At 63.7% G+C, this 115,343-nt stretch carries 84 protein-coding genes (2 of these 84 running past the window's edge); 33 read left to right on the top strand and 51 right to left on the bottom strand.

The genetic code is table 11. The features are described 5' to 3' along the window. From H3Z74_RS23720 to H3Z74_RS23705, 4 genes are all read right to left on the bottom strand, one after another. Window positions 1-674: the 5' portion of a PepSY-associated TM helix domain-containing protein gene (locus H3Z74_RS23720; protein WP_187761907.1), read on the bottom strand. 448 nt of this gene lie to the left of the window's left edge; the window shows 674 of its 1,122 coding nt (coding positions 1-674); it begins with the start codon at window positions 672-674; its stop codon lies beyond the left edge, outside the window. Continuing rightward, window positions 671-2,104: a M20/M25/M40 family metallo-hydrolase gene (locus H3Z74_RS23715; RefSeq protein ID WP_229726778.1), complete on the bottom strand. Its 1,434-nt coding sequence runs from the start codon at window positions 2,102-2,104 to the stop codon at window positions 671-673. The genes H3Z74_RS23720 and H3Z74_RS23715 overlap by 4 nt, the downstream gene beginning before the upstream one ends. A gap of 139 nt (window positions 2,105-2,243) precedes the next feature. Beyond that, window positions 2,244-3,650 carry a sensor histidine kinase gene (locus H3Z74_RS23710; protein WP_187761906.1) on the bottom strand — a complete coding sequence of 469 codons (1,407 nt, stop codon included), beginning with the start codon at window positions 3,648-3,650 and terminating at the stop codon, window positions 2,244-2,246. A 2-nt stretch (window positions 3,651-3,652) separates the two neighbouring features. Further along, entirely contained in the window at window positions 3,653-4,321 is a 669-nt protein-coding gene (locus H3Z74_RS23705) for a response regulator transcription factor (RefSeq protein ID WP_187761905.1), read from the bottom strand. Window positions 4,322-4,446: 125 nt separating this feature from the next. Here H3Z74_RS23705 and H3Z74_RS23700 point away from each other — a divergent pair, with 125 nt between their 5' ends. Further along, complete coding sequence (locus H3Z74_RS23700) at window positions 4,447-7,107, top strand: extracellular solute-binding protein (RefSeq protein ID WP_187761904.1); 2,661 nt, start codon at window positions 4,447-4,449, stop codon at window positions 7,105-7,107. A 58-nt stretch (window positions 7,108-7,165) separates the two neighbouring features. On the opposite strand, the gene H3Z74_RS23695 is transcribed toward H3Z74_RS23700, so the two are convergent. Genes H3Z74_RS23695 through H3Z74_RS23685 form a run of 3 tightly spaced genes read right to left on the bottom strand, consistent with a single transcriptional unit; the run spans window position 7,166 to window position 9,261 of the window. Continuing rightward, entirely contained in the window at window positions 7,166-7,804 is a 639-nt protein-coding gene (locus H3Z74_RS23695) for a 2-dehydro-3-deoxy-6-phosphogalactonate aldolase (RefSeq protein WP_187761903.1), read from the bottom strand. After that, entirely contained in the window at window positions 7,794-8,696 is a 903-nt protein-coding gene (locus tag H3Z74_RS23690) for a 2-dehydro-3-deoxygalactonokinase (RefSeq protein ID WP_412034824.1), read from the bottom strand. The genes H3Z74_RS23695 and H3Z74_RS23690 overlap by 11 nt, the downstream gene beginning before the upstream one ends. A 34-nt stretch (window positions 8,697-8,730) precedes the next feature. Beyond that, a complete protein-coding gene (locus H3Z74_RS23685) occupies window positions 8,731-9,261 on the bottom strand; it encodes a TetR family transcriptional regulator (protein ID WP_229726777.1) in 531 nt (176 codons plus the stop codon). A 195-nt stretch (window positions 9,262-9,456) separates the two neighbouring features. Here H3Z74_RS23685 and H3Z74_RS23680 point away from each other — a divergent pair, with 195 nt between their 5' ends. Then, on the top strand, window positions 9,457-10,122 hold the full coding sequence (locus tag H3Z74_RS23680) for an O-methyltransferase (protein WP_187761900.1): 666 nt from the start codon (window positions 9,457-9,459) through the stop codon (window positions 10,120-10,122). 104 nt (window positions 10,123-10,226) lie between these two features. Here the strand turns inward: H3Z74_RS23680 and H3Z74_RS23675 are convergent, their stop codons facing one another. From H3Z74_RS23675 to H3Z74_RS23645, 7 genes are all read right to left on the bottom strand, one after another. Continuing rightward, on the bottom strand, window positions 10,227-10,739 hold the full coding sequence (locus tag H3Z74_RS23675; RefSeq protein WP_187761899.1) for an FKBP-type peptidyl-prolyl cis-trans isomerase: 513 nt from the start codon (window positions 10,737-10,739) through the stop codon (window positions 10,227-10,229). A gap of 140 nt (window positions 10,740-10,879) precedes the next feature. Continuing rightward, window positions 10,880-12,301: an erythromycin esterase family protein gene (locus H3Z74_RS23670; RefSeq protein WP_229726776.1), complete on the bottom strand. Its 1,422-nt coding sequence runs from the start codon at window positions 12,299-12,301 to the stop codon at window positions 10,880-10,882. Continuing rightward, window positions 12,298-13,956 (bottom strand): serine hydrolase domain-containing protein, encoded by a 1,659-nt coding sequence (locus tag H3Z74_RS23665; RefSeq protein WP_187761897.1) that lies wholly within the window; start codon window positions 13,954-13,956, stop codon window positions 12,298-12,300. The genes H3Z74_RS23670 and H3Z74_RS23665 overlap by 4 nt, the downstream gene beginning before the upstream one ends. Beyond that, window positions 13,944-15,005 (bottom strand): DUF1611 domain-containing protein, encoded by a 1,062-nt coding sequence (locus tag H3Z74_RS23660; protein ID WP_187761896.1) that lies wholly within the window; start codon window positions 15,003-15,005, stop codon window positions 13,944-13,946. Before H3Z74_RS23660 ends, H3Z74_RS23665 begins: the two co-directional genes overlap by 13 nt. Before the next feature lie 2 nt (window positions 15,006-15,007). Continuing rightward, the gene (locus tag H3Z74_RS23655) at window positions 15,008-16,498 is read right to left on the bottom strand and encodes an amidohydrolase family protein (protein ID WP_229726775.1); all 1,491 of its coding nucleotides are present in this window, start codon (window positions 16,496-16,498) and stop codon (window positions 15,008-15,010) included. After that, the gene (locus H3Z74_RS23650; protein ID WP_187761895.1) at window positions 16,498-18,681 is read right to left on the bottom strand and encodes a TonB-dependent siderophore receptor; all 2,184 of its coding nucleotides are present in this window, start codon (window positions 18,679-18,681) and stop codon (window positions 16,498-16,500) included. Before H3Z74_RS23650 ends, H3Z74_RS23655 begins: the two co-directional genes overlap by 1 nt. A gap of 133 nt (window positions 18,682-18,814) precedes the next feature. Beyond that, entirely contained in the window at window positions 18,815-19,759 is a 945-nt protein-coding gene (locus tag H3Z74_RS23645) for a MurR/RpiR family transcriptional regulator (RefSeq protein WP_187761894.1), read from the bottom strand. Window positions 19,760-19,986: 227 nt separating this feature from the next. On the opposite strand from H3Z74_RS23645, the gene H3Z74_RS23640 reads away from it, so the two are divergent. The 3 genes from H3Z74_RS23640 to H3Z74_RS23630 are packed head-to-tail and all read left to right on the top strand — an operon-like array spanning window position 19,987 to window position 23,497. Continuing rightward, the gene (locus H3Z74_RS23640; RefSeq protein WP_187761893.1) at window positions 19,987-21,084 is read left to right on the top strand and encodes a YkvI family membrane protein; all 1,098 of its coding nucleotides are present in this window, start codon (window positions 19,987-19,989) and stop codon (window positions 21,082-21,084) included. Then, the gene (locus H3Z74_RS23635; RefSeq protein ID WP_187761892.1) at window positions 21,084-22,514 is read left to right on the top strand and encodes an amidase family protein; all 1,431 of its coding nucleotides are present in this window, start codon (window positions 21,084-21,086) and stop codon (window positions 22,512-22,514) included. Before H3Z74_RS23640 ends, H3Z74_RS23635 begins: the two co-directional genes overlap by 1 nt. Next, window positions 22,514-23,497, top strand: coding sequence for a dipeptide epimerase (locus H3Z74_RS23630; RefSeq protein WP_187761891.1), 984 nt, complete (start codon window positions 22,514-22,516; stop codon window positions 23,495-23,497). Before H3Z74_RS23635 ends, H3Z74_RS23630 begins: the two co-directional genes overlap by 1 nt. A gap of 25 nt (window positions 23,498-23,522) precedes the next feature. On the opposite strand, the gene dgcN is transcribed toward H3Z74_RS23630, so the two are convergent. After that, window positions 23,523-24,524 (bottom strand): N-acetyltransferase DgcN, encoded by a 1,002-nt coding sequence (gene dgcN, locus H3Z74_RS23625; RefSeq protein WP_187761890.1) that lies wholly within the window; start codon window positions 24,522-24,524, stop codon window positions 23,523-23,525. A gap of 241 nt (window positions 24,525-24,765) precedes the next feature. Here dgcN and H3Z74_RS23620 point away from each other — a divergent pair, with 241 nt between their 5' ends. Continuing rightward, window positions 24,766-25,878 (top strand): helix-turn-helix domain-containing protein, encoded by a 1,113-nt coding sequence (locus tag H3Z74_RS23620; protein WP_187761889.1) that lies wholly within the window; start codon window positions 24,766-24,768, stop codon window positions 25,876-25,878. 114 nt (window positions 25,879-25,992) lie between these two features. Then, complete coding sequence (locus H3Z74_RS23615; protein ID WP_187761888.1) at window positions 25,993-26,604, top strand: FMN-binding negative transcriptional regulator; 612 nt, start codon at window positions 25,993-25,995, stop codon at window positions 26,602-26,604. 286 nt (window positions 26,605-26,890) lie between these two features. Here H3Z74_RS23615 and H3Z74_RS23610 read toward each other — a convergent pair whose 3' ends face one another. Then, on the bottom strand, window positions 26,891-27,994 hold the full coding sequence (locus H3Z74_RS23610; RefSeq protein ID WP_229726774.1) for a M23 family metallopeptidase: 1,104 nt from the start codon (window positions 27,992-27,994) through the stop codon (window positions 26,891-26,893). Window positions 27,995-28,019: 25 nt separating this feature from the next. On the opposite strand from H3Z74_RS23610, the gene H3Z74_RS24575 reads away from it, so the two are divergent. The 7 genes from H3Z74_RS24575 (at window position 28,020) to H3Z74_RS23580 (ending at window position 37,822) form a co-directional block, all read left to right on the top strand. After that, on the top strand, window positions 28,020-28,325 hold the full coding sequence (locus H3Z74_RS24575) for a hypothetical protein (RefSeq protein WP_229726773.1): 306 nt from the start codon (window positions 28,020-28,022) through the stop codon (window positions 28,323-28,325). A gap of 168 nt (window positions 28,326-28,493) precedes the next feature. Beyond that, complete coding sequence (gene tssK / locus H3Z74_RS23605; protein WP_229726772.1) at window positions 28,494-29,798, top strand: type VI secretion system baseplate subunit TssK; 1,305 nt, start codon at window positions 28,494-28,496, stop codon at window positions 29,796-29,798. Window positions 29,799-30,015: 217 nt separating this feature from the next. Beyond that, on the top strand, window positions 30,016-31,206 hold the full coding sequence (gene icmH / locus H3Z74_RS23600; protein ID WP_229726771.1) for a type IVB secretion system protein IcmH/DotU: 1,191 nt from the start codon (window positions 30,016-30,018) through the stop codon (window positions 31,204-31,206). A gap of 4 nt (window positions 31,207-31,210) precedes the next feature. After that, window positions 31,211-34,750: a type VI secretion system membrane subunit TssM gene (tssM, locus tag H3Z74_RS23595; RefSeq protein WP_187761885.1), complete on the top strand. Its 3,540-nt coding sequence runs from the start codon at window positions 31,211-31,213 to the stop codon at window positions 34,748-34,750. Next, window positions 34,747-35,235, top strand: a complete 489-nt coding sequence (gene tagF / locus H3Z74_RS23590; RefSeq protein WP_187761884.1) for a type VI secretion system-associated protein TagF — start codon at window positions 34,747-34,749, stop codon at window positions 35,233-35,235. The genes tssM and tagF overlap by 4 nt, the downstream gene beginning before the upstream one ends. After that, window positions 35,232-35,993, top strand: coding sequence for a PP2C family protein-serine/threonine phosphatase (locus tag H3Z74_RS23585; RefSeq protein WP_187761883.1), 762 nt, complete (start codon window positions 35,232-35,234; stop codon window positions 35,991-35,993). The genes tagF and H3Z74_RS23585 overlap by 4 nt, the downstream gene beginning before the upstream one ends. Then, window positions 35,990-37,822 (top strand): serine/threonine-protein kinase, encoded by a 1,833-nt coding sequence (locus H3Z74_RS23580; RefSeq protein WP_187761882.1) that lies wholly within the window; start codon window positions 35,990-35,992, stop codon window positions 37,820-37,822. Before H3Z74_RS23585 ends, H3Z74_RS23580 begins: the two co-directional genes overlap by 4 nt. Here H3Z74_RS23580 and H3Z74_RS23575 read toward each other — a convergent pair. From H3Z74_RS23575 to H3Z74_RS23485, 19 genes are all read right to left on the bottom strand, one after another. Next, entirely contained in the window at window positions 37,794-38,270 is a 477-nt protein-coding gene (locus H3Z74_RS23575) for a CPBP family intramembrane glutamic endopeptidase (protein ID WP_187761881.1), read from the bottom strand. The genes H3Z74_RS23580 and H3Z74_RS23575 overlap by 29 nt on opposite strands. Continuing rightward, window positions 38,240-38,671: a hypothetical protein gene (locus H3Z74_RS23570; protein ID WP_187761880.1), complete on the bottom strand. Its 432-nt coding sequence runs from the start codon at window positions 38,669-38,671 to the stop codon at window positions 38,240-38,242. The genes H3Z74_RS23575 and H3Z74_RS23570 overlap by 31 nt, the downstream gene beginning before the upstream one ends. Next, a complete protein-coding gene (locus tag H3Z74_RS23565) occupies window positions 38,668-41,757 on the bottom strand; it encodes a CHAT domain-containing protein (protein WP_187761879.1) in 3,090 nt (1,029 codons plus the stop codon). The genes H3Z74_RS23570 and H3Z74_RS23565 overlap by 4 nt, the downstream gene beginning before the upstream one ends. Window positions 41,758-41,780: 23 nt before the next feature. After that, window positions 41,781-48,263 carry a hypothetical protein gene (locus tag H3Z74_RS23560; protein WP_187761878.1) on the bottom strand — a complete coding sequence of 2,161 codons (6,483 nt, stop codon included), beginning with the start codon at window positions 48,261-48,263 and terminating at the stop codon, window positions 41,781-41,783. Window positions 48,264-48,301: 38 nt separating this feature from the next. Beyond that, window positions 48,302-49,489, bottom strand: a complete 1,188-nt coding sequence (locus tag H3Z74_RS23555) for a two-partner secretion domain-containing protein (RefSeq protein WP_187761877.1) — start codon at window positions 49,487-49,489, stop codon at window positions 48,302-48,304. A gap of 29 nt (window positions 49,490-49,518) precedes the next feature. Further along, window positions 49,519-51,042 carry a ShlB/FhaC/HecB family hemolysin secretion/activation protein gene (locus H3Z74_RS23550; RefSeq protein ID WP_187761876.1) on the bottom strand — a complete coding sequence of 508 codons (1,524 nt, stop codon included), beginning with the start codon at window positions 51,040-51,042 and terminating at the stop codon, window positions 49,519-49,521. Between the two features lie 563 nt (window positions 51,043-51,605). Then, a complete protein-coding gene (locus H3Z74_RS23545) occupies window positions 51,606-52,088 on the bottom strand; it encodes a hypothetical protein (protein ID WP_187761875.1) in 483 nt (160 codons plus the stop codon). Between the two features lie 2 nt (window positions 52,089-52,090). After that, the gene (locus tag H3Z74_RS24570) at window positions 52,091-53,389 is read right to left on the bottom strand and encodes a PAAR domain-containing protein (protein ID WP_229726770.1); all 1,299 of its coding nucleotides are present in this window, start codon (window positions 53,387-53,389) and stop codon (window positions 52,091-52,093) included. A 26-nt stretch (window positions 53,390-53,415) separates the two neighbouring features. After that, window positions 53,416-53,952, bottom strand: a complete 537-nt coding sequence (locus tag H3Z74_RS23535) for a DcrB-related protein (protein ID WP_187761874.1) — start codon at window positions 53,950-53,952, stop codon at window positions 53,416-53,418. Window positions 53,953-54,176: 224 nt separating this feature from the next. Next, entirely contained in the window at window positions 54,177-56,831 is a 2,655-nt protein-coding gene (gene tssH, locus H3Z74_RS23530; protein WP_187761873.1) for a type VI secretion system ATPase TssH, read from the bottom strand. After that, window positions 56,828-57,850 (bottom strand): type VI secretion system baseplate subunit TssG, encoded by a 1,023-nt coding sequence (gene tssG, locus H3Z74_RS23525; RefSeq protein ID WP_187761872.1) that lies wholly within the window; start codon window positions 57,848-57,850, stop codon window positions 56,828-56,830. The genes tssH and tssG overlap by 4 nt, the downstream gene beginning before the upstream one ends. Then, window positions 57,814-59,691 (bottom strand): type VI secretion system baseplate subunit TssF, encoded by a 1,878-nt coding sequence (gene tssF / locus H3Z74_RS23520; protein ID WP_229726769.1) that lies wholly within the window; start codon window positions 59,689-59,691, stop codon window positions 57,814-57,816. The genes tssG and tssF overlap by 37 nt, the downstream gene beginning before the upstream one ends. 12 nt (window positions 59,692-59,703) lie before the next feature. Continuing rightward, complete coding sequence (tssE, locus tag H3Z74_RS23515) at window positions 59,704-60,234, bottom strand: type VI secretion system baseplate subunit TssE (protein ID WP_187761871.1); 531 nt, start codon at window positions 60,232-60,234, stop codon at window positions 59,704-59,706. Between the two features lie 11 nt (window positions 60,235-60,245). After that, window positions 60,246-61,025 (bottom strand): type VI secretion system accessory protein TagJ, encoded by a 780-nt coding sequence (locus H3Z74_RS23510; RefSeq protein ID WP_187761870.1) that lies wholly within the window; start codon window positions 61,023-61,025, stop codon window positions 60,246-60,248. Between the two features lie 28 nt (window positions 61,026-61,053). Beyond that, window positions 61,054-61,548 (bottom strand): Hcp family type VI secretion system effector, encoded by a 495-nt coding sequence (locus H3Z74_RS23505; protein ID WP_187761869.1) that lies wholly within the window; start codon window positions 61,546-61,548, stop codon window positions 61,054-61,056. Between the two features lie 66 nt (window positions 61,549-61,614). Then, entirely contained in the window at window positions 61,615-63,108 is a 1,494-nt protein-coding gene (gene tssC / locus H3Z74_RS23500) for a type VI secretion system contractile sheath large subunit (protein ID WP_187761868.1), read from the bottom strand. Window positions 63,109-63,134: 26 nt separating this feature from the next. Next, window positions 63,135-63,671 (bottom strand): type VI secretion system contractile sheath small subunit, encoded by a 537-nt coding sequence (gene tssB, locus H3Z74_RS23495; protein ID WP_187761867.1) that lies wholly within the window; start codon window positions 63,669-63,671, stop codon window positions 63,135-63,137. 77 nt (window positions 63,672-63,748) lie between these two features. After that, window positions 63,749-64,738 (bottom strand): type VI secretion system protein TssA, encoded by a 990-nt coding sequence (locus H3Z74_RS23490; protein ID WP_187761866.1) that lies wholly within the window; start codon window positions 64,736-64,738, stop codon window positions 63,749-63,751. 47 nt (window positions 64,739-64,785) lie between these two features. Further along, window positions 64,786-65,259 (bottom strand): OmpA family protein, encoded by a 474-nt coding sequence (locus tag H3Z74_RS23485; protein WP_229726768.1) that lies wholly within the window; start codon window positions 65,257-65,259, stop codon window positions 64,786-64,788. A 444-nt stretch (window positions 65,260-65,703) separates the two neighbouring features. On the opposite strand from H3Z74_RS23485, the gene H3Z74_RS23480 reads away from it, so the two are divergent. The 5 genes from H3Z74_RS23480 to H3Z74_RS23460 all read left to right on the top strand — a co-directional run bounded on the left by H3Z74_RS23480 (window position 65,704) and on the right by H3Z74_RS23460 (window position 71,415). Further along, entirely contained in the window at window positions 65,704-67,710 is a 2,007-nt protein-coding gene (locus tag H3Z74_RS23480; protein WP_187761864.1) for a type VI secretion system Vgr family protein, read from the top strand. Window positions 67,711-67,741: 31 nt separating this feature from the next. Further along, entirely contained in the window at window positions 67,742-68,311 is a 570-nt protein-coding gene (locus tag H3Z74_RS23475; protein ID WP_187761863.1) for a DUF6931 family protein, read from the top strand. Continuing rightward, window positions 68,308-69,816 carry a type VI secretion system-associated FHA domain protein TagH gene (gene tagH / locus H3Z74_RS23470; RefSeq protein ID WP_187761862.1) on the top strand — a complete coding sequence of 503 codons (1,509 nt, stop codon included), beginning with the start codon at window positions 68,308-68,310 and terminating at the stop codon, window positions 69,814-69,816. Before H3Z74_RS23475 ends, tagH begins: the two co-directional genes overlap by 4 nt. A gap of 121 nt (window positions 69,817-69,937) precedes the next feature. Next, window positions 69,938-70,915 carry a M15 family metallopeptidase gene (locus H3Z74_RS23465; protein WP_187761861.1) on the top strand — a complete coding sequence of 326 codons (978 nt, stop codon included), beginning with the start codon at window positions 69,938-69,940 and terminating at the stop codon, window positions 70,913-70,915. A 98-nt stretch (window positions 70,916-71,013) separates the two neighbouring features. After that, window positions 71,014-71,415, top strand: a complete 402-nt coding sequence (locus tag H3Z74_RS23460; RefSeq protein WP_187761860.1) for a hypothetical protein — start codon at window positions 71,014-71,016, stop codon at window positions 71,413-71,415. Between the two features lie 656 nt (window positions 71,416-72,071). Here the strand turns inward: H3Z74_RS23460 and H3Z74_RS23455 are convergent. After that, window positions 72,072-73,640, bottom strand: a complete 1,569-nt coding sequence (locus H3Z74_RS23455) for a hypothetical protein (protein WP_229726767.1) — start codon at window positions 73,638-73,640, stop codon at window positions 72,072-72,074. A gap of 22 nt (window positions 73,641-73,662) precedes the next feature. Continuing rightward, on the bottom strand, window positions 73,663-76,557 hold the full coding sequence (locus H3Z74_RS23450) for a TonB-dependent receptor (protein ID WP_187761859.1): 2,895 nt from the start codon (window positions 76,555-76,557) through the stop codon (window positions 73,663-73,665). Between the two features lie 173 nt (window positions 76,558-76,730). On the opposite strand from H3Z74_RS23450, the gene agaR reads away from it, so the two are divergent. Then, window positions 76,731-77,507, top strand: a complete 777-nt coding sequence (agaR, locus tag H3Z74_RS23445; protein WP_187761858.1) for a transcriptional repressor AgaR — start codon at window positions 76,731-76,733, stop codon at window positions 77,505-77,507. Between the two features lie 11 nt (window positions 77,508-77,518). Here agaR and H3Z74_RS23440 read toward each other — a convergent pair whose 3' ends face one another. Next, the gene (locus H3Z74_RS23440) at window positions 77,519-78,637 is read right to left on the bottom strand and encodes an amidohydrolase family protein (protein ID WP_187761857.1); all 1,119 of its coding nucleotides are present in this window, start codon (window positions 78,635-78,637) and stop codon (window positions 77,519-77,521) included. A 146-nt stretch (window positions 78,638-78,783) separates the two neighbouring features. On the opposite strand from H3Z74_RS23440, the gene H3Z74_RS23435 reads away from it, so the two are divergent. From H3Z74_RS23435 to H3Z74_RS23410, 6 genes are all read left to right on the top strand, one after another. Beyond that, complete coding sequence (locus H3Z74_RS23435) at window positions 78,784-80,877, top strand: glycoside hydrolase family 36 protein (RefSeq protein ID WP_187761856.1); 2,094 nt, start codon at window positions 78,784-78,786, stop codon at window positions 80,875-80,877. Further along, the gene (locus tag H3Z74_RS23430) at window positions 80,874-81,794 is read left to right on the top strand and encodes a DMT family transporter (RefSeq protein ID WP_187761855.1); all 921 of its coding nucleotides are present in this window, start codon (window positions 80,874-80,876) and stop codon (window positions 81,792-81,794) included. The genes H3Z74_RS23435 and H3Z74_RS23430 overlap by 4 nt, the downstream gene beginning before the upstream one ends. Before the next feature lie 69 nt (window positions 81,795-81,863). Beyond that, the gene (locus tag H3Z74_RS23425) at window positions 81,864-83,147 is read left to right on the top strand and encodes a D-tagatose-bisphosphate aldolase, class II, non-catalytic subunit (protein WP_187761854.1); all 1,284 of its coding nucleotides are present in this window, start codon (window positions 81,864-81,866) and stop codon (window positions 83,145-83,147) included. After that, a complete protein-coding gene (locus tag H3Z74_RS23420) occupies window positions 83,140-84,279 on the top strand; it encodes an SIS domain-containing protein (RefSeq protein ID WP_187761853.1) in 1,140 nt (379 codons plus the stop codon). The genes H3Z74_RS23425 and H3Z74_RS23420 overlap by 8 nt, the downstream gene beginning before the upstream one ends. Further along, window positions 84,276-85,247, top strand: a complete 972-nt coding sequence (locus tag H3Z74_RS23415; protein WP_187761852.1) for an N-acetylglucosamine kinase — start codon at window positions 84,276-84,278, stop codon at window positions 85,245-85,247. Before H3Z74_RS23420 ends, H3Z74_RS23415 begins: the two co-directional genes overlap by 4 nt. A gap of 167 nt (window positions 85,248-85,414) precedes the next feature. Continuing rightward, window positions 85,415-85,717, top strand: a complete 303-nt coding sequence (locus H3Z74_RS23410; RefSeq protein ID WP_187761851.1) for a hypothetical protein — start codon at window positions 85,415-85,417, stop codon at window positions 85,715-85,717. 121 nt (window positions 85,718-85,838) lie between these two features. On the opposite strand, the gene H3Z74_RS23405 is transcribed toward H3Z74_RS23410, so the two are convergent. The 7 genes from H3Z74_RS23405 to H3Z74_RS23380 all read right to left on the bottom strand — a co-directional run bounded on the left by H3Z74_RS23405 (window position 85,839) and on the right by H3Z74_RS23380 (window position 96,448). Further along, on the bottom strand, window positions 85,839-87,422 hold the full coding sequence (locus tag H3Z74_RS23405; protein ID WP_187761850.1) for a family 43 glycosylhydrolase: 1,584 nt from the start codon (window positions 87,420-87,422) through the stop codon (window positions 85,839-85,841). Next, window positions 87,419-88,651: a DUF885 family protein gene (locus H3Z74_RS23400; RefSeq protein ID WP_187761849.1), complete on the bottom strand. Its 1,233-nt coding sequence runs from the start codon at window positions 88,649-88,651 to the stop codon at window positions 87,419-87,421. Before H3Z74_RS23400 ends, H3Z74_RS23405 begins: the two co-directional genes overlap by 4 nt. Further along, window positions 88,648-91,932, bottom strand: a complete 3,285-nt coding sequence (locus H3Z74_RS23395; protein ID WP_326838797.1) for a LamG domain-containing protein — start codon at window positions 91,930-91,932, stop codon at window positions 88,648-88,650. Before H3Z74_RS23395 ends, H3Z74_RS23400 begins: the two co-directional genes overlap by 4 nt. After that, window positions 91,889-92,461, bottom strand: a complete 573-nt coding sequence (locus tag H3Z74_RS24800) for a LamG-like jellyroll fold domain-containing protein (RefSeq protein WP_326838796.1) — start codon at window positions 92,459-92,461, stop codon at window positions 91,889-91,891. The genes H3Z74_RS23395 and H3Z74_RS24800 overlap by 44 nt, the downstream gene beginning before the upstream one ends. A gap of 58 nt (window positions 92,462-92,519) precedes the next feature. Next, the gene (locus H3Z74_RS23390) at window positions 92,520-93,803 is read right to left on the bottom strand and encodes an MFS transporter (protein WP_229726766.1); all 1,284 of its coding nucleotides are present in this window, start codon (window positions 93,801-93,803) and stop codon (window positions 92,520-92,522) included. 25 nt (window positions 93,804-93,828) lie between these two features. After that, the gene (locus H3Z74_RS23385) at window positions 93,829-94,626 is read right to left on the bottom strand and encodes a 2-keto-4-pentenoate hydratase (protein WP_229726765.1); all 798 of its coding nucleotides are present in this window, start codon (window positions 94,624-94,626) and stop codon (window positions 93,829-93,831) included. A gap of 334 nt (window positions 94,627-94,960) precedes the next feature. After that, on the bottom strand, window positions 94,961-96,448 hold the full coding sequence (locus H3Z74_RS23380; RefSeq protein ID WP_187761847.1) for a UxaA family hydrolase: 1,488 nt from the start codon (window positions 96,446-96,448) through the stop codon (window positions 94,961-94,963). A 260-nt stretch (window positions 96,449-96,708) separates the two neighbouring features. Between H3Z74_RS23380 and uxaC the strand changes: the two genes are divergently transcribed. The 4 genes from uxaC (at window position 96,709) to H3Z74_RS23360 (ending at window position 101,503) form a co-directional block, all read left to right on the top strand. Continuing rightward, a complete protein-coding gene (gene uxaC / locus H3Z74_RS23375; protein ID WP_187761846.1) occupies window positions 96,709-98,151 on the top strand; it encodes a glucuronate isomerase in 1,443 nt (480 codons plus the stop codon). A 16-nt stretch (window positions 98,152-98,167) separates the two neighbouring features. Beyond that, window positions 98,168-99,007, top strand: a complete 840-nt coding sequence (gene kduI / locus H3Z74_RS23370; RefSeq protein ID WP_187761845.1) for a 5-dehydro-4-deoxy-D-glucuronate isomerase — start codon at window positions 98,168-98,170, stop codon at window positions 99,005-99,007. A 10-nt stretch (window positions 99,008-99,017) separates the two neighbouring features. After that, entirely contained in the window at window positions 99,018-99,788 is a 771-nt protein-coding gene (kduD, locus tag H3Z74_RS23365) for a 2-dehydro-3-deoxy-D-gluconate 5-dehydrogenase KduD (RefSeq protein WP_187761844.1), read from the top strand. A 146-nt stretch (window positions 99,789-99,934) separates the two neighbouring features. Continuing rightward, the gene (locus H3Z74_RS23360) at window positions 99,935-101,503 is read left to right on the top strand and encodes a carboxylesterase/lipase family protein (RefSeq protein WP_187764506.1); all 1,569 of its coding nucleotides are present in this window, start codon (window positions 99,935-99,937) and stop codon (window positions 101,501-101,503) included. On the opposite strand, the gene H3Z74_RS23355 is transcribed toward H3Z74_RS23360, so the two are convergent. Further along, window positions 101,488-101,847 carry a cupin domain-containing protein gene (locus H3Z74_RS23355; protein ID WP_187764505.1) on the bottom strand — a complete coding sequence of 120 codons (360 nt, stop codon included), beginning with the start codon at window positions 101,845-101,847 and terminating at the stop codon, window positions 101,488-101,490. The genes H3Z74_RS23360 and H3Z74_RS23355 overlap by 16 nt on opposite strands. A gap of 340 nt (window positions 101,848-102,187) precedes the next feature. Between H3Z74_RS23355 and H3Z74_RS23350 the strand changes: the two genes are divergently transcribed. After that, on the top strand, window positions 102,188-105,094 hold the full coding sequence (locus H3Z74_RS23350; RefSeq protein ID WP_187761843.1) for a TonB-dependent receptor: 2,907 nt from the start codon (window positions 102,188-102,190) through the stop codon (window positions 105,092-105,094). A gap of 105 nt (window positions 105,095-105,199) precedes the next feature. Beyond that, window positions 105,200-106,177: an alpha/beta hydrolase gene (locus tag H3Z74_RS23345; RefSeq protein WP_187761842.1), complete on the top strand. Its 978-nt coding sequence runs from the start codon at window positions 105,200-105,202 to the stop codon at window positions 106,175-106,177. A 72-nt stretch (window positions 106,178-106,249) separates the two neighbouring features. On the opposite strand, the gene H3Z74_RS23340 is transcribed toward H3Z74_RS23345, so the two are convergent. Further along, entirely contained in the window at window positions 106,250-107,008 is a 759-nt protein-coding gene (locus H3Z74_RS23340) for an SDR family NAD(P)-dependent oxidoreductase (RefSeq protein ID WP_187761841.1), read from the bottom strand. A 212-nt stretch (window positions 107,009-107,220) separates the two neighbouring features. Between H3Z74_RS23340 and H3Z74_RS23335 the strand changes: the two genes are divergently transcribed. Next, on the top strand, window positions 107,221-108,738 hold the full coding sequence (locus tag H3Z74_RS23335) for an SDR family oxidoreductase (RefSeq protein WP_187761840.1): 1,518 nt from the start codon (window positions 107,221-107,223) through the stop codon (window positions 108,736-108,738). A gap of 161 nt (window positions 108,739-108,899) precedes the next feature. Here the strand turns inward: H3Z74_RS23335 and H3Z74_RS23330 are convergent, their stop codons facing one another. The 4 genes from H3Z74_RS23330 to H3Z74_RS23315 all read right to left on the bottom strand — a co-directional run. Then, window positions 108,900-110,222, bottom strand: coding sequence for a metal-dependent hydrolase family protein (locus H3Z74_RS23330; RefSeq protein ID WP_187761839.1), 1,323 nt, complete (start codon window positions 110,220-110,222; stop codon window positions 108,900-108,902). 26 nt (window positions 110,223-110,248) lie between these two features. Continuing rightward, complete coding sequence (locus tag H3Z74_RS23325) at window positions 110,249-112,540, bottom strand: TonB-dependent receptor (protein ID WP_187761838.1); 2,292 nt, start codon at window positions 112,538-112,540, stop codon at window positions 110,249-110,251. 257 nt (window positions 112,541-112,797) lie between these two features. After that, window positions 112,798-113,310, bottom strand: coding sequence for an Lrp/AsnC family transcriptional regulator (locus H3Z74_RS23320; RefSeq protein WP_187761837.1), 513 nt, complete (start codon window positions 113,308-113,310; stop codon window positions 112,798-112,800). Between the two features lie 257 nt (window positions 113,311-113,567). Further along, on the bottom strand, window positions 113,568-115,343 hold the 3' portion of the coding sequence (locus H3Z74_RS23315) for a TonB-dependent receptor (protein WP_187761836.1). Its footprint extends 444 nt past the window's final position; 1,776 of the gene's 2,220 nt are visible here — the last part of the coding sequence; the start codon falls outside the window, past its right edge — the gene reads right to left on this strand; its stop codon occupies window positions 113,568-113,570.

Below are 115,343 nucleotides of genomic sequence, written 5' to 3'. Positions count from 1 at the left end.
GTGACGGTGCCGAACAGGCCAAGCACGCCGCGAACTTCATCCTTCCACACCATCATCGCGCCGGTGGTGGCGGAGACGATGAGCAACAAGGCGGCCGCCCCGCCCCAGGCGCGGTGCAGCGTGCGCCAGCGCCGGTCGCTATTGCCGCGCCACAGGATTCGAAAGCCGTTCCGGAATCGCGCAAGGCCGGGCCACCAGACGATTGGACCGGTGATCGCCATAAAAAGCAGCGCAAGCCCTTCAATGCCGATGATGATCTCGCCCGTGTCGCCCGCGAGCAAGGTGTGATGGACGGCGAACAGCCATTCCGTCGGCCAGGCGGTACGCGTACCGTCGCGCAGGATATGATTGCGGAATGGATCGACCGCGATGAGCCGCAGCGCTTTGGTGTGCGGATCGGTCAGCTTGAACAGCGCGGCGCCATCGGCCCAGCGCGAGATTTCGATACGATTGACGGTCGCGTCCGGATGCGCCGTTTGGACCATGTCGAGCATCTGTTGAACCGGCACGCGCGATGCGGTCGGCGCGACGACGATCGCGGGATGGATGACGCGGTCGATCTCGTCGCGAAAGACCATCGTCGCCCCGGTCAGCCCCTGAATCAGCAACAGGATGCCGACCGTCAGGCCAGTCCAGCGATGCAGTTTCAGGAGGAAGGGGCGCAATCGCTTCACCGCGCGCTCCCATAGGCCTTGACCAGCCGGTAGAGGAATTCGCGCGCATCATAGAGCGACTTGACGCGCACACGCTCGTTCAGGCCGTGCACACCATTGCCGTCGGGATCGACGAACACGCCCGACACGCCGTAAGTCGGAATGCCCGATGCATTGAGGAAACGGCCATCGGTCGCGCCGGTGCTGAGGGTCGGGATGACCGGCACGCCGGGCCAGATCTCTGCGGCGATCTTCTCGATCGGCCCCATCAGCGCGCGGGTCAGTGGCGGGGCGGGGCTTTGCGGTCCGGGCGCTGCGGTCGGCTTCAATGCGACCTTGGGATCGGCGACCTGCTCGACCAGTTGCCGCTCGATCGCGGCGATATCCTCGCCCGGCATGATGCGGCAATTGACGTTCGCCTGAGCATGTTGCGGCTGCGCGTTTTCGGCATGGCCACCCTGAATCAGGGTCGAGATGCAGGTCGTGCGCAGGAACGCGTTCCAATAGGGCGAGCCGGCGGCGATGCGCGCATAGGTTGCCGCATCGGCAGTGCCGACGCCCACCGCAGCCATGTCGGTGCGGACCTGCCCCTGATAGGACGGCGCGGACCGGGCAAAGAAGCCCTTGCTGCCATCGACGACATGGACCGGGAATTTATACGCCCCGATCCGCACCAAGGCGGCGGCGAGCCGCACGATCGCATTGTCGTCGGTCGGCCGCGCGCTGTGCCCGCCTGGCGCGACGGCGGTCAGGGTGAAATCCTGATAGACTTTCTCGCCGGTCTGGACCCCGAACGACATCGGCTTGCCGGTTTCGTCGAGCAGGCCTTTGCCGCCCTCGTTGAGCGCGAAGCCCGCCTTGAGCGCGTCGGGATCGGTCCTGAGCAGATACTCGACGCCGTCGAAGTGCGAGTCGGTTTCCTCACCACAGGTCAGCGCGAGCTTGATCGTGCGGCGCGGGCGAAAATTCTCATCGCGGTAACGGATCAGTGCATCGACGAACGACGCAGCCATCGCCTTGTCGTCGATCGCGCCGCGGGCGTAAAAATAGCCATTCTCCTCGACCAGCTTGAACGGGTCGCGCTGCCAGTCGGAGCGCTTCGCCTCGACCACATCGATATGCGCGACCAGCAGGATCGCGGGCGCTTTGGCATCGGTGCCGATGATGCGACCGACGAGATTGCCCTGTTTCGGGAAAGCATCGGGAATGACCACGCGGAACGCGTCGGGTGCATATCCCGCCGCGACCAGCCGGGCGCGCATGCGTTCGGCAGCCAGTGTGCAGCTGCCGTTCGACAGCGACGTGTCGGTCTCGATCAGCTCCTGGTACAAGGCACGGAAGCGGGCCTGGCCGGGATCGGCCGGCGTCGCGGCAGCGGCCGGCACCGCGCCCAGCACGGCCGCCATGGCCAGCGCGACTCGTGTCATCCGGTGATCGAAACGTCGCGCCATCGCCAACCCTTTTCTCCCATGCCGTCGCGAACGACGGGCCGCGCCCTTGGCGGGCGTCGATGGGGAAGGGTATGCGGCTATCCTGTCACGGTGCTGTCACGTTTCAATTGACTGCAAAGCATGACATTTTTGGTCGCAATCAGCTGGCGGCAGGCGCGATCGGCACGCGGACTTCGACGCGCAAGCCCGGTCCGGCGGCACGATCGGCCAGAAGCACGGTCGCGCCGATGCTCTCCGCCAGCGCCTGGACGATCGCGAGTCCCAAGCCGCTCCCCGGATGTGCCTGGTCACGGTCGAGCCGGCGGAAGCGGGTGAAGACCAGCGGCCGATCTTCGGGCGGGATACCGGGGCCGTTATCCTCCACCACGATCAGCGCAGCGTCACCATCCAGCGCAACCGAGACCAGCACCACCCCCTCGGCAGGGGTGTAGCGGATCGCATTGTCGACCAGATTGCCGATCAGTTCGCCGGCGAGATCGCCGATGGTCACGACCCGCAGCGCCGGCACCGCCGCATCGAATTGCAGGTCGATCGCGGATTTCAGCGCGCGCGGCGCCTGTTCCTCGGCAACGCCGCGAACGACGGCGACAATATCGGTCGGCCGGGCATTGCTCATCGCCGCTTCGCGCGACCCCTCCGCGCGCGCCAAGGCGAGCAGCTGAGTCAGCAGGCGTTGCAGCCGGGTCGTGGCGGCATCGATGTCCACAGCGGACTGGCGCGCCGGTCCGGGCGGCAATTCGACGGTCGATTTGAGCAAGTCGATATGCGTGCGCAGGATGGTCAGCGGCGTGCGCATCTGATGCGACGCATCGGCGGTGAAGCGTCGGATGCCCTGCACCGCATTGTCGAGCCGCGCGAGCAGGCTGTTGACCGCCGCGATCAGGCTGCGCAGCTCGTTGGGCACATGATCGAGCGGCAGCGGATCGAAATCCGCCTTGCGCCGCCCCTCCATATGGCGGCGGATCGTCTCGAGCGGGCGCAGTCCCCAATGCACCGCGATCGGCAGCAGCAGCACGAGCAGGCCCAGCAGCAGCAGTTCGAGAATAGCGAGCGCACCGAGCATGCGGTCGCGCAGTGCGCGGCGTGCATCGAGTGTCTCGGCCACTTCGACGATCACCAGCGAGCGGACGCGCGGCACCTGGCGCGCCATCGCCGCGATGCGGATCGGGAATTCGCGGAAGCGGGCATATTCATAGACGATCGCCCCGTCATCGACCGGCGGTCGCTTCACATGCGGCAGATCGGGATAGCCGGTGATCAGCTCCTTGCCCGCCCGGACGCTGTAATAGACATTATCGCGCGCGTCGTTCTCCAGCATGCCGAGCGCGGAGGGCGGGATGTCGAGCGTGACCTGGTCATCCTCCAGTGCAAGCGTTTCGGCGATCGCGCGCGCCGACGCGCCGAGGATGCGGTCGTTCACGCCTTCGACGATATTGTTGATCGTCAGCGCGCCACCGAGACCCAGCAGCAGCGCGAGCGCGGCCATCGGCAGGCCGAGCCCGAGCAGCATCCGCCGCGTCAGCGAAGTCGCCCGGACCAGCGCCAAATCTAGTCTTCTTCCATCAGGTAACCGAGCCCGCGCAAGGTGCGGATCGTCGGCCCGTGCGGTTCGAGCTTCTTGCGCAGCCGCGCGATATAGACCTCGATCGCATTGGGCGCGACCGCCTCGTCATAGCCGAACACTTCCGCCGCCAGCCGGTCCTTCGACACGACCTGGCCGACGCGCGCGATCAGCCGTTCGAGCAACACCCATTCGCGGCGGCGCAGTTCGAGATCGCGGCCGTCGATCGCCGCGGTATGGTGCGAGCGGTCGAATTCGAGTCGGCCGACGCGGATCACCGGCGACGGATCGACCTGCGGCCGGCGCAGCAGAGCGCGCAGCCGTGCGGCGAGTTCCTTGGGCTCGAACGGCTTGAGCAGATAATCGTCGGCGCCAAGATCGAGCCCGCGGACCCGGTCCTCGATCGCATCGCGTGCGGTGAGCATCAGCACGGGCGCCTTGCAATGCCGCGCGCGCAGGATCTTCAGTACGTCGAAGCCGGACATGTCGGGCAGGCCGACATCGAGCGTGATCACGGCATAGGGTTCGTCGGCAGCCATCATCAGCCCCGATGCGCCATCGAATGCCGGATCGACCGAATAACCCTCCGCCGTCAATGTCGCGGTCAGGCCGCGCGATAGCGCCGCGTCGTCCTCGATAAGCAGAACTCTCGCCAAGATGGAATTCCGTGTGACAGCCGGATGAAAGGTTGGCCGTGTTCCTGTACCACCAAGCAAATAGAAAACGGAGCGAGGGTGCAAGGGTGAGTTCGAACCGTTGGCAACGATTGGCAGGACGGGCGATGCTGGCGCTGCTCGGCTGGACCTTGCTTGCCGCGGCGACGCCGATCCCGCGCGGCTATCCCAGATCCTATCGCGACATCGCCGCCAATGCCGCGTCGGAACGCGCGCTGCTGGTCTATTCGACGATCAATGGTTCCGATGTGGCAGACCTGCTCGCCGAGTTCCGCAAGGCCTACCCCGCGATCCGGCTCGAGTATCGCGAGCTTTCCTCGGCTGGTCTGTACCGGACCTTTGTCGAGGAAGTACGCGCCGGCCGGCCCAGCGCCGACCTGCTGTGGAGCGCGGCGATGGATCTCCAGACCAAGCTGGTCAATGACGGCTATGCCCAGGCTTATGCCTCGCCGGAAAAACCCTATTTGCCGCCCTGGGCGATCTGGAAGAATCAAGCCTATGGTGTGACGGCCGAGCCGATCACGATCGTCTATAACCGCAAGCTTGTGCCGCAGGCCGATGTACCGCGCACCCATGCCGATCTGATCCGCCTGTTGCGGGCGAAGCGGGCTTTCTATCTTGGCCGGGTGGCGACCTATGACCCGGTCCGGTCGAGCGTCGGCTATCTCTATATGAGCCAGGATTTACAGCTGAACCGCGACACCAGCGCCCTCATGAAGGCCTTTGGCGAAACGCGCGTGCGCCTGTTCGATTCTTCGGCGGCCATGCTCGATGGGATCGCGTCGGGACGCCAGCTGATCGGCTATAATGTGATCGGGTCCTATGCACTCGAACGCCGGGCACATAACCCGGCGATCGGGGTAGTGATGCCGAGCGACTATACCCTGGTCACCTCGCGCGTCGCATTGATCGCGCGCGAGGCGCGTCATCCCAACGCCGCCAAGCTGTTCCTCGATTTCCTGCTGTCCCGGCGCGGGCAGTTCCTGTTGTCGCGTCGCTACATCACGCCAGCGCGCGCCGATGTGCCCTCGCATGCCGGTGCGCGCGCACCGGCGGCGATCGCGCGGGCGATCCGCGTCGGGCCAGCGCTGATCGCCAATCTCGACCAGATCAAGCGCCGGCATTTCGCCGCCGAATGGGCCGCCGCGCTCGCTACCCCCGCCCTTGAGGATCCGCCCATGACCATCTTCGATCCGCTGTCACGGCGTCGTTTCGGTGCGCTTGCGCTTGGCGGCGGCGCCGCGCTGCCGCTGTCCGGCATGCTGGGCGGCGCGGCGTCCGCGCGTACATCAGGCCCGCTGATCGGCCCGGTTGCCAAGCCCGGTCCGGTGACCGACGGGCTGCCGCGCAGCACACCCGAGGCGAAAGGTGTCTCGTCGGCTGTGATCGGTGCGTTTCTCGATGATGTCGCCGGAGCCGGTCTGGAAATGCACAGCTTCATGCTCGCGCGGGGCGGATCGGTCGTCGCCGAGGGCTGGTGGTGGCCCTATGCGCCGCAGCGCGTGCACATGACGCATTCGCTGACCAAGAGCGCGATGGTGTGCGGCGTCGCGCTGGCGCTCGACGAGAAACGTTTCGCGCTCGACGACAAGGTCGTCTCGTTCTTCCCCGAACATGTCCCCGCCGACGCAAGCGAGAATCTGCGCACCATGACGGTCGAGAATCTGCTCACCATGCAGACCGGTCATGATCATGAGACATCGGGGTCGGAATGGCGGCCGATCAAAACCAGCTGGATCGCCGAGTTCATGAAGATCCCGGTGGTGTACAAGCCCGGGACCAAGACGGTCTATACCAGTGCCGCGAGCTATATGCTGTCGGCGATCGTGACCAAGACAACGGGCATGAAGCTGGCTGATTATATCCGGCCCAAACTGCTCGATCCGATGGGCATCACCGATTTCCAATGGGACGTCAGCCCCGAAGGCGTCAGCCCGGGTGGCAATGGCCTCAGCTGGACAACGGCGGATTCACTGAAACTGGGCATGCTCTACGCGCAAAAGGGGCGGTGGAACGGGCGGCAACTGCTCTCCGCTGCCTGGGTCGAGGCAGCTTCTCGCCACCATTCCGACGATGAGGAAGGGCCGTACGGCTATCAATGGTGGATCGGCCCGGACCAGTCTTATTTCGGGCTCGGCAAGTTTACCCAGATGTCGATCGTCTTCCCGCAATATGACGCGGTGCTCGCGATCTTTTCGGCAATCAACAAGAGCCGGATGCTCAAGCCCTTTATCTGGAAGCATTTCCCCGCCGCCTTTGTCGACCGCAAGCCAGCCATGCCCGGCGCCGCTGCCGCGCTGCGCAAGCGGACTCAGGCGTTGCAATTGCTGCCACCGCTGGCAACGTCACCCTCACCCGTCACGACGCAAATCACGGGACGGGATTTCACGCTCGCGGCTAATGATCAGGCGTCCCAAAAAGTCAGGTTCGATATCGGCACCGACCGAGTGCGCTATCAGTTGACCGACGATCGCGGCACGCATTCGATCACCGCCGGTCTGGGCGACTGGCTGGAGCAGGAAACAACGATGACCGGTGCACGGCTGCACCATGAATATGAGCCCGAACGGATGCGCGTCCTGGCGCGCGCGCGCTGGGTCGATGACCGGACATTGGAAATGACCTGGCAGTTCATCGAAACCGTGTTCCGGGACACCGTGCTGTGCCGGTTCCAGGGTGACACGGTGGTCATCGATCGCGGCGTGAACATGAACTCAGGTGAACTGAAATTGCCCACCCTGACCGGAATCCGCGCACCCCTGACCTGACCATGCCGGCCGGCCGCACGGTGTGCGTGGCAAGGCCGGCCGCCAGGGCTGCTTGGTGTTACCGTTGCGGTGAGCGCCGCAGCGCATCCGTGAAGGCCGCAGCGCGCGCACCGACCTCGTCCGCGCTCATGCCGGCCTTGTACAGTGCCGAGCCCAAGCCGAAGCCATCGCATGCGCCGCGCCAGTCGACGAGGGTTTCCGGCGACACGCCCCCGACCGCCAGGATGGGAACGGTGCGAGGAATCACAGCGCGCTGCGCGCCCAGGATGCGCGGCGAAGCGGCCTCGGCCGGAAACAGTTTCAGGCCAGTCGCACCGGCATCGATCGCGGCGAAGGCCTCGCTGGGGGTGAAATAGCCCGGCAGCGAGATCAACCCTCTGTTCGTCGTGGCTGCGATCACATCGATATTGACGTTGGGCGAAATGACCAGTTGCGCACCGGTATCGGCAACGCGCGCCACGTCGGCCTCGCTCAGCACAGTGCCCGCACCGATCAGGGCATCGCCGCCGAAGCGACGCACGATCCGGCCGATACTGTCGAACGGATCGGGCGAGTTGAGCGGCACCTCGATCATGCCGATGCCGGCGGCGATCAGCGTCTCGGTGATTGCCTCGACCTCGTTCGGCGTCACGCCGCGCAGGATTGCAACGAATGGGCAGCGCTCAAGTGCGGAAATCAGGGTCGGTCTAGCGTCCATCGATTGCCTTCCAGATTGCGGTGATGCCGGCGGAGAAGGCAATATGGCTATCGATCAGCACCGGAGTGCCGCCCGCCGCGGTGACCGCCGCTGCATAGAGAATGCCCAGCGCCGCATCGGCGAGGATGTGAACCTCTTCCCCGGCGACCAAGTCCTGCTCGCGCACGTCGGCGCCGATCAGCAGGCCGCTCACGCGCGCCGCCGTCTCGCTCGCATCGCGGCGGCCGAGCACGACGCCTGCGCGCTCCCCGAACAGGCTGGAGAGCAGGCGATCATCCTGCGCCAGCGCAAGCCCGTCGCGAAATGCCGGGCCATCGATAACCGTGCCGGTGAGGAAGTCGCCAAGCAGGCTGTGCGCCTTGAGCAGCGCAAACATCTCACCGGTCATTGCGGTGCGGAAATCGGCGACGACGCCGCCGCGCACTTTTGCCCATTTGCAATGCGTACCCGGCTGACACAGCACGGCGTCGGCGGGTGCCAGACCGGCGGCGACCGCACCGAGCAACTGCACCTCCTCGCCGCGCATCACATCACTGCTGTCGCCGGCGGTGAAGCTGAGTCCCGGAACGATCGCGGTGCGGCCCGGTTCGACCCAGACCAGTCCTTCTACCAGCGCATCGAGGCCGGCGGGGCACATGCGATAGGGTACCTCAACCCAGCCTCGCGTCGACCCAACCATGCCCGCGCACAATATCGGTACATCGCCGAGCCGTGCACGGATCGCGGCAACCTCGCCGGCGAATGCCTCACGCGGCACGGCCAGCACGCCCTTGTCGTCGCGCATCATATCCATCACCGCGCCATCTGCGGCGATCGCGTAAGCGCGGCGATTGGTCGTGCCCCAATCAATGGCAATAAAGGCGGGCCTGATAGCGATAGGGGCGTTCACCATCATGTGGCGTAAAGTGCAATCAGAATCAGAATGATCAGCGACACCCGAGGTCTTTCAGATAGGCACAGAACATATCAGCCATGGCCTCGGCATAGGCATGAACCTCGGCAGGGCTTCGCGGGGCTTCGGAAAACTGCTTGCCCACCTGGCTCAGCGTCGTCGTGATCAGATCGCCGGCCAGGTCTTGTGCCGCTTTTGACGTCCCAGGCAGTGCCTCGCGCATGAAGCGCTGGACCGTGTCCATGCCCGACTCCTTTGCCGCCCGCGCCTCGGGCGCGTCGCGGTAGAGCGGTGCGGCATCATCGAGCGCGCCCCGTACCGTTGCCTCGTCGCATTCCGACTGGACAAAGGCGTGAACCAACGTGCGCAGCCGTTCGAGCGGCGGCCGGCCGGTATCCTCGAGAATGGTGCGCAGCAGATCGGTGGTCTGACGCCATTCGTCGCTCTGGAGCCGGAACAGGATCGCCGCCTTGTTCGGAAAATATTGGTAGAGCGATCCGACGCTGACGCCGGCGCGCTCGGCCACGCGCGCCATGGTGAAACGCTGCGCGCCTTCCTTCGCCAAAACCTGAACAGCAGCATCCAGAACCGCCGCGACAAGCTCCACCGCGCGGGCTTGCCTGGGCTGTTTTCGCGAGGAAATCTGTGCGTTTCGGCGATCGGTCATGGTCGGCACCGGCAATGCGAATAGAGAAACTGACGAATTAGTCGTATTTCTGAGTCGACGCAATGACGCGCTCATCCGACCCCGGAGACCTGCATGACTATCCTCACCACCGCCCCGCTTGCGCCGCTGCTGGAGCGCCTGTTCAACGAAGCCGACGCGACCTCCCCGACGGCGGACCCCGCCTTTGCCAACATGTCCGCCGAGGAACGGACGCGGTTGATGCGCAGCAAGACCGAGTATCTCGAACTGTACGGCCGCCTGAAGGATGTAGCACTTCCCGTGTCACGCGAGACGGGCGCATTGCTCTACATGCTCGCGCGCAGCACCGGTGCACGGACGATCGTCGAATTCGGGACGTCGTTCGGCATATCGACCCTGCATCTCGCTGCCGCGCTGCGCGACAATGGCGGCGGACGGCTGATCACCAGCGAGTTCGAGCCGTCCAAGGTGGCGCGGGCGCGTGACAATCTGACCGCGGGCGGCCTGATCGACCTGGTCGAGATCCGGGCGGGAGACGCGCTGCAGACGCTGAGCACCGACTTGCCCGAGACGATCGACCTCCTGCTGCTCGATGGCGCCAAGGCGCTCTATCCCGAGATATTGGATCTGGTGGAAAGCCGTCTCAGGGCAGGAGCCCTGATCGTCGCCGACAATGCCGATTACAGCCCCGACTATCTGGCGCTCGTGCGCTCGCCCGCGAGCGGATACATGTCCATTCCGTTCGGGGAAGATGTCGAACTGTCGATGCGGATCGGCTGACGCCGATTTTCGGGCCAATGTCCCGACGACCGTTCCAAGCCGTCCTTATGCCGACAGCCGATCGCGGATGATCGCGATCGGCTGCCGGACATCAGCTCCGATCATCACGATGGCCTGGCGGGAGCGATGGCGATCAGTTCGATCGTGAAGAGCAATGTCGCATTGCCGGGGATGGGACCGATGCCCTTGACGCCATAAGCCAAGCCGGACGGCACGGCGAATTCGAAAGTATCGCCGACCGCCATCAGCGGAACCCCTTCGCGCCACCCCATGATGACCTTGGAAAGTGGCAGGGTCACCGGCTCGCCGCGTGCAATCGAACTGTCGAATTCGGTGCCGTCCACCAGCCTGCCCGCATAGTGCAACACAACACTGTCTGCCGCTGCGGGATGCGCGCCGGAACCATCGCCCTTGATGCGCCGCCAGCGCAACCCCGAAGGCGATGCCGACCAGCCCTGCGCTTGTCCCCGGTCGCGCAAGGCACTGGCCTGGCGATCGAGCCACTGCGACGATACGAGCGGTGCGGCGGGCGGCGCGGCAGGCGGCGCGACTGCGGCCTGGCCCAGCAGCATCGCGCCCGCGGCGATCTGCGCACAAAACAGAAGCTGTATCACCATCATTCCATTGCCAGCCACCGCGCAGCGGCGTGCCAGGCGGTATGGGATATGATGCGCCGGCCGTGAGGTTCCGCCATGCCCCGCGACCCGTTTTCATCCTGGCGAGCATGACTCGCTGGGCGCGTGCCGGGGTGATGGCATCAAGGCTCTGTCGGGAACTTCACCGCCGGCGTCAGGCGATCCAGGAAGATCACGGCATCCAGCGCCGTCGCCGGCGATATCGCATTTTCGGTGCTGAAATTGGCCCGTATCGACTGCGTTTGCGCCAGCCATGCGCCGACCGGTGCTTCATCCCTTGCCGGACGGATATCCAACAGGAAATGCTCAAGCCCGGTCGCGGCAAGTCGCGTATCGAGGCTTGCGGAACCCTGTGTGGCAGGCGGAAGGCCCGGGCCGTTCGATCCGGCACTGATCGGCATGATCAACAGGTCGTTGCCCAGGGCTTGCCGCAGATGCTGCCCCATCATCACGGGCGCCTGTGCGTATACGGCCCAGATGCCACCACGGGTCGGGGCGTTCATGATGTGCCCATTGTGCGCGAACAGCAGAACCCGCCCCGCGGGCCCCTCACGTTCGATCACCCAGCGAACATTCTCCGCCATCGCCGAATCCCGCGCGGCATCGGCCTTATAGTCTTCGGGCGACAGATCCTCCCCCGGCGGCCCGGGAGGAGAGACGTGGAACAGCGCCTCCAACTGGCGCGCAACGACCGCATTGCGACGAGCCCAGTCATAATCGGTTTGCGTGGAGGCAGCGATCAGTCCCGAACGGTTTCGATCGAAGACATCGACCAAGCCGTCAATCGCAGCGCGCAGACGGACGCGCTCACCCGGTGTCAGAGCGGCATAGCCGGCCTGAGTGAAACGATCGAGGAACGGCGCGACCGCTATCCGCGCACGCCGCGACAGCCGCGGCTCCGTGCGGGACAGATAGCCAAGGCTGTCCTGAAGCGTGATCCGGGCATTGAGCCAAAGGCCACTGGCCTCGCCGCCGCTCAGATCGATGCCGTAAAAACCGACCTTCCGCCTGTGCCCGGGATCGGCATTGTAGCGGCGTACCCATTCAAGCAGTTCGACATTTTCGGAGAATCGTCCGAAGCCCCAGGTGAAGCCGTTGCGGGCGAGCTGCCGGGCATCACCCGGCCCTCCCGCCGCATAATCATATAAGAGGCGCGATTCGCTGAGGCCGGATTCGACCGCGATCGCGGTGAATCCGCCCTGCTCGACCAGATAGCGAAAAAGGCAGTTGCGGAAGGCGAGCGGTTCGTGCGCGCCGTGCGCGGGCTCGCCCAGCGCGACCACCCGGGCGTTTCCCACCACAACCCGGATTCCCTCCATACCGGTCATGCCCGATGGCGACGTGCAGGCCGGGAGCGGAATGGCGTGGCCCCGCGCCCATGCGACAAAGGCGGCCGCCGAAACCTCGGGCTGCACCGCCGGAACTCTTTCCTGCGCCAGCGTTACGATGGGCGAGGTCAAGCCGATCGCGGCAGCGAGTAAGGTCAGGCGGCGGATCGGTTCGATCACCCACCGCAACCGCACCGCCGCGATCGCGCTCTTCACGGCAAATCGATCCGGTACAGCGCCATGCCGGTCGTCATCAGCCGTTGCGCCTGGCCGTCGATGACGGTGTCGAAGCCGAACCATTCCGGCGCAAAAGTCGGCTCGGCGAAGCGGAATCGGCCCGCCCCGGCCTCGTCCAGCAGCGCGGGATCGCCGTCCGAGCCAATATAGGCCGTCATCAGGCGGCCATTGCGCACCAGAACACGCACCCCCTGCCCCTCCTCACCATGCGCCTTGTAGCGGCCGACCAGCCGGCGGTAGGCAGCGGGCGCCGCGACAAGCGCGCGGCCACTGCCTTGCTTCGCATAGCCCGAGGCGCCTTCCACCACATCGGTCACCGCACCCGATCCATCGCGGAAGAAAGTGAACGCACGTGGCCCCGTCGGAGTCAGATACAGACCCCAGACATTCTCACCCAGCCGGGTCAGCGGCACGGCCGCACCCTTTTGTTCGAGCGTCAGCCCGCCAGCGGAATCCGCAGCAAACACCAGCGCCTCTTCCTTCAGATCGACGAACCGTCCGGCGAAACTTGCGGCATCGGCACGCGGCTTTGGCGCGATATTCCTTGGCTCCGCCTGCTTCTGGTCGCCCCGCACGCCCCGCACCAGCCGAGCAACGATCCGCTCGCTCAGCGCCTCGTCGAGTGGACCGTTGCTGAGCAAGACGACCGCAAAGCCGTCAGGCAGATGCGCTTCGAGATGGGCCTGGAAGCCGGCGATCGACCCGCCATGCTCAAGCACCTGCCCATGATCCGAGACCTCGATCCCATAGGCATAATTATCGAGCGCCGGAGTCGAAAACCGATCAAAGGCTCGCGCGGAAATCAACCGGCCGGCGGGCGTGGCCCCGCGACCGAGCAGCATGCGGGCATAGGCGCTCATGTCGGCAGCGGTCGAAACGATCGCGCCGTCCGAGGCGAGATAGTCGAACCAGGGCGCTTCGGCATAGCTGCCGTCGGTCCGGCGTTCATAGCTCGTCGCGATCTGGCCGCGCAGTCGATCGTCGATCTGCGGCGCGGTCGCGGTCATGCCGAGCCGGTCGAGCACGCGCTGCTGCAGGATCAGCGGGAAAGGCAGATGCTCGATCCGCTCCGCTGCATAGCCGAGCAGCTGATAGCCGGAATTGGAATACCAGAAATGCGCACCTGGCGCGTAGCGCGGTTCGAACCCGTTCAGCGCTGTGATGAGGAAGCGCATCGACGCGACATCGGACAAATAATTGGGCAGGCCCGCGGTGTGCGTCATCAGCGCATGGCCGCTGATCGCGGAGAACCGCGTCTTGGGGTGAAAGTCGGGCAGATAACGGGCGATCGGCACATTTGGGTCGAAGCGCCCTTCATCGGCGAGCTGCATCAGGGTGATGGCGGTGAAGGATTTGGAGATCGAGCCGATCGCGAAGCGCGTCTCCGCCGTCACTGGCAACCGCCGTCCGATATCGGCATAGCCATGCGTCGCCACCAACAGCAGCCGGTCGCGATCGGTGACCGCGACGACCAGACCCAGATCGCCCGGCGCCGTTTCGACCATCGTACGGACATCGTCCAGCGCCGCGTCCAGTGATGCAGCGGCCTTCGGCGTTTCGGCACCAGCCGGTACGGCAAAGCCGAGCCCCAGCGAGAGCGAGAGCACTGCAATCAACCGCATCATCCGAGACATGCGTCCACCAATCCTTCAAATGCCGGGCCAGGCCGCATCGGATCGGCGACCGGCATACCCCATTGATCGGCACAGCGTTCGGTCAGCATCGCCGCTTCGGCGGGCGAGAGTCCGGCTGTATTGAGCGATACCCCGGCACAGCGCACCGCCGCATTGGTGAGCCGCGCGAGTTGCAGCGTCAACGCAACTGCCTCGCCGATTGAGGGTACGGGATAATCGGGCAGGCCGACGATGCGCTCGCGTCCATGGGCATGGCAAAGCACGAGCATGTCAGGCTGGGAACCGTGCAACAGCCCCAGCGAAACGCCGGCATAGGAGGGATGGAAGATCGAGCCCTGTCCTTCGATCACGTCCCAGTGATCCGGGTCGGCATCCGGGCTCAGTATCTCCGCCGCGCCGGCGGTGAAGTCGCCGATCACCGCATCGATCGGAATGCCCGATCCCGCGATCATGATCCCGGTCTGCCCGGTCGCGCGGAAGTCCGCTGCCAGGCCGCGAGCACGGAAGGCGGCGGCGAGCGCCAGCGCGGTGTATTTCTTGCCCAGGGCGCAGTCGGTGCCGACGGTGAGAAGCCGCTTTCCGGTCCGCCGCTGGCCAGTCGCGATCGGCAGGCCAGGCGGCGGTGTGCGGATATCGATGAGGCGGCGGCCGAACGCCTCAGCCGTCTTCCGCAGACGCGGCTCGTCGGCAAGCCGATCATGCGCACCGCTGACGATATCCAGCCCCGCTTCCAGCGCCGCGACCAGGTGGGGAATCCATCCCGGGCGGATGGCGCCGCCAATCGACGCCGCGGCCAGCACCAGCGCGCGGGCCCCGGCCGCATAGGCCTCCACCGGAGTCATCGACGGTAGCCCCAGCGAGGCGCGGGCGCCGTCGCACCGATACTCCGCGACGCACAGCCCCGGCGCCCAGTCGCGCAGGCCCAGTCCGGTCTTGAGGAACGTCGTATCGTCGGCATCGCCCAGGAACAGGAGATAGGGGCGCGGCAAATCGATCGGCGTCGCCCCGGGAAAAACCGGTGCGGTCGAGGCGGGTGTTTGACGGACCATGGTCATCTTCCGAACATCGAATAGACCGGGCGACCTGGTCGCACATCAGGGACAAGCGCACCGCGATCGACCACCAGTGCACCGTTGACCATGACGTATTGGAAGCCGTCCGAGTAGCGCTTGGCATCACCATAGGTCGCTTTGGCACCGACCGTCTTCGGGTCGAACACCACGATATCCGCATCGGCACCGGCCTGCAGCCGACCCTTGCGCCGCATCGACGGCACGAACGCTTCCAGCCGCTGCGCCGGCATCAGCGACATTTTGCGGATCGCCTCGCTCCAGCTCAACACCTGCGTCTCGCGGACATAATGGCCGAGCACCCGTGCGAAGGTGCCAGCCGAGCGGGGATGGCTGTTCGGCCCTTCGATATTGCCGGCATCGCTCGCCACCAACACCAGCGGATCGCGCAATAGTGCGGTGAGCGTCGCCTCTGTGTTCATGTGCATGATCACGCCATCGTCGCCGGTGCCGGAGCGCAGCGCGTCGAATTCCGCCTGAGTCAGGCGCTTGCCGGTGCTGCGCGACTGGAGGTCGCCGACGCTCACACCCCAGCGTTTCTCCCATCCGGGATCGAAGATCACGCTGCGGATCGCATCGACCGAACCATCCCAGGGATAGGCCTCAGTCGAGACATCGATCCCGCGGTCGCGCGCGCCGCGCATCAGTTGCACCATCAGCGGCGCGTCCGACATCGCCATACTGTTGATATGGACGATATGGACACAGGCAGTGGTGATCGCCGCGTTGGCGATGCTTTCCTGGACCGATTCCAACGTGCTGTCCGGTTCGACAAGGCTGCCATAGCGGACATGGGTGAAGACGCAGGTGCGCATCTTCCCGGCGACGCGGGTGACGTCGAGCATTTCCTTGTGCGTGATGCCCGGCGCATATTGCGTGCCGCTGCCGATGCCGACGGCGCCGTCGCGCAGCCCCGCCTCGATCAGCGATGGCAGTCTGGCATAGGCGTCATCAGGGATTGGCTGGTTGATCTCCGCTGCGCTGAAGATCGCGTCCGGATTCTGCGCCGCCTTCAGCGCTGCCGCGTCGCCGCCTTTCTGCAGGAAATAGCGCGCGGCATTATGCCCGACACTGGCACCATAATTGATCAGCGCTTTACCCTGCTGCGCCGCATACCAGGGCTTGACCGGATAGACACCGATCTCGAGCTCGAGCCGGGTGGTGACGCCGTCCTTCGCTTCATAGGTCGCGGTCTCGAAATTGGTGGCGTGGGAATGCAGGTCGATAAAGCCCGGTGCGGCGATCAAGCCGCGCGCGTCGATCATGCGGCGTCCCTGGAGCGGCGCCTCGGTGACCGCGACGATCTTGTCGCCATCGACCGCGATGTTGCGGACCGCGTCGAGGCCGGTTTCCGGGTCGATCGCCCGGACGCCGAGATAGACCAGATCGTGGATCGGCGCCGATTGCGCGCCCACCGGCGCGGCAAGCAGGACCGAGACGAGCATCAACTTGCGGAAGCGCAGGCGGCGCATCAGAATACTGCCCGTAGCGAGAGGGTCACGCTGCGCGGCTCACCGACGATATTGCCGTAGAACAGGGTCTGGTAGTTGTTGATGTAATAATGCTTGTCGAAGATGTTCTTGACGTTGAGCTGTAGCCGCCAGCGGTCGAGATTATAGCCGAGCGAGCCATCTATCAGCGTATAGCCGGGCAGATCGCGGGTCGCATTGTCACTCGCCGTCTTGACCGAGCCGACATAGCGGACGCCGGCGCCGGCGAACACGCCGCCCGCGAAATCATAGCTGGTATAGAGGCTGGCAGTGGTCTTGGGCAGGAAGGTGACGGTCTTGCCGACCATCGTCGGGTCACCATCCTTGCTGATCTTCGGGTCGAGAATGGCAAGGCCGGCATTGACCTGCCACGCCTTGGTCACGCGGCCGATCGCTTCGAATTCCATGCCGCGATAGCGCACTTCGCCAAGCGCCCGGTAACGGTCGAAGCCGTCCGGGCCCTGCTGGTCATAGACGCCCTGATTCGCCTGGCGCAGATCGAACAGCGCACCGGTGAGCAGGATGCGCCGGTCGGGCGAGGCATATTTGGCGCCCAGTTCATATTGCTTGCCGCTGAGCGGCGGCAGGACATTGTCGTTGATGTCGATGGTCAACTGCGGCTGGAAGGATTCGCTGTAGGAAAGATAGACGTTCAGTCCGGCGATCGGCTCAACTGTCGCCGCGGCGCGGTAGCTCATCTGGCCGTCGCCGCTAAAGTCTTGCCACGGACCGTCGTCCGACCGGGTGGAGATGTCGGGCTTGGAATAGGACAGGCCGCCGAGCAGTGTCAGCGGTCCCGCCACTTTCAGCACCGCCTGACCGGACAAGGTGACGAATTTGCGCCGGCGCCGGTCTAGGAAAATATCGCCCGGAAATACCGCCGAGCTGATGATCGCGTCGATCGCCTCCACGCCGTCGAAGATATTGGCGTGCCCTGTCCCGCTGCCGTCGATCAGCGGCAGGCTCTGGTGCACCATCGAGTCAGTGCTCTGATAGATCGCCGAGCCGGAGAGGAAGCTGTCGGACATGCCGAGCGCGTCGAGCTTGTAGATGGTCGAGGCGCCGATGCTGAAATCCTGCTTGTCGTCCTTCAGGACATTCTGGATCTGGAAGGAAAAATCGCCATTGGCCTGGAGATCATAGGCGTACGGCGCCGGACCATGGGTGCCGGTGCGCTGATAATTGGCCTTGAGGCTGATCGACCAGAGCGACGACACTTTCCAGTCAAGCCCGGCATTGACGCGCTTCACGTCGGTGACGAGTTCGAAGTCTTTCGCGCCGATGAAGAAGGACCGGTCGACCGGTGCGGCAGACCCGTCCGCCAGAGTTGGGATTCCGTCGAACGCGGTGCGGCGATAATGTTCGTAGCCGCCATGGACATAGCCGGTAAGGCCGTCGGCGATATCGGCGTCCACGCCGCCATAGAGTACGGTCTTGCTGGAATTGACGTTCTTCATGAAGCTGCCGGCTTCTTCATGCGCGGCAATGCCGATCGCGCGCACCGAGCCTGATGCATTGAGCGCGCCCGCAACCTGCCCTTCCAGCCGCCAGCGTTTCCATGAGCCGCCAAGCAGCTCGACATAATTCGGCGTGTTGGCCTTGGCCTGTTTCGACACCAGGTTGATGATGCCGCCGGGGCTGGCCGCGCCATAGACCACTGACGCCGGGCCCTTGACGATCTCCATCCGTTCGACGGTGGCGTTGTCGGGCTCATAATTGAGCGAGCCGATGGTCAGCCCGTCGAACGCATAGCCCGCCGCGAAGCCACGCAGCTTCACGATCGAGCCGAACCCTTCCTGATTGCCCGCGAACAGCGCGCCCGGCGAATATTGCGCGACCTCTCCCAAGGTCTTGAGGTCGGCCGCGTTGAGGAAATCCTGGCTGACCAGGCTGATCGCCTGCGGTACTTCCTCGATCGGGAGCGGGAGTCCCGTGGTCCCGCTCGTATCTTCGCTCAGATAGCGATAGCCGCTCACCACGATATCGTCGCGCGTCTCGGTTGCGGGCTGCTCGCTTGCCGCAGCCGGCGTGCCGCTGTCCTGTGCCCGCGCAACCCCCGCACAAAGCGCGATCTGGGCCGCCATTCCACTCGCCGCAAGCAGCTGTTTCAGCCGAACGGCACCCCTTTGCCGTCCCGAACCATTGCCTTGTCCCAACGTCGTCATCGCGCCACTCCCCGTCTTTCGTGACCGAAAATGCGGAAGAGACCTGTGGCCGCCCCGCTCCCGGTCTCACGCCGGGCAGGGCGGATAAACAAGCAATGATATATTTCTGTCAATTGTTAGTTTATTTGGAAAACTAACATAGCGGACATTGACCGGCAATCGGACTGTCAGGGCATTCGCTTCCCGGGGGCGGGTGACCGACATAGCCGGTGAAGGTCTGATGAAGGCGGGACAGCTTGTCGAGCCGCTGCTCGACGCCGGCACCGATCAGCTTGATGACGCCGTTGACCATGAGGTTGACGGCGCAGACCAAAGCCACGGGCGAGCTCCAGAACATGCCGGTCTGGGTCGGCACCGCCACCACATGCGGGGTGAATTTGTGCGCCCAGTCGCAGAATGTATCGGTCAGCACGATGAGCGGAATGCCCTCCTGGCTGGCCTGTTCGGAGATAAGATAGGACTGGCGCGAATAGCGCCGAATATCGAGCACGACGAGGCAGGCATCCCCGACATCGCTGGCGAACACATCGGCATAATTGCCGGCTGCGGTATCGACCAGTCGCACCCCGTCGCGCATGAATTGCAGATGGTTGGCAAGCAGGGTGGCGATGCCGCGCTCGGTCTGGAACCCGGCGACGTGCACGACCCGCGACTGCGCGAGCAACGTCACGATATCACCCCAGCCCGGCGTCGCGGCCAGGCGGTATACCGCCATCAGCGCATTGACCTCGCTCTCCAGGCTGCCGTCGAGTTCGCTAGGTTCGCCGGGCGCCTCGACGAATTGCGCGAGTTCCTGCCCGGCGAGCCAGGGCAAGCGCTCGACCAGTCCGTCCTTGAGGTCGTTCTTCAGCGCCTTGAAATGCTTGTAGCCAAGCAGGCGGGAGAAACGCCCAACCGAGATCGCGCTGACGCCGACCTTTTCGGCAAGCGACTCCGCCGTCTCGAATCCCAAGGTTGCGCTGTTGGACAGGATGTGACTGGCGATCGCTCGTTCCACCGTCGTGTAGCCATCGAGCTCCGCTTCGAGTCGCTTGAGGAGCGGTGCCACCGCAACGGCCTGCTCAGCTTCTTTCGACATTCCGTCTCCTTCGCATCATGAGCGGGAAAGACGATGACAGGAATTATGTTAGTTTTTCCAACAAAAATTGAATGGGTGGAAAAAACTATCATCCGATGTCGCCAGTTCGGCATCGCAAAGGCGCATGGATCGACCATGCCGCGTCAACTGGCGTAGCCTAATTGCAAAGCCGCGCACGGATCAATCCTGCAAAGCGACTCGACGGGAGCTCCACGGGAAGGGATTGCATGATCGCGCAACTGCGGCGTCTCGTCGTACCGGGACTCGTCATCCAAGCGGTGCTCGTGGGCGGGGGCTATGCCACGGGACGCGAACTCGTCGAATTCTTCCTGGCAATGGGTCCTGCCTCGGGGCTCGCCGGCATGGCGCTGACTGCGCTGATGTTCAGCGTCAGCGCAATGATTGCATTCGAACTCGCCCGCCGATTCCAGGCGCACGACTATAACAGCTTCATGCGTCTCCTGCTCGGGCGCTGGCGCTGGCTGTTCGAGCTTGGCTATCTCGCCACGCTGACCCTCGTGCTGGCGATCGTATCGGCGGCGTCCAGCGAGTTGCTGCACAGGCTGTGCGGCCTGCCGCCGGTCATCGGCGGCGTCCTGTTCATGCTCGCGGTGGCGATGCTGGTCTTCTTCGGAAACCGGATGGTCGAGCGGGTGATATCGGCCTGGTCGATCATCTTCTACCTCACCTATGGCGCGCTGTTCTTCCTCGTTCTCGCGCGCTTCGGCCCGGCAATGGGCACGGCGATCGCGTCGGAACCGCTGCGCCCGGGCGCGACCTTGTGGAACGCGCTCAGCTATGCCGGCTATAATGTGCCGCTGGTCCCGGTCCTGATCTTCGTCGCGCGCAACTTCGCGACGCGGCGCGAGGCGCTGGTCGCCGGCGCGATCACGGGGCCGCTGGTGCTGCTGCCCGGATTTGCTTTCCTGCTGACATTGTCCGCCTTCTACCCGGCGATCCTGCATGCGCCGCTGCCGATCTCGACGGTCCTCGATCGGCTCGGCACACCGGCGATTACCGTGGCCATTCAACTGGTCGTGCTCGGCGCGCTGATCAAGACCGGGGTGGGGCTGCTCCACGGCTTCAACGAGCGTCTGGCGCGCGCCGCCCTCGAGCGCGACCGGCCGCTGCCGCCGCTGGTGCGCCCAGCGGTCGCGATCATATTGATCCTGGTCGCCGTCTATGCCGCCACGGCGATCGGCCTCGTCGATCTGATCGGCACGGGATACCGCTACAGCGCGCTCTATTTCCTCGCGGTTTTCATCACGCCGCTGCTGACCATCGGTCTCTGGCGGCTCCTCAGGCCCGGACACGGAGAACCATGATGCCGCTACTTGATCGAGACCAGGCCTTTGCAATCGGCCGGCTCGACGCTCACGACCAGGCAGCGCTGGTGGCGCGCGGCGAGGTATCGGCGCGCGAACTGACCGGTGCCGCGATCACGCGGATCGAGCAGCTGGACGGCATGCTCAACATACTGACCGTCAGGGACCATGAAGCGGCCCTGGCGCGTGCCGAAACCGCCACCGGGCCGATGGCCGGCGTGCCCTGGCTGCTCAAGGAAAGTCTCGACTATCCCGGCCTGCCCAACCGCAGCGGATCGCGATCGTTTCGCGATGCCGCTCCGGGCGAGGTCATCTTTCCCTTCACATCGGCTTTCGACGCGACCGGACTGGTCGCGGTCGGCAAGACCAATGCTCCGGAATTCGGGCTGCTGCCGACCACCGAGCCCCTGCTTTACGGCGCGACCCGCAATCCCTGGGCGCTCGACCGCTCACCTGGCGGATCGAGCGGCGGCGCGGCCGCCGCCGTCGCTTCGGGCATGGTGCCGCTGGCACACGCGGCGGATGGCGGCGGGTCGATCCGCATCCCTGCTTCCTGCTGCGGACTGGTCGGACTGAAGCCAGGACGCGGCGCCAATCTGCGCGCCCGCGCGCCGCATGTGATCGAGGACTGGCTGGTCGCCGACACCTTGTTGTCGCGCTCGGTGCGTGACGTGGCCTGGGCCACCGCAATCGCCGCCGGCACATCGGCGCCGGCATGCGTGCCGCCCGGGCGGAAGCTCCGCATTGCTGTGATCCTAGAAAATCTCGACGGCGCGCATCCCGAAACAGAGGTCGCACAGGCAATCACGCGCACTGCCGATCTGTGCGCATCGCTCGGTCATCATGTCGAGGCCGTGCCGCTCCCGGTAGACGGCGCCGCGGTTGCCGCCGCTTTTCGGACGGTCTGGGCCTATCTCTCGCGTGACGCGGTCGGCAGCACGGTCAATCGGCTCGGCCAGCAGGCGGCCGAAGCGATGCTGGAGCCATGGACCTTGTCGCTGGCGGACTGGGGTGCCGGGGTGGAAGCCGGCGATGTCGATGCGCTGTTCCGGGACGCCGCGCACGCGACGGCACAGCTCGATGCCTTCTTCACCCAATTCGATCTCATTCTCTCGCCTGTGCTGCGCCGCCCGGCACTGAAGATCGGCGACCTCGCGCCGACGCGCCCGTTCGATCACATGATGCAGCTGATGTTCGACTATGTCTCCTACACTCAACTGCACAATCTCACCGGCAATCCGGCGATCTCGCTGCCGCTCTACCTGGGCAGTGACGGGGTGCCGATCGGCAGCATGTTCGCCGCTTCACGGGGCGAGGAAACGCTGCTCCTCCAGCTCGGATTCGAGCTTGAACAGGCGGTGCCCTGGGCCGATCGCTGGCCGGCACAGTCGATCGCCGGCACTCTCGCGTTCAGCGAGGAGATGCACTGATGCAGGTCAAGCTGTCGATCGAGCCATGGCAGACCGTTCATCCCTTCCGGATCTCCGGCCTCGAGATCACGGCGATCGACTTCCTTGTCGTTGAGTTGAGCCGGGACGGCCGGACCGGACGCGGCGAGGCAGCCGGCGTCGGGTATCGCAACGATCTTCCGCCGACGATGATCCCGCAGATCGAAGCGATCCTGCCCGCATTGGAGCGCGGCATGGACCGTGAAGAGCTCAATATTCTTTTGCCGGCGTGCGGCGCGCGCAACGCGCTGGACTGTGCGATGTGGGAGCTGGAAGCGCGTCTTGCCGGCCGGCCGGTGTGGAGCCTGGCCGGACTCGAGCCGCCCCGGCCGGTCGAAACGGTGTTCACCATCGGCGTCGATACGCCGGAGACCATGGCGCTGCGCGCGACCGAATTGTCCCAGGCGCGGCGGCTCAAGCTCAAATTTTCCGGCGATGGCGGCGATGCGGAGCGGCTGCGCGCCGTACGGGCGGCACGGCCCGAGGTCTGGCTCGGCGTCGACGCCAATCGCGGGCTGACCGTGGCAAGCTGCACCGAGCTGGTGCCCGTGCTGGTCGAATGCGGCGTTGCGTTGCTCGAACAACCGCTAGCCCTGGGCCAGGAGGCACAGATGGCGCTGCTCGATTTGCCAATCCCGGTTGCGGCCGACGAAAGCGTTCAGGAGATTGTCGACCTTGAGCGGCTGGTCGGCCTGTTCGACATCATCAACATCAAGCTCGACAAATGCGGCGGCCTGACTCACGCGCTGGCGATGGAACGCGCGGCGCGCGCACTCGGCTTCCAAGTGATGATCGGCAATATGCTGGGGACCAGCTGGTCGCATGCGCCCGCCTGGCTGGTTGCGCAGCGCTGCGATCATGTCGACCTGGACGGGCCCACTTTGCTCAGAGGCGATCGTGAACCCGCGCTCTTTTACAGCGACGGCAAGGTTCATTGCCCCGATCAGGTCTGGGGCAGCGGCTGATCCCACCGCTCCCCTCACCCGTCGCTCAGCTTTTCGGAAGATCCAGCGCATCGACGATCGGTCCGGCACCGTGCCGCAGTGGATCGCAGCACGGCAGGCCAATTTCCGCCTCGATCCGGGTGCGCGCTGCGTCCGCTTCATCCGGCGACATGCGCGACGTGTTGATGCTGACCGCGACCATCTTCGCGGCGGGATTGGTCAGCCGTGCGGCCGCAACGTTCATCGCGATGCAGTCGGCAAGCGGCGGGATGACATAATCCAGCCCGAGCAAATGCGTGCGGATCGGTTCGTGGCACAGCACCAGCGCGTCGGGCTGCGAGCCATGGATCAGGCCCAGCGTGACGCCGGCATAGGCAGGATGGCCAAGTGCGCCCTGCCCTTCGACGATATCCCAATGATCAGCCGCGGCATCGGGCGAGAGCCATTCCGCCGCGCCCGCGATGAAATCGGCGATTACCGCATCGATCACCACGCCCCGCCCGGCGATCATCAGCCCGGTCTGGCCAGTCGCCCGGAAATCGGCATCATGCCCGCGTGCGCGCATCTCGCGCTCGATTGCCAGGGCAGTGTATTTCTTCCCGACCACGCAGTCGATGCCGACGGTCAGCAACCGCTTTCCGTTGCGTTTGGCCCCATTGCCCACCGAAAAACCGCGGGTCGGCTGCCTCACGTCGTGAATGGTCCGGCCCAGCCGGTCGGCCGCCGCGCGGATCGCCGGGATATCGCCGAGGCGCTGATGCAGCCCGGCCCCCACGTCGAGGCCGGCCTCGAGCGCGGCAATGATCGACGCCTGCCAGTTCTCCGGCATGAATCCGCCGACATTCACCACGCCCACGATCATCGTCTGCGCGCCCCGCGCCACCGCCTCGACCGGATCCATATCGGGCAAGCCGACATCGGCGGCACAGCCGGGCAGCCTGAACTGGCCGAGACAGAGTTCGGGGCGCCATTGCGCGAGCCCGGCGGCGGTTTTGTCCGTACCCTGAAGGACCGTGTCGCCGAGAAAGAGAAGATAGGGTGCGCGCATGATAGCTCCGTGATTTCACAAGGTCGCTGCCGTCATGTCGAGGATCGCAGAGTGGAGCTTTGCGCCGAAGCGCGTGCACTTAGCCGATGGGTGCAGAAACCACATTGCTAAGAATCGGAGTCGATATGCTAAATAGCGTGCGCGGACCGGCCTAGCCTGACTCGCTTGAGAACAGGACGGCATGTCATTGCCGCATCATGGTCCAGCCCAGGCAACGTCCATGGGATCGAGGAATCCGCGCATGCCCAACCCGATTTACTCGCGCCCAGAATTGCCGACGACGCGCAGCCTCGACGAAATGCTTCATCAGGCCGAGGCGCACAGCGAAGCGCCATCGCTCGTCACGCGTACCGCCGACGGCTGGTCGCGGTCATTGAGCACCGGGGCCGGCTTTCGCTACGACTATGATATCAATATCGCTCAGGGCGGCTGGGAATTTCACCAGCTCGATGCCGGAATATCGGTGGCGATCACCGATATGGTGCCAGTGACAACAACGATCCGCCGGCATCTGTCGACCGACTGCCTGGTCTTCACCGTGATGGTCGACGGTTCGATCCCGATCAGACTGAGCGAAGGGGACGATACTGCGTCGGAGATGACCACCGGCTTCTGCACCGTCTATGGGCTGAAACAGGGCGACAGCCTGGAAACGCACTATGAATCCGGCCGCCATTTGCGCTGGTGGAGCGTGTTCCTGGACCGGAAGCATTTCTTCCGGACGATGCAGCTCGACGACTCCGATCCCCCGGCCGGTATCGCCGACTTCATCGTTCGCGGCAGCGCGCTGCCACATCGCAACGTCGCGCTGTCGCCAAGTGCCGTGCTCGTCGTCCGCCAGGTCCTCGAGCAGCCGTTCCAGAACGGGCTACGGCGCGCATTTCTCTCCGCCAAAGCGCGCGAATTCGCTTGTCACATTCTCACTGCACTCTCCGATCGTGAAGAGACAAACGCACAGGGCGATATCGGCTTCTCCGCGGCGGATCATGAGAAGATCAAGGCCGCCTGGCGTTTGCTGCGCAAGACCCTGGATCGACCGCCCAATGTCCGGGAAATTGCCGAGACCGTCGGGCTTACACGGCAACGGCTGCAGCATGGCTTCCGTCTCGTTTACGGCGATACCGTCGGCCGGGTGCGCGACAAATTGCGCATGGAACTCGCGCTCGATCTGGTCTGCGATTCACAAGCATCGATGATCGAGATCACGCTCGAGACGGGCTATGAGCATCCGGCAAGCTTCACCCGCGCCTTCAAATTCACTTTCGGCATGTCCCCGATCCAGATGCGCCGCACCGCCCAGGACGGGTTGCGGATGCGGATCAAGGGCGCGCGCGAGGCGCTGCGGAGCCATTGATCACTCTTTGCGGGCGCAAGGCCGGGTGACGCCTGCCCAGCTGCCGAGCGTCATTTGCAAAGAACCGGATCCTGTTCGACAAGAGCGAAAGCGTCGGGTGCGGCACAAAAGAGCGTGGCAGGCCGATATCAACCTCTCCATCCCCAGGACATCGCGCAACTCATCCGCGACCACCCACTTGCCTTTGTCGTTTCGGGCTGGAGCGGCTCGCCTACCGCAACCTCCCTGCCGCTGCTCGCGGAAACCGACACGGACGGACATATCGTTTCGCTGCTTGGCCATTTCGCGCGCGCCAATCCGCAGCTGCGCAGCCTGAAACAAGACCCTCGCGCGCTGATCCTGTTTCAGGGACCGCAGGGATATATCTCGCCCGAGGGCCTCTCCAACCGTGACTGGGCGCCGACCTGGAATTATGCGACGCTGCAGTTCGAAACCGAGATCATGCTGGTGCCCGAAGCGAATGACGATGCGCTGGTGCGACTGATCGCGACGATGGAGGAAGGACGCGACCCGCCCTGGACGCAGGCCGAGATGGGCGCGCGCTACGAAAAGCTCGCGCGCCATGTCGTCGCCTTCCGCGCCACCGTCCGCTCGGCACGCGCGATCTTCAAGCTCGGCCAGGATGAGCGGCGCGAGACCTTTGGCGAAATCATGAACTGGCTGGAGGACAGTCCGTTGCGCCAGCTCATGGCGGTACAAAATCCGGATGCGCATGACGTCGGCTAATCGATATCGGGCGACAGGGCTGCGGGGGCGCGGCGAGAGATATGGGACACCCCTTGTGTCGTATTTCCGCGCGAGCGGGCGTAACCGGCCGTCGATCGCGATAAATCTCATGATCATCAAGTATTACAATGTGTTACTTGGTACTACATCAATTCCTGGTATAAGCGATATCGATGGGAGACCCCATTCTGCTATCCATGAAATTTATAGCTGGGCCACCCGACGTGCCGAATCCCCTGTTGTTGGCGTAAAAATCCAGCGTCGAATGGCCGGGCCGTCGGCCCGACTATTCGGCAGCGGCGCGCTGCGTGTCGATGGCGTTGCGCACGCTGCGGAAAGCCGCCAGCGCCTTGCCGGAGAGCGTGCGTCCGGTGCCGGTATCGATCGACAGCGGATTCACCGGCTGGCCGTCGATATGCACCTCGTAATGCAGATGCGGGCCGGTGGAGCGGCCGGTCGTGCCGACTTCGCCGATCTGCTGGCCCTGCACGACGCGCATGCCCGGCGCCACCCCCGCCAGGATGCGGTTCATGTGCAGGTATAATGTTTCCCAGCCATTATCATGGTGCAGCTTCACGAAATTGCCGTTCGCCCCCTTGGGCCCGGCAAACACGACGGTGGCATCGCCGGAGGCATAGATCGGCGTGCCGGTCGGCGCCGCGAAATCGGTGCCGCGATGCATCTTGGCATATCCCAGGATCGGATGATCGCGCATGCCGAAGCCCGAGCTGATCCGCGCCGCCTCCACCGGCGTGCGCATCAGGGCGCGCCGGGTGCTGCGGCCATTGCTGTCGAACCATTCCGCCTGCGCCTCGCCCGGCGCACGGAAGCGGTACAGGGCGCGCGACTTGGCGGCGGTGGACAGCGAGGCATAGACCAGCACCGGCGCGCCCACTTCCTCGCCCGCGCTGTTATAGCCCTGCTCGAAGCCGGCCTCGATGATGTCGCCGGGCGCCACTTCGCGCTGCAGATCGAAATCGAACTGGAAAGCATTGGCAAAGTCGCTGACGATTGCGTCGCTGACGCCGGCCGCCACCGCCGAGCTGTAGAAGCTCTGTGCGTCGAGTTCGCCGCGCACGATGCGCAGCTTGCGCGACAGCTGGGCTACCTGCCGCGTTTCTGCCAGGCTGCCATCGCTCCGTGCGGTCAGCGTTATGCCGGTGCCATCCGACCTGGTTGCCGTCAGCTGCTCGAGATGAAGCCCGTCTGGCGTTGTCCGATAGTCGAACGAAACCCTTATTTCACCCGATTTGACACCCAGCGCCGCCGCCGTCCGTCGCGCCACGGCGTCGGCATCAGCGCGTGCGAAGCCGGCGGCAAGCAGGTTCGGCGCCAGATCCACAATGCCCGGCACGACGATCGTACTGCTCTTGCCGTCCGGCGCAGCCATTGGTCCCGGACCCGGCGCGGATATCGTGGCGGCCGGCTGGGGGCCGGCGGGGCGCGCCGACCAGGCGGCGATCGCGCCCAGCAGCAGGATCGCAGCGCTCGATCCAGGCGCCGCGTACCACCGCATCCCACCGGCTCCACCTGAAGGGACAGCGCGAACCGGCGGCACGGCCGATCGCGCCGTCCTGGATGACGCCGGCGCTGCCGAGGACGGGGCGGCGGGAGCCGCAATCCAGGTACGCGGATCGAAGGATGGCGATTCGGCGTCCGCACCGCGCGATCGTTTCCCCGGCGCAGCACTCCAGGACCGCGGGTCGTGTGACGGCTCGTGATCGTCGGTTTCGCTCACAGAACCCTTCCCGTCACCGATTAAGCTATTGCCCAGCCTTGGCTCTGCGGCAATAACCGATCGTGCGTACGTGGGCGATTCAGCGCACGAACGCCAGTTGCGCTGGGGAAGACGATTGACTGGAAAAAACCGGGTCGCCTGGCACGAGGGCATGTTCCTCCGTCCGCAGCATTTTCAGGCTCAGGACCGTTTTACCGAAGCGCAGCTCCGTGCCCGGGTCGATACGATTCGGCCCTGGCCATGGGGCCTGACCGAGCTGGTGATCGACGAAGATCTGGCGACGATCGGCAAATTTGCCATCCAGCGCGCGTCCGGCGTGCTTCCCGACGGTACCCCATTCGCCATTCCCGACGATATTCCGCCGCCCGAACCGCTGGATGTCCCGGGTGACGCGCGCGATGCGCTCGTCTCGCTCACCTTGCCGGCAAGCCAGCTGGGCAGCGTCCAGTTCCGCGATACCGAGACCCGGTCGCAGGATGCCCGTTATCTGGTGACGGAAGCCGAGATCGCCGACGCCTATTCGGAGGACCGGACCAGCGAGCCGATCGGCCTGGGCCGGCCGAATCTGCGCTATGGCATCACCCGCGATCAGACTTATGGCCGCGTATCGCTTGGGCTGGCCCGCATTCGCGAGGTCCAGAACAAGGGGCTGATGTTCGACGACCGCTATATTCCGCCAACCCTCGACATTGCGGCGGCGACGCGGCTTGGCGGCGGCCTGGCGGATATCGTCGGTCGCGCGCAGCAACGCAGCGGAGAATTGGCGATCCGCGCGGTCGAGGCGACCGATGGCGGATCGGATACCTTTGCCAGCTTCCTGCTGCTGCAGGCGCTGAATCGCTGGATCCCGGTGCTGGAACATCTCCAGTTCCTGCCGACCGTCCATCCCGAACGATTGTACGAGGCGCTGACTTCGATGGCGGGTGAGCTGGCGACGCTGATCCGGCCCGAGCGCCGGGCTCCGCCCCTGCCGCGCTACGATCATGAAAATCCGCAAATCTGCTTCGAGCCGGTGTTCGACCTGCTCCAGTCGATGCTGTCGGCTGTGTTCGAGCGCTCGGCCCTGCAGCTGCCGCTCGAGCTGGCGGGTCCCGGCGCCTATGTGTCGAAGATCACCGATCATCAGCTCTACAAGACCGGCTATTTCTACCTCGCGGTCGCTGCTGCCGCGCCGGTAGAGGAAATCCGCGGATTGTTTCCGTCGGTCGCCAAGATCGGGCCGGTCCAGAAGATGCGGCAGATCGTCGATTCGGCGCTGCCCGGCGTTCCGCTGCGCCATACCCCGACCCCGCCGCCGCAGCTGCGCATCCTGCCCGGATTCGTCTATTTCGAGCTCGATCGCGGCGTGCCCGACTGGCAGGAATTCGCCACCGCCACAGCACTGGGCCTGCATGTCGCGGGTGACTGGCCACAGCTCAAGCTCGAATTGTGGTGCGTAAAGAAGACGACGAGATGAGCGGCGACGATGGAGACAAGACCGTATTCCGGCCGTCTCCGCTGCAGAATCTGAAGCGTGGCGATGGACCCGGGCAACCCGCCGGCGCCGCGCCCCCCGCCTTCCCCCCGCTCCGCCGCAACCCGATGGCGGATATGGCGCGCCGCCGCCACTGTCGCGGTCAAGCGCGGTCCCGGCCGGATCGCCGCTCGCCCCCTCGCGGCTTGCCGAGGACGATGTGCCGTTGCCGGCGACGGCACAAACCATCCGCAACATCATGCTGGCCGAGGCCGAGCCGGTACTTGCCCTGATCGCAAGCGTGCGCAGCGGACGGGTGCGGATGGCGATGCCCGACCTTCACCGGCAATGCACGCAGGCGGTCGCCCGGTTCGAGCGCGCGATTCAGCCGCATTATTCCGAAGAGCAGCGGCAGCGGGCCAAATATGCCGTCTGTGCGACGGTTGACGATATCGCGCAGAACCTGCCGGGCATCGGCATCGACGGTGCGGAATGGGCGCGGCGGTCGATGGTCGTGACCTTTTTCCAGGAAAATATCGGCGGCGACCGCTTCTGGCAGCTGGTCGATGACATGCTGCGCGTGCCGCATGACAATCTCGACCTGGTCGAGCTGTACCATGCCTGCCTTGCCGCAGGGTTCGAAGGACGGTTCCGGGTGATGCCGGACGGGCGACGACGGCTGCACGAGATCATGACCCGGCTGCAAGGCGCACTGCCGCATGTCCGTTCGCTGTCGCAGGTCGAGCTGGTACCGGACTGGCGCGGCGAGAAGGCGCCCGCGGCGCGGATCGGCTGGAGCATATTGGCGCTGGCCGCGGCCGGCGCCGCGGCTCTGCTGCTGCTGCTCTACATCATCCTGCGCCTGATGCTGATGTCGAGCGGTGAATCGCCGTCCGACCGGCTGGCGGCATTGACCCCGGATGCACGCCTGACCTTGTCCCGTCCCGCTGCGGCAATGGCCGCCGCCGACAGTGCGCAGGCGACCGCGCTCAAGCGTTTCCTGGCACCGGAAATCCGCGAAGGCCTGGTCAAGGTCGAGGAGGACGCGCAGACCGTGCGGGTGAGGACGACGGTCGGGCAGCTGTTCAAATCCGGCTCCGACGCGCTCGAACCCGGTCGCGAAACCCTGTTCCACCGCATCGGACGCGCGGTAGAGGAAGAACGTGGCAGCGTGACGATCGAAGGCCATGCCGACAACGACAAGGTATCGACGGTGCAATTCCCCGACAATATGGCGCTGTCCGAAGCGCGGGCCGAGACGGTCGGCGCGCTGATCCGGAGCGACCTGACCGATCCGTCGCGAGTCACGACCAAGGGATTGGGCGAGACGGTGCCGATCGCCCCGAACAGCACGGCCGACGGCAAATCCCTGAACCGGCGTGTCGAAATCATCGTGCCGCGGCGGTATTGATCCGATGCGCAGGTTTTTCCGTAACTGGTTCGGCAACTGGTATGCCGTCACGATCGTCGCCGCGCTGATCCTGGCGGCATTGCTGGCGTTCGGGCTGCCGCTGTTCGTCGCATTCTTCCGGCCATTGTCGGTGCGCATCGCCTGTGCCGTGCTGGTTGCGCTGGGATGGCTGTTGTGGTGGTTCCTGCGGCGCCGACGCACGCTCAAGGCGGCAGACGCGATCGCCGCCGAACTGGCCGGGCCGAACGCCGCAGAGGAAGAGGGCAAGCTGCTCGGCAAGCGCATGAGCGAGGCGCTCGCCAAATTGCGCGCGAGCAGCGGCCGTCAGCGCGATTATCTCTACAGCCGGCCCTGGTATGTGATCATCGGGCCGCCGGGAGCTGGCAAGACCACGGCCCTGCTCCATTCCGGGCTGAGGTTCCCGTTCGTCGAGCAAGCGGTGAAAGGGGTCGGGGGCACACGCAATCTCGATTTCTGGTTCGCCGACGAGGCGGTGCTGGTCGACACAGCAGGCCGCTACACGACACAGGATTCGGACGCGACGGTCGATGCCGCCGGGTGGAGCGCGTTCCTGTCGCTGCTGAAGCGCAACCGGCCCGCACATCCCGTAAACGGCGTGATCGTCGCGATCGGCATCGACGAGTTGATCCGTAGCGATTGTGCCGCAATCGATGCGCATGCACGGGCCGTACGCCGCCGGCTGGTCGAGATGCGGCGAACGCTCGAAGTCGCGGTGCCGGTCTATCTCCTGCTCACCAAGGCCGACCTGATCGCCGGCTTCACCGAATATTTCGAAGACCTGGATGTCGAAGGACGGCGCGCGGTGTTCGGATCGACCGCGACATTCGCCAATGGCAGGCCTGCGTCCGCAACGCTGGCGCAGGCGTTCGACACGATGACGCAGGCGATCGCCGACCGGCAAGCGCGCCGCGTGTTCGAGGAAGTCGATCAGCGCCGCCGCGGCATGATGATCGGTTTTCCGTCGCAGCTCCGATCGCTGCGCGCGCGGCTCATGCGGTTTCTCGACGGTGCCTTTGTCTCGGGCGAGGAAGCCGCCGGGCAGCTGCGCGGATTCTATCTGACCAGCGGCCTGCAGGAAGGTGCGCCGCTCGATCGCATCCTGGCGGGCATGGCAGAGGTGTACGACCAGCCAATGGAGGCGACTCCGTCCAGCGGTTCTGGACGCGCCTATTTCCTCAATCGCCTGCTGACGGAGGTGATGTTTCCCGAAGCCGGGCTGGTCACTGCCGACACCAAGGCAAAGGTTCGCCGGCGCGGACAGCTGATCGGCGCATTGGCTGCGATCGGTGTAGCAGTGGCGCTGGTCGCGACCGCATGGGGCGTCAGCTTTGCCCGCAATCGCGCGTTTCAGGCGGAACTCGCACGTCAGACCGTTGTGGCGGAAAAACAGTTCCGCGAGGCGGGCGTCGATCTCGCCCAGGTCCGCGAGGACGATGCCGACCTGCGTGCGGCGATCCCGGCGCTCGACACATTGCGCAACCTGCCGCGCGGTTATGCGCAGCGCGGGGCCGGCGGACCGCCGCTGGCGATGACCTTCGGTCTGTATCAGCGCAGCCTGAGCCAGGAAGCGCTGGAAACCTATCGCGACGCTCTGCGCCGGGTGATGCTGCCGCGTTTGCTGCTACGGCTCGAGACGGTAATGAAGGCGCAAGGCCGCGATCCGATGCAGCTTTACGAGCCGCTCAAAGTGTATCTGATGCTCGGGCAAAAGGGCCCGATGGACGCCAAGTCGGTGCAGGCCTGGGTGACCGGCGACTGGGCGAACGAACTGTATCCTGGGGCCGACAGCCAAGCCGAGCGTAGCGCGCTCGCACGTCATCTCAGCGCATTGCTCGAAGATCGCGACATGGCGAGCGTCTGGCCCAATCGTCAGCCGCCGCTCGACGCTCAGCTCGTGGCAAGCGCGCGCGCCGCGGTGCAGACGCTGTCGCTCGCGGATCGCGCTTATGCCGTGCTGCGCCAAAAGGCAGCGTCAGCCGGACCGGCATGGGAGGCCGCAAACATTCTCTCGCAGGGTGATGTGCTCGCCTTTGCCGCGCCCGACCAGGTGCTCTCCGCACGGATCCCGTATTTCTTCACCCGGGCCGGCTATGAAAAGGCTTACCTGCCGGGGCTGGTCACCGTCCAGCAAGACCTGAAGCGCGACCTGTGGGTGGTGGGCGGTGCCGACGAGGCAGGCGTGGGCGCCGAACTGAGCAACGTCCGTCCCGGTGTGGCCGGACTCTATGCCAAGGATTATATCGCCGCATGGGAAGGGCTGATCACGCTGATGCGGCCAGGGGCTTATTTCAGCGATCCGGCGGCGTTCGGCGCCTTCACCAAGAGCCCGTCGCCGATGAAGCGCGTGCTGCTCGAGTTGCGCAAGAACACGACCTTCACCGGCGGCACGCAAGCCGGCCTGGCACGCGCCGCGCGCTATGGCCTCAACCGGTCGCGCATTGGCCGGATCGGGCAGCAGATGAACCAGGATCGCGCCAGGGGGATCGACGCCGGTGACGAGATCAGCGGTTATTTCGCCAATCTGCAGGAATATGTCGGCGACGGCCGCGGTTCGGCGCCGATCGACGAATTCGTCGGCGCGGTGAAGTCGGCCGGTCAGGCAGTAATGGCGGCACGGTCCATTGGCGGCGGCGGCGGCGCCGATACCACCCAGGCGCAGATGGCAGCGGCGATCGCATCCGTGAAGGCGGCCGCCGCGAGCGCTCCGCCGCAGATGCAGCCCTTCGTCACGCAAGCGGCGGGCGGCGGCTCGGCTGCGCAGGTCAGTGCCGCAGGCGGCGCGATCACCGACGCCTATACCCAAACCGTCCTCCCAGCCTGTCGGGAGGTTGCCCAGGAGCGCTACCCTTTCTTCGGGGCCGCACCACAGGATGCGGCGATGGTTGATGTGTTGCGCGTATTCGGGATGGGCGGCGTGATCGACAGCTTCACGCAAAGCCGGCTCAAGCCGCTGATCGACACCGAGGGCGCGATCTGGCGCTGGCGCGACGGCAATGCAGTGACTGCCGCACTCAATCCCTCGACCCCGGAAGCATTCGCGCGGGCAGGCGAATTGCGCGACCTGCTCGTCGGTGGGCTGCCGATCAAGGTATCGGTGGCCAGCTTCGGCACCGGAGTCGATACGGTAGAAGTCACCAGTGGCGGCACGCGCTATCGGTTCAAGGCGGCCAGCAACCAGCCGCACCCCTTGCTCTGGTCGGCAAGTGGGGGACTGCCGGAAGCATCGGTGGTGCTGTATTCCGCAGCGAAGGCCGCCACTGCGGCACCCGGGAAGCCGGCCGCAGCACCAGCCGATCCCGACGCGCAATCGGGCACCGAACTTGGGCGCTTTGCCGCCGAAGGACCTTGGGCGTTATTCCGGGTCATGGACATGGCGGAAAAACAGAATGCGGGGGCGCGGGCGATCCGGGCAAGCTTCGGCCAGGGTGCCCTGCGGACGACGCTGGCAATCACATTGCCTGGGGATCGGAACCCGTTCAGCCGAGCCGGGATCTGGTCGTTTCGCTGCCCGGCATCGCTATGAGCGGAGTCGCCCTGTTCGGAAAGCTTCCCGCGCACGGTGATTTCGTCGCGCGCGGCTTCACGCATGATCAGCGAGAGCAAATCGATGCCTGGCTATCGCCTTCGCTGGCTCAGGCGCGCGCCGATCTGGGCGAGGCGTTTGCAGACACATTCGATCGCGCTTTGCCATGGCGTTGCGAAGGAAACGGAATAGCGGGCGCCGTCGCTGCGTCGCAGGACGCGCTGGGCCGCCGCTTCCCCATATTGTTGCTGATTGGCGATCCAGCGGCGGCGGCACGGTGCGAGGCGTTGCTCTATGCCGCGATCGGCGAACGCTGGGAGGCCGACCGCCTTGTCCGCGAAGCGGGTGATGCTGCCGACGCGCTGGTGATCCATGCCGCAGACCGCTGGTGGAGCGCCGATGGCGACACGGAGGCCGCGACACTGGATGGCGCCTGTCCACCAATACTGATGTCGGCAATGCTCACCCGGTCGCCAGCATCATGACCGGCCTCAGGATCAACAGTGTTGCCGGCACCCATCCCGGGCTTGTCCGGCGCAACAATGAAGACGGCTTCTGCGATCGCGTGGCAGACGGCCTGTGGGTCGTGGCCGACGGTATGGGTGGTCATGCGCATGGCGACTGGGCTTCCGGTGCGGTCATTCAGGCGCTGCAGAGCATCGACGTGCCGACCGACTTCGATGCTGCGGCGCAATCGGTCGCGGACGCGATCCACAGCGCCAACCGCCGTATCTGGTCCGAATCGCAGCGTCGTGGGCAGCAAATGGGATCGACCGTCGTCGCCTTGCTGGTCCAGGAGGGGCGCTTCGCGATCCTGTGGGTCGGCGACAGCCGGGCCTATCTGCTGCGCGGCGGCGTCCTGCATCTGCTCAGCCGCGATCATACCCAAGTCCAGGAGATGGTGGATCGCGGGCTGATCACACAAGAGGAGGCGCGCCATCACCCGGGCGGGCATGTCCTTGCCCGGGCGATCGGCGTCGGGGCACGGATGGCAGTCGACGTGGTGATGGACGAAGTCGAGCCGGGCGACCTGTTCTTGCTGTGCAGCGACGGCCTGACCGGCAAGGTCGAGGACAGTGAAATCGCCGCAATCCTCGACGGAGGCGAAGCGCAGGCAACGCTCGATACCTTGATCGCGACCACGCTCGAACGCGGCGCGCCCGACAATGTCACTGCGATCCTGGTAGGGTTGAACGAGACGACCCTGCTCGCCCTGGCAGGTAGCCCAGGGCCCTTGCCATGACCGCACCACCGGGCGGCGAAGACGAGGATCCGCGGACGGTATTCGTGCCGCCCACGGCCAAACTGCCGGAGGACGACAGCGAGCGTACGGTTTTCGAACCTGGCGCCGCGCTCCACCCCAAAAGTATCAAGGTCGGCGATGTGCTGAACCACATGTTCGCCGTGCGGCGCTTCATCGCGCGCGGTGGCATGGGCGAAGTGTTCGAAGGCGCCAATGTGATCACCGACGAACGCGTTGCGATCAAGGTGATGCTGCCCGCGCTTGCCAGCGATCCCAACGTGATCGCGCTGTTTCGCCGCGAAGCGCGCACATTGACCCGCCTCCACCATCAGGCAGTCGTCCAATATCGCGTGCTGGCACAGGAGCCCGAGCTTGGCGTCCTCTATATCGTCACCGAATATATCGACGGAACGAATCTGTCGGACATGCTGGGCTCGCTTGCCCCGACCCCGGAGGCACTTGGGGCGCTGCTGCGGCGTCTAGCTTCCGGGTTGGCCGCCGCGCATACTCTGGGCGCGATCCACCGCGATATCTCGCCCGACAATGTGCTGCTTGGCGGCGGCGAACTCGCACAGGCGCGGATCATCGATTTCGGTATCGCCAAGGACCTGGACCCCGGCACGGCGACGATCGTGGGTGACGGCTTCGCCGGCAAGCTCGGCTATGTCGCCCCCGAACAACTGGGCGATTACGGCCGCGAACTGGGGCCCTGGACCGACGTCTACAGCCTTGGCCTGCTGATTCTGGCGGTGGCACGCGGGCGAGATCTCGGACTGGGAGGATCGCTGGTCGATGCGGTCGACAAACGCCGGGCGGGGCTGGATCTGTCCGCGGTGCCCGCAAAGCTCAGGCCCATCGTTGATCAAATGACCCGCCCGAAGCCGTCCGAACGCTATCCGACAATGGCAGCGGTGCTCGCAGCGCTCGACAAGGCCGAAGTGCCGCGCGAGCCGGCGCTCGACACGTCCCGCAACTGGAAGATCGGGGCCGGCATCGCAGCAGCCGCACTGCTCGCACTGGCCGGCTGGTTCGTCCTGGGCGGTTACGGCACTGATCGGACGGGGCCGGGCCGGGGCACTCTTCGCAATACCGCCGATCCCATTACGCGCGCCGGCGATGCCATCAACGCCGCATTGCCATCGGTCAGTTGCACCTGGCTCCGCGTGGTGAGTTTGACCAACGCCGCCGACGGTGCCCATGTGGCGTTGACGGGCGTCGCGGGCAGCCCCGCGGCAGCGTTGACCGAGATCAACCGCGCATTGAAGACGCAGGATATCTCCGGCGCGGACATCGATTTTTCGCAAGTTGCGCCGATCAACCAGTCGGGCTGCGCCGCACTCGACGCCTATCGCCAGATCCGCGCGCCTTCAGGCAACCGCCTGTCGGTACCGCAGCGCAAGTTCGAGATGCGCACTCAGCCGCGCGACTCCGCCTATCCCGGCTCGATCGCCGCCAATGCGGTGATCGGCATTTCGCTGGCGGATCCGAGCCGGGACCTGGCGCTGGTCGGGCTCGAGCCGTCGGGCAAGATCGACATGCTCGTACCGAGCAGAGCTGCCTTTATCGAACAGTTGAAATCCTCGCAAAAGGGCGTTCCGGTCACCGATCTCGGGGGTGACCGCTACCGTCTGCAGATCGATCTCGACCATGCGGGCTGGTCGGGATTGCTGCTGATCAGCGGCAAGGGGCCGTTCGATCCGGCCGTCGTCGCACCGCCGCTCGGGGCACGCGGCGCCGACTGGCGCGACCGGCTGGTCGCGATCGCCGCCGAGCGCGGCTGGGAAGCCGATATGATCTGGTTCAGGTCGGTCGATGAGGTGAAGGACTGAGCACATCATGCGCGGTCGGCGAGGCCGATCCCGCACCGAACTTGCCGGATCGTTGCAAAAGCATCGGCACCAGAAGGGCGCAGAGCGCGATCGTCATCGCCCAACTGGCGTTGAGGCCATCGTCCGACCCGCCCCAGCGGACAGCGCCCACCAGATCCAGATCGATAAGAGCGCCGAAGGAACCGAACCCGGGATTCGGATCGAGCCCGAGCCCGAGTTGTTCGATCGCATTCCAGGCAAAGTGCGCAGCAAAGGCACCCGCAATTCCGCCGCCTCGCGCCGCGAGCACGCCGAACAGCAGGCCCCCGAGCGTAAGATTGATCAGCCCCAGGGGGTCTCGTGCGCCAGCAAGCATGTGCAACGCTGCAAAGGCGATCGCGATACCGCCGATCGCGACCGGCAAGCGCATAACGCGGCTCAGCAGCGGTTGCAGCCAGCCCCGAAACACTGTTTCCTCTGCCGCAACCTGAAGCGCGATGACCGCCGCTCCCCCAGGAACGCAACGGAAAGGCCACCCCCAGCGCCATGCCGAAGGGTTCCTGCGAGCGCGGCGTAGCCCGTCGCCAGGACCACGCCGCCCAGACCGATTGCAACGCCCCGCCCACCCGCACGGAGCGGTGATTGCCCCAGTTCATATGCCTGGAGACCCGACAGCGCCGCACCTGCCAGTCCAAACGCCAGTAACGGGCCAAAAATCACGACGGTAAACACCGCCTCGGACAGCGCACCGGTTGTACTTCCGGCCAGTTCTGCCGCGACCGGCGGCGCATAGAGCAGCCAAGCAGCAATCGCTGCAAGCGCCGCCGCCACGACGCCAAGCGTCCTGGCGGGGCTGCCCGTCAATGTCACCGTTGCGCCATCCTGGCCGGGGTGGAGCTCAACATCGGCTTGTTGCTGTCGCCGACCAGGAAATAGGCCGCCCAGTAGAAGGGGTGGCTATACGTGGGCTGATCAATCAACGTACGTTGCGCGGCCTGCAATGCATTGCCCATCGTTCCCGTGCGCGCGTTTGCGTAGAAGGCGCGAACGAACTCATCGCTCTCCTGCTCGGCGGAAACCTGCCAATAGGTGGCAAGTACAGCGCGGGCATTGGCGGTCAAGAACGCCCGCACAAGGCCTTCCAGCGTCGCACCGGCTTCCTCCTGGCCGGATTGGCGCGCGAGCCCCTCGTTGCGCACGCCGCTTGCCGTATCGCAAGCGGACAGGACGACGAGATTGGCATCGAGCCGCAATCCGGCAATCTCCGAAAAGCTCAACAGTCCATCCGATGCGGCATCGCCAAACGAGGTGACAAGCGCGGGTGGCGATTTGGTACAGCCCCAGACCCCTTCCTCAAGTCCATGCGTCGCAAAATGCAGGACCTCGAACTGAGCCAGATCGTCGCGAGCCTTGATGCCGGTGTCGCTGAACGCGGCGTCGATCATCATCGGGGCGCCCTGATCATCGAGTGCGGCGGCAGCGATGCCGAGCTCGCGCCGGCTGACCGGCTTGAGCGCGCGGGACAGATTGGCCAGGCGGCCATAATCCACGCTGCAACCAAATCCGACCTCAACCTCCCGCGCCACCGCTGGCGAGGTATCGATTGGCGGCGGCGTATGCTCGCCCAGGCCCAGAAACGCCTTAGGTGCACGCGACGCCGGAAGCGCGCGCGCAACCAGGAAGGATCGCGGCGACAGCGCATTCGACACCGTCGTGTTGCGGGCGAGGAATGCCGTTTGCGAGAAATCGAACTGATTGTCGCGCACAACATTCCGGTCATAGCTGGTGACCAGCGCACCGATCGGCAGCCGCTCCAGCGGGCCTGCAGGATCGATCACGATTGCCCTTGCCTTTGCCACCATTTCGGACGCAGGCCCGGTAATCAGCCGATAAAGGGCATAGGCTGCGGCATCGTCGAACGGCACCAGCTTTCCGACCGCCAGATCGCCATCGATCGACGTACGAACCCGTGTGGCCAGCGCATCGACCGCCTGCTTTGCGGCATCGCTGCCCGCGACATTGTAGATGAATGCCTGATCCGAGGTGACGTAGATGCCGTAAATCCGCCGGTTCAGAGCGGCAATCTTGAGGAAACCTTCGCCCGGAGCAAGCGCTGCGCGCAGTTCCGCGAGCGACGCCGGCCGTTCTTCGACCGTCCGATACCGGGCATCGCCAGCCAGTTGCGCATCGATGACGATCAGCCGCTGCTCGGCCGCCTGCCGTGCCTGTTCGAGATCAGCGCGCGGTGTCGTATCGCCCGCGACCCGACCGGCCAGGGCATAGCGCAGCCGCGTGATCTGCCGTTCCAGATCGGCCCGCTCGCGCACCATCAGGCCGAGCGCCGGATCTGCCGTGACAACGGTCTGAAGCTGGGTAAGCTGTCGAGCGACCGCCGGCTCGCCGCTTGCCTGAAGGGCGCGGAAAAAGCTCTCGAACGTATCGGATTGTGGGGATTTCCCGGCCTCTGCCACCAGCAGATCGAGATAATCTTCCATGCCGATCGATGCGCCAAGCGACGTCGCACCGCCATCGATCAGCGCGTTGACTGCCTGGGCGAACGTCGCACGCACCGCGCCACGTGGCGCACCGCTCCGTGCAAAGACCGCCGCGCGTTCCAGGTTCGCCTCCGCGATCGCCGGCTCATTGCCGGTTCCCGCATTGGCCAGTGCGCCACGACGGAGTGCGTCGATCGCACGGTCGAAATAGGCGAGCGCTTCGCTGTAGCGCCCACTGCGCGCCAGCAGGCGGCCGCGCTGGCGATCGATTCGGGCACCGAGCCACAGCAATTGCGATTGATCGATCCGTTCGTTGGCGAGCGGGCGGAAGGATTTGGTAGCCAGATCGAGCGCCACGCTCGATCCTGCCTCATTGCCCCGGGACAGCAACGCGACACTGCGCGCATAATGCGCCTCGGCATCGAGTACCAGCCGTGCGAGATCGCCGGAATTGGGCACCGCCAATGCACTGGCAGCATCAGCGCGCGCCGCGCGTGACTGGTTCAGCAGTCGCAGCGTGGCGGGATCGCGCAGTGGCTGATCCGCGGGAGCCGGAGCGCTGACGATCCGGTCGAGAATGGCGATGGCATTGTCAAAATCGTGTCGGTTGAGCGCATCAAGCGCGAGATAGGTATCGCGCTTATAGGCCAGAAAGGGTGTCAACGTGCCGGGAGATTCGGCAAAGACTCGCTCGGCATCCGCGAAATGAGCGCTCGCTGCTTCGGAAAAGCGGATGTTCGAATCCGCCAGCCCCGCTTCGAGCAAGAGTTCGGCGCGGACCGCCGGCGATGCCCCGGTCGGCAATCGGCTGATCGCGTCGTTGAGGACCCGCGAGGCATCGACATAAAGGCCCTTGTGATTGAGGCTGATCCCCTGATTCAGGCCGGCGGCATCCAGTGGCGTCTCGCCGGCGGCGACCGTCGTCGCCTCCGCGCCGGCGCGTGCCGGCAGCGTGGCGGGGTCGAGCATGGCCGTCACGGTTCGCGTAATATCGGCGTTCGGCGCGCGAATGCCGGCAACGATCGCCAGGCCTTCCTCCAGCTGCGCGATCAGTCCCGGGGTTGCTTCTCCGGTAACCAGCGAGCCGCGACGATCCAGATCGATCCGGATTGTCTCCGCCCCCAGCGCGCGGTTGAAACAGCGTCGCGCTTTTGCCGGTTCGCCGGCCAGCTTCGTTGGCACGGGTGCCGCGCAGTCAACGCCCGCGTCAACCGCCGCCAACGCGGCCGGCGTGCGATCGACTACCCGTAACGCGCCGAGCGGACGGCTCGCCGCCACGTTCTGACAGGTGATGGCATAGGATCGTGCGAATGCATCGGGCGCGGCCGGATCATGCCAGTCGCGCGATGCGACGCACGCTTCCCCGGCAGCATTTCGTCCAAGGGCGAAACTGGAAAGCCGTGCCGCGGGAGTGACCGTCGTACATCCGGCAACCACGGCGGCCGCGGCGCCGACGAACATTATCGTGCGGGTAACCCCAAGGATCATTGTGGCAAACCTTCTTCGTCCGTCTCGCGTTCCGGCGAGAGCGCGGGGAGACCAGTGAGCAGTTCCTCATTATTGCCGCCAACGACCGGATCGAACGGCGTCGAAACGTCCTGCGCCACCCCGAACACGTCGTCGCTGCTCCATTTGAAAATTTGCAGCGTCGGCTGGATCACGATCGTGGTGAGGCAACCGACACCCGATCCGGCAAGACAGCCATTGATACGGCTGTTGGCCAGCAGACCCGGATCGATGTCGATCACGCTGGGTCCAAGCAGCGACGCGCTGGGACCGCCAACGCCGTTGATCGTGCCGAACAGAGCAAAGCCGCCGCCGCCCGCCCTACCCGTCGACCTGACGGTGAGCGCAGGTGTTGCCGGGTTCCCCAGAGTTCCGCCAAGGGTAACACCGGAGAACTGCCCCGGTACGCCGGTGTTCTGGATCAAGGCGTAATCAGCGAAGCGAAGGCTCAACGAATGAGCGGATATCAGCGTGGTCGCTGCAGGATCGTAAAACCCGCCGCCAAGGCCCGCGTTGTACAACGCGGAATTGCCGTTGTTGATAAACGCCAGCGCCTGCGCACTTCCGCCCGCGCCGGGCGTGAGCACGTTCAGAAAGCCCGACGCCAGCCCCACGGCGATCCTGTCGCCTCGCAGGTCGAGATTGGCATTGTCGAACAGGAGGCGCCCTCCCCCGGTGCTGGTCGCTGTCACGCGAATTTCAGTCGCGGAACCTTCTTTATCACCGCCGCCGATACGGAATGTACGGCCCTGGCCGCTTCCCTTGACGGTTCCATCGACGGCGATCGCTCCGGTGGTCAGCATCTCGACCCCAAGCCGGCCAGTTTCGGCGCCAAAGGTGAGCGCACCGAGCTGCAGCGCACCCGCGCCCTGATCGAACCGCACGCCGTCGGCATTGACCAGCGCGATTTCCGCGTTCGACAGGCGGAAGCCACCCCCAGCGGTATTGTCACCCAGTCGCATTGTCGACGACGCGGCTGCACTGTTCTGGAACACGACCGCGCTGGCACGCTGGATGCCGGTCAAGGCCACATCGGATGCACGGATCGTGATCGACCGCCGGGCGGACACTGCACCGAGCGTCGCCAGCCCGACGGAATCGATCGACGCTGCATCACCCGCCTGCCCTGCATCGAGTTGCAGATCGGCGCCACTGGTCAGCGACAGCGCACCACCGGCGCGTGCGTCGGTCACCCTGATTCCGCGGCCCGTGACGGTGATCGCGCCATTCGCCGTGATCGCGCCGGCGGTCATCGCATCGTCCGCTCCCAGCGTGAGATCGGTGCCGGCGCTGGCATCCGCCATCGTCAGCGTGCTGCGTGCCTTGACCAGTGCCTGTCGCGATGCGGTCAGTTTGCCGGCAATGTCGATCGCATTACCATTGAGCGTCAGCCCTTCCGATGAATCGACCGTTCCCAGCTTCATGTTGCCGGCATCGACCGTGATGTCACCCGAGGTCGACCGGAGCGATGTGCGGCCATTGCCGATGCCCGACAGGGCCCCTGCCGTGCGGATCTGGATCGATCCGGCGCGCACCGTATCGACCTGCACCTGAGCTCCACCTAGCGACGCCGCGCCCGATGTGAAAACGGAGGCCGCAGACAAAATGCCTCCGGCGTTAAGTCTGATCGACGCGCCCTGAATGGCATCGGTCGTGATCGAGCCGCTGGTTGTCACCAGACTTACGGCACCCGTTGCAGTGACAAGGCCGGTGGTCAGATCGCCTGCCGACAGGCCGATATCAATCGTGCCGGTGACAATATCGCCGGTGGTTAGAGACCCCGAATGACGAAGCGCACCGCCGGCGACACTGCCATCATAACCGCCGACGCTTCCCGACTCGATCGATCCCAGCTCGATCGTCTTCTCCATACCCGCGCGCAGCCCGAGCGCGCCACTGGTGCGCAGCGTGGATCCGGCAAGCGCGATGGCGCCGGCCGTATCGAGCACGATGGCAGGTGCCCCGCTTGCGCCCAGGTTGGACAGGGTGAGCCCCGGCCTCCCGTTGATATCACCACTCAGGGCGGTGATGACGATCGCACCGCCAGCACGCTGAGTCACGGTACGATCACCGAGCGTGACGCTTGCGCCCGTCACTTTATAAGCGCCCCCGGCGGTGACATCGCCATTTACCGCAGCGCGGCCGCTGGCGAGGATAGTGATATCCTGGCCACTGTATAATTTGTCCAGAATGGCATTGCCGCCCCTTGCGGTCAGTGCGAGCGGACCATTTGCGTGAGCCTCTCCGAGCAATAGGCTGCCGCCGGTGATGGTCATGTCGCCCGTGGCGAACGCCCTGCCGCCGTTGATCGCGCCGTTGGACGATGCCGAAACATTTGCTCCGGAGATATTGACGAAGCTCAGCCCGGCCCCGCCGGATAATGTCAGCGCGCCGGTCGCAGCAACGGATTGCAGGCTCGTCCTGCCCGTCGCCTTGAAGGTCGTATCGCCCGCAATCACGTCACCAAGGACTGTCAGGTCGCCATCATTCGCTATCAGGCTGATCGCATTGCCGCCGACATCGATTGCCCCGACCGAGATCGACGCGGCAGTAATCGAGGTCGGACCACCTTCGATATTGCCCAGTTGAACCGCCCGGCCGACCGTCAACGAGAAGGCTTGGCCCGGCCCTGCCGACAAGTCGATGCTGCTGCCGTTCTGGAAACCGGTCACGTCGCCCGTCGGCGCACTGACCGTCAGCGTTCCGCCAGTACTGCGGATAAACGAGGCACGGATATCGCGACCCGCAGCGACATTGACCGCACCATTCGCCCGCAGCCCCTCTTCCAGGCGGACATCGGCATCGGCATTGGTGGTGGTGAGCGTAGCGGTCCCGTCCGCTGTCACGCGCGTGGCGAACAGCGTCCCTGTGGAGGTCAGCGTCACATTGCCGTCGGTACCGGTCGCCGCAACGCGGCCAAGACTGATGGAGCCATGACCGGCGTTGACGCCGATCGCGCCGATAGAGGTGATATTGCCGCCGGTAACGTTGCCGGTCGTTGCCGCGATGCCGACGCCCCGGCCGGAGATCGACTCAAAGCTGACCGATCCACCAGCAAGCGACACCGCATTGGCAGCCGAGATCGCCCCGGTCTGCACCGCACCGGCACCACCGTCGATGGTGACCCCGCCGCCCAACACACTAATCGTTCCGGTCGTCACGCCGTTCCCCGCCGTCGCCGTCAGGCTGTCGGACAACAACAGATTTCGGGTGGAGATCGTTGAGATCGGTGTGGTCGCGCCGGTCGGCGCCGCAATCACCAGCGACCGCGCCGTCACGTCGCCAAGCGCAACGCTGCCGGCGTCGGTAGTGACCGTCACCGCCGATTGTCCGAACTTCCCTCCCGACAATAGCGAATCCGCGGCGAGCGAAATGCCGCCCCCTGTTGCGCTCAACTTGAGCGCTTCGCCAGCGGCGCCATCCGAGTCCGAGGCAAGCTCAAGCCCGGACTGTCCGAAGATCCCACCTCCGGTCGAGGTGATCGTCACAGCGCCCCGCGCTCCTTGACGCCCGCCGAGCACGACCGACTTGCCGGTAACCTGGTAGTTACCCACCGCGGTGACATCTCCATCTACCGTAGCGCGCCCGCTCGCGAGGACAGTGATATCCTGGCCGCTGGATAGCCTGCCGAGAACAGCATCGCCGCCGGTTGCAGTCAGCGCGAGTGCACCATTCGCTTGCGCTAGCCCAAGCGCCAGGCTGCCCCCGGTGACGGTTATCGCACCCGCCGAAAACGCTCTATTGCCGGTGATCGCGCCGTTGGACGATGCCAGAACACTTGCCCCGGAAATATCGACAAAGCTCAGCCCGGTGCCACCGGACAATGTCAGAGCGCCGGTTGCGGAGATCGACTGCAGGCTCGTCTTGCCGGTCGATGTGAAGGTCGTCTCACCAGCGACGACATTGCCACGAACAGTCAGGTCGCCATTGTTCGCGATCAGGCTGATCGCATTGCCGCCGACATTGATCGCACCGACCGAGATCGAGGATGCTGTGATCGAAGTTGGACCACCTTCGATATTGCCCAGTTGAACTGCCCGGCCGACCGTCAGGGAGAAGGCCTTGCCCGGTCCTGCGGCCAGATCGATGCTTCCGCCGTTCTGGAAACCAGTCACGTCACCTGTCGGTGCGCTGACCGTCAGCGTGCCGCCGGTGCTGCGGATGAACGATGCACGGATGTCGCGACCCGCCGCTACATTGACCGCGCCGTTTGCCCGCAATCCTTCTTCCAGGCGGATATCGGCATCGGCGTTGGTGGTGGTGAGCGTGGCGGTCCCGTCCGCTGTCACGCGCGTGGCGAACAGCGTACCCGACGACGCCAGCGTCACATTGCCGTCGGTACCGGTCGCCGTCAGGCGGCCGAGACTGATCGTGCCCAGCGCGGCATTGACGCCGATCGCCCCGATCGACGTGATGTCCCCGCCGGCAATATTGCCGGTGGTTGCCGTTACATTGACACCCCGGCCGGAAATCGCGCCATAGTTGACCGACCCGCCAGTGAGCGATACCGCGCCGGCCGCCGAAATCGCGCCGGTCTTCACCGCACCGACACCACCATCGATGGCAACGCCGCCGCCCGACACGCCAATCGTTCCGGTTGTCACGCCGTTCGCGGCCGTCGCCGTCAGACTGTCGGTCAGCAAGAGATTACGAGTGGAGATCGTCGAGATCGGCGTGGTCGCGCCGGTCGGCGCTGCAATCACCAGCGATCGTCCTGTCACGTCACCGAGCGCAACGCTGCCGGCATCGGTCGTGACCGTCACTACCGATTGCCCAAACCTCCCCCCGGACAACAGCGAATTTGCCGCAAGCGAAATAGCTCCCCCGGTCGCGCCCAACGTAAGCGCTTCGCCAGAGGCTCCGTCCGTATCGGCGGCAAGCACCAGCCCGGACTGTCCGACGATCGCGCCGCCGGTCGCGGTGATTGCGACCGCGCCACGTGCTTCCTGCCTGCCGCCCAGAGTGACTGACTTGCCGGTAACCCGGTAATCACCTGCCGTGGTGACATTGCCGAGCACCGCCGCCTCGCCGGTGCCGGCACTGATCGTGACCCCGCCGCCATTGGCCTGGATCGCCCTGGTGAAGAGAATCGCGCCGGTTCCCGTGGCAGACACGGCCCCACTGCTCGTCACCGTATCGGTCACGGCCATATTGCCGCCGACCGCATTCAGCGTCACGCCGTCGCCATCGACCCGACCGAGAATGACCCCGCCTGCGGTGGAGTTGATCGCTACCGCCCCGCCGCGCACGTTCTGAAGCGTCACTGACGCGCCGGTCGCGGACACACCAAGCGCCCCCGCGAGCGTGTTCAGTCTTACGGTACTATTGCTGGTTACCGATGCCCGTCCGTTGGTGCTCTCGACCGTGTCCAGAATGATCGGCGAGCCGCCGACCAGCGTCACGTCACCGCTCGCGCGGATCGTGGACTGGATGGACAATGCCCCGACCGGCGCCGCCAGCGATATCCCCTGGCCCGCTCCGGTCACGGCAATGCTCGCAACGCTGAGACTGCCCCCATTGCTGCGCGCCGAGAAACTCTCAACCAGATTGAGATTGCCGAACGCCAGCGAGCCGTTGCTGACAATCGGTGCCGCATTTGTCGCGGGATTGCCCCCAGCAATCGAAAGACCGGTAAGGGCCCGTGCCGTCACGTCCCCCAGAATCAGCGTCGCGCCATTCGCTTCGTTGCGAACGGCAACCCTCAAGGCTCGGTTCGTTCCGGCCGTGATACGGCCAGTCGAGGACAGATTGATCCCTTGTGTCCCGGCAGCCTGCAATCGGACAAAATCCGACGCGTCGGTGCTGGTCGATGTCAGCTTCAACCCCGCGACGCTGGAAATACCGCCGACCCGCGCCTGCAAGTCAATCGTGCCGCCGCTCGTCACGTTCTGGCCATTCAGCCTGACCGACGCCCCGCGCAACGTGAGATCGTCGTCAGCGTCGAGATCGCCATCAAAAATGGCATTGCCAACCGCATCGACCGACAGTGCACCGCCGCTGTGGATCGCGCCTGTGGTGAGCGCACCGGCGGAAATGAGGGTTACAGCCTGATCGGCATCGATCGCGCCGGTTTTGAGAGCGCCGGACGTGCTGGTCAAAGCAACGGCGTCCGTAGTGCTGGTCAGTGCGCCAGTGGTGAGCGTTGTACCCTGAAGCTTGATCTGGCCGGTCAGCGTCATGTCGCCCGTCGTCACCGCCGCCTGCCGCACGATACCAGTGTCGAAGGACGCGGCGCCGACGGCACCGACTAGGCTACGCGCAGTCACCGTGCCAAGCGTGACGCTCCCATTGGAGGCGCCGGATCGAATACGAACGCTCGATTCCCGATTTGCGCCGCCCTTCAGGATCGTGCCCGGGGCAAAATTGATCACGCCGGAGGGTACGTTCGTCGGCGTGCCGTCAAATGTCGCCGCCAGCGTCAACGCTTCCCGCTCCGATGACCCGTCAGCGTTCGATACCAACGTCAGTCCTGCCAGGCCCGTCAGTGTCCGGCTCGCGGTTATGTCGATTGCGCCATTGGCGCTTTGAAGGACGGGAGTGCTCCCCCCAAGGTGACCGAGCGCCCATCAACCGCATAATCGCCTCCCGCGGTCACCGCCCCGGCGACCGTCACGTCGCCAGCGCCCGCCAGGCGTATGTGGCGCCTCGACGACAATACGCTGGTGAACGATGCGGAGCCGGAGGCCCCGGCAAGAATGTCGCTGCCGTCATTGTCCGTGCTGGTCAGGTCACCCCTGACGAGCAGGTTGGCAATGCCGCCGGTGTCTGCGGCCGCCCCGCCCACGGTCACACCATCGACCGCATTCGCCGGCCGTCCGGCCGAAAGGACGATCCCGCGCGTCCCGGACGTTGCAGTCGTGACTTTCGCATCGACCTGGAGCAGGGCGTCGGTCACGCTGCTCTGCGATGCCAGCGCGAACAACGCGTCCGCCCCTGCCACCGTGCCGCGGATGAGCTGGCTGCGCCCGCTGACCGCCGTGCCGCGATTGATCCTGATCGACAACGGGCTGCCGCTGTTGAACGTCAGATCGACATCGCTCGCGGTGATGAATGCGACATCCTGGTTGGTCGCATCGAAACTGCCATAAGCATCGATCTTCGGCGCGACCATGATCAGGCCGCGATTGCCGCCCTCGACCCTGATCTTTGCGCCGTTCATCACGGTGATCGCGGACTGGCTGCCCGCAGCGGTGCTCAGCGCGAAATTACCGTTGCGGTCGAGGAAATCCGCATCCGTCATATTGAGCGTGCTGAGCACGAGCGAGCCGGTATTGATGTTGGCGTTGCTGCCAACCATGATGCCGCTGCCGTTCATCACCCAGACCGCAACGTTGCTGCCCGACGACAAATTGCCCAGAATTTTCGACGGATTGCCTGACAAATCGCGGTTCAGCACCGCGGCCCTCTGACCGAAACCGCGGTCGAACCGAACGGTCCCGTTTTGGGGGATATTGAATCCGTCATTCCAATTGATGATCGTGTTATCGGCACGCAGCGCGATGTCGAGCCGGTTGGTTCCGGGCGTGAAGACTGGCGCGTTGCCGTTGTTGCTACCGGTCGTGTTGCCGGGATTGGGGAGCGACTGGCCAAAAGCCGGCATTGCCATGAAACCGACAATTGCCGTGGTCGCTGCCAGCCAGCGCCGGTGGCGGACATACATGCCGCCGCGTAACCCGGACTTATTCATAAGCAAACCCCATCTGTTTCGTCATGTCCTCAACGCGCCGGATCGCGGAATTGTACCGTCAGCGATACGAGTACTCGCGCGGGAGGCTTTCGGTCATCGAGCAACAGCGCTTTGTCGAGCGGTTTGGCATAGCCGACATCGAGCACCAGCCGGTTGCGCAGCGACAGCCGAACGCCGCCGCCGACACTGCCGAAGTTTCGCGGTCCTTCGATCGAGGTGCGGTCGAGATTGCGCAGATACAGATGGTCATAGAATCCGTAGAATTGCGTCCCGAAAGCCTCGGTGATGGGAAGCTCTGCCCGTGCTTCGATACGGCCGCCGATCGCCCGGTCGCCACTGTTCGAGCCAGGATCATAGCCGCGCCCGATCGTCAGGCTGCCAAGCGCGAATTCTTCGTAGTTGAGCAGCGGATCGTTCGTCCACTGCGTCTGCGCCTGGCCCATGATACTGAAGATCGGGCCGATATTGAGCACACCTTCGATTGTCGCGCGGACGACGAATGCCTGCGGATTGCCGTCAATTCGCGAGGTTAATACGCCTCCGCTGAATCCGCGATCGCTGGCCCCAAGAAGGCCCAGCCCCTTACGCAGTTCCGCCGACGCCGCGAGCGAGAACAAAGGCGCACCGTTTTGCGTCAGCGCCTGGTAATCCGCATCGACTCCGATAAAGCCGATGCGCAGGCGGTCATGCGTCAACGTCACGGCGGTGTTGCCGAAACCCAGGTTCGACGTCTGATCGACAAAGTCGAAACCGCCCCTCAGCCGGGCATTGCTGCGAACCGTACGAACCAGCGGATGGACGACGTCGAAGCCCGCGATGAACGTGTTGCTCCGCAGATCCAACGGCCCGAGGTCGGGTCGCGACCAAGCATAGCTCGCGCGCACGCCGAATGTCGTGCCGACATCGCTCACGCCAAGGATATGACCGCCCTGGACGATAATCTGTTCCTTGAAATCGGAGGTCGTGGACGCACCGAAATAAGTCAGGTCGGACATGCCCGTCAGACCATAGAGTTCGCCGCGGACATAAGCCGTTTCGCGCCCGAGCAGCTTGGAATTATAGTTCTGGGCATTGCCGAACAGTGCAAAGCGGCGTGAACTGACGGTCAATTCGCCGATCACTGCCCCTTGTTCGCCGCCGGCAGGACGCAGGGCGAGCGCCACATCGAGACCGGGAATATCGCCGGCGAGTAGCAACAGGCGCTCGGCCTCGCGTTCGTTCAGCGGATCCAGCGCCTGGATCGCCGCAAGGCGACGGCGCAGGATATTCTCATATCGGCCCGCCTCACCACGAACCCGGATCTCGACAATATGTGCTGTGACGACCTGCAAACGCAGCACGCCATCCGTGATTTCCTGCGGCGGAATCTGCACCGAGGCAACCCAGCCACGGCTCCGTAGCGCTGCATTGGCCCGATCGCGGATTTCGCAGACGATCTTGAGCGCCTGTTCCCCTTTGGGTGCGACAACGCCAGCCAACGCGAGCGCCACTTCAGGTTGCAGCGGCGACCCATCAGGCCGGGATAATTCGATGCGATCGATCGTAAGCCGCAACGGCGAATTTTCGAACGGACAGTTCGGCACCGCCAGGGCGCTGCGTGCATCAACGCTCGCCGTCGATTCGGCTTGCGTATCCGGAGTCGGCGGCGTGATTTCCTGGCGCGTCTGCGCTCCGGCAGAACCCGCCGAGGCGCAGATTGCTGCGGTTGCGAGCCCAATCCAACCGTGCAACGTCCGTCGCCGAGCCAAATTTTTTCCCCTTTACTTACAGCCGTGTCTACTTCGACGGTTTAACGGATCAATCAGCAACATCAAACCCTTGACCACGCATCTTTCGAGGTTTGATGTTACATGACGAAGTCGTTTCGTCCGAACCGCATACTTTCAGAGGTATTTCGGTTTCCCAGCAACCGGCCTCGAACAATCGACAGAACCAATAAGCCCTTGGCACCAATTTTGCGCCGCTTGGTATCGGCGGATCGGATACGGCATTGGCCATATTCGATCGGGTGGACCTCGATCGTTGCTCGACCTCATCCCTGGTCATCCGATTGCGGTACTATCGATGGGGGGAGCCGCACTTGAACCCACCGATCACCGCCCCCGACCAGGCGCGGTCAGCGCAACTCGCTTTCGATCAGGAACGGTTCGGTTATCTCGCTTTCGTCAACCGGATCCGACTGGAATATCAGTTCGGCGCCGTCCGCCCTCAACAAAATGCCGTTCAAATCTCTGCTCACCCAAGCGGCATCCGAGTCCAATGCGATAGATCCCGTTTCGACGATATATACGCCCAGGCCCGACAAGCCGGTTCCGTACAGAAGGATCTCACCCGCACCGTTGTCGGCAAATGCCAGGGCGCCGGGGGCATATTCATCCACATTATATGCCGCGTTCATGGCGAGTGCCTCTTCCGGACCCCATATTCGCAACTGACCTTTTTCATTCCAGAGAAACACTGTCCCGGTCGCCTGAACAGTCAGATCCTCATAGCCGCCTGGCAGCTCTGGATATTTCAACAACAGGCTCTCCATGTCTTCCTTACGGGCAGGCAAGGAATAACAATACAGCCTCAGAGAAGAATCCAGCGTAAATTCCATTTTTAATATCCCGGAACTTTAGTGTATGGAGCACCAATCTTATCGAGCATTCGATATTGCTGATTCAACACTTTCGATATGGTGGCATCGCTATAGCCAGCCGCTTTGTAATCCGATGCGGTATTGGCCAGCTCGTCATTCAGCGTCGAACTCCATTTCCCCTGCCCGTTGGCGACGCGAGCTGCCGCTCGGGCATTCTGGCGATTGGAAATGATCGTGTGCTCATACGGCTTGACCGCGCCGGTCGCGATCGTTTCGGCAGGGGCAAGTTTACTGTCATAACCATATTGCTTCAGGTTTTCCTGAGCCCATTTGCCTTGCAACCCGTGATTGGCTTGTAGATTTCCACCCTGCGGCCCTGCCATTCGCGGATTCGGCCGCGCGCCTTTGTAGGTCTCGTTGAACAGGATGTACGGGTCGTTCGGACTTAGGCCTTCAGTCTTGGGAAGTTGCCGCGGCACGACCCGTATATTGCCACCGTTCGCCCCCAGAGAGTTGGGATCGATCTTGATTTGATAGCGGCTGTTGAATGCCTGCGTGCCCTTCGTTCCGGCCACGCCACCAGCCATACCGCCCAGGAAGCCGCCAGCGATCTCCAGCGAGCGTATGCCCGCTTCCGATAGTCCCAGCGCTTCCCCTAGCGCGCGCCCTCCTTGCGCGCCGAAATGAGCACCGGCAAAACCCAGCACCACACCACCGATCGTTGCCGCCACACCCACCGTTGCGATCGCGAACGGCAGCGCCGCGATCGCCCCCGCAATGCCAAGCACCGTGAGTGTCGTCACAGCCCAGGCCGGCACCTCGGGCGTGATCGTCACCCTCGGGTCCTGAGCACTGGCGCCGCCGATAAAGACGTTGGGCGATACTTGCGGGACCGATTTCGCGCTGCACCCAATCTTCTCGTCTTGCCGGCCGGCCAAGCCGATGTTGATCATTACCGTCGACGAACCGGTGGCGAGGGGGATCGGAGTGCTGCCATCCTTGCTGCACAGGGCGAACGACCCGAACGTAAAGGTCGCCGGCCGGCCATTGATGAACACGTTCGTCGATCCCGTGACGAACTTGCCGCATGGCGGGCCCATCGAGGCCTCGCCGATATACATGCCGCCAAGGCCGCCGGCCGACACCATGCCCGCCGCGGCACCCGCCGCCGCGACCAAGGCCAATCCGCCCGTCGCCACCGTCGCCGCCACCAGCACGGCACCGATCGCTGCGCCGGCGAGAATGCCGAGCAGCATGCCGGTACCGGCATTGCTGTGTGCAATGTCGTCGCCGACACGGGCGGCGGGCGGCATCGTCATGGTGCGTCCCGGCTGATCATATCGGCCTAGCGATCATTGCCCGGCGCCGGGGCGATGACCAGGTGCGCTAGTGATTGTTCAAACACCGGCTCGTGCCTGGCATAATCGTCCGCAGCGGCTGTGGTGGTAAAGGTCACAACGACCCCTGACCCGGCGGAAATGAAGAAAACGCGTTGACGCAGCGTTCCCGCCCCAGACGCCCACATGAACTGGATCTGGAAGGCGTCGCGCTCGTGCAGCCGCCCCGGACCTTCGCTTTCCCGGAAATATTGCGGCAGCGTGACGCGAAAGCCGTCAATCTGTCGATTGCAATATTCACGAAACGTCTCGCGTCCACCCAAGGCATCGCGCGCGATAACGATCGTCGGCGCGATCGTCTGACCGCCCGCCAGCGGCGCGCTATGGATGATCATGGATTTATCGATCCAGCCGGCGGGCGGCTCGGCATTCACCACAACCGGCGATCGTTCGTCATTGGCTACCATGCCGGTTCTCCTGTGTTCGCTATCATGCCCAGGATACAGGGCGCGGCAAATATCGTCGACCGACGATCCGCCGGGCACACATCCCTTTTCGCTGCCCTCAACGCACCGCCGTACATAGGCTTTGATCTCCGGCTATCCAGAAAACAGGTAGGAAAACACATGCCAGGAACCGTCTCGGCACCCTGCCGATAACCCCCCTGGGACCACACCGTTCCGGCGAGGTGCATAAAGAGCAGTGGCGGCCCGGCAATCGATCTCATCCCGCTGCTGCCGGGAATATCGCGGCCGTCAGCACGAGCTTCTCACGCCGCAACATCTTCGATCGGCTCATTGGCCGGCTCCGATTTTCCGACAAAGTTATAGCCAAATCCGTCACCCGCTACGCTGACCTGAATTCGGGATACCTCTTCTCCACGCATCTTGTGCTCAAGCAGCGCCACCGACATTTCGGGCAGCATGGTATTGGTCAGGATCGCATCGATCATTCGGCCGCCTGAGGCAATTTCCGTACAGCGCGCGACGATATGGTCGACAACGTCGGCGCCGATCTCCAACACGATCCCGTGATTGTCGGCAATCCTCCGTTCGATCCGCCCAAGCTGGAGCCGGACAATGCCCGCAAGCATATCCGGACTGAGTGGGTAATAGGGCAAGACAAGCAACCGCCCGAGCAGCGCGGGCGGGAATACCTTGAGCAATTCGGGGCGGAGCGCGGTGGCGAGGCCTTCCGCATCGGGAGCCGTTTCCTCGTCCTCGGTCAGTGACATGATGAGGTCGGTTCCAACGTTCGACGTCAGCAGGATGATTGTGTTGCGGAAATCGATGTGCCGCCCCTCGGCGTCGTTCATGAAGCCCTTGTCGAACACCTGGAAGAACATCTCATGGACGTCAGGATGTGCCTTCTCCACTTCGTCCAGCAGCACGACGGAATAGGGGCGCCGCCGCACCGCTTCGGTCAGTACCCCGCCCTGGCCGTAACCGACATAGCCGGCCGGTGCGCCTTTCAGCGTGGAGACGGTATGCGCCTCCTGAAATTCACTCATATTGATGACGATCATCGATTCATCGCCGGAGAAGAGCAGGTCGGACAGCGCATGTGCGGTCTCGGTCTTCCCGACCCCGGATGGTCCGCACAACATGAACACACCGACGGGCTTGGACGGGTTGTCGAGCTTGGCGCGGCTCGTCTGGATGCGCTTGGCGACCGCATCCATGGCATGATCCTGCCCGACGACGCGCCGCTTCAACCGGTCGGCAATGGTCAGAACGCTGGCGATCTCGTCCTTCACCATCCGACCGATCGGAATTCCGGTCCAATCTCCCACTACCGCGGCAATGGCGTCGGCATCGACGACGCCGAACACCATGGGATCGTCCCCCGCCGCTTCCGCCAGCGCCGCCAGCGCCGGTTCGAGCTTGTCATCGCCGGACATATGGTCGGCATCGACCGGCGCGGCACGCGCCGCTATCACAGCTTCCAGCGCGTCCTTCTCGCGCGCCCACTTTTCCTCAATGCGTGACACTTCGTCGCGTGCTGCGGCGATCTCCGCATCGATCACGGCGAGCCGGTCACCATCGCGATAGCGCCCCTCGGTCTCACGCTCGACCACGCCGCGTTCGGACTCGAGCAGTTCCAACCGACGACGCCGGTCTTCGACCGGCGCGGGCGTCGCATGCTGCGATACCGCCACCCGCGCAGCCGCCGTATCGAGCAGGCTGACCGCCTTGTCGGGCAATTGACGTGCGGGCACGTAACGCTGCGACAATGTCACGGCCGCCGCGACCGCCTCGTCGAGCACGACGACATTGTGATGCGCCTCCATCACCGACACTACCGATCGCAGCATGTCGATCGCCACCGCGGTCTCGGGCTCGCTGACCTGGACCGTTTGGAAACGACGGCTGAGTGCCGGGTCCTTCTCGAAATACTGGCGGTATTCCGCATAGGTGGTGGCGGCAATCGTGCGCAGGCGACCCCGTGCCAGCGCTGGCTTCAGCAGGTTCGCGGCATCGCCCGTCCCGGCCTGCCCACCGGCACCAACCAGCGTGTGCGCCTCGTCGATGAACAGGATGACGGGGGTCGCGGCATTTTCGACCTCGTCGATCACCTGGCGCAGTCTTTTCTCGAACTCGCCCTTCACGCCGGCACCGGCTTGCATCAGCGCGACATCGAGCGAGCGCAGGGACACCCCCCGCAACGGCGGCGGCACGTCACCGTCGACGATGCGGCGTGCGAACCCCTCGACCACTGCGGTCTTGCCGACTCCAGCCTCGCCCACAAGGATCGGATTATTCTGCCGGCGGCGCAGCAGCACGTCGATCAACTGGCGGATTTCCGCATCCCGGCCAACCACCGCGTCGATCTCTCCGGCACGCGCACGCGCCGTCAGGTCGACCGAGAAGCGGGCCAGCGCTTCGCCGGTGGCGGCATTCGGTGGCGCCGCACCGACGACATCGTCGGCAGCCGCCGTCTCGGTCGTTTCACCGGACGTCTTCACAATCGCCGAGAACTCCGTCCCCAGCCGATCCACAGAGATCTTGCGCCATTCACCGCTCATCGCGAACAAGGCATTGCGCAACGTCGGCGTCCTGAGCATCCCGAAGATCAGATGGCCCGAGCGGATCCTGGCCGCGCCGAACTGAAGCGAGGCATAGAGCCAGCCCTTCTCGATCGCTTCCTCCACTTGTGGCGCAAAATCGGCGATTGCCGATGCTCCGCGCGGCAGAATGTCGAGGCTCGCGATCACGTCACGGGCAAGCCGCGCATCGTCGATTCCGAACGCGGCGCGGATCGCCGCGACATCGCCCTGTGGATCCTGCAGGAGCAGATGCACCCAATGAACGAGTTCGACATAGGGATTGCCTCGCATCTTGGCGAAGCTCGTCGCGGATTCGATCGCTTTCAACGTCGTCGCGTCGAGCCGCCCGAACAATGATGCACGGCTGATATCGGTCATGCGTATTCCTCTTGTCGCACAGGACGCCGGAGATGCGCATCTGCGCAAATGGTGTCGTCTTTGATTGTTCCTACCCACCCCGTCCAGCCGAGGCGTGTGCCGCCATCGAGGCGCGCCGGGCGCGTATGCCTGCCTGCGACCTCGATCGCGACATCCCATTCGAGATGGCTCGGGGCGAAAGCATCGAGTGCTTCGGACAGGATACGGAAGCGCGCGCCGGACGGCAACAAGGCATCATAGTCGGCGCGTGAACTCGCCCGTACGACGACGCGAAATGCATCGGAAGCGACGCTGACTTTGGTCCCCGCCATTGCTTCGGTCCCCAATGCGCAAAAGCTGCGGCCCAGCCGGGTGCGATCCTCCGCCTCGACATCGCGCCAGCGCGGCTGATACTCGATGACGGTCACACGCTGTCCGATCAGATGCCCGACCGCGTCTTCAATTCCGCCGGCGCTGCGCCGTGAGGCGAACAAGGCGGCGTAGTGGACGCGCGCGCGGGCCGGAAAAGCGGCGTCGTCACGAACGCCTTCGGTGGCGCCGGTAAGCTGTGCAATCTTGTCCGCAAATCCATCCTCGGCAGGCCGATCCGCTTGCGCGGCAGGCTGCGAATCCGCCCAGGCGCGAAAGAAGAATTGCAGCATCCGTCCAGCCAGCAGATCGAGCCAGCGCCCGAACGGACGGGTTGTCGCGTAGCGCCGTTCGAACGATGCGAATTCGGTCATGTGCGACGGCAGCGGTCCCATTGGACCAGTCAGACCGAACCAATAGCCGCTGACCCGCGCACGCCCTTCCACGATCTCGACATCCTCCAGCGTCGAGTCCGGAAACGCCATTGTCGGCACCTGCGACAGGTCGACGATGTTCTGCGACGGCCGCCTTGCTCGACCGATACGGGGCAAATCGGGCGCGCGCGCTTCCGCCCCGCGTGCAATGGGAAACAACCCGAACCGCCGCGCTTGCGCCGCCACCCTGGCGAGAAACGTCAGATGGTGTAACGGCGCCCGATCCTTGGCGGCCATTGCTGGAACTCCCCTTCATTGGCGCTCTTGACGTGAGTTTCTGTAAACGAATTGATGCTCGCAAACTCGGCGAGGAAACGTTCGAGCACAGCCGAGAACAGGAACATTCGTCCCTTGTCGAAGGCGGCATCGTCCAATGTTACCTTGATCCGGTGTCCCCGTGCGATCGCCATACGGTCGAGCCCGGGCACTCGCCGCGCGACCTTGGACGAGCGGATTCCGATAACCCCGTCAACCTGCCGTCGCGACGCCGCATCATCTTGCCGGCCATATAAGGCGAGATGGTCCCGCAGCACCTGAGGATCATCATGATCCTCGGGCGCAAGCGTGGCGTAGTTCGGCGTCAAATGGCCGATGACGCGCCACGCGGCATCGCCCATGCCAAGCGGCGGACGCGGCCGGGTCGGAGCGCGCAAAACGCTGACCGCACGCGCAGGAATCCCCGAGACGATGAAATGCTGCTCACCGCGAAAGGTCAGCAATTCGGGCAATTCCCGGTTGGTCACCAACGCGCGCACCGCCAGTTCCTGGACTCCGTCAAGGCGGGTGGCGTCGCCAGGCGCAGTCAGGCTGATCCAGGTTTCGGTCCCGGTGTACTCGCCGCGCCGTCGCAGCCGCTGTTCTCGCGTGGAGAGACGCCGCGGGCGGAGCTGAGTCGTATAGAATAACGCCTCGTTCCAGTCGTAAAGCAACGCGCCGAACGCGTAGAGTGGGGCAACCGTGCGCGCATCGATCTTGTCGGGGCGGTGCGCCTGAACTTCGAGAACACGGAAAACCTCGAAATCGAGCGGGCGAGCACGATCGGGTATGACATGATGCTCATGCTCGAACGGCGACACCTGCACCCGACCAAGCTGCTTTTCAAACAGGTTGATCGCAGGGGTGGCGAACAGACGAAAATTGCCGGGGTCGAGCGCATTGTGGAGAACGGGAGCGGACCGGTCGAACAACAGGACCACATCGCAGGCCTTGGGGCTCGCGGCAAAAGCGCGCGCGAGCCCCTTCAGGTCGACGAAAAGGAAACGTTCCGGACATGCGAAATATTCGGTCAGCAGCCGATAACCACGGAACGAGCGCAGTTCGGACGGGAGCAGCGCCTGATTGTCGTCGAACCCCACCTGCCCGGGCAACGGCAGCTTCATCCATCCTTCCGGCCCTTGGGCAGCGTCGGCGGACCTGGCCACCACCGCAAGTGTTTCGCCGATGATCTGTCGATAGAGCTCGGCCGGCACCGCTTCCGATCCTGCAAGATAGAGCGGCAGAGACTCAGGCAAGATCTGTGGCAGGTCGACACCATCCGTCGCCTCGAAGCGCAGTCGCAGCCCGGCTTCCGCCCGGACATTGGCGCTCGACGCAAAGGGCGCGACAGCAGCACGGCTGGCGAGATACTCGACTTGGGTGATCTTGATCGGCCACAGCGTCACATCGTGCCCGCTACGGAATTCGACCGAAACGCCGCCCTGATCGTGCGCGGTCGCCACCATCGGCGTTCCGCGCGGGACCACATAACCCTTGATCAGCCCGGGATCTCCACCGTTCGGTTCGAAGCCGGCGATACAGATGGAAGGGGTCGGCGCGAGGTAATGCGGTTGAACCGCGTGGAGCAGATGCTGCGTAAATTCGGGGTACTGATCGGCCAGCTTTAGCTGCACGCGCGCGCCAAGATAGGCGACGCCTTCCAGCAGCCGCTCCACATAAGGGTCGGGATCGGTCGGCGTCTTCAGCCCGAGCCGTCCGGCGACCGCCTCATGCTCTTCACCGAACGCACGCGCCTCTTCGCGGAGATAGGCGAGTTCGTCATTGTAGAAGCGCAACAGGCGCGGATCGATCCCGCCGCTCACCGGGGGAGCCGGCTATTCACGGACGTTGACCGTGGCAGTTTCGGCTTCGACCTCGGTCCTGAATTTGACCGGCATGACCTGTGCCGCGGACGTGATGTCACCCTGAATCAGATAGGTCAGGGCATGCGGGGTATCATCGTCGACCGGATCGACAGTCAGCCCCTCGCGATTGAGTCGCGGTTCGAAAAGCCTGATGGCGCGGCGTATTTCGCGCGCCCGAGCCAGCACCGCACGCCGGTTCAATGTTCTGCCCGCCAGATCGGTCAACCCGAAATTGAGCACCGATTCGGCGACTCGGGGATAGGGTTCAAGGTCGATCAGCGATTCCAGATTGGTGGTGTTCAGCAGCCAGGCGAGATCGCGCCTTATTGTCGCGCGCAAAGCAGCCTCGTTGAACCGTTCGAGCTTCGGCACCGAATAATAACGGAATTTCTCGCGGGCGACCTCGGGTGTTTCATCGCTCGTGTCGCGCATGCCGGAAATATCGAGGTCGGCGACCAGCTTGTCGAATAATGTCGGGGTCAGTCGTTGGGTGACGGCCATGGGAACCCCGATCAATCCATCACGAGTGAACGAACCGACAACAATCCACAATCCTGCTCGTCGGAAAGAGTCCACAACCGTTGGCCGGATCCGATTTGTCCGGTTGTACCGTCGTGCCAGTTGGTCGTACGACCCAATTGTTCGGCCGCCTCCGCAATGACACCGGGATAGCGCGCCGGCAGCAGCGCCGCGATCGACGTTCCTGCCTTCATCGCGATCTCGACCGGATACCAGACGATATCGCGCAAATCCTTTGGTCCTTCGCTTTTCATTCCGGCAATCGCATCGAACGGGAGCAGCCCGTATCGTCCGCCGATAATCGCCTCGATACACGGGCCGAAGCGCGCATCGGCATCCGCAATCCATTCGAAGCGCTGCCCGTCGATCGTACCGGGCGTTTCGGGCGCCTGGGCAAAGGCTTGCTCACGCGCGGCAAGCCCTTCTTCTTCGCGGCCTTCAGCGATGTAGCGGATTGCTGCGGCCAAGCCTTCCGCCCAGGACGGCCCACCATGAATGATGGCCGTCGATGTACCGGCAAATATGGCTTCGCGCTCACGTTCCGCGCTGATCGCCTGGTTATACACGATGGCGAGCATCGCTGCTTCGGGCGACAGCTGCGCCAATGTAGCCAGATGCGTCGCAGCCTTGTCCCATTCTCTGCGTACAGCGAGCAGCTGGAAGAGGAAAAGACGTGTCTCGACGTCGCCGGGTTTACGGCGGACGCCCTCGATCAGTGCGCTACGCGCACCGTCGAGGTCGCCCGACCGCAAAAGATCGTCCGCGTTGTTCATTTCACGCTGTACGGACGACCCGGGCTGATTAGCCCGCCTCGTTCTGACGGATGTCGTAATAGGCAGTGACGACGCCGCCGTCCTTGCCGCCCTTCTCGTTCTGCGCCTGATAGTCGAATGTCACTTTGGCGCAGTTGAAGGTAACCGATTCCATGATGTTGTCGCCGCCTGCAGCGCCGTTATTATGAATATCGGAAACGATAATGTCCTCAAGCTTAATCTTGTAATAGGTCAACGCCTGCTCGCCGTCGCCAGCCTTTTGCGAATAGATGACCGCTTCCTTGATGTGCTTACCCGACGCGCAAGCCTTGAACAGGAGTGGCGATGACTTATCCACTTCCTTCTGGATACGAATATCCGAAATCTCCGCCTTGCCGGCGCCGCCGCCTGCACCGCCAGAATGGAATGATCCGTGCTGCACCGCACCGAAATCGAACGAAATAATATCAATCTCGTCCTGATGGTTCTTCTTGCGTGATTCGCCCTGAACACCATCAATCTTCAAAAACAGATCAACTGCCATCGTAATTCTCCTATGTTACGCTTTAAGCTACTACTGGGAACCGTACTTTACTTTATAATGCCGACTTCAGGTCGACGTCTTCGGAAGGCGTGAGACCATACTCAATGTTACATCCATGCCTTCGAGCTGGTAATGCGGTACGAACATGAACTTTCCGACATAGAAACCGGGATTTTCTTCGTCCGGAATCACCTCGATCTGCGCCTGCTTCAACGGCAGTCGAGCCTTGGTCTCGTCGTTCGACGTGGTCGGCGCCCCGTCGACATATTGCAGGACCCAATTGTTGAGGTCGCGCTGCAACTGCTCCGCTTCGCGCGAACCGCCAACCCAATCGCGCACCATGCATTTCAGATAATGGGCGAAGCGGCAGCTTGCGAAAATATAAGGAAGACGCGCCGAGAGGTTGGCGTTCGCCGTGGCCTCCTTCTTGTCGTACGAAGCTGGGCGATGCACCGTCTGAGCCCCGATAAAGGTCGCCTGATCGGTATTTTTCCGATGCAGTAGCGGCATCAGCCCGGCGGTCGCCAACTCGGCTTCACGACGATCGGAAATGGCGATTTCCGTGGGGCATTTCAGGTCGATGCCGCCATCGTCCGTCGGGAAGGTTGCAGTCGGCAGATCCTCGACGGTACCGCCGGATTCGACACCGCGAATCCGGGTGGTCCAGCCATAGGTCTTGAACGCTTCGGTGATCCGGGTTCCCATTGCATAGGATGCATTGAGCCAGAGATGCTGGTCATGCTCTCCGCCGACATCTTCTTCGAAGTCGAATTCATCAACCGGATCAGTCTTGGCTCCATAGAGCGGACGCCCCAGAAAACGCGGCAATGCGAGCGCCAGATACCGACTATCTTCGCTGCGGCGGAACGTACGCCATGCAGCGTAATCGGTCGCATCGAACAGTTTGCCGAGATCGCGCGGATTCGACAGCTCGGTCCAGCTCTCCATGCCGAGCAGCGAGGGCCCTGCTGCCGCGATGAACGGCGCATGCGCGGCCGCGCCAATCCGCGACAGCCCCTTCATCACTTCCAGGTCTGGAGCGGAATGGTCGAAATAATAATCGCAGACAAAGGCGCCATAAGGCTGGCCGCCCAGCTGCCCGAACTCATTCTCGTAGATTTTCTTGAACAGCGGGCTCTGATCCCACGCCGCGTCGCGATACTGGCGGAACATCCGCCGGCACTCTTCCTTCGACATGTTCATCACCCGGATCTTCAGATCCTTGCCGGTGGATGTGTTCATGACGAGATAGTTGAGCCCGCGCCACGTCGATTCCAGCTTCTGGAATTCTTCGTGATGAATGATCTGGTTGATCTGCTCGGTCAGCTTGCGATCGATTGCCGCGCGCATGGCGTCAACTGTCGCGAAGACATCTCCGCCAATGATTTGCGCATTCTGCAAGGCCTGTTCGGCCAGTGTCTGTACCGCCTGTTCGATGCGCGTCTTTCGCACATCGTCATTCGGTTTGAATTCCTTCTGAAGCAGCGCCTGGAAATCGTCCAGTGCCGCTTCACTCGCCTGGGGCTGCCCGCCCGATTGATGAAGCGCTTCTTGCGCCATAGTCGGCTCCGATTGCGATAGAGGGATTACGATTGGGCGACGTCGTCGGTTCCATCGCTGGAATCGGTTTTTGTCTTCGCCGCGGAAATAGCCTGCAGTAGAGCCGGATCCTTAAGTACCTTGTCGAGCAAATCCTGCGCTCCGTTCTTGCCATCCATGTAAGACAGCAAGTCTTCCAGCTGAGTCCGCGCCTCAAGCAACTTGGCCAGCGGTTCTATATTCTTCGCGATCTCACCAGGAGACAGGTCGTTCATTGACTTGAAGGTCAGGTCGACGGCCAGCTTGCCGCCGTCGCCACCGAGTGTGTTATCGACTGCAAAGGCGACTCGAGGCGCAATCGCCTCCATCCGCTGATCGAAATTGTCCATGTCGAATTCAACGAACTCGCGCGCCTCGGCTGCTTTGCGATCCTTCAGGCTCTTGCCCGAGAGATCGGACATCACGCCCATGACGAACGGCAATTCCACCTTCTGGCGCGCGCCATAGGTTTCGACTTCATACTCGATATGGACTCGCGGTTTCCGGTTCTCCCGGATGAAGCGTTGCCCGCTTTTAATCGCCATGACTGTACGTCCCTGTTACTCGAACACTGATAATTCGGCTGGTTGCCCCTGATCACTTTTGCTCGCAATCCGAGCAATCACATCAAATCCGAACGGCCGCTCTCCTCATTCCGTGCACGCAATACGCTATCCGCATCGGGCACGCCATTGGGTGAGATATCTCGCAATAACGTCATGAAGTCCATTGCGATCCAACCCTTAATTCTTCCAAGCGCGGCCGGGATAGGGCTGGATGGCTCTCGTCGCAGGTAATAATCGATCACAGAATCGAGTGCACGCGCAACATCTTCACGGCTTTCGATCAATCGAGACGCTGGCCGCCCGGCCCCGGCGCTCAACGCGCTCCCCATCTCGACATCGACGTCCTCCAAGCCATCGTCAGCGCCGCTGAACAGCATGACGTAAGGGCGGATGGCCTTGCGGATCGATTCCAGGACTTCGTAAGTCGGTTCAAAATTCGTGCCGGTCTGATTGGCAGCCGCCGCCTGCGCCGACAGGATGGCATCGGCGCGCGCCAATGCGCTGGCGATGTGATCCAGCCGGTCGACCAGAGCCTGGAGTTGTTCGATCGGCGTGTCAGCGATCGCGGCACGGAACTGACCATAGCCGTCACCGGACTCCCCTTCGCGCGCGAAGCGCTCGAAATCCTCGCCCGTGTAGCTGCCCAGCCGTGCATGATCGACCAATACGATCCGACGAATCGGCCCAAGAAATTCCCCGATTCGAACCAGCGATTCGCAAGGCGCCTTGCGCCCTTCAATGCCATATTCCTCAAGCTTGGGATGCGCTGTATCCCAAAAGGATTCCATCAATCCCGCGAGCATCTCGCAGCCGTCTTCAACCAAATCGAGGCGGTTGGAGCGAGCCCCTGCTCGAGCCAGATAGACGGCAAGCCAGAGGTCCCTGGTGAGCAGGCTCTGCTCAACGATCGTTTTGATCGTTTCCTTCCAATCAATATCCTCAGAGGCGCCCGAAGCTGCGCGACCAAAGGCATCTTCGATCAAGCCGCGCTCGGACGAATAGGAAAGATCGGGTCCTGCTGGATCGGTCTCGGCAACTGGCGCCATCAGTGCACCCGCATCCGCCTGGTGATCGGACTCTGATGAGGACAGAGTCAGGAGATCAGCTCCGCCTCGACCCGACGATTCGTCGGATCGGTCGAACGGTGCCCTGGAAGCGGGATATCGGGACCAAAGCCACGTGTCTGGAGACGCTCGGGCTTTACGCCAAGCGACACCAGATAGTCGGCAACCGTCTTGGCGCGCGCGCGTGACAAGGCCATGTTGAGATCGCGTCCGCCACGCAGATCGGTATGCCCCTCTATCAGGAAGCGCTTCGACTGCAGTTCCGGCGTAAGCAGCGATTTGGCGAAGATCTGCGTTGCCGTAATACCTTCGGCCGACAGTCGCGCTGAGTTAAGATCGAAGCCGATCATCAGGTCCGCACGCGGGCGCCCCACGGAGCCAACCACAGCGCCCGACACCGATGCCGCGCCAGCGACACGCCGCGGCGCGGCGCCATAGGCACCGCCGTTACGCGGCCTGCTGCGAACAATCGCTGCGGTTGGCTGGCTTGCAGGGCGCTTCACGCTTGAGGTTTCGCTGGCTGCGTTATCCGCCGCCGGCCGTGCCAGGCGAAAGCCTTTGGTTTCGGGCGCATCGCGACTGACGCGCTCTGCCTCCACTCCATCGCACTTACCGGCAAACGTGCAAAGATAGCCCGCAACGCTGGGCTTTACTGGGGGCGCTGAACGTCCGCCATCCTGCGCGATCGCGGGGAACGCGCATAAGGTGGCAAGCGGAAATATCAGCAAACGAGCGAACATGTTCATCTCCAAGCCGGGAATATTTCATTCGGTCCCAACTTATTACCCTGATGTGATCGAGGCAACCCGCAACAGCCCCGAGGGCCGCCTCTTGACTTAGGTTAAGACGCTGGAGCCATTGTAAGGTTCCATCCAACACAGTAAGTATCGGACGAATTGTATAAAGAGGAGTAAGCGGTGCCGGACTCGACACAGCGGCTTACTCGGATGTCAATCGATGTCGGTGACGAGCAGGTAGAGCTTGAACGAATCGAGAGCGCCGAGACGCTGGGACGACCGTTTGTCGTCCATGCTGATATCATATCACCGCTCGAAATCGACCTGCAGCCGCACCTGGGCAAGCCCGCGTCGCTTGAGGTTCTTGAGGACGAGGAAACGCTGCGCCATTTCCACGGATTGGTCACGGCGGGCGAATATCGCAAGGAAAGTCCGAGCGGCCATCACTACCGGCTGACCATCCAGCCCTGGACATATTACCTCGCGCAAAACGTCGCGATGGCGATCTTCCAGGACATGACCTCGGTGGCGATCATCAAGCAGGTGATCGAAGCTGCCGGCATTTCCGACGTCGATTATACCCGCCTGTCCATGCCGCGTGTGACGCGCGGCTATTGCGTCCAATACAAGGAAAGCGATTTCACCTTCATCTCACGCCTGATGGAGGAAGAGGGAATCTATTATTTCTTCCGTCACGATGCCGATCGCCACGTGATGGTGCTTTGCGAAGGCCCGAAATGCCACCAGCCCGGCAAGCCGGCCAAGCTGAAATATAACGCCAACTCGGTTTCTGTCTTCACGGCGGATTCGAAATCGCGCTTTTCCAACCAGGGCGATTTCCTGCAAAGCTGGATCGAGCGCGTCCGGTCGACCGCCGAAGCCAAGGTGACCTATCGCGATTTCGATTTCGAATCGCCCGATCAACCATTGACGGCGGAAGTGACCGGCCAGGGTGCCCATCCCGGAGACAATCGCGAAATATTCCATTATCCTGGACGCTATACGCGTGAGCAAACCGGCCGCGAAGAGCAGCAGAAGACCGGCCAGGAACGCAGCCAGGTGCTGCTCGATGCGCAGCGCGCCGGGAGGCGGACCTTTTCCGGCACCTCGCAATCGGCTGGGCTGGCGTGCGGTACCCGTGTTGATGTCGCGGACCACCCGGCCGCCCGCATGAATGCGGGATATCTGATCACCTCGACCTTCCACAGCATCGCTTCCGAAAGCTATCGATCGGGGTCGCAGGACGAGGAAGAAGAAGCGTTCAACATTCGGTTCGAGGCGATCCCCGCGGAAACCTCGTTCCAGCCCCCTCACGACACGCCGCGCCCTGTCGTTACCGGGCTGGAATCGGCGATCGTCACCGGGCCGTCCGGCGAAACCATCTTCACCGATCAATATGGTCGCGTAAAAGTGCGCTTCCACTGGGATCGCGCGAAAACCCCCGGTGAGCAATCCACCTGCTGGATACGCGTGTCGCAGACTGGCGGCCTTGGCAATCTGGTCCTACCCCGAGTTGGACATGAAGTATTGGTGGACTTCCTCAATGGCGACCCCGATCGCCCGCTGGTCGTCGGCCGCGTGTTCAACCGCTCCAACATGCCAATCTACGATCTGCCCGCAAACAAGACGCGCGCGCTTTGGCGAACCAAGCAATATGGCGAAGCCGGTCAGTATCCGGAGACCGAGGCGCTCGATACCGGCGCGCCGGGTGCCAACGAGATCCGGTTCGAGGACCGTGGCGGACAGGAGGAGGTCTTCCTTCACGCCGAGCGCGACATGAACAGTCGCATCCGCTTCGACGAAACACATCATGTCGGTCACAATCAGGATCACCGCGTCGGTCTTGATCGCACCGCCACGATCGGCCGCGACGAATCGAAGCTGGTCAAGCGTGACCGCTCCGTCCATGTCATCGGCAAGGACGGACTGCTGGTCGACAAGGAACTGTCGATCGAATCGAAGACGAAGATCACGATCCGGGTCAAGAATTCGATCGTCGTCATCGGTCCGGAAGGTATCCTGATCCAGGCCCCGACGGTCGACGTTCAGGCTACGGGGGAGGCAACGTTCAACAGCCCCGGCAGCTTACGAATCAATGCTGGCGCCGAGCTGACCCTCAATGGCGGGGTGACCAATATCAATCCCGACGGGGTCACGCCCGCCACCTTCGGCAGCGCGGTCCCGCTCGGCCCGGCGGCCGGCGAGGGAGGCAGCTGATGCCGACCTGTATCGGCATGCTCGACCGCCCATGAACGATTGGACCATGGTCAAGCTTACCGAGGCAAGGCAAGTCGCGGCCCTTATCGGAATCGATGAAGACGATTGGCCGATGGCATCGGTTGGTGTGCGCGATCGTTATGCGGCGCTGCGTCGGCAAGGCACGCTGGGTGCGGCGGTCGAATATCTCGGCCATGCGCTGCCCCGCCGCGAGGCCGTCAGTTGGGCCGGCCGTCTGCTCGATGATGAATCGCGCCGGATCGAACTCACGCGCCGCAGCCGGCTGGCGCTCGACAGCGCGATGCGCTGGATCGGCGAACCGACCGACGCGCATCGTCGGGCGGCCCATGACGCCGCGAGGGCGATCAGCAAGGCCGCTCCGGAACGGTTTCTCGGGCTCGCGGTGTTCTATTCCGGCGGGTCGGTAGGCGGCACAGGCGCTCCGCTGGCGCCGCCGCTACATGCCTGTTCCCGCTTTGCCGTCAGCGCGATCGAGCAAGCTGCCTATCGCAGCGCGGATTCCGCGGCTTTTTTCAACCGCGCACTCGATCTCGGCGAGCAGGTCGCCGAGCGGGGTATCGCGGCTCTGGCGCGACCATGACACTCACGCTGACCCTCCAGAACAGCGGCCGTCTCGACAACGGCGCACCGCTCGAGCTGGTGCTGCATCGGCGCGGTGCGATCATCGGGCGCGCATCGACCTGCGACTGGCCGCTGCCCGACCCGACAAAGCATATTTCGGCACGTCATTTCGAAGTGACCTTTGACGGGCGATTCTATGTCCTAACCGACACGAGCACCAACGGGACGTTTCTCAACGGCGCAAGCGAACGTCTGTCGTCGCCGCATCGCATCACGCAGGGCGATCGGTTCCAAGTCGGGCCCTATTTGATTCGCGCATCACTCAGCGGCGAAGCCGAGGCATCACTGCGCAGTGCCGACGCTGCCGCGGCGACGCCAGGCCCCCGCGCCTGGGCTGGGTGGGACGACGGCACCAGCGCGGCGGCGCCCGATGACGCCAGCAGCGCCGGATCGAATTCCGGTGGCGGCTGGGGCGCCCCGCCTGCCAACAGCGGCTGGGACGCAGCACCGCCCCCGCCGCCGCGCGACAATGCCCGATGGCAGCCGGAGGTTGGTCCGTCGCTCGCCCGGCCGGATGCGCACCGACAGGCCGGCGGCCAGGATGGGAATTATGGCCGCGACCGCACGCCTGCGCCAGCCGGCAGCGGTTGGGCACCGAGCGGTGCGGTCGCGCTGCCGCCCGTTGCATCGGCCTGGGAAAGCCCGGCCCCTGATACCGATCCGGCGTCAGGATGGTCGAGCGCGGCGCCCGATCGGCCAGCCGCCCCGTCGCCGGACGATGTATGGGGCCGAATCGCGGAAGGAAATGTCGTGGATTGGGCGCGGGGCGGTTTTGGCCAACCGATCGCACCGGGGGGAGATCCGCTTGGCCTCAACCCCGCTCCTGCCAGCCAATCGCTGCCGGCGGCGCGCCCGGTTGCGCCAGCACCGCCGCCGCGTGCCGCCCCGGGAGCGGCGGAAGCCGATTTCTTTGCAGCAGCAGGGCTAGCACCGGGCTCGATCGGCGACCCAGCAACCGCGCTCAAACGGGCCGGCGCCGTATTTCACCGGCTGGTGGCGGGCCTGGTGGTGATGGTCGAAGCGCGCGCCCGCGCAAAGGCGCAGCTCGGTGCAGAGGCGACCGCATTCTCGGCACAAGGCCATAATCCGCTCAAATTCGCGCGAACGCCGGAAGAGGCACTCGCAATGCTGATCGAGGAACCGCAGCGTGGATTCATGCCCGCCGACCGAGCGGTCGAGGATGCCTTCGTGGAATTACAGTCGCATCAGATGGCGACATTGAAGGCGATGCAAGGCGCGTTGCGCGCTACCCTGGACCGTTTTTCTCCAGCGGCAATCCGTGCCCGCGCCGATTCGGCCGGTGTGCTCGAGCGAATCCTTCCGGCTGCGCGCGACGCGACCTTATGGCAAACCTATGAGCGCGAATTCGGCGGCGTCGCCCAAGATTCGGACGAAGCGTTCATGGATGTCTTCGCCAAGGAATTCAGGCGCGCATATAACGACCAGGCAAGACGGAACACTTGACCAGCCCATGCGCTTTGCAACGGGGTTTTCGCCAATCACGGCGCTAATCCTGTGTAACGGCGGCAAAAATAGTCGGTAACCCGCAAGAAGCCCGCTGAGATCTTGGATGGTGGAGGTGCGGATGCAGCGCTTGAACGGATCAGTTGGCCTTGGCGGCAAGAATCGCAAATCGGATGTCATCAGCGTACAGCGTGCCTTGCTCGCCGCATCGGTATCGCCCGGCCCGATCGACGGCATTTGCGGCCGCCGAACGATCCAGGCGATCGAGCGATTCCAAGGGGGCGTGATGCGACGGCCCGATGGGCGAATCGATGTCAATGGGCCGAGTTGGCGTCGTCTCAATCAGCACGTCGCCGCAAGTACCCATACGCCGCCGCCCGCGGCGCAGAGTGCCGCTGCGCCGCCGCCATCATCCGGGCCCGCGCCTGTGACGCGTTCGGTCCCGGTCCCCGCTCAGCGATCCGCGGCGGTCGCCCGTGCCCGGACACCCGCACCAGTCATTGCCGCATCGGCGGCCACGCCCGCCGCGCCACCGCCGACCCAGCGCGCCAGCGGCTACTGGACGACCAAGACGGCGCTCCCGGCAGCTGGAACGGTCAATGTTGGCCTGTCGTCGCCATCGAGCAGCGATCAAGTGGCGCGCTTCGGTGGCATGCCGAGCGCACATATGTCGCAAAATGATCAGCCGGTGACGAACCCCGAATTGAAATCACTGATCGCAACGGAGTCAGTCGGCCCATTTCGCGTCACCGGTATTCGTCCTGCTATCGCCAGCCTGCGGTCGATTCTGGACGAGGTGCGGCGCGACCTTCCGGATCTCCTCGCGCTGCTGAGCAGCGCCGGGATGGAGGTCAACCGTCTCCAGCGCGGCAGCACGACCAAAGTTTCGAACCACGCCTGGGGCAGCGCGATCGACCTGCGCGTTGGCGGCGTCTTGGTGCCGTTGGGTGCGAGCTATTCGCTCAAAGGCCTTGATGCGCTGGTCCCCTATTTCAACCGCGCGGGTTGGTATTGGGGCGGCGGATATCGATCGCGCGGCCGCGCCGATCCGATGCATTTCGAATTGGGTGGCGCGATGATGGCGGGAGTGAGCCGTTGAGGCGGTCCGCTACAGTCATCGGCGCCGCCTGCCTGCTGACGGCGATTGGGGCCTGTCAGGCATCAGCCGGCAGCGCTCCGGCGAAGCAAAAGACGGCGATGCAAAAACCCTGCCGCGCCGAGGTGCCGGCGGAGCTCACCGCAGCCCCGGCGCACTGGCTGGGAGAATGCCCCAACGGCATGGCCGAGGGGCTCGGCGTAACTCGCGCAGGCGTTGCACCTCCCTATGAATTTTTCGCGGGACGGATGCGGGGCGGCCAGCTCGTCGACGGCGTGCTGATCCTGAAGTCAGGACTGATGATGGTGGCGATACGATTCGACGCACAGCGGCGCGTCGTCGTCAGCGATGGGCTTCGTCCGTCCGAGGATGAGGCCGTGTTCCGAACGGCGACCGCTGCGGCTGAAGCGGTCTCGAAGCGCATGGCGGCTACCGGCAATCGCAGTTCGTCCGCCTATTATGCCGGTCTCGCCCGGCGTATTCAGAACGCACCGCCCGAATAATAGCTGATCTTGTTATGACCTGTCTTCAGCTCTTTCCTGAAGGAGAAGGGCTGATGTGTCGTGGCTTGTGATGCCGGGTTTCGGGCCATAGGCGAGGCCCTTACATCGGCGGTGCTGCGCCAATCCTGTTCTCGACACTAAGAAAGAGCGCGCCGGTATCAGCCCAGCAAGGTGTGACCTGCCCGATCCTGCGTGATGGTTGAATCATCACCGGCCACCGGAGGGCGGGAAGGCGACGAGAGATATGTTACACCTATCGTAACATATCTCTGCGCGAGGCCTGAGAGACACTATCGTGATATAGCAATAAGTTAACAGGTACGACATCGCGATTCCTGATAGTACGGCATTGACGTGAATCCCGTTGAGCAATCCATGCGATTGATTGCTGGGTTACCGGAAGTGCCGAATTTCCCTGTTGCCGGCATCAAAGGCCAGCGGGGGTTGAGGGGTTGCTCGAACATGCCACCGCCCAGATGATCGTAAGGTGGCGGCTTGCCGGCTGACGGTCGGCTGCCGTTCTTACTTGGGAGAGCGACTGAACCGATCAGCCGCGAAATGCGCGACGAACGGCGATTGCTGCAGCTGCGCGCAGGGTCACGGCGCGCGTTTGATTACACTTGATGTAGACGCTTCCACCCACCGTCCGGCCAGTATCATGGCCTGATATTCCGCTTCAGCGTGAGCGATGAATCCGCGTTGAGCTGCTGCCGGCACGCCCATCGCAACGGGTGACGTGCACCCTTGACCTCCAGCTCTGCCTTGAGGCGAAGACCTTCCCAGCCATAGCCGCGCGGGAGCATCAACATCGCCTGGTGAATGCCGGTCGGATGCGGATACCCGGCATCCACGCAGCCGCCCGTCAAATCGCGGCCTTGCCCGTCCTGCACGGTCAGGCGCACCACCCCCGGAGGGGCGGCGACGCCGGCATTGGCGAGTCCGATCACCAGCCCGGCCTGGCCGTCACGCTCGAACGCCCAGATGAAGGAGGGATAGACGCGATAGCCGATGCGTCGTGCAGCCTCGTCGATCGGTGCAGGAAAACGATCGTAATAGCTCAGCACATTCGCGGCTGCTTCGTTGTGCCAATTCCACACCGACCAGTAATTGGCGCCGACCGCCAGGACGTGATCGATGATCCGCTCGTTCTGCGTCACGCCGTCGACCAACCCGAGCTCGGCAGGCGCGCCGGTGGTCATTCCGACTTCGCTGATCGCTGCGGTCCAGGACGGGCGGTTGCTCAATGCCTCGATCTGCGTGTTCTCGATGAAGATCGTGTCGCTGCGGATCCAGTTGCCGCTGCGCACCGTGCGGTCGAGCATATCGGCGTTACCGACATGGTTGAAGTCGGGCTGAGTGTTGGTGACGAGCGGCGTCTTGCTCCACGCGGCGAGCTGAATGTCGAGCATCCGCCGCCAGGTCTGCTCGGCGACAAGGTCGCTGGGAAACACATGCCCCTCGAACGGCCAGCTATGGCCCTCGCCCCAGAAGCCGTACATCATCGTGTCCATATATTCGACATCAGCGCTGCCGTTCAGCTCGGCCGCCAGCAACCCGTTCAGTTCCTCGAACGCGGCGAGATAGGCCGGGTGATCGTAGCGTGGCAGCGCATGGTGCTTGTTGTAGCGCGTCTGGTTCCGGTCGCCCTTCCAGCTGCCTTTCAGGCGAACCGACGGCACCTTGTCGATCAGGAATGCCGGCATCCCCGGCTCGGCGAAATCCGGGTTTTCCAGCATGATGCGGAAACCGACCTGCTTGCCATAGCGCCGCGCTAGATCGAAGGTGATCTGCCACCAGTCCGGCAGGTCGAGCCGGCCCGGGCGCTGCTGCACCTCGCGCCAATTGGGGCGAAGATAGACTTTCTGCACAAAGGGCAGGCGGATCAGATCCTCGATGGATTTTCCCAGCGCCTCGCCGGGAATGCGCGGCGGGCCGGTATCGCCGGAAATATAGACGGTGAGGCCCATGCCGCGATTGGCGATGATATCGCGCGACGGGCTGGTGACCATCACGACTTCACTGCCCGGCACGACGGCGCCGGTGCCATATTGCGGGAACGGCCCCTGATAGAGCCGGTCCGGCACCGGCAGACCGCTACCCCAATCGAACCCGCCCCAGACATGTTCCGGTATGTGCCCGGCGGAGGCGGGCACAGCAGCCAGGCCGGCCCCGGCGACGGCCCCCGCCGCCAGGAAGGCGCGCCGATCGATGGGTACGCCGCTCATTGGCCGGCCCAACCGACCTGCCTCACAAGCGGGTACGGATACCGAAGAAGAAGGAACGGCCCGAATATTCGTAGAAGTTCGGCACATTCTCATAGGTATTGAAACGCTTGATCGCCGAACCGAGCAGGTTGGAGCCCTGCGCATAGATCGAGAAATTGTCGGTCAGGTCATAGGACAGGCTGGCCGACATTTCGTGATAGGCGTTTTCCTTGACCGGCAGATATCCGAGATTGCCCGACTGCGCATAGGTGTAACGCGACTGATAGCTGTACGAGATCTGTGCGCCGATGCCGTGCTTCTCGTAGAACAGCTTGGTATTGGCCGAGAAGGGGATCGCGCCGGGCAGGCCGGTCGTCACAGCGCCAGAGGTCGCGCGCGAATGGTTGTAGGTCAGGTTCGCCTGCACACCGAAACCGTTGTCGAGGAAATATTGGCCGCCGACCTCCAGGCCGTAGACCTTGGCGCTATCACCGTTGATCACCTGATATTCGACGAAGTTGAAAGCCTGTTGCTGGTTGGCGGGCTGCGCCGTGGGCTTGATCACGACATCGACTGGCACGGTCGAGACGAAATTGGTGATGTGCTTGTAAAAGGCGGCCGCGGTCAGCGCGAGCCGGTTCGAAGGATAATATTCTAACGATACGTCGAACTGGTCGGCGCTGGTCGGCTTCAGATTGGGATTGCCCGCATCATAGATGATGAACGTGCCGGACTGCGCCGAAGTCGCGTCCTTGGCCGGTGACAGCTCACCGAAGCTCGGCCGCGAGATCGCCTTCGACGCGGCGAGCCGGACGCGGAACCCATCCGTGATGTCATAGGCGAAATTGACCGCCGGGAGGAGGCGCAGATAATCACCGCCGCCATTGATCGCATCGACCGGGTTGAAGTTCACGTCATTGTCCTGCGTGCCGACGCGCGGGATAATGCTGGCGATGCTGGCGCCATAGCCGGTCGAAGAGACTTTGGTCGACACCAGGCGCAGGCCGATGTCGCCGCGCCAGCGCGGCCCGGCCAGGTTGAACTGCACATAGCCCGCCCAGGTCCGTTCCTTGATCAGATATGAGGCGGGAAGGTCAGGCTGGATAATCTGGGTCGAGAAGCCGGCGGGATAAGGGGACAATGCGCAGCCCGGGATCGGCGTGCCGGTCGCATCAAGGCAGCTATTGGGATCGAGGATCGCCGGGTTATTGTCCGCACGGGGCAGCGCCGCGAGATAGGTATCGATGTCGAAATAAGGGAAGTTGCGCGGGAAGTTGCCCGGCAGCTTGGGCAGGATGTTGCCGTTACCCGGCCGTACCACCGACGCACCCAGCTGACCGAAGGTGAAGGGATAGCCGCAATAATTGCACGACGTGGTATATTGGTTGTCTATCGTCTCCACCGCCTTGCGGCGATCGGTCCAGGCGCCGCCGAAGGTGATCGACTTGAAAGTATCGTTATCGACTTCATAGGTCAGGTCGAGTTTCGCGCCTTGCGTGCGATCCTCGATATTCTGGCCCTGGATGCCGATGTAATGCGCGCGGAAATCGTCATTGGTCGCCTGGTCGAGCGTGCGCCCGCCGGGAATAGTGATGGAGAGATCCGGGATGCCACCGTCACGCGCGGCGAAGACCGCGGACGCACCCGGAATGCCGGCCACGACGAAACGGTTCTGCCCACCGGTGTCGTCACGCGCCTTGCCGTAATAGCCGTCGATCGCAACCTTCAGCCGAGCGGTCGGCTGCCAGTCGATATGGCCGCCGAACTGATAGGTTTGACTGTTGCGCGGCTCGTCGGTGGTCAGCACTTCGCTGACCAGGTCGTTGACCTTGAAGCCAGTGACGACGTTGTTGGAATCGACCTTGATCGACGCCGGATCCCAGCGCAGCGACCCGTCATCACCCAGCGGGTTGAGATAGTTCGACGAGCGATAATTGTGCTGCGTGACCTTATACCGGCTGTAAATGCCGTCGACCGTCAGCTCGAAATTGCTGGATGGTTTCCACTGGAACGCGCCCGCTGCGCCGATCCGCTCACGCTCGCCCTGCACGGTGCCGACGCTGTAATAATCGGGCCAGATATAGGCCGGACCATTGGGGTCGGCATTGACCTGACCGTCGCGGTTGAAATCGACGCCATAGGCGGCTTCCGTCCCGTCGGTGATCGAATATTCGCCAAGATTGTCCGTGCGGAACTTGTACTTGTTGTAGCTCGCGCCCACGATCACACCCATCGTGTCGTTGGCAAAGGTCTTGCTCACTACCCCGGTGATCTTGTAGCCGCCCTTCTCAACGAAATCATTATACTGGCCTTCCACCGAAGCGGAGGCGTGCAGCCCGGTATGGTCGAGCGGTCGCGCAGTGCGCAGATTGATGTTGCCGCCGATGCTGCCCTCCAGTTCCGAGGAGCGCACGGCCTTCTGCACTTCCGCGCCGGAAATGATCTCCGACGGCAGCACGTCGAACGCAAACGAACGATCGGTGCCGTCAGTCGGTAGGATCCGCCCGTTCAGCGTGGTGATGGCGAAGTTTTCACCAAGCCCGCGCACCGTGATCGAGCGCCCCTCGCCGCGACCATCGCGGCCGACGGTCACACCGGGAATGTTGGCCAGCGCTTCGGCGACGTTGCGGTTGGGAAACTTGCCGAGTTCCTCGGCGGAAATGGCATCGACGATCGTGTCGGCGTTGCGCTTCGCCTGGATCGAACGCAACAAGCTGCCACGGACGCCGCGCACGATGATGTCCGGGCCGACGCTATTGTCCGACGCATCGGTATCGCCGGACTGTTGGGCCGGATCGGCCAGCACCGCCGCGGGATCCGTTTCGGCGGTCGATGGCTTGGCGGCGTCGGTTTGCGCTACCGCAGTGGACGCGGCCAGCAACGCTGCGACGCTGCCTCCGGTGAGCACCAAATCCCGCAAAATGCGTCGCTGCGTCATTTTTATTCCCCTAACCGCTGCACGATCTCCATTTCAAAGGGGTTCGTGCGATTTATTGCGGTTTGGTATCGCGATCGTAGCGAAACTGTCAAACAGAAAAGAAACGAAACTTGTCGGTTTGTTGTGCGAGCGATTTTAGGCTGATATGCAAATACGCAACAGGAGGAGCCTATATGTCCGTTACTCGCGACACCAGCGGCCGAAGACAGCAGATCACTGCATTGGTGCGTGAGCGCGGCAGCGTACAGGTAGTGCCACTCGCAGAGCGCTTCGGCGTATCGATGCAAACGATCCGCAAGGACCTGCATTACCTGGCGAAACGCGGCATCGCCGAGCGATCCTATGGCGGAGCGATCGCGACTGACGCTGTCAACGTCGCGGCCGAACCACCAGTGGAGGCCAAACGCGCGATCAATGTCGATGAAAAGGCGCGGATCGGCGCGCTGGCAGCCGCGATGGTGATGCCGGGCGATTCGATCGTGCTCGATTCGGGCACTACCGCGCTGCAGATCGCGTTGCACTTGACCGATATCGACGACGTCACCGTGCTGACCAACGATCTGGATATTCTATGTGCGCTGGCGGGAAAGGAGCGGATCAACGTCGTGATGCTGGGCGGCGCGCTGCGGCGGCGCAATCGCGCCTTTTACGGCGCGCAGACCGAGAGTGCATTCGACGATCTGCATGTCGACAAGCTGTTCCTGGGCGTGGACGGATTCGATATCGAGCGCGGCATCACCACCCATTTCGAGCCCGAAGCGGTACTTAACCGAAAGATGGTCAAGGCGGCGGGGCAAGTGATTGCAGTGACCGATCAGTCCAAGTTCGGTCGCGTCTGCCTGCACCGCATCATGAACGTGGCCGAGATCGACGATCTCGTCACCGATGCCGCCGATGCGGGCATGCAGGCAGCGGCCGACCGGCTGGGTTTCCGCCTTCACATCGCCTGAGCGTCAGGCCTTCAGCTTGAAGAAGCCCCGCCCAGTTTGAAAAAACGCCGGGCATTCTTCCAATAGATCTTGTCGATCACCGCACGGGGTAGGTTCAGGCCCTGGGCATCGGCATTGATCGCATCGACCCGCTGGCCGAGCGGAGTCGCCAGATAACGCCAGTCCGCGCGCCAGACCTGGTCGGCCTCTTTTGCGAAATTGCCGGTGGCGGGCGGATTCTGCGCGCGTGCGGCCGGATCGGGCGGACTGTCCGTCAGGTCGGTGCCGTACAGGATACGATCCTGATATTTGACGAAGAAGGCGCGCACCTTGGCGATATCGGCATTGGACTGAACCTGCAGGTTGGACATTCGTGCCGCGAGATCCACCACCGTGTTGGGATAGCGATCGAAGAATCGCGCCAGTTCGTCCACACTCCATTCAAGGCTTGCCATATGCGCGCCGTCAAAGGCGAGTTTGGGATGGCGGGCGACGAACCGGTCGCGCGCCGCCATCAGCGCCTCGTAGCTCGGCTCTTCGGGATGGAGGTACATGTAATATTCGGGATGCTCCTTGAAATAGGAGCGGTCGTTCTCGGTCGTCATCTGGTCGAGCGGCAACCAGCAATTCTTCGGTTCAGCCTGGTGCGCGATCAGCGGCACGCCGCGCTGCTCAAGATGCGCCATCACCCCGTCGAAACGCGGATCGTCAAGGAAGACGCGTTTCCCCTGCGCATCGGTGGCGACCATGCCGATATTTTTCCACACCTTCACCGCCACCGCACCGCGGGCAAACGCGTCGTCCAATGCGCGGTTCGTGCGCTCGGTCCAGCCTGGCGTACCGAAGCCCTGCATGGAAAGCGTAGTAGCGAAGCGGAAGCGGTTGGCGTCGATCGCCTGCATCTGATGCGCGACCGTCGCCTGCAACGGCAACGGCGGAAAATCGGGATAGTCGACGTTGATCGACAGCAGATCAAACCCATCGCGCCGCGCCACGTCCAGGAAACGCGGATCGTTGACATTGGCATGGACGTGCGCGTCAAACTTGGCGACCCGCGCGAAATCCGCCTCGCTGTAACCCGGCGCCGGCGCGGCAGCGCCGATCAGCAGCGCGGACGTTGCCAGCAACATGATGGTCTTCAGTGAACGCATCTTTAGCCTCTCTGAAACAAACGAAACGAAACAAAACGATCCATTAAATTGCGAATATGGTTTGCGCCGCCCCTGCGGTTCGTGCAACATCTTTCTTCTGTGGCCGTTCGTTTGCCCCTCGGCCGATATCAGGAGAGCCTATCGCCATGCTGTCCAACCTTGTTGATCGCCGTGCGATGCTCAGCCGCCTGATGGCCGGCGCGGCCCTCGTCGTCGGGCCGACGCTGAATGCCCGCGCCTGGGCTGCGGCGCCGGCGGGCGTGAAGCTTTCCGATGGCACACTGACAATCGAGTTCGATGCCGCGATGCAATCCCGCGTGTCGCACGGCGGCAAGCCGGTGACGCCGATGGCGGCTGGCGAGGCATTGTTCCTCGCCGATCATCGCGCGCTCGATCGTTTCCTGCTGCTCGACCACAAGGAGACGGCCGTGTCGGGGCCGCATGGTCCGGGTCGCCGGCACCAGTTGCGCGCTACGTCCAGCGGCGCGGTGGAACAGCTGCTCGATATCACCTTCCTTGATCATTATCCCGGTCTCGCCTTGTACGAGCTACGCTATCGCAACACCGGCACCGCCCCGCTGGCGATCGCCGGCTGGCGCGTCGCGACGCATGACCTGCTGAGCCACCCGGCTGGCGCATGGAGCTTCGCCGGCGCTTCCTATCCCGATCGCCGCGACTGGGTGCAAAAGGTCGCGCCAGGATTCGAGCAGCGCAACTTTATGGGCATGAACGGCTCCGATTATGGCGGCGGCACGCCGGTCGCCGTGGTGTGGCGCCGCGATGTGGGCCTGGCGATCGGTCATATCGAAACGGTACCACGGCTGGTCTCACTGCCGGTCGCCGCACAGCCGGACGGAGCGCGTGTCGGCCTGTCGGGCGACGAGCCGAACTTGCTCGCGCCCGGCGCGACGCTGACTCTGCCGACCGCTTTCCTGATGACGCATGTCGGCGATCATTTCCGCCCACTCGATGCCTATCGCCGCATCATGGCCGAGCGCGGTCTCGCCGCGCCGGCCATCCCCGAATCAAGCTATGGCCCGATCTGGTGCGCCTGGGGCTATGAGCGTAATTTCACCCCCGAACAGGTGTACGGTACGCTGCCCAAGGCGAAGGAGCTGGGCTTCGAATGGGCCGTGCTCGACGATGGCTGGCAGACGTCCGAGGGCGACTGGAAGCTCGATCGCAAGAAATTCCCGCGCGGCGATGCCGACATGAAGGCGTTCGCCGACCGCATCAAGGCCGACGGCATGCGCCCGCGCCTGTGGTTCGCGCCGCTGGCGATCGATCCCGGCACCGATATCCTGCGCGACCATGCCGACATGCTGATCCTCGATCGCGACGGCGCGGCGCAGAATGTCAGCTGGTGGAGCGCCTTCACCATGTGCCCGGCCTATCCGCCAACGATCGAGTTCTTCCGCGCACAGGTTCGCCGCATCATCGGCGACTGGGGGTTCGAGGGGCTGAAGCTCGACGGGCAGCATCTGAACGGCGTCGCGCCGTGCTACAACCCCGCGCACAACCATGCCCGACCCGAGGAATCGTTCGAGAAGCTGCAGGATTTCTGGAAGGCGATCTATGACGAGGCGATGGCGATCAACCCACAGGCGGTGATCGAGCTCTGCCCGTGCGGCGACAGCTTCGCTTTCCACAATATCCCGGCGATGAACAATACGCCGGCGTCCGACCCCACCTCGTCCTGGCAGGTCCGGCTGAAAGGCAAGACCTTCAAGGCGTTGATGGGTCCGTCCGCGCCGTTTTCCGGCGACCATGTCGAGCTGAGCGACGGGCGCGACGACTTCGCCTCCACTTACGGGATCGGCGCGATCCCCTCGACCAAATTCACCTGGCCGAAGGATGTGGCCAATCCGGCCGAACCGCTGCCGCCCGGCGGCTTTGTGTTGACCGCGGAGAAGGAGGGGCTGTGGCGCAAATGGATCGATCTGTACCGCACCAACATGCTGCCCAAGGGTCGCTATCTCGGCGGGCTCTATGACATCGGCTTCGACAAGCCGGAGGCGCATGCGATCGAACGCGATGGCGCGCTGCATTACGCCTTTTATGCCGACACATGGGATGGCCCGCTCACCCTGCGCGGCCTCGGTGCCGGACGCTACACGTTGACTGACAGCTTTACCGGCAGTCCACTCGGCGCGGCCACCGCGACAAACAACAGCATTCGCGCCAAATTCCAGCGCTTCCTGCTGGTGCAGGCAACGCCTGCACCGGGAGAAAAGGCATGAGCGGAGCGGTCGCGCCTTCTGGCCGCGCCTGGCTGATCAATGCGCTGGTCACCGTCATTCTGTGGGGCGTATGGGGCGCCTTTTCCGGCCTGTCGCCACAGCATGGCTTTCCCGACACCCTGGTCTATTGCGTCTGGGCGTTGACCATGATTCCGCCCGCGCTGGTGGTATTGGGACTGGCCGGCTGGCGGCTCGACACGTCGCCGCGCGCGATCGGTTATGGCCTGGCGATCGGCTTGCTCGGCGCCGGTGGACAGATGGTGCTGTTCTACGCCGTCGCGCGCGGGCCGGCCTATCTCATCTTCCCGATCATCTCGCTGTCGCCGATCGTCACCATCGCCCTGTCGTTCGTGCTGATGCGCGAGCGAACCGGGCGGCTGGGCGCGTTCGGCATCCTGCTTGCGCTGCTCGCGCTGCCGACGTTCGACTTCGCACCGGGCAGCGGCGGCGGCGCCTCGGCGGCATGGCTCATCCCGGCGATGGTCGTGATGCTGTGCTGGGGCGTGCAGGCCTATTTCATGAAGGCCGCCAACCATGTCATGTCGGGCGAAAGCATCTTCGTCTATATGATGCTGTCCGGGCTGGTGCTGATCCCGGTCGCCTGGGCGATGACCGACTTCGGTCGACCGATCAACTGGGGGCTGGACGGCCCATGGCTCGCCGCGCTGATCCAGCTGCTCAACGCGATCGGCGCGCTGACTCTGGTATTCGCGTTTCGCTACGGCAAGGCGATCATCGTCGCACCGCTCGCCAATGCCGGCGCGCCGCTTGCCACCGCCCTGCTGTCGCTGGTCATTCTCGGCGTGGTGCCCGGACCGCTCAAGACCGTCGGTATCCTGCTCGCACTCGTCGCGTCGCTGCTGCTGGCGATCGAACCCGACGCCAAGGCCCCGGAAGCAGCTGCCGAAACAAATTAGTTTCGTTATATTTCGTTTCGTTGTTTTTACCGCTATGATGAGATACAGGTCTTGCCTGAAGGAGCCGATGTGCAAGCGATTCTCGAAATGGTGCTTCGGCACAAGGCCGGCGAGCGGATTGGCGTGACGTCGGTCTGTTCGGCGCACCCGTTGGTGATCGAGGCTACATTGCGTCACGCGATGATCACCGGCCAGCCGATCGTCTTGATCGAAGCGACCTCCAACCAGGTGAATCAGGATGGCGGTTACACCGGCATGGTGCCCGCCGATTATCGCGATTTCGTCCATGCGATCGCCGCCAGGGTCGGTTTCCCGCTGGATCGCCTGGTGCTCGGCGGCGACCATCTCGGCCCCAATGCCTGGACCGCCGCGCCCGCCGCCGAGGCGCTCGACAAGGCCGAGGTGATGGTCGCGGATTATGTCCGCGCCGGCTTTCGCAAGATCCATCTCGATTGTTCGATGAGTTGCGCCGACGATCCCGTACCGCTGCCCGAACGGACCATCGCCGAGCGTGCGGCACGCCTGTGCCGCGCCGCCGAGGATGCGTTCGACGGCGCTGCCGCCGACGCGCCGGTCTATGTGATCGGCACCGAAGTGCCCGTTCCGGGCGGCGCGGCCGAGGATCTCGAGGAACTGGCGGTCACCACGCCCGAAGCTGCGATCGCCACGGTCGACATGCACCGCGACCTGTTCCGCGCATCCGGCCTGGAGCGCGCCTGGGAACGCGTGATTGCAACGGTCGTGCAGCCCGGGGTCGAATTCGATCACGACAAGGTGGTCGACTACCGCCCCGAGCGCGCCACCGCGCTCAGCCGCGCGATCGAACCGGTCGAGCATATCGTGTTCGAGGCGCATTCCACCGATTACCAGACACCGGCCGCGCTCGCCGCGCTGGTGCGCGATCATTATGCGATCCTGAAGGTCGGCCCCGGCGTCACCTTCGCGCTCCGAGAAGCGCTCTGGGCGCTGGATGCGATCGAGGCGGAGACGATTGCCGCTCCCTACCGCGCCGCCCTGCGCGCCGTCACGCTGTCGCGCATGCAGGCCGAGCCGAAGCATTGGCGGAAATATTACCACGCCACCGGCGCAGCACTCGATTTCCAGCTGCAATACAGCCTGTCGGACCGCATCCGCTATTACTGGCCCGACGCGGCGATCGCCGCCGCGCAGGACAAGCTGTTCGCCAATCTGCGCCGGACGCCGCCGCCGCTTGCGCTGGTCAGCCAGTATCTGCCGCTCGCTTATGTCGCGGTCCGCGCCGGCCAGGCCACACCCGACCCCGCCGACCTGACCATGGCACATATCGCCGCCACGCTCGACGCCTATCATGGAGCTTGCTTTCCCAATGCCTGAACCTTTGCTCGCCCCTGAGACCCAAGGCGTCGATCCGTCCTGGACTCGTCGCGAAATCGCCCAGCAGCCCGAAACGCTGCGCGCCACTCAGGCATTGCTGAGCGACCGCCAGGCCGAGATCGAGGCGTTCATTGTCCCGTTGCTCGCGCGGCCTGAACTACGCATCGTGCTGACCGGTGCCGGCACATCGGCGTTCATCGGCGAATGCCTCGCGCCGTGGCTGTCGCGCCTGCTCGTTCGCCCGGTCGAGGCGATCGCCACCACCGATATCGTCAGCACGCCGTCGCTGTACCTGCGCGCCGATGCTCCGACATTGCTGGTCTCGTTCGGCCGTTCCGGCAGCAGCCCGGAAAGCCTTGCCGCGGTCGACCTGGTCGATGCGACCATCTGCGAGACCTATCACCTGATCCTGACCTGCAACGCCGCCGGCGAGCTGGCGCAGCGCAGCAGCGGCAACACGCATGTCGTGATATTGCCGGAGGCAACGCATGACCGCGGTTTCGCGATGACCTCCAGCTTCAGCGCAATGATGCTGGCTGCGCTGGCGATCCTTGGTGGCATCGATGCGTTGGATGCGCGAGGGTCCGCCATCGCGGCGGCAGTGGACGATGCGCTCACGCGGTGCGAGCCGTTGGTCGCCAGCTTGGCAACGCGCCGGTTCAAGCGTGTCGTCTATCTCGGCAGCGGCGTGTTCAAGGGGCTCGCGCGCGAAGCGGCGCTCAAGCTGATGGAATTAAGCGATGGCGCGGTCGTCACCGCGTTCGACACTGCGCTGGGCTTTCGTCACGGCCCGAAGACGATCGTCAACGCCGACACGCTGGCCGTGGTATTCGTGTCAAACGATCCGCTCACGCGCCGCTATGATCTCGACATCATCGAGGAGCTGCGCAGCGACGGCCATTGCGGCGCCTTGGCAGTGATCTCCGCTCAGCCCGGCGACGGTGCGGACATCACGATCACTGGCATGGCCGACGCGACCGATGCCGATCTGCTGTTCCCGTTCATCGTACCGGCGCAAATGTTCAGCCTGCATGTCTCGCTCGTGCTGGGTCTCACGCCCGACCGCCCCAATGCCAGCGGCACCGTCAACCGCGTGGTACAGGGCGTTCGGATCTACGCTGCGCAACCATGACCGAGCATACATATTTTCTGGGCGTAGACGGCGGCGGCAGCAAAACCGAGTTCGTCTGTATCGACGCCACCGGCACGATAAAGGCGCGCGCCCTGACCGGAACGACCTATCATCTTGAGATCGGGATGAATGAAACCGTGTCGCGGCTCGAACAGGGCGTCGCGGCGATCTGCGGTCAGCTCGACATCCAGCCCGACGCACTTGGCTTCGTCTTTTTCGGCCTGCCTGCCTATGGCGAGGACAGCGTGATCGATCCGCAGCTTCACGCTGCCTGCCGCAGCTTGCTTGGCCATGAGCGTTACTTGTGCGGCAACGACATGGTGTGCGGCTGGGCCGGGTCGCTCGGCTGCCAGGACGGGATCAACATCGTCGCGGGTACCGGATCGATCGCCTATGGCGAACGACAAGGCAAAACGGGGCGCGCGGGCGGCTGGGGCGAAGTGTTCGGCGACGAAGGCTCGGCCTATTGGATCGCGGTGCAGGGCCTCGCGCTATTTTCGCACATGAGCGACGGTCGTGCGCCCAAAGGCGTTCTGCATCAACGGATCGTCGAGGCACTGTCACTCGGCAATGATCTTGACCTGTGTCAGCGTATCATGGGGCCGGCAGCGATGGGTCGCAGCGAGATCGCCGCGCTGGCGGGTCTGGTGTCGCGTGCCGCAGCCGATGGCGATACCGGGGCCAACGCAATTCTCGCGTCGGCCGCCCATGAACTCGCGGCACTGGCGATCAGCTTGCGCACTACCCTGTCCTTCCCGCCCGAGGAACGGGTTCCGCTGTCCTGGTCTGGTGGCGTGCTGTTGCAGGAGCCGTTGGTCCGCAACGCGTTTGCAAAGATTGTCGACGACACTGGGCTTTTCGCGCTGGCTGAGCCACTGCATGCACCGGGGTACGGCGGCGCCTTGTATGCCAAGCGGCTGGCGCATACCGGTGGCGGGCGATTCTCGGCAAGCGCCCACAAGGTGTAATTGGCAGATGTCGGCCGGACGTCGTCTGGTCGACCAGCGACCTGGAACATGAGCCGCACCGCACACTTTGCCCAATTAGAGTCGAATTCGATCGAGCCGGATCAAAGGATCCTTTGTGGCGAGATTTTGCAATTTCAAGATGCTGGCTGGGTTGGATGTCGGCATGAATGGGCAAACCGTATGCAGATGATTTGCGGGCGCGGGTGGTATCGGCGTTAGAGCATACGAGCGGCTATTCTGCGCTTCCGATGAGCGGAGACCATCGCCCGAAACTGATGGCGGAAGCGACCTGGATATCGGAGCGCTTATCGGCGGCACCTGAGTTGACACTGATCGGGGTGTGCGGTGATTGGCCGATCGGGTATCGAGGCCAGCTGTTCGACGTCCGGCGAACAATGGAGAAGCTTGGGCTGCGTTTAAAAAAGGAATTCTTCACGCTCGCGAGCAGGGCCGTCTCGACGTTGCTATAGCGCGGAAGATCTGACGAGCGACGCAAGCCGGGTTCGACTTCGGCTTGCCGGTCTTCATCGATGAAACCCGTGTCCACCAGCACGACGCGAGAAAGGTCACCGGCTCGCGAAGCGCACAAGATCAAAGCGCGCGGAAGGTAAAATTGCCGAACCGGGCAGTGCCTTTGCCAGCCGAGTACAGGCCCGGCCGCAGCATCAGGAAACCGCCGCGGACATTGTGGTGATATCCCGATACTTCCATGCCGCGATCGAACCGCGTCCAGCTCCGCCCGCCGTCGCCGCTGGTATCGAAGGTGACGATGTGGCGGTCATTGGTCACGCGCAGGCGCATCGCGCGGCCATGCGGATTCGCCGGGCGTCCTCGCTCAATACCATATTGGTGCATGACGAAGCGATCGGCATCGAAGCCAAGACCGCAATAAAGCCGGTCGTCATAGAACAGGATCAGTCCGGCGGTCGTGCCGGGGTCGATCGAGATGTCGCATTCGAAACGATAGGCCGGATCGCCGGCAATCAGCATCAGCGGCGAAGAATCTGACGGCGCGGTGCCCGCTGCCTTTAGCGAGAGTTGATTGCCGCCGACCCGCGCCCGCGCGGTCTCGTTCGGGCCGGGTCGGAAAAAGCTCCATTTGCTGCCCATGGCGAGCGTGTCGAACCGGTCCGTCAGCGCCAGGCCGGAGGGGCCGGCGCGGCCGCCGCGCGGCTTGGGCAGAGGGAGCGACAAATCGCCGCCGGTCATTCGGAACCAGCCGTCGGTCGTCCATTCGACCGGGTCGAGCAAGGTTTGCCGCCCGAGCGTCCAAAAGCCGTTTTCATAGCCGTGATACACCGCCCACCAATCACCCGCCGGTCCTTCGATCAGCGAGGCATGACCGCGCGACCACCAGCGTTCGGTCTCGTCCTTCGTGCGCACCAACGGGTTGGCCGGGCAATTCTCCCATGGCCCATGGATCGACCGCGACCGCGCGGCGATCACCATATGGCCGGTCGGTGGCCCCGCCGTGCCGCCGACCGCAGTGATCAGATAGAACCAGCCGCCATGCCGGACGATCTTCGGCCCCTCGGGCGAAAAACCCTCGACCACCCAGTCCGACGGATAGCGCCACGGATCATAGACATGCTCGACCGCACCGACCGTCGACAGGCCGTCGGCGGCAAGGCGGATGCGATCGCCGCCCGACAGGAACAGCCAGCGCGACCCGTCCTCGCCGACCGCGTGGCACGGGTCGATGTGGTTGGGCAGATGCAGATCGATCGGGTCGCTCCACGGTCCCTCGATGCGATCGGCATGGATCACCCAGATCGAATTGGGATCACTTTTGGTCGGGATATAAAGGAAGAAGCGCCCGTCATGCTTTTCCAGCGACACCGCCCAGACCGACCCGATATTACGCGTCAGCGCAGGCCCCATCGGGCGCCAGTTCACCAGATCGCGGGAGTGCCAGATGACCAGTCCGGGATAGGAATCGAAGCTCGAAAAGGTCATGTAATAGTCCGCGCCATCCTTAAGGATGGCCGGATCGGGCCGGTCGCCCGACACGATCGGGTTGAGAAACCGGCCGTCGCCAAGATCGGCGATCCGCTGATTGTCCAAGCCACGCCGCCATGTCGGAGGCGGCGATGCTGTCGTCGCCATGGCCGCGCCCGGCAACAGCAACGCCGTCCCCGCCCCCACACTGAGCGCCTCGCGCCGCGTGATGCTCATCGCCATCCTCCCTTTTGCCGCATGGCGCGGCGTAGTTCGTCGTTGCGCATTCGGCCGTGCACCAGAGCAATATGATGCACCGCGCGCTGATCGGTGCGGGCCAGATCGGCGATCGTCAGCCAGGCCAGCGCCTCGGCGACGCGCAGCGCCGGTTCGGCGGCGATCCGCTTCAGATCCATATCGAACGGCGCGAAATAGGCAGGCTCCCCCTGCCATTCGACCAGCTGTGCGCGGGCGCGCTCGATCGTCCAGCCGGACAGATGGATGTGCAGGTCGATCAGCGCGCGGCCGATACGGAACAGCAGCCAGTGGAGATGCCCCAGCTCGCCCATCGCATCGCCGGCATAGGCGCCTTGGGACGCGGCCAATCGTTCGCCATGGACCGCCCAGCCCTCGGCAAAGCCGGCTGCATATTTCAGCCGTAGCGGATGCGGATCGGCCAGCGCTTCGATCGGCAACTGGATCATATGCCCGGGCAGCAACTCATGGTGCGCGACACTTGGCAACGTCCAGGACGGGCGGCGGCTTATGTCCTTCAGATCGACGATATAAGCCCCGGGCTTGCCTGCGTCGGGCAGTTCGCGATAGCCGCCCCGGCCCGCCGCTTCGTCCGCGCGCGACATGCGCCGCACCGCGACGTTCAGGCAATGCGGCGGGATATCGGGGAACGCTTGCCTGATGCCGTCGCGGGCGCGCGCAAGCACTCGGTTCATATCGGCCACCGCCCGGTCGCGTCCGGCATCGTCATCCGGGTAGAGCCAGCGCGGATCGCGCCACAACGCGCTGAACCTCGCACCGACCGTTCCGTCGCGATGCCCCTGCTCCGTCAGCAGCGCATTCGCCCGCGCGAGTAGCGCGTGCAATTCCTGCTCCAGACGCCGCCGAGCGCGCGCCGGTTCGGTATCGTCACCGGTCAGCCGTTTGAGCAACAAGGCATATCGCGCCGACGTCATCGCGCCTTTGGGATCGGGAAACCGCCGCGCCAGTTCGGCATCGATGCGCAGCCCGGCACGCGCCGTCACCAGGTCGAGCCGAGCCGATGGCGATAACGCCCCGGAATCGAAGCGCTGCAATGGCCGCGATATATCCGCGCCCGCCGCTGCCCCATCGAGCAAGACGCGCAATTGCCGATCGGCATCGGTCGAGACGGCGGAAGCCGGGACTGCGCAAACCAGCGCCGCAAGCCCGCCGCCAGCGATCACCGCACGACGCGATACCGGCACCGTCATTGCGCTGGAATCGCCACGACATTGTTCAGCCGAGTCGTTTCGGGCGCGTCGCCGGGCAAACCAATCCGCACCGTGGCACCTATCGCCGTCACGCCCGCAGGAAGCGTGAGCATGACGCGCGCCGTCTTCGGCAACAAATCGAGCGGCGCGGCCAGATCCGGCACCATCGCGCTCGCCAGCACATTTCCGTCGCCCGCGATCAGCTCGATCCGGCCGCCCAGTGCGGGCGCTGCCCCCAGACTGTGCACCGTGACACTTACCCGGCGTCCGGCGACCTGCACATCATCCGCCCCGATGCCCAGATCCGGTCGTTGCTCGACCGGGATCGCCGCTGTGACCAGCGCGAAGTCGATCACCGTCATTGTATTGGCGGCGAAGACAATATCGGTCGACGTACTGCGCTCCAGTGCGACAGATCGTGCGGGGCCCGCCGGCACGGTGGTCTTGCCCTCATCCGCGCTGGTCGCGACGGTCATCGACCATTGGCCGGCGGTGACGTTCCAGGCGGTCATCACCGCGCGCTGCTCGCGCGGCGTGGTGTTATAGGCAATGACGCGGAACCGGTCACGCGTCGCGCCGGGCAGCAGGATCGCTACCGCCGTCCCCGCACCGGCTTCCGCGAAGCGCCAGCTGACCGTGTTACCGGGCCAGATCTGGCCCCGGCGCAGCGCGATGCCGCCGAGCCGTTCACGCTGCAATATCTCATTGGGCTGATCGACACGGTCGGACCACCAATGCCCTTCGGTGTACATGTAGCGATGCTGCGCCTTATCGGCGATCGCATCGGCATGAAGCGCCTCCAGCCAGCGGCGGTCGCCGTCCACCGACCAGGCGGCGTAGCGCGCAAAGGGATCGTCCGAGTTCCCCGCCTGGCCGGCCAGCCGCGCGCGCAGGGCGGCACCGTTCGGCAAGGTCTCAAAGCCATTTTCGTTGAGTTCGGCGAGCAACCCCGGCCCGGCCTTGGCGATCCGCCCGTCGATCGGACGAAGATATTTCGCATCGCCGGTAAAGTGCCACGCCGCCCAGGCCGATTGCAGCGGCAGGGTCACCCCGCCGCCATCGCCGCTCCGCGTCGCATCGGTGCGCCAGTTGATCTCGTTGGGGTAGCTCCAGCCGCCATCGGCGCCCTGTATCCCGTGCGCCATCCAGCCATCGACCAGCCCGGTCACCAGCCCGCGTGCGGCGGGATTGCCATTGTACAGACCCATCAGCACAGGGCCGTGCATCACCGACCAGCTATAGGGTTTCTGCCATTCCCATGGCCCCTCGCGGTACATCTTGCGGCCGCCATACCAGTTGCTGGCGAAGTGCATATGGCCGGCTGGGTTGGTCAGGATCACGCTCTGCAACGCGCGCGTCGTCGCCATCAGCCGCTCGACCGATTTGGGTTCACCCCAATTGAGGTAGAGCCGCTCGGCGTCTGAATTCAGCCCCTCTTCGTAGGCGTGAAGCTCGTCGGTGGCGATGTAGCCCAGGCCGTTCACCCGCATGCCATTCTTGTACGACGCGTCGGACAAGGCACGCAGCGATGCGTTGATCTTGTAGGGTGCGACGCCCATCAGCGCCAGCCCCGGCCATTGCTGCGTCAGATCGACATCGTCCGAAATGCCGCCGCCGAAATCACCATAGGGCACTTGCCGTTCGTCGATCCACCATTCGACGAAATGCTGAACCTGCTTCAGATCCTCAAGCTGCCGGAAGGCCCAGAGCGGCACATCAGCGGGCGGCACCGGCTGCACAAAAGGGGGCATGTTTTCCGGGCGATAATTAATGTCCGCCCAATAGCGTCGGGCCTCGGCATGATCGGGATCGACGCGCAGCAGATCACCGATATCGGCGAATAGCCGGGCATAAAGCGACGCGCGTTTGGAGGCAGTATGTTCCTCGACCAGAAAGCCCCAATTGTCCTTCACCTGATTGAAGCGATCGGCGACATGCTCCTTCAGGACATCAGCACGATCCTTGAAGACGAGCCGGATCGTCGCCCCATCGAGCGACAGGGCGCCAAAATCGGGCGCGGCGGAAGCGATCGTCAGATAGAGGCTGTCATTCGACAGAATCCGGTCGCGCAGGTCGAGCCACAGCGTGCGTGCCTCGCCGGGGCGCACCGATACCGACACATCGAGCATGTCGCGGCCGGGCCAGAGCGGATCCTTGACGCGGATGTTGAGCGGGATCAGCCCGGCGGCATTGGGGGTCGCCCTGATCGCCGGCAGGTCAATGGCGATGCCATCCAGCCCGTCATGCAGATTCTGCCAGCCATAATCCCAGGCGCGCGCGATCGGCTGATCGGGATAGGCATCTCCATAGCTGGCCGGGATCAGGATATGGACGATCGGCAAGGCGGCGCTTGTCCGATCGATCGGGCCGGTTGCACCCGCAGCCCCTGCGCCGACCGCCGCCTTGATGCCCGAGGTCGGTACGGCCAGCACCGTGCTGCGCTCGTCCGGCGCATAGCGCCCCGCAATATAGGCGTTCAGCGAATCGAGTGCCGCAAGCTTCGGCGCGAGTTCAGCATGAACGGTATAGCTGAGGGAGACTGTTCCTTCGGGCACAGCGCCCGGCGTCACGTCATAAGCCCAGATCTCCTGGATCGGCTGTTCCTGCATGACATTGGTGAAGCTGATCCGCCCACCGGTGCGAGCGGCGAACTGATCCACGCTGCGCACCACGCCCTGGGGCCGCGTAGCCAGCACAACCGGCTTGCCGTCTCCGGTCCAGTCAAGCTTGCCATAAGCCGCGCCGCGTATCTCGATACGGTTGAAGTGTTCGTTCGCCGGGACGCTCAGCTCATAGCGCTTGCCGCCTTCGACATAGGTGTTCCAATCGGGCAGCTCGAAATAATCGTCGCGGCCAGGCAGTCTTGATCGATTGTACACGCCGGGCCAGGTCGTCTCGGCAATGCCGTCCACGCCCTTCCACATCCATTGCTTCAGATCCCGGGCATCGGAGAATTCGACCTTGCGGATGCGCGTGACCGGTACATCCAGCACCGGTGGCGCTGCGCGATCCCAGCCATAGCGATGCAGCCAGGCCAGCCGTTCCGCGGCACTATCCTGGCCTGGCGATGCTGCGGGTTCGCGCTTGTCGGCCAATGCCGCGATATCGGTTGCGGGCAGCAATGAATCATAAATACGCAGCTCATCAATGTCGCTGCCGCGCATGAAATTATACCGGCTCTGCACCTGATGCGGCGACAGCACGCGACCCGCCAGCCCGAACTGGTCAAGGCCGCTATCAAGGTCCGCCCTTTTGATCCTTGCGCGCCGCTTCCCGGCCATCGACGTATAGGCGCAAGCCGACCGTCTCATCCCATGCGACGGCGATGTGGTGCCAGTCGCCAGGCGCGGGCAACGCGTCGATCCGGTATGACACACGGACGCGCGACAGGTTCGCGTCCGTGACAAAGGCGTCGAAGCCATGGCCATTCCAGTCCACCCGCAGGAACGCCATGTCCCAGCTGCTATGATCGGCGAAGCTGACGCGGAAGATGTTGAACGGCGCCTCACCAACCAGGGTGCGGGCGCGCCAGAAGAAAGCCAATGTGCCGCGTTGCGCGCGGATATTACCGGGTGCCTTCCAGGCGACATAGCCATCGTCCGCCCAGCGTGCCGCGCCACCAATCGCGCCGTCTGGCACCACGGACACGCCGCTGCGGAAATTCGGCACCGGATCACCCTGCGCGATCTCCGCCGTCAGGGTCGTGTCGGCGGAAGCGCGGAACAACAGGCCATCATCGTCCCGCGCGCTCGCCGGCGAGGCCGTCAGCGCCACCGATAAAGCCGCCGGGATCAGGTAGGAACGCTTCACGATACTCTCCCGAATAGACGCTTGCGGAGTCGACCCGTCTTGGCGCCCTTCTACCTTCTCATACCTCTACCCGGGCCAGTCGTGGTGACAGCAAATGAACCGCCAGCAGCGCGATAAAATATGCGCTGGCGCAGATCGCGAACAGCGTGGCGTAGCTGCCCGTGGCATCAAGGATATGGCCAGTGAACCATGCCATGCCCATCCCGCCGATCGCACCGATCGTGCCGCCGATGCCGACCACCGACCCGACCGCGCCGCGAGGAAAAATGTCCGACGGCAGTGTGTACAAATTGGCGGAGAACGCCTGATGTGCCGCGGTCGCCAAGCCGATGACCAGCACCGCCATCCAGACATTGTCGATGCTCTGGGCGAAATAGATCGGCACGACGCAGATCGCACAGAGCAGCATCGTCGCCTTGCGCGCGAAATTCGGTGAGCGGCCGGCCTTGATCAGGCGTGACGACATATATCCCCCGCCGATGCTGCCGAAATCGGACAGCAGATAGATCGCCGCCAATGGCAGGCCGAAGGTCTTGAGATCGAGATCATAGCGTTCGTAGAGATAGCCGGGCAGCCAGAACAGGAAGAACCACCAGATCGGATCGATGAAGAATTTGCCCAGCGCATAGGCCCATGTCTCACGCACCGTCAGTAGCCGCGACCAGGGAAGAGCGACGACCGGGTCGGCGGGGTCTTGTTCGATCCAGGCCAGTTCGGCCGCACCGACCCGGGAATGTTCGCGCGGATGGCGATAGATCGCCCACCATGCGATCAACCAGATGATGCCGAACACGCCGGTGACATAGAAAGCGACGCGCCAGTCAAAGGCCAGCACCAGCGCCGGCACGAGCAGTGGTGTGATGATCGCGCCGATGTTGGCGCCGGCGTTGAACACCCCGATCGCAAAGGCCCGCTCGCGTTGCGGGAACCAGTCGGTCACCGCACGAATGCCGGCGGGAAAGTTGCCTGATTCACCGATTCCCAGGCCGAAGCGCGCCATGGCGAATTGCGTGACACTGCCCGCCAGGCCGTGCGCCATATGGCTGATCGTCCAGATGATGATGGCGATGGTATAGCCGAGCCGAGCGCCGAGCTTGTCGACCACCCGGCCGAAGCTGACATAGCCGAGCGCATAAGCAACCTGGAACCAGAATACGATTGTGGCAAAATCGCCCTCGGTCCATTTGAATTCGGCTTGCAGCGTTGGCTTGAGCACGCCGATCATCTGCCGGTCGATATAATTGATCGCGGTCGCCGCGAACAACAGACCGCAGATCACCCAGCGATACCGCCCAACGCGCTCGGCCGCGCTCGCCACAACCGGCATTTCGGCTACCGCCATCTCATTCTCTCCTGTGCCCTGGTCCTTATTGGACCTTGATTGCGCATGTCACCGTCAACCGCCCATCAAAGATTGCCTCGACCCGATCGCCGATCGCGACGGGATGAACGCCGGTGACGGCCCCGCTGGAAATCCATTGCCCGGGCGTGAGTGCGATGCCGCGCGCCGCCATCAACTCCAACAGGAACCGCGCCGCGCCGAATGGGCCGTCGAGCATCTCGGCGGCAGTGGCCGCACCGACGAGGCCGCCATTGATCGATACCTCGATCGGCCAAATGGTCAGATCCGCCTCACGCCACTCCGGGATCGCCCCGCCCACGACCAGGCCATTATTGTTGCCGAAATCGGAGATCGTTACGCCCGGCCCATGATCGTTGATGCCGGGAAAGGGTGAACTGGCAATCTCGATCCCGATATGAACGGCATCGATCAGCACGCGCGCTTCATCCATCGTATAGCGCAGCTTAGCTGGGTCAGGCGTCCTCGCGATGCGCAGCAGAAACTCAGCCTCCGCCGCTGCGAAGCCGCGCGCGAAGACCGGCATGTCGACCGGCTCCGGCCGATGGTCGACCACCTGATCGGCAAAGATCGGCCCAACCAGCCGATCGACCCCGCCCAGAGGCGGATTGATCCGGCCAACCTTCCAGCCGGCGATTGTCCGCCCGGTCAGCGTGATCGCCATGTCCTGCACTGCATAGGCATCACTCAACGCGGCTGGCGGGTCGCCCGGATAGTCCGCAAGCGCGGTACCCGCTCGACGCGCCGCAACGAACGAACGGGCGATACGCGCACCATTGTCAGAATTGTGGCCCGAATTCTCCACCGGCATCCCCTGCGCGCGTTTCCATACGTCGTTTCGGCGTACGTATGGGAAACCGGTGTCATTGACAAGCCAGTGTGAAAAACACTTCGCCAGCCACTCGAAGGCGCCAGCGTGTAGAGCCGCTCTTTTAAAGCGTCGGTCGTACCGGCACTGCGCGGCGACGCCGCCGCAATGCCCAGCGCGGATCAAGCAAGGTGTCAATATAGGCCGCTTAATGCTCGCGATGGAACGCGCCCGGACCGAAATGAACGATGCTCGCGGCGACCGGCGCAAGCCGCCCGCGGTCAGAAGATCCCGTCCGGTATCCTGCCGATCGCCGCACGCGACAGCCGCGTTACAATGTCACGCCGCGTTTCCAGATCGCGATCTCGCGCTCGCCATTGCGTTCGGCGGCGGTTTCCGCACCCGAGGCGACCGCGCACAGCATGTCGGCAAGCGCGGTTTCCGCCCGCTCGAATCCTTCGGTCAGCACGCGCCCGGCGTCGAAATCGATCCAGCCCGGCTTGCGCGCCGCAAGCGCACTGTTCGAGGCGATCTTGATCGTCGGCACGGGAAAGCCGAGCGGTGTGCCGCGTCCGGTGGTAAACAGGATCGCCGTCGCGCCCGCCGCTGCCAGCGCGGTAGAGGAAACGGCATCATTGCCCGGGCCCTCAAGCAAGGTCAGTCCAGGATGCCGCGCGCGCCCGGCATAGCCGATCACATCGACCACCCTCGCGCGACCCGCCTTTTGCACCGCGCCAAGCGACTTCTCCTCCAGCGTGGTGATTCCGCCGGCAATATTGCCGGGCGACGGGTTCTCCGACACGGGCTCGCCATGATCGGTGAAATAGCGTTTGAAACCATTGACCAGTGACACAATGCCCTCGAACACGCGCGCATCGCTGGCACGGTTCATCAGCATTTGTTCGGCGCCGAAGATTTCGGGGATCTCGGTCAGGATCACCTTGCCGCCGGCGGCGGTCACACGATCACTCATCCGCCCGACCAGTGGATTGGCGGTCAGTCCCGAAAAGCCGTCGGACCCGCCGCATTTGACGCCCAGCGTGAGCGCATCGAGGCCGAAGCGCTCGCGTGGCGCCACGATCCGCGCGGCAAGCTCGGCGACCAGTGCGACGCCTTCCTCGACCTCGTCATCGGCATGCTGCGCCACCAGGGTGCGAACCAGCGTGCGGCGCTGTTCGGGGATTTCGGCAAGCAGCGCATCGATCTGGTTCGATTCGCATCCCAGCCCGACGATGACGACCCCGCCCGCATTGGGATTATTGGCCAGCCCGGCCAGGATACGCCGCGTCGCAGCCAGATCATCGCCCAGTTGTGAGCAACCGAACGGATGAGCGAAGGCATGGACTCCATCGATCTTACCAGCATGGGCCGCATTGCCGCGCGCCGCGATCCGTTCGGCGGTGCGCGCAACGCAGCCAACGGTCGGCAATACCCAGATCTCGTTGCGCGTGCCGACGCGTCCGTCCGGCCGGCGATAGCCCATGAAGCTGCTGTTGACCGAGGCTTGAGTTGGTGTCGGCATCCGCCCATCCGGCGGCGCATAGCTATAGTCCAATTCTCCCAGCAACGCGGTGGAGAGATTGTCGCTATGCACATGATCGCCGGGCGCGATCGCCCGACTCGCCAGGCCAATCGGAAAACCGAATTTGATGACGGCATCGCCGCGCTTCACCGCGCGCAGCGCGATCTTGTGTCCATATGGGATCGCGGCTGTCGCAACGACGCCGACGTCCCCTATGTTGACGGTGTCTCCGGCAACTGCATCCGTCAGGAGCGTCGCAACACTGTCCATAGGGTCGACCCGTAAGGCCTTAGTCATGTCTTTCTTTCGGAAACCGGTGTCTTTTGGTAGCATCTTTTGCCCGACCATAGAATGACCGACAAGTCCTGCCAACGGCTCAGGCGAGCGAGGGGCGGCGGGCCGCCTCGCGCACCTGTCACCCTTAAGGGCATTGATGGAAAAGAGGGGTCACATCACCCGGTAACAGGCCATATATGGTGGTTGTGCGGCTAGTTGCGCCAATTGCTGACACCGGTTACCAAGGCTTTAGCTGTTCGAAGGCGGCAGAGAGGATGACGATGGCACGGCAACTGGAACTTCATCCCGACCGCCTTTTTCCGGTCGATGCGGCGGCGCGCGATGTTGCACGTGTGCTCTACGCCACGGTGGCCAACCTGCCGATCATCAGCCCCCATGGACATACCGATGCCGGCTGGTTCGCGGACGATCGCCCCTGGACCGACGCGACATCGCTGCTGCTCGCCCCCGATCATTATCTTTATCGCATGCTTTACAGTCAGGGCATCGATCTCGATCTGCTGGCCATTCCGCGCCTCGACGGTTCTCCCGCGACCGCTTCGCGCGCTGCGTGGCGATTGTTCGCGCAGAACTATACCCTGTTTCGCGGCACGCCGTCGCGGCTGTGGCTCGACCATGTCTTCGCCGATGTCTTCGGCTTCGACGTGGCGCTGGAAGAGGCGACCGCCGACCTGTATTTCGACCGCATCGCCGAGGCGCTGGGGAGCCCGGCATTCCGCCCCCGTGCGTTGTTCGACCGGTTCGGCATCGATTTCCTCGCGACCACAGAGGGCGCACAGGATGATTTGTCGGCACATCACCGTATCGCCGCGTCGGGCTGGAAGGGCAAGGTGGTAACGACCTATCGCCCCGATGGCGTGATCGATGTCGAACACGAGGTATTCCGGCCCGCCCTGGCGCGTTTTGCCGAACTGACCGGGGAGGATGTCTATAGTTGGCAAGGCTATCTCGCCGCGCATCGCAAACGTCGCGCCGATTTTCGCGCGGCCGGCGCTACGGCGACCGATCATGGGCACCCGACCGCGGCGACCGCCAACCTCTCGGCGGTCGAAGCCGAAGCGTTGTTCCAGCGCATCATGGGTAGCCACTGGACGCCGGCCGAGGCTGAGTTGTTTCGCGCCCAGATGCTGACCGAAATGGCAGCGATGTCGGTCGAGGACGGCATGGTGATGCAGATCCACCCGGGCTCAGCGCGCAACCATAATGCGGCATTGTTCGCCAGCCATGGACGCGACAAGGGTGCCGATATCCCGACGCGCACCGATTATGTTCATGCGTTGAAACCGCTGCTCGACCGTTTCGGTGGCGCGACCGATCTGTCGATCATCCTCTTCACGCTCGACGAATCGACTTACGCACGAGAGCTCGCGCCGCTTGCTGGGCATTATCCGTGCCTGAAGCTCGGGCCATCCTGGTGGTTCCATGATTCACCTGAGGGCATGCGCCGTTTTCGCGAAATGACCACCGAGACCGCAGGGCTCTACAACACGGTCGGCTTTAACGACGACACGCGCGCCTTTCTTTCGATCCCGGCGCGCCACGATGTCGCGCGGCGCATCGATTGCGGCTTTCTTGCCCGGCTCGTCACCGAACATCGCATCGCGGACTGGGAAGCGGCCGAGCTGGCGTATGAGCTGACCAATGGCCTGGTGCGTCGCGCTTATAAGATCGATCAACCCCGGCTCGCCGCTCAGGCCGCCTGACCCCAGGAGATTTTGCATGTTCGACCGGACCTATTACGCGACGCATCCCGATATGATGGAGTGCGTGTCGAACGACGAGTTGCGCGATCGGTATTTGATCGAGGACCTGTTTCGCGAGGGTGAGTGCGTGCTGAACTACACGCATGCCGACCGTTTCGTGATCGGTGGTGTTGCGGTGGGCAGCGGCGCGGTGAAACTGCCCGACCAGAGCGAGCCGGCCTCGGCTGTGGGTCATCCATTTCTCGAACGGCGCGAACTGGCGGTGGTCAATGTCGGTGCGGTCGAGGGTGTGGTCACCGTCGACGGCGAGACGTTCACGCTGGGCAACAAGGACTGCCTGTACGTCACGATGGGGGCAAAGGACGTGACCTTCTCCGGCGCGGGCACGCGTTTCTATCTCGCCTCCTGCCCGGCGCACAAAGCCTTCACCACCCGCAAGCTCGGCATTGGCGATGCCAATGCGCTGGAGCGCGGCAGCCTTGAGGAATCGAATGAGCGGACCATCTTCCAGCTGGTCATTCCCGGCATATGCGATTCAGCCCAGCTGGTCATGGGGCTGACCGTGCTCAAGCCGGGCAGCGTGTGGAACACCATGCCGCCGCACATCCATGAACGCCGTTCGGAAATCTATTTCTACTTCGAGCTGGATGGCCCGGCCGACCGCGTGTTCCATTATATGGGTGAAGGCGAAGCGCTGCGTCACATCGTCATCGCCAATGAACAAGCGGTGATCAGCCCGCCCTGGTCGGTGCATATGGGATCGGGCACCAAGGCCTATGCCTTTATCTGGGCGATGGCGGGTGAGAACCAGGACTATACCGACATGACCGTCCTCGACATCTGTCAGCTGGCTTGAGTTGAGCGCGATGACCAATCCCTTCGACCTTGGCGGCCAGGTCGCGATCGTCACCGGCGCCAATACCGGCATCGGCCAGTCGATCGCGCTGGCGCTCGCCGCGGCCGGCGCGGATATCGCCGCGGTCGGGCGCACGCCGGCCGAGGAGACCGTGGCCAAGGCCCGCGCACTTGGCCGTAAAGCAGAGATCGTCTCGGCCGACCTCTCGACGATCGAACCGGTGCAGCGCGTCGTCGACGAGACGATCGCAAAGCTTGGCCGGCTCGACATATTGGTCAACAATGCCGGCATCATCCGCCGCGCCGACTCGGTCGACTTCACTGAAGAAGACTGGGATGCGGTGATCGACACCAATCTGAAATCGGTGTTCTTCCTGTGCCAGGCGGCGGGACGGCATATGATTGCGCGCCATGAAAAAGAGGGGGGTAACGGGCGGATCATCAACATCGCGTCGATGCTGACGTTCCAGGGCGGGATCCGCGTGCCGAGCTATACCGCCTCAAAATCGGGGATCGGCGGGCTGACCAAGTTGCTCGCCAATGAATGGGCGGCAAAGGGAGTGACGGTGAACGCGATCGCGCCGGGGTATATCGCCACCAACAACACCACCGCGCTCCGCGCCGACGAAGCGCGCAACAGATCGATCCTCGAGCGCATCCCGGCGGGGCGCTGGGGCGACCCCGAGGATCTGGGCGGCGCGGCGGTGTTCCTTGCCTCGCGCGCCGCCGGTTATGTCAACGGCCATATCCTCGCCATCGATGGCGGCTGGCTCGCACGATGACCAAGCTGCTTGCCTTTGGCGAAATCATGCTCCGCCTCTCACCACCGGCCGTGTCGTGATTCCCATGTCGCGCGGGCACGGCTGCGATACCACCCGCATCGCCTTTGATGGCGAGCCGATCGATGCTTCGCTGGGCTGTGACGGGCATGTCCGGCGCTGATATCAGCCGTCGCGCGCTGACCGGGATGGGCGGCGCAATGCTGCTGATGCCTCGTCTCGCCTTTGCCGCTTCATCGCCGCCGATCGTGTCCGCGCCGGCAGGCCGGTTTCAGGGACGACGCAGCAGTGACGGAGTCTCCGCCTTTCGCGGTATCCGTTATGGCCGCGCCGATCGCTTCATGGCGCCGCGTCCGGTGTCCCGGCCGGACGAACTGGTCATCTGCGATGTGTTCGGGCCAGTCGCGCCGCAAAGCGGCACGATTTATGGCGCTCAATCCGAGGACTGCCTGCTCCTCAACATCTGGACCAGCGATGCACGCCCCGCCGCGCGCAAGCCGGTGATGCTCTATATCCATGGCGGCGCTTATTCCGGCGGCAGCGTTACCGATCCGCTCAATGACGGTCAGGCCCTTGCCGCACGGGGCGATGCGGTGGTGGTGACGGTAAATCACCGGCTCAACGCTTTCGGCTATCTGTATCTCGCGCGATTTGATCCGCGCTTTGCCGATAGCGGTAATGCCGGTCAGCTCGACCTGGTTCTCGCACTGCGCTGGGTGCGCGACAACATCGCCGCCTTTGGCGGCGATCCGGCGCGGGTGATGGTGTTTGGCCAGTCGGGCGGTGGCGCGAAGATCGCGACGATGATGGGAATGCCGGCGGCGCAAGGCCTGTTTCACCGCGCCGCGACGATGAGCGGGCAGCAAGTCACCGCATCCGGGCCGCTTAACGCCACCGCACGCACCCGTGCCTTTCTCGCCAGGCTCGGTGTTCGGGAACAGGATCTGTCGCCGCTGCTGACCATGCCCAGGGAAAGCCTTGTCCAAGCGCTCGACGCGACTGATCCGATTCTCGGTGGCGGCATCTATTTCGGTCCGGTGCTCGACATGAAATGGCTGACGCGCCATCCGTTCTGGCCCGATGCCAATCCGCAATCCAACGCGATCCCGATGCTGCTCGGTAACACGCATGATGAGACACGTGCCTTTATCGGGCTCGATTCGCCGAAACTACGCGATCTCACCTGGGGCAATCTGGCCGAGCGGATCGCGCCCGAGCTGCGCATAGACGTGCTGCCCGAATGGGTGGTCGCCGAATATCGCGCACATTTCCCGGCCTGGTCGCCGCTCGACATCTTCTATGGCGCGACCACGGCGGGACGAAGCTGGCGCAGCCAGCTGATCGAAGCCGAACGCCGCGCCGAGGCGCGCGCGCCAACCTGGGTCTATCAAGTCGATTTCACTTCACGTTCCGATCCGCGCCGGGGAGCATTCCACACTATGGATATCCCATTGGTGTTCGGCACGCTGCCGGCTCCGGGATCGCAGACTGGCACAGCGGCCGATGCCCGCGCGGCGAGCAAAGCCATGCAAGACAGCTTCATCGCCTTTGCGCGTGCCGGCGATCCCAATCATCGCATGATCCCGCACTGGCCGACCTATGATCTGTCACGTCGGGCGACGATGGTCTTCGATACCCGGGCCACGCTCGCCGACGATCCGCGCCGGTGGGAGCGCGAGCTTTTCGCTCGTATTCCCTATATTCAGCCGGGCACATGAACTGGCGTCGCCAGTGGATAGGAAATGATCAGGACGAGCGGCGCTGCCCCCTTCTGACGGATGCCGACCGTCTCGCCTCGATAGAGGTAGGCGGCCATACCGGGCTTGAGCGACATCGTTTGCTTGCCGGATGACACTTCGCCTAAGCCAGACAGCACATAATAGACTTCGTCATGATCGATACGGTGCGACCCGATCGCAGCATCGATATGCAGGACGCGCTTCCTGAACTCCATCGAACGGTCCGGCACGGCATCACTGATCCTATAGGCGGTACTCATGCCGATCGCGCCATGTGGTGGGGGTTCATCGCGCACCGTATCGCGCTCGTCGATCACGACCATCGCCCGCTCCGCGGTCCGGGCCGCCCCCGCTCCTGTCGCGGCGACTGCCGCAAGCACGAATATACCAAGCCCGCAAAACAGTCCGTTCATCTCTCCCACTCCTCAATGCCGGAACTACATAGCAATTCGCAAAATCATTGACACCGGTTACCAAAGGCGGCAAACAATGTGAAGAACAGGCCAACAAAGAATGGCTGTTGCGGAGAGGATTAACGTGTGGTCACCGAAATCGGCCTCCCTCTCCGAGATTTTTCCGCCCGCTTCAGCGCTGATTGAGCGCATGGACCGGTGACCGGTGTCAGGCAGCACCGCCAGGCGGTGTGGGATAGGGGAGTGCATGATGAAGAATATAATTGGGCAGTCGCGAAACAAATGTCATCGCCGGATTGCCGGTGTATCGCTGGGCGCTCTAGCGATCGGCCTGATCCTGCCCGTCACCATCACGAAAGCCGCTGCTGCCGAGATCACACCCGCAACATCGGCTACGCTTCAGGCGCAACCCGAACAGGATGCCATAGCGGACGAGCAGGATCAGGGCGGCGATATCGTCGTCACCGGCTTTCGCCAATCGCTTCAGGCGGCCTTGAACCAGAAGCGCGAATCCGTCTCCTCTGTCGATGTGATCGTCGCCGAGGATATTGCCAAATTCCCCGATCAGAATCTGGCCGAATCATTGCAACGCATTCCTGGAATATCGATCCAGCGCGACGGCGGCGAAGGCCGTGCGATCACCGTGCGCGGCCTTGGTGCGCAGTTCACTCGGGTCCGCGTCAACGGCATGGAGACGGTCGCGACCTCGACTGACGGCGCCAGCGCCAATCGCGACCGGTCGTTCGACTTCAACGTCTTCGCATCCGAGCTGTTCAGCAGCATCGTCGTACACAAGACCGCCGAAGCATCACTCGACGAAGGGTCGCTCGGCGCAGTGGTCGATCTCAACACCGGTAATCCGCTAGGCGGCAAGACGGGGTTCAGCGGCGCGCTGTCGGCCCAGGGCTCCTATAATGACCTGAGCAAGAATGTCGGCCCGCGCGTTGCCGGATTGCTCGCCTTCAAGAATGACGCAGGCACGTTCGGTGCGTCGGTCTCCGCCGCCTATTCCAAGACCAAGACGCTGGAACTCGGCAACAATTCGGTGCGCTGGGCACAGGCGCTGTTCGATTCCGTTGACGGCACGCCGTGTTACACCGCACCTAACAGCGGCGGCACTTATGTGCGCAGCGCCGCCTGCGACAAGGCCGGGCAATCCTTCCATCCGCGCATTCCGCGCTATGGCGTGATCGAGCATGATCGCGAGCGTCTCGGCATCACCGGCAGCGTGCAGTTCGAGCCGACCGAGCACACCAAGATATCGATCGATGCACTCTATTCGCGCTTCAATGAGGTCCGCGACGAGAAATGGGCCGAAGTATTGCTGCGCAGCAACGAACGCCGCATCGACGTGGTCAATCCGGTATATGACAACAACAACAACATGATCGCGGCGACGCTCAACGACGCCTATGTCCGCAACGAACATTATCGCCGGGAATCGCAGACCGAATTCTACCAGATCGGCGGCACGCTCGATCAGGATTTCGGCGACAGCTTCCGTGTGACATTGCTCGCTGGCCTGTCGAAATCGAATGCCAGCATTCCGACCGAAACGACCTTCGTCATCGATAACCGGACGGCGCAGAATTATCGATACGACTATACCGACATGGCCAGCCCCACGCTGACCTTCGGCAACAACATGACCAATCCAGCCGGTTTCCAGCTGGCGGAAATTCGCGATCGTCCATCGAGCACGGTCAACAAGTTCCGTACCGCGCAAATCCGCACCGAATGGGACGTGACCGAAGGGTTCCAGATCAAGGCGGGCGGTGTTTATCGCAAATTCACCTTCGATACGCAGGGCTTCAGCCGCGATACGGCGGTCTGCGGATCGAGCGGCCAGGATCTGGTGCTCGGCACCATCACTTGCTCGGCCAGCGTCTACGGTTTCCCGTTCACCAGCGCGTTGGCGGAGACCGTCAATCTGGGCAATGCCGGCCAGCCGGGCGGCACCACATCGACTTATGTCGTGCCGAATATCGATGCCGCCGCCGATTTCACGAAGCTCTATTCACGCACCGCCGCGGTTGATTTGGGTAATACGCGAAGCGTCTCGGAAGAGGTGAAGGGCGGCTATCTGCAATTCGACGTGAAGGGCGATCTGCTTGGGCTGAACTATGCCGCGAATGCCGGCATTCGTTATGTCAAAACAGATCAGGTTTCGATCGGCTTGGTTGGCGGCGCGGTCACTGCGGTCAAGCGCGTCGAAAGGAGTTATGATGACTGGTTACCGGCGATCAACATTGCGCTGTTTCCCACCAAGGATATTGTCATTCGCGGCGCTATTTCGAAGGTGATGACCCGCCCAACCCTGGGTAACCTGACGCCAGGTGGTTCGATCGATGGGTTTAATTACAGCATCACCAACGGCAATCCCCTCCTGTTGCCGTTCCGCGCGACCTCATTTGATCTGGGGTTCGAATGGTATTTCGCGCCGCAGTCTATTTTCTCGGTGGCGTTGTTCAAGAAGTCGGTCAGCAGCTTCCCGGTTGCGCAGACCCTCACCGCAACCTTCGCCTCGACCGGACTGCCCAAGTCAGTGCTGCCGCCGAGCTCCCCCGCCTTTATCAATTTCGATCCCAATCAGCTGTATTCGATCCGCACCACGGTTAACGGTACGGGAGCCTCGCTGAAGGGTGTCGAGATCGCGCTCCAGGCGCCGTTCAAATTCCTGCCGGGCTTCTTGTCCAACTTCGGCATCCTTGCCAACGCGACCTTTATCGGTTCGGACGCGACTTATGGTGTGGTCGGGCCATCGGCCATCGTCTGCGCTACGCCAACGACCTGCAGGCTGGTCGCGCCGGCAGCAACGCCCCGGACTTCGACATTGTTCGGCTTGTCGAAGCAGGCGTATAACGGAACGCTCTATTATGAGGACAGCAAGTTCAGCGCTCGTGCGTCGATCAGCTATCGATCCCCCTTTGTCGACGCGATCAGCGCGACCGGCAATGATTTTGAAGGCTATGCACGTTCGGTGAATGTCGATGCATCGGTCCGCTATCGTTTCACCAAGAATCTCGAACTCTCGATCGAGGGCGTCAACCTGACCGACGACTATCGTCTTCGCTATACCGATGCCGCAGCGCAGCGAAACTATGAGAATAATCATTTCGGGCGCACCATCCTGTTCGGAGCGCGCGTGAAGATATAATCCCGCCGCACTTGGCGGGATTGCGGACGGACGCTCGCCCTATCGGGCGAGCGTCCTTTTTGCTCATCCTTCTCTGGGAGCAAGGCGTTGATTGATCGACGAGCGATGATTTTCACGACCCTCGCCGCTGGACTGACCGGTACCGCCAGCGCGCAGACCGCGCCGCCCGCGCGGCGACCCGGCACCACGCCAGTGCCTGGCCTGCCCGAACCGATCGAGACGATTGACCTGTGGCCGGGTGGCGCCCCCGGCGCACCCGCCACTTTGCCGGTCGAGACGGTCGATGAGCGAAGCAAGGACGACCAAGTCACCGACCGCGCCGTGTACGGCATCAGCCGCCCGCGCATGGTCGTGTTCCGTCCTCTTGTGCCAAACGGCTCCGCGGTGCTCGTCATGCCGGGCGGCGGTTATAAATGGGTCGTCATCGACAAGGAAGGGTATGAGATCGGCCGCTGGCTGGCGGCGCGCGGTTTCACCGTGTTCGTGTTATTCTATCGGTTGCCCGGAGAAGGCTGGAAGGCGGGGCCGAATGTCGCGCTATCGGATGCCCAGCGTGCGATACGACTGATCCGCGCGCGCGCACGCGATTACGGCATCATTCCCGAACGCGTCGCGGCGATGGGGTTCTCGGCAGGCGGTCATGTCTGCGGCGATCTCGCCACGCGCTTCGCGGTGCGCACCTATGATCCTGTCGACGACGCCGACCGCCTGAGCGCACGGCCCGACATCGCCGCGTCGATCTACGCTGTACAATCCATGTCCGCGCCCGACGCTCATGCCGGCTCCCGGGCGCTCTTGCTCGGCGAGCACGCAAGCGCTGAGCGGGAGCGTGCCCATTCGCCCGCCGCGAATGTCGGCCCGGCCACGCCGCCCTACTTTCTGGTCCATGCCGAAGATGATGCGACCGTGACGGTGAGCAACACGCTGGAGTTTCGTGCCGCCTTGAAAAGCAATGGCATTGCGGTCGAAACGCACCTCTTCACCAACGGCGGCCATGGCTTCGGCCTGCGCCGTGCCATGGGCAAGCCCGCTCAGATCTGGCCCGATCTCTTTGTTGCCTGGGCAAAAACGTTCGGGGTCTAGGAGTCGTTTTCACTTAGGCCGAGGCGTCGTCTCCATCGCCGCGATCCAGCCCGCTTGCGCGCTGCACGGCGCTCACGGCATAAAGGCGTGACCAAGACCGCCGTCCACTGCGATCGATTGCCCGTTGATGAAACTCGATCGGTCCGAGGCCAGCCAGAGGGCGGTTTCAGCTATGTCGCTCGTTTCGCCCAGGCGGCCCAGCGGGGAGCGTTCGAGACGGCTGGCCATCGCCTCGGGCGTAAGCATCGCGAGCACGCCGTCGGTGGCGATGGTCGAGGGCGCGATCGCGTTAACGCGGATGCCGTGCCTGCCGAGTTCGATCGAAGCGGACCGGGTCAAGCCGTCAACGCCCGCCTTGACGCCGGCATAGATGAGCGCGTTGGGGCTGCCGAGGCGACCGGCCATCGAGCCGATATTGACAATCGAGCCGCCATTCTCCTGCATCGCCGGCGCAGCGGCCTGGATGCCCCAAACAATGCCGCCGAGACCGATCCGCGTCATGCGATCGAAGGTTTCCGGCACGATGTCCGCTATTGGTTCGTACTTGTTCCACATCGCGTTGTTGATCAGCACGTCAAGCCGGCCGAACGCCGCCAGTGTTTGCGCGACGGCGGCATGGACCGCATTGCGGTCGGACACGTCGCAGCCAATGCCGATCGCTTGACCGCCCGCCGCGTTGATGTCGTCAGCGACCGCGCCGGCCCAAGGCTGCTTGAGATCCAGGATCGCGACGCTTGCGCCTTCGGACACGAACAGCGCGGCGATCGCCCGGCCCAGCCCGCGCGATGCCCCCGTCACGATTGCCGCCCGTCCCGCAAGTTCGCCCACCATTGTCCGTCTCCCGCTGGTTTGACTTTGATGTATCAGCAGCGCGTTTGGCCGGTCACGCGCTCGGGAGGGACGGCGGCGCGTATCCCATCTGCGATAACCGCTCTCCTAGGACAGCAGGTTTTGCTCACAGGCGGGCGGCGCAGTTGTCTGGCGGTACTGCGTAGAACAGGAGAGTTTGATGTCCATCCCCCCCCGCTCCCACATCCCGCATCGTGATCATTACCGGCGCCGGCGCCGGGATCGGCCTGGCCACCGCGCGTGCCTTTGCCGCCGCCGGCGACACGGTGGTACTGACCGACCTCGACATATCCGCCGTCGAGGCGCACGCGGCCGCATTGGGCGACCGCCATGTCGGGCTGGCGATGGACGTCTCGGACGAAGCGATGGTGATCGCCACCATTGCGGCCGTCGCAATGCGGTTCGGGCGGATCGACGTGCTGGTCAACAATGCCGGGATCGTCGACCCGAATGCGAGCAAGGTGCTCGACAAGCCGATCGGCGAGGTGCGGCGGTTGATCGGGGTGAATGTGGATGGTTGCTATGTTGCCGCGCGCGAGGCGGGGAAGGTCATGATCCAGCAAGCGTCGGGATCGATCGTCAACCTCTCATCAGGGGCGGCACTGTCGGCGCTGCCGGGGCGCACGCCGTACAGCATGACCAAGGCGGCGATCCTCGGACTGACGAATGCGCTGGCATGTGAGTGGGCGACAAGCGGCGTTCGCGTGAACGCAGTGCTGCCCGGTTATGTGCGTACCGAAATCCTCGCCTCGCTGGAACGCGCGGGCAAATTTGACCCGAGCGTGGCCGGCGCCGCAGTGCCGCTCGGACGGATGGCCGAGCCTGAGGAGATCGCCGCCGCGATCCTGCATGTCGCCGGCGCACGCCATATGACCGGCGCGGCGTTCCTCGCAGATGGTGGCGTCGCGGCCTATGGCGGGCGGGAGGCGGCGTCGAGCGCGCCGGTGAGCGGCTGCGTACCCAAAGGCACGGTGTTGGTCACCGGCGGCGCGTCGGGTATCGGCGCGGCGGTCGCCGATCACTTCGTGCGGTTAGGCGCGAAGGTGGTGGCGGCGGACGGTGACCGGCATGCCGTTGCCGCGCTGCCCGACGATCGTATCGGCATCGTGCTCGACCTGACCGACGAGGACGCGGTGGAGGCGGCGGTGGCGCGGATTGCCGCGACGATCGGCCCCGTCGCGGTGCTCGTCAATGCAGCGAGCGTCGACGACGCGGCCAGGCCGACGATCGACCGGAGCCTTGCCGATTTTCGGCGTATATTCGATGCCGGGCTGACGGCCGCGATGATCGCCGCGCGCGCGGCGGCGCGGGCAATGGCCGCGACCGGGCATGGTGGCGCGATCGTCAACCTGCCCTCAGGCAGAGCAGCCAGTGGGATGCCGCGAGGCCCCGCCAATTCGGCGGCCGGTGCAGCCGTGAGCATGCTGACGAAAAGCCTGGCCTGTGAGTGGGCGGAACATAATATCCGCGTCAACGCCGTGGTGTCCGGCCATCTCGAGGTGCTGGAAGCAGCGGAGCTGGAGCCGGCAGACCAGCGCGATCTGCACCAGCCCCGCAGTCACGTGCCGATATGGCGTCCTAGCGATCCGGCGGATATCGCCGATGCGGTGGCCTTCCTGGCCTCCGACGCGGCAAGCTATGTCACGGGCATGAGCTATCCCGTCGATGGAGGTTATAGCGCGTCCACACGGCGATTTCGTACGGACAGCTGATATAGGATTCGGCCCGTTGCCTTCGTCCGGCCATGCGGATCTGGGGCTGGATAGAAAGTCTGCTCGCGCGGCGCCGGAGAGTGCAGGGAGATGGTTCCCATTGTCCCGGCACTTTGTCCCCTTCGCGTCTCCGCAGCTCAGCGCGAACCACTCTCTTCCACTTATTGCCCGGCCTGCTTGACGATCTGCCCGCCCTTCATGACAAACGCCACGCGTTGCAATTCGGTGATGTCGGTCAGCGGATTGCCGCTGGTGGCGATGATGTCGGCATAGCGGCCGGGCTGGATGGTGCCGATATCATCGGCATCGCCGATCAGGTCGGCGGCGGCCGATGTCGCCATCAGGATCGCGTCGATCGCCGGGATGCCGGCCTTGACCAGCAGCTCGAACTCGCGGCCATTCTGGCCATGCGGATAGACGCCGGCATCCGTCCCGAACGCCATTTTGACGCCGGCCTTATAAGCGTTGAACGCGTTCTGGCTCATCACCGGGCCAACCGCCAGCGCCTTGGCCGCGACCGAAGGCTTGAGGATTTCGGGATGCATCTTGGCATATTGCACCACTGTGTCGCCGGCGATCAGCGTCGGCACCAGATAGGTGCCGTTGGTCTTCATGATCTTGTAGCTGACATCATTGGCGAATGATCCATGCTCGATCGAATCGACGCCGATCTGCGATGCATGGTCGACCGCGACTGCGCCATGCGCATGCGCCGCGACCTTCATGTGCAGCGTGTGCGCCGTCTCGACCACCGCCTTGATCTCGGCATCGGTCATCAGCTGCGCATGCGGATCGTCGCCAACGCTGGCGACGCCGCCCGACGGCACGATCTTGATCAAATCGACCCCGGCACGGTGATGCGCGCGCACTGCCTTGATCGCCTCTTCCGGCCCGTCGATGATGCCGTCGGTCCATTCCGGCTTGGACAAGGCCTCGTCAAAGCCGGTGCTGAAATCGGCATGGCCGCCGGTCGGCCCCAATATGCTGCCCGCAACCCACATGCGCGGGCCGGTGACATTGCCCGCCGCAACCGCCTTTTTGAGCGCGACGATCGCCGGCGTATAACCGCCGACATCGCGGACCGAGGTGAAGCCGGCGAACAGGGTCTTGCGCGCATAGCCGATCCCGTCAAGCAACTCGTCATAGGCGGTGCGCGTCACCTGGTTGAGCATCGGCGAGCCCGAACCCAGCTGCAGCAGCAGATGGACATGGGCGTCGATCAGCCCGGGCAGGACGGTGCTTTTCGACAAGTCGATCACGTCGGCGCCGGCCTGCTCGGTAAAGCCGGGGGTGACCGATACGATACGATCGTCATGGATCAGGATCGAAACATTGCTGCGCGTGGTGCGCGACACGCCATCGATCAGCTGCCCGGCATGGATGATCACATCCTTGGCCAGCGCCGCCGGCGCCGCGAGCAGGCTGATCGCCAGCCCGGCCGACAGCGCGATCATCGCCGATCCGCGCTTGATGCTGTTGGTCATACTGGCGTTCCTCTTTCCCGTCATGGTCAGAAATGCTTCGTCAGGTCGATGCCGATGGTGCGCGGCGTGATACTGATCGCCCGCACCTTGTCGAGCCCGCCAAAGGCATTGGCGCTCAGCTTGGCGACGATCGCCGCGCTGTTGGTCAGATTGTTGGCGAACAGCGCCACGCTCCAGTCATCATCCGTACCGCTGATCCCGGCGCGCAGCCCGATCGTGGTATAAGCGGGCAGCTCGCGCTGGAACGCGCTGGTGTGGCGGAATTCGGTCCAGGACGATCCACTATAATAGACGTCCGATCGCAACAGGCCCTTTATATTGGGGTTCAGCGCCCAGCTATATTGCACGCTGCCCTGCACAGTGACCTTGGGCACATAGGGGACCGGATCGCCCTTCAGGCCCGGCGCGACCAATGTCTGATTGGCCTGGTTCTCCAACAGATGGGCATCGATATAGGAGCCCGATGCCTGGAGCTGGAGCCCGGTCAGCGGCACCAGTGTCGCCTCGACTTCCGCGCCCCGCACCCGCGCCTTGCCGGCATTGGCGATGAACGCGAAATTGGTCCCCGGCAGAGTGCCCGACGTCTGCATATTCTGCCAGTCGATCTGGAAGACATCCGCATTGAAGGTCAGCATCCGGTCGAAGAACATGCTCTTCAGCCCTAGCTCGTAATTCCACAAATGGTCGGAGGCATAGGTTTGCAGGCTGGCGGGCAGACCGACCGTCTGGTTGACGCCGCCCGGCCGCTGGCCGCTCGATGCGGTGGCATAGACCATCACCCGGTCGGCGAGCTTGTAACTGGCATTGGCCTTGTAGAGCCAGCCATTCTCGCTGCTCGACTGGTCGGTCGCCGGGCCGGCGACAAAGCCGACGATCGGGTCGGGCACGGTCACCGCGCCGGTGACACGACGGCTGTAATGGAAATAACGGATGCCGCCGGTTACCGACAGGCGATCGGTGATGTCATAGGTCGCCTCGCCGAACCCGGCGGTCTGTTTCAGCTGATCGGTGATCACGCGCTGGCCGAGCAGGGTGCTCGTCGTGATCGGCAAAATCTCGCCATTGCCCGGATTGACCCGCACGATGTTGCTCTGGAAATCGCCGTCGCGGTTCGAATAATAAAAGCCGGCCGTCCATTGCAGCGGGCCATGGCCGCTTGATGAAATGCGCGCTTCGGCGCTGTCTGTCTTGGTGATCTGCGGCGAGTTGGCGACGGACGGCGCCTGAGAATTGAATGCGATATAATTGGGCGACCCGACCGGGTAGAGCGCGCCAAACGTCCTGAAGAAGGACGAGAAATCATAGCTATAGTTGAAATTGCGATAGGCGTGCGATCCGATCGCGGTCAGCGTCACCGGGCCGAGATCCCAGTTGATCGTGCCGCTGTACAGCCGCGTCTTGTCTGATAGCGGCTCCAGCGCCTCATAGGTCGTCTTATAGGCGCCGGCCGCAAGGTAATAATCGTTGAGCGACCCGCGCTGATCCTGAATCACCGCGAGCGCGTCGATCGTCAGCCCCTCGATCGGCTCGGCGCGCAGCATCAGCCGCCCGCCCTTGCTGACCTGGCCATTGATATCCTTCTGGCCCAGCGTGATATTGTCGATATAGCCGGGCGAATCCTGATAGAAACCGACCGCGCGGATTGCCAGCTTGCCATCGATCAGCGGCACATTGAGCATCGCCTGATTCTGGAAACCGACGCCGCCATGCGCGACATCGGACATTTGGCCCGCCACGGTGGCGGAGATGGTTTCCAGGTCCGGCTTGTTGAAGATCATCCGCACCGTGCCGGCCATCGATGATGAACCATAAAGCGTACCCTGCGGGCCGCGCAGCACTTCAACCCGCTCGACATCGAACAGGCGGATCGTCGGGGTCGTGCCGCCGGCATCGGCATTGACACCAGCCGATCCGATCACCGGCGTTTCGTCATAATAAAGGCCGACCGTTGCTTCGCCCGCGGCGCGGATGTTGCGGATGGTCAGGCGTGATCCGGAAAAGCCGCTTTCGCGCACCACCAGCCCCGGGCTGACACGGGCGAGCGAGGTGGAATCGGTAATGCCCATCGTGCCGAGCGTCTGACCGGTGACCGCGGTGATCGCGAGCGGCGTATTCTGGATGCTGGTCGACCGCTTCAGCGCGGTGACGACAATATCGCCGCCCTGCTCCGTTTCGGCCGGGCGGGTGCTGGGGCTGACGGCCGTGTCGTCGGTCGTGGTTTGGGCGTGTGCGGTCCCGGCCAGGCCGGTGATTGCCGTAGCGAGCAACAGCAGCTTCGGGCCGGCGTGGAAACGGGGGTGGCGCGGTTCGGTAGGCATGGTCAATAACCCCAGCTGGCGTTGCGCCCGGCGCGGACCTTTCCGCGATCCGCCCCAGGCCATGTGCCTGTTTCAGGAGTTCCCCGCCGCGCGATTTCAGTGCCAGCATCTTCCGCTTCGATATGCGACAAAGCCATGGCAAGGTCGAAAATGACCCGCCAAATCATATTGGTGATTTGGCAATTTATAGTGGCTTTGCTCTACCGTCGGCGATGAAGCTGATTAATAGGCATCGATTCACCCGCGAATCGTAGCTGTTATTCGCCTTCCTCAGGCACGCAAGGCTCAGGGACATGAAGTGGGCGCAGATTGCCCGTCTCCAGCGGCGTGATCGCTTTCAGCGCGAAGCTCGATTGGATATGCGCGACGCCCGGTATGCGGGTCAGCTCGGCCAGCAGGTCGCGATAATGTTCAAGGTCGCGCACCGCAGCATGGATCAGATAGTCGGACACGCCGGTGACCAGAAAGGCGGAAACGATTTCGGCCTGCGCGCCGATCTTCGCTTCGAACGCGCGCAGCACATCGTCGATCTGGCGCTCCATCGTCACTGTGATGAACACCGTCATCGCCCCGACCAGCCGGTCACGATCGAGCCGCGCGCTATAGCCCCTGATGATGCCGCTCTCCTCCAGCCGGCGGACGCGGCGCAGCGTAGGAGTCAACGACAGGCCGATCCGATCCGAAAGATCGCGCCAGCTGATCCGGCCATCCTCGTTCAGCGCGTTGAGAATTCTGACATCATGATCATCGATATCCGCCGCCTTGGTCATAGCGCGCTCCATCCTCTCGTCCTGGGCGGTCGAGCTATCAGTGGCGCAACCGCTTAACGAGATTTCCGGTTTGCACGAGCGGTTTAACAGGGATGTGATTCAGCGGGGTGTTCTGAGAGGGCGATAATAGAGATCCGCCGAAATCCCGGAGGTCAAGAAAAAGGCGCCGATCCGAAGATCGGCGCGCGAGGCGCTGGGAGAGGCTTGTGACGGCTCCGGAGCGGGGGGAACGGCAATCCGTCGCTCAGGCGCGACCATCAGAATTTATACTGAAACTCCGCGCCCACGACGCGGCCCTTGTTAAGCGCCGAAAAGGTACCGCCCGGGATGAACGGCAGCGGGCCAGAAATACCGTAAGTCACTTTGTTCAGCAGGTTGGTACCGAATACCGAGAATTTATATCGCCCCTTGCTGTACGACAGGTTGCCGTCGACCATTGTCGCGGCAGGCAGGATGCCGTTGTTCAGTTCGTTATAATAAGCGAGACTGCGATAATTGGCACCGGCGCGCGCATCTACCGTCCCTGTACCGACGGGGAGGGAATAAGCGATCGAGCCCCCATAGGTCCACTTCGACAACCGCGGCAGCACGAGCGCGTAGTCCTTCGCGTTGATCACCTGATCGTTGTTCAGATCGGCGAAGATCTTGTCGTAATTGCCGTCCGTATAGCCAAGCTGTCCGGTGATCGTCAGCCCCCGGACCGGCATGAAGACGACTTCCGCATCCACGCCCTTGATTGTCACGTTGGCGGCGTTTGCGACCACCTGCAATGCACCGACGCCGGCGACAGGCGTAACGATCTCGCGCTGCACATTGTCGATCTTGTTGTAGAAGCCGGCGAGGTTGATGCGTGCGATGCGGCCGAATTCCTGCTTCAGCCCGATTTCAAACGAATTCTGCGTTTCCTGGTCGAACGGCCCCGGCGGAACCGCGGTGTTGATGCTGCGCAGATTATAGCCGCCGCTGCGGAATCCCTTGGCCCAGAAGGCGTAAAGCTGCGTGTTGCCTGTCGGCTTATACTGCACGCCGAGACGCGGCGTGAAGCCGTTCCAGTCCTTCTTGCTGAAGAAGGTATAGTTGCACGTCCGCGCATCGAAGTCGCAACCGCCGGCGACAATGTTCGCGATGCGGACTTTCTTGTCCTCCATCGAATATCGTCCGCCGATGTTCAGCGTGATCTGGCCGTTCACATGCACATCGAACGAGGCGAAGGCGCCATAGCTATGCTGGTTCTGCACGCCGCCGCCGGCGATGGTCAGCGTGCCGCCGGCCAGCAGGCGCTTCTCGAGATAATTGATCTCCTGCCCGAAATAATACAGTCCGGTGGTCACGTCGATCGCCCCGAACGTGCCGGCATAGCGGAGTTCGTTGCTGAACTGGTTTTGCTCGGTTCGTGTATAGAAATGATAATTGGTCACCGGCTGGGAATCGATATCGGTGATCAAATCACCCTGAAAATTGCGGTAACCCGCGATGTTGGTGATTTTGCCATCGCCGAAGCCGACGTCGAAGTTCGTCTCCAGGCTCGCCATGTTCCAGTTGTTGCGTGACAATCCTTCTTCGTTGACTGAAATCTTGAAGGTGTCGCGGCCGAACAGGCCGAAATTGGTCGGTCGCGCGCCGTCACCGAACTGATGGCCATGTTCGAAGCGAGCGATGACCTCCACCGTCTCGGTCGGCGTGAAGCGCAACGCCGGACGGATGATGATCGTCTCTCCCTTACCGAAATTATGGTTATTGTTGTACAGGTTGGTGAACCAGCCATTGTCCTTGTCGTAATAGACGGCGAGCTTCGCCTGGAGCCTGTCCTTGACGAGCGGCCCACTTATCACACCGCTGATGTTCTTCTCGAGACCGGTCGACAATGCCGCCTTGAAATCGACGTGCAGCTCATTGCTGGGCACGGTCGAGCGGATCACCACGGCACCCCCTGTCACGTTGCGGCCGAACAACAGGCCCTGCGGGCCGCGCAGCACTTCCACGCCGGCGAGATCGAACGTGTCGAGTACGACGCCGCCGCCGATGCCGAGATA

It is taken from the genome of Sphingomonas alpina, assembly GCF_014490665.1.
Classification (GTDB): domain Bacteria; phylum Pseudomonadota; class Alphaproteobacteria; order Sphingomonadales; family Sphingomonadaceae; genus Sphingomonas; species Sphingomonas alpina.
This window is presented reverse-complemented; position numbering and strand designations above follow the sequence as displayed.

Coding starts and splice junctions, on each gene's coding strand:
- H3Z74_RS23715 (WP_229726778.1), bottom strand. CDS start 2,104: ATGGCGCGACGTTTCGATCACCGGATGACACGAGTCGCGCTGGCCATG.
- H3Z74_RS23700 (WP_187761904.1), top strand. CDS start 4,447: ATGCTGGCGCTGCTCGGCTGGACCTTGCTTGCCGCGGCGACGCCGATC.
- H3Z74_RS23695 (WP_187761903.1), bottom strand. CDS start 7,804: ATGGACGCTAGACCGACCCTGATTTCCGCACTTGAGCGCTGCCCATTC.
- H3Z74_RS23690 (WP_412034824.1), bottom strand. CDS start 8,696: ATGGTGAACGCCCCTATCGCTATCAGGCCCGCCTTTATTGCCATTGAT.
- H3Z74_RS23680 (WP_187761900.1), top strand. CDS start 9,457: ATGACTATCCTCACCACCGCCCCGCTTGCGCCGCTGCTGGAGCGCCTG.
- H3Z74_RS23675 (WP_187761899.1), bottom strand. CDS start 10,739: ATGGTGATACAGCTTCTGTTTTGTGCGCAGATCGCCGCGGGCGCGATG.
- H3Z74_RS23665 (WP_187761897.1), bottom strand. CDS start 13,956: ATGTCTCGGATGATGCGGTTGATTGCAGTGCTCTCGCTCTCGCTGGGG.
- H3Z74_RS23660 (WP_187761896.1), bottom strand. CDS start 15,005: ATGGTCCGTCAAACACCCGCCTCGACCGCACCGGTTTTTCCCGGGGCG.
- H3Z74_RS23655 (WP_229726775.1), bottom strand. CDS start 16,498: ATGCGCCGCCTGCGCTTCCGCAAGTTGATGCTCGTCTCGGTCCTGCTT.
- H3Z74_RS23650 (WP_187761895.1), bottom strand. CDS start 18,681: ATGACGACGTTGGGACAAGGCAATGGTTCGGGACGGCAAAGGGGTGCC.
- H3Z74_RS23645 (WP_187761894.1), bottom strand. CDS start 19,759: ATGTCGAAAGAAGCTGAGCAGGCCGTTGCGGTGGCACCGCTCCTCAAG.
- H3Z74_RS23640 (WP_187761893.1), top strand. CDS start 19,987: ATGATCGCGCAACTGCGGCGTCTCGTCGTACCGGGACTCGTCATCCAA.
- H3Z74_RS23635 (WP_187761892.1), top strand. CDS start 21,084: ATGCCGCTACTTGATCGAGACCAGGCCTTTGCAATCGGCCGGCTCGAC.
- H3Z74_RS23630 (WP_187761891.1), top strand. CDS start 22,514: ATGCAGGTCAAGCTGTCGATCGAGCCATGGCAGACCGTTCATCCCTTC.
- dgcN (WP_187761890.1), bottom strand. CDS start 24,524: ATGCGCGCACCCTATCTTCTCTTTCTCGGCGACACGGTCCTTCAGGGT.
- H3Z74_RS23620 (WP_187761889.1), top strand. CDS start 24,766: ATGCCCAACCCGATTTACTCGCGCCCAGAATTGCCGACGACGCGCAGC.
- H3Z74_RS23610 (WP_229726774.1), bottom strand. CDS start 27,994: ATGGCTGCGCCGGACGGCAAGAGCAGTACGATCGTCGTGCCGGGCATT.
- tssK (WP_229726772.1), top strand. CDS start 28,494: ATGTTCCTCCGTCCGCAGCATTTTCAGGCTCAGGACCGTTTTACCGAA.
- tssM (WP_187761885.1), top strand. CDS start 31,211: ATGCGCAGGTTTTTCCGTAACTGGTTCGGCAACTGGTATGCCGTCACG.
- tagF (WP_187761884.1), top strand. CDS start 34,747: ATGAGCGGAGTCGCCCTGTTCGGAAAGCTTCCCGCGCACGGTGATTTC.
- H3Z74_RS23585 (WP_187761883.1), top strand. CDS start 35,232: ATGACCGGCCTCAGGATCAACAGTGTTGCCGGCACCCATCCCGGGCTT.
- H3Z74_RS23580 (WP_187761882.1), top strand. CDS start 35,990: ATGACCGCACCACCGGGCGGCGAAGACGAGGATCCGCGGACGGTATTC.
- H3Z74_RS23565 (WP_187761879.1), bottom strand. CDS start 41,757: ATGTTCGTCGGCGCCGCGGCCGCCGTGGTTGCCGGATGTACGACGGTC.
- H3Z74_RS23555 (WP_187761877.1), bottom strand. CDS start 49,489: ATGAATAAGTCCGGGTTACGCGGCGGCATGTATGTCCGCCACCGGCGC.
- H3Z74_RS23545 (WP_187761875.1), bottom strand. CDS start 52,088: ATGGAATTTACGCTGGATTCTTCTCTGAGGCTGTATTGTTATTCCTTG.
- H3Z74_RS24570 (WP_229726770.1), bottom strand. CDS start 53,389: ATGACGATGCCGCCCGCCGCCCGTGTCGGCGACGACATTGCACACAGC.
- tssH (WP_187761873.1), bottom strand. CDS start 56,831: ATGACCGATATCAGCCGTGCATCATTGTTCGGGCGGCTCGACGCGACG.
- tssG (WP_187761872.1), bottom strand. CDS start 57,850: ATGGCCGCCAAGGATCGGGCGCCGTTACACCATCTGACGTTTCTCGCC.
- tssE (WP_187761871.1), bottom strand. CDS start 60,234: ATGGCCGTCACCCAACGACTGACCCCGACATTATTCGACAAGCTGGTC.
- H3Z74_RS23510 (WP_187761870.1), bottom strand. CDS start 61,025: ATGAACAACGCGGACGATCTTTTGCGGTCGGGCGACCTCGACGGTGCG.
- H3Z74_RS23505 (WP_187761869.1), bottom strand. CDS start 61,548: ATGGCAGTTGATCTGTTTTTGAAGATTGATGGTGTTCAGGGCGAATCA.
- tssC (WP_187761868.1), bottom strand. CDS start 63,108: ATGGCGCAAGAAGCGCTTCATCAATCGGGCGGGCAGCCCCAGGCGAGT.
- tssB (WP_187761867.1), bottom strand. CDS start 63,671: ATGGCGATTAAAAGCGGGCAACGCTTCATCCGGGAGAACCGGAAACCG.
- H3Z74_RS23490 (WP_187761866.1), bottom strand. CDS start 64,738: ATGGCGCCAGTTGCCGAGACCGATCCAGCAGGACCCGATCTTTCCTAT.
- H3Z74_RS23480 (WP_187761864.1), top strand. CDS start 65,704: ATGTCAATCGATGTCGGTGACGAGCAGGTAGAGCTTGAACGAATCGAG.
- H3Z74_RS23475 (WP_187761863.1), top strand. CDS start 67,742: ATGAACGATTGGACCATGGTCAAGCTTACCGAGGCAAGGCAAGTCGCG.
- tagH (WP_187761862.1), top strand. CDS start 68,308: ATGACACTCACGCTGACCCTCCAGAACAGCGGCCGTCTCGACAACGGC.
- H3Z74_RS23465 (WP_187761861.1), top strand. CDS start 69,938: ATGCAGCGCTTGAACGGATCAGTTGGCCTTGGCGGCAAGAATCGCAAA.
- H3Z74_RS23460 (WP_187761860.1), top strand. CDS start 71,014: ATGCAAAAACCCTGCCGCGCCGAGGTGCCGGCGGAGCTCACCGCAGCC.
- H3Z74_RS23455 (WP_229726767.1), bottom strand. CDS start 73,640: ATGAGCGGCGTACCCATCGATCGGCGCGCCTTCCTGGCGGCGGGGGCC.
- H3Z74_RS23450 (WP_187761859.1), bottom strand. CDS start 76,557: ATGACGCAGCGACGCATTTTGCGGGATTTGGTGCTCACCGGAGGCAGC.
- agaR (WP_187761858.1), top strand. CDS start 76,731: ATGTCCGTTACTCGCGACACCAGCGGCCGAAGACAGCAGATCACTGCA.
- H3Z74_RS23440 (WP_187761857.1), bottom strand. CDS start 78,637: ATGCGTTCACTGAAGACCATCATGTTGCTGGCAACGTCCGCGCTGCTG.
- H3Z74_RS23435 (WP_187761856.1), top strand. CDS start 78,784: ATGCTGTCCAACCTTGTTGATCGCCGTGCGATGCTCAGCCGCCTGATG.
- H3Z74_RS23430 (WP_187761855.1), top strand. CDS start 80,874: ATGAGCGGAGCGGTCGCGCCTTCTGGCCGCGCCTGGCTGATCAATGCG.
- H3Z74_RS23420 (WP_187761853.1), top strand. CDS start 83,140: ATGCCTGAACCTTTGCTCGCCCCTGAGACCCAAGGCGTCGATCCGTCC.
- H3Z74_RS23415 (WP_187761852.1), top strand. CDS start 84,276: ATGACCGAGCATACATATTTTCTGGGCGTAGACGGCGGCGGCAGCAAA.
- H3Z74_RS23410 (WP_187761851.1), top strand. CDS start 85,415: ATGGGCAAACCGTATGCAGATGATTTGCGGGCGCGGGTGGTATCGGCG.
- H3Z74_RS23405 (WP_187761850.1), bottom strand. CDS start 87,422: ATGAGCATCACGCGGCGCGAGGCGCTCAGTGTGGGGGCGGGGACGGCG.
- H3Z74_RS23400 (WP_187761849.1), bottom strand. CDS start 88,651: ATGACGGTGCCGGTATCGCGTCGTGCGGTGATCGCTGGCGGCGGGCTT.
- H3Z74_RS23395 (WP_326838797.1), bottom strand. CDS start 91,932: ATGGCCGGGAAGCGGCGCGCAAGGATCAAAAGGGCGGACCTTGATAGC.
- H3Z74_RS23390 (WP_229726766.1), bottom strand. CDS start 93,803: ATGGCGGTAGCCGAAATGCCGGTTGTGGCGAGCGCGGCCGAGCGCGTT.
- H3Z74_RS23380 (WP_187761847.1), bottom strand. CDS start 96,448: ATGACTAAGGCCTTACGGGTCGACCCTATGGACAGTGTTGCGACGCTC.
- uxaC (WP_187761846.1), top strand. CDS start 96,709: ATGGCACGGCAACTGGAACTTCATCCCGACCGCCTTTTTCCGGTCGAT.
- kduI (WP_187761845.1), top strand. CDS start 98,168: ATGTTCGACCGGACCTATTACGCGACGCATCCCGATATGATGGAGTGC.
- kduD (WP_187761844.1), top strand. CDS start 99,018: ATGACCAATCCCTTCGACCTTGGCGGCCAGGTCGCGATCGTCACCGGC.
- H3Z74_RS23360 (WP_187764506.1), top strand. CDS start 99,935: ATGTCCGGCGCTGATATCAGCCGTCGCGCGCTGACCGGGATGGGCGGC.
- H3Z74_RS23355 (WP_187764505.1), bottom strand. CDS start 101,847: ATGGTCGTGATCGACGAGCGCGATACGGTGCGCGATGAACCCCCACCA.
- H3Z74_RS23350 (WP_187761843.1), top strand. CDS start 102,188: ATGAAGAATATAATTGGGCAGTCGCGAAACAAATGTCATCGCCGGATT.
- H3Z74_RS23345 (WP_187761842.1), top strand. CDS start 105,200: ATGATTTTCACGACCCTCGCCGCTGGACTGACCGGTACCGCCAGCGCG.
- H3Z74_RS23340 (WP_187761841.1), bottom strand. CDS start 107,008: ATGGTGGGCGAACTTGCGGGACGGGCGGCAATCGTGACGGGGGCATCG.
- H3Z74_RS23330 (WP_187761839.1), bottom strand. CDS start 110,222: ATGACCAACAGCATCAAGCGCGGATCGGCGATGATCGCGCTGTCGGCC.
- H3Z74_RS23325 (WP_187761838.1), bottom strand. CDS start 112,540: ATGCCTACCGAACCGCGCCACCCCCGTTTCCACGCCGGCCCGAAGCTG.
- H3Z74_RS23320 (WP_187761837.1), bottom strand. CDS start 113,310: ATGACCAAGGCGGCGGATATCGATGATCATGATGTCAGAATTCTCAAC.